We start from the raw sequence: 115,343 nt of genomic DNA on the forward strand, positions 1-115,343 counted from the left end.
TTATTACCCCTAGTCATGGAAAGCAAGCTGAACATTTGAAAATTGATTTTATTGATGATATTGAAGTTTGGCGTTTTAGAAACCCACCGATGCGAGGGCAAGGTAAAATAAAAAGGCTCATTAGTGAGTCTTTATTATCTTATAATTCATATAGAGCGTTGAAAAATTTTGATAAGCTTGGTACATTTGATGCGTGCATTAATTACTCCCCCTCTATATTTTTTGGTGCGTTAATGCACTGGTTTAAAAAAAAACAGAACGCTTACATTTACCTTATTTTAAGAGATATATTTCCTCAATGGGTAATTGATGAAGGAATTATTTCCCCTAAATCTCCTTTAGCATATTATTTTCGTTTTTTCGAAAAATTAAACTACAAGTCTGCTAACTCAATAGGGCTTATGTCGCAAGCAAATATAGACTACTTTTCGAAATTTTATCCACATATAAGTAATTTGCAAGTTTTAAGAAATTGGGCAGATATTACCCCTTATAATTCTTCATTGGATAGGAATATTCGGAAAGAGTTTAGCTTAGAAAATAAAGTTATCTTTTTTTATGGAGGTAATATTGGTCATGCTCAAGATATGGGCAATATTTTACGTTTAGTTAAAAAAATGAAGGTACATAAAAATGCTCATTTTTTGTTAGTAGGGCAAGGTGACGAAGTAGATTTAGTTTTGAAAACTAAGTTAAGGGATAATCTTGATAATATTACTTTCCTACCGTCTGTTAACCAAGATCAATATAAACAATTATTACTCCAAGTTGATGTTGGATTATTTTCTTTAGCAAAAACGCATAAAGCACATAATTTCCCGGGTAAATTATTAGGTTATATGGTGCAATCTTTACCTATTTTAGGAAGTGTGAATGAAGGGAATGATCTAATTAAATTTATTAATGATGAAGGAGCTGGTAATGCTTTCGTTAATGGTGAAGATGAAAATTTATTTAATGCGGCAGTTTTATTATTTAAAAATAAAAGTTATCGAATAGCTGCTGGGTTACAGGCAAATAGAGTATTAAAAGAAAGCTTTTCAGTTGAAGCGGCTGCAGCTCAGTTAATTGAAACTATAGGAAAAAAATGACAATGAAAGTTCTGATGACGGGAGGAACTGGATTTCTCGGTTCTCACTTATTACGTGCTATAGAAAGTCAATTTTCAATAGTAATGGTAGGAAGGACTAAACCGAAAAGTTATGATGGTTGTTTTTTAAACTACGAATTAGAGGCGCAAGATTTATCTTATTTAAATATTGCTGATATAGATGTTGTAATTCATTCAGCAGCTAGAGTTCATATAATGGATGATACTGCAGATAATCCATTACGTGCTTTCACTTTATCAAATACTGATGGTACATTACGTTTAGCAAAATATGCTGCAAAATCGGGAGTTAAACGATTTATTTTTATTAGTTCTATTAAAGTAAATGGTGAGTCAACAGCGCTGGGCTTACCATTTAAACCAGATGATCCTTTTGTCCCGACTGACCCTTATGGCTTAAGTAAGTATGAAGCCGAATTAGGATTGCTTAAAATAGCTGAGCAAACTGGTATGGAAGTGGTCATTATTCGCCCTCCATTAGTTTATGGGCCTGGTGTTAAGGCTAACTTTGCTTCTTTACTAAATTTAGTTTCTAAAGGGCTACCTCTTCCGTTTGCTTGTATTAACAAAAATAAGCGCAGTTTGGTGTCAGTCAACAATTTAGTTGATTTGATTGTTACTTGTATTGATCACCCTAAAGCAGCTAATCAAGTATTTTTAGTCTCAGATGATCATGATATATCTACTGCTGATATGATACGTCATATGGGGAAAGCATTAGGGAAACCAAGTCGCATGTTACCTATTCCTTTATGGTGCTATCATTTAGCTGGTAAATTTTTTGGCAAACAAGATGTCGTGGATCGTCTAGTCGGATCACTACAGGTTGATATTACCCACACTAAAGAAACATTAAATTGGGCTCCTCCGCAATCATTAGAGGATGGCTTTAAAGAAACTGCCGAAGCCTTTCTACAAAGTAAAAATAAATAGAGTATATTGTATGATCCGTATTATAGATTTCCTAGCCGCTTTCTTCGGTTTATTATTCCTTTGGCCAATATTGCTTATTGTCACTATTATTGGCTTGTTCGATACTGGTTCTCCGATTTTTGTGCAAACTCGTGTTGGGCGAAATCAAAAACCTTTTAAGCTCATTAAGTTTCGTACCATGAGTGTTGAGACGAAATCTGTTGCTAGTCATCTAGCGAATAACGCATCTATTACTAAGTTAGGTAATTTTTTGCGTAAAACGAAGATTGATGAATTGCCGCAATTGATTAATGTGGTTAAAGGTGAGATGAGTTTAGTCGGGCCTCGTCCAAATTTATTCAATCAAGAAGAGTTAATTGTTGAGCGCGATAGTCGCGGTGTTTATCGTGTGTTACCTGGAATTACTGGGCTTGCGCAAGTGCAAAATATCGATATGTCTACGCCAAAGCTTCTCGCTGAAACAGATAAGCAGATGATAGATACACTTACCCTTAAGCATTATTTTAAATATATAATGATGACCGTTACTGGTAGCGGATCAGGTGATGCGGTTAAATAGCTTTACCTATAATATTGCTATACTACTTCAAGATGTAAAATCTGCAATGAAAATAGAGTCTAACAAAGCATTTTGAGGTAACATGGCTATAATATCACTTGGTGATTGTGACTTATAAGTGATGTTGTTTATAAATCATTGATATTCATCCCCTGTTTTAATTTATCATATTCATGACGTTTTATTTGGAGCGAGATATGTCTTTATTTCAAGATCTATTTAGGTTGAAACGCGCTCAAAAACGAGTTGTTAGTCTGTTGATTGATACATTGTTTTTGTGTGTGGCATATTGGTTGGCACTGTTCGTTCGAACGGATGATTTTTCTGTGCTGTTAAATGGTCAATACTGGTTATTACTTCTTATTTTAATTCCTATCAGTTTAATTGCATTTGCCAAGTTGGGCTTATACCGTGCTGTATTACGTTATATGGGGTTGCAAGCGCTTAGTGCAATTGCTATGGGGGTTTTTCTTTCTACTCTCACTTTGATTTTTCTTGCCTATTATCTTGATGCGCACCTACCACGTACGGTACCCGTTATTTTTGCTGCGTTTTCGCTGGTTTTTATCGGTGGAACTCGTGCAACTATTCGTTCGTTGGTTGAGTCGGGCATAAAGCGTGTTGGTGAGCCTGTTATTATTTACGGTGCAGGTGTCAGTGGACGGCAGTTGCTCTCTTCGCTTGTCTTAAGTCATGAATACTACCCCTTTGCCTTTGTTGATGATGATGTAAGCTTACATGGGCGCGTTATTGAAGGGGTGCATGTCCATTCGCCTTCCATTATTCGTAAACTGATTGAGCAAAAGGCAGCGACAAAAGTACTGTTAGCTATACCAAGCGCATCTAGAGCGCGCCGCCAAGAAATTCTTACTAAGCTAGAGCCATTGGCTGTACAGGTGCTTACCTTACCTTCGATGGCGGATTTGGTCTGTGGCAATAAGCTTTATAGCGATATTAAAGAAGTTGAAATTGATGATTTATTGGGGCGAGATCCCGTAGCTCCACGAGGAGACCTGTTAGCTGCTAATATTCGCGATAAAGTGGTTATGGTGACAGGAGCGGGTGGTTCGATCGGTTCCGAATTGTGCCGTCAAATATTAAAACAGTCGCCTAAAAAACTGGTGCTTTTTGAATTGTCAGAATTTGCGCTTTATGCCATTGAGCGCGAATTAGTTGCGACGGCTTCACAGCTTGGTTTAGACGTTAGAATTTTACCCATGATGGGGTCGGTACAGCGAGAGAATCGTGTTAGAGGGGTGATGCAGGCTTTTGGTGTGCAAACCGTTTATCATGCTGCGGCCTACAAACATGTTCCACTTGTTGAGCATAATGTGATAGAGGGGATTCGAAATAATGTATTTGGTACGCTATATACCGCTCGCGCTGCCATTGAAAGTAATGTTGAAACTTTTGTACTAATTTCTACCGACAAGGCTGTTCGTCCGACCAATGTAATGGGGGCGACTAAACGGATGGCTGAGTTGGCTTTGCAAGCATTTGCGAATGAAAAAAATAAAACGCGTTTCTGTATGGTTCGTTTTGGTAATGTGCTTGGCTCTTCAGGTTCTGTGGTTCCGGTGTTTAGAGCGCAAATTGCTAGTGGTGGCCCGGTTACGGTGACACATCCTGAAATCACCCGTTTCTTTATGACTATCCCTGAAGCTTCGCAGTTAGTTATCCAAGCTGGTGCGATGGGACGCGGAGGTGATGTTTTTGTGCTTGATATGGGCAAATCGGTAAAAATTGTTGATTTAGCAGCTAAAATGATTCATTTAAGTGGTTTTGAAGTCAAGAGTGATACCAACCCTGAAGGGGATATTGCCATTGAATATAGTGGGTTACGTCCTGGGGAGAAACTCTATGAAGAGTTGTTGATTGGTGATGATGTCACTGGGACAGAGCACGAACGCATTATGACTGCTAATGAAACCTATTTGCCTTGGTCAGAATATTCAAAAATAATTGAACGGTTGGATAATGCTTGCCATACATTTGACCATGAAGCCATTCGACATATTTTGCTGAATACGCCAACCGGATTCAATCCAACCGATGGGATTTGTGATTTACTTTACCAGCAACATAAAAAAATTTTTGAAGCGAAAAAAAATGTTGTTAACTTAGCTGTTAAGTAACTTTTATTCCCATTTACCTTTAGCGTAAATGACAAGAGTGTTTTTTAATCATGCTGTTGTTATTTGAGTTGCTTAGTGGATCTATTTGTTTTTAGTAACTACGGTGATATTTGCTAGGTGTAATGGCAATCATTCACTCCTATAGTACAATATTACTTTTATATATTGCTCTTATTAAGCGGATTAAACATGAATAAACAATGCCTTAGTGGTGCGCTGTTCTCCCTTTCTCTTTTTGCAGCGAATGCGAGTGCCTCTTATCACTGGATTGATGCCGACGATATTTTTATTCGCGCTGATATTCAGTTACTCGCCGATGTCGGTGTAGTGACCGTGCCAACAACCACTTACCCGTTAATGTGGAGTGGTGTAATGGAGGGGATTAATCGCGCCAATGTTGCGACGCTCTCGCCAGATGCGCAGGATGCTTATCACCGTGTGCGCCACCGTTTTAATCAGTATAAAAAAAATAAATCGACAACAAAAGTGTCGATGGCGGGGGCTAATGATTCGGCGCGTTTTCAACACTATGGTTCACCCGTTCGTGAAAAGGGTGAAACCACCATGTCGCACATGGGGGGAGCAGGGCGCTTTGCTTATAATATACAGGCAAGTTATGCCTACGATGCGCAAGACGATGAAGATGTTCGTATTGACGGCAGTTATTTAAGCATGGGGATCGGTAATTGGATTGTTAGTGCTGGTAGTTATGGAGAATGGTACGGCCAAGGCTGGGATACCACGCTGATAAAAAGCACCAACGCTCGCCCGATGCAACAAATCAGCTTGACCCGTAATAATCCCGAAGCATTCACTGTACCCGTTTTACAATGGCTAGGGCCATGGACACTTACCACTGGCGTGTCGTGGATGAACGATGATGATTATCGTGCCGTTGAAAATACCCTGCTTTGGTCATTTAGAACCTCCTTTAAGCCACACCCTAACTTTGAGTTTGGCATTTCCCGTACCGCGCAAATCTGTGGTCAGGGTAAAGGTTGTGGCGTTGGCACTTGGTGGGATATGTTTACTGGTGATACCAATGACTATGAAACTGAGAATCCTGCTAACCAACTCGCAGCCGTGGATATGCGTTGGGGGGCAACTTACAATGGCATTCCCTATGGTATCTATTGGGAGAGTATGGGGGAAGATAGTATGCGCTTAGATACCTTTCCGCCATTTCAGGCGAAAAGTGATTTATTTGGAGCGGATATTAGTTATCGTCTCTATAACCACATGATACGTACTTTTATTGAATATACGGAAACCAATGCTAAATGTAGTGGTTTTCATGGTAACTGTACCTACGAGCATAGTACCTATCGTGGTGGTTATCGTTATAACGGCAATTCTATTGGTTCAACCTACGATAATGATGCTAAAACTTACACCATCGGCTTTATAGGGCACACGCCAATCGGGCATCGCTGGAAATCTAACTTCCGCTATTTAGATTTGAATGTAGATAACACAAATGCACCGAGCCCAGGGGGGAATCCAGTCGCCCCGATTGCTGAGAAAGCGACCCAAGTTGATTTTTCTTATATTTGGCCGCTGTTTAAAGGACAAATGGAGGCTGGCGCAAGTTACACCCATTCGACCTATGAAGATGATATTAGCAACGATAATAACTTCGATATATGGGGTAAATGGTCTTACGTCTTTTAGTTTTGGTTAGTGACCACTACAGTGATAAGCCTAAAAAAGGCAGCTCAGCAGGTTGCTTACCTGCCTTTTTTCGTAGTGGCGTTGTAATTTTTAGCGCAGGTTTTACTGGGGCCGGCTTTAGGCAGAGTGCTGCAATCACTGGGGCGCAGGCTTTAGCCTGCTAGTGTTTTCTTGGTGGGCTTAAGCCCACGCCCCTTGTGGGCTTGAAAACAGGATGCGCAGAGCTTATCCGCTCATGGCACTAAACTGTCGCTTAATTCGCCCCACGGCCCGATATGGGCGTTGTTATTTGGGGCGCAGGCTTTAGGTGGTGTGTTGCAATCACTGGGGCGCAGGCTTTAGCCTGCTAGTGTTTTCTTGGTGGGCTTAAAACAGGATGCGCAGAGCTTATCCGCTCATGACACTAAACTGTCGTTTAATTCGCCCTGCGCCCCGATGTGACACTAAACTGTCGTTTAATTCGCCCCTCACCCCCGACATGACATTATCTATATAAGGTTGTGTTTCGTTTTTTGCGCCTACTTTCGAGCAATGGGGGTAAAGCTTCATAGTGCTCTTTGTTGATATCACCGCAGTTTCTCCTCAGTACTTGGTTTGTTTGCATTTTTGGAGTAAGGTTTACGCATTTATATGTAGCGGTGCTTACATAGTCATTGTTTATGTTTAAAATTTAATCATAGTGGAAAAAAATATGAAAATAGCTATTGCTGGAACGGGTTATGTTGGTTTATCAAATGCGATGTTATTGGCGCAACATCATGAAGTGGTTGCCGTTGATATTGTGGCTGAGAAAATTGAATTGCTGAATAATAAGCAGTCACCGATAGTCGATGCTGAAATTGAAGATTTCTTAGCAAATAAAGAATTAAATTTTACTGCTACGTTATTTAAAGAGCAGGCCTATGAAAACGCGGACTTTGTGATTATCGCAACACCAACCGATTATGATGTGGAAACGAATTATTTCAATACACGTTCCGTTGAAGCGGTTATTTGTGATGTGATGAGAATTAACCCTAAGGCGGTAATGGTGATCAAGTCCACTGTGCCAGTTGGGTATACGCAGTCTGTTAAAGATAAGTTTAACTGTGAAAATATTATATTTTCACCTGAATTTTTGCGTGAAGGACTTGCTCTTCATGATAACTTATATCCTTCTCGTATCATTGTTGGCGAGCAGAGTGCGCGTGCGAAAGTTTTCGCTAATTTGCTAGTTGAAGGTGCGGTCAAAGAAGATATTGCGGTGCTTTTTACTAATTCAACGGAAGCGGAAGCGGTTAAGTTATTCTCTAATACCTACCTTGCACTGCGTGTTGCTTATTTTAATGAGTTAGATACTTATGCTGAGTCCCATGGCCTCGATTCTCGTCAGATAATTGAAGGGGTGGGTTTAGATCCGCGCATTGGTAACCATTATAATAACCCTTCTTTTGGTTATGGTGGTTATTGTTTACCTAAAGATACCAAACAGTTACGTGCGAACTATGCGGATGTTCCGAATAACCTTATCGGTGCCATTGTTGATGCAAACACGACACGTAAAGATTTTATTGCCGATTCTATTTTGAAACGCCAACCTCGCCGTGTGGGAATTTATCGTTTGATCATGAAGTCAGGATCAGACAATTTCCGTGCATCGAGCATTCAGGGGATCATGAAACGTCTGAAGGCGAAGGGGGTAGAGGTTATTATCTATGAACCTGTGTTTGAAGAGTCGGAGTTTTTCCATTCTAAGGTGTATCGCAGTTTAGCTGATTTCAAAGCCGATTCAGATGTTATTGTATCGAACCGCATGAGCGCAGAGTTGGCCGATGTGGCTGATAAAGTTTATACACGCGATTTGTTTGGTAGTGATTAACGAGCAAACCTGAAAGGGTGATTGTAATTTTGTGGCAGGGCTTTAGCCAGAGTGTTGCAATCACTTGGGGCGCAGGCTTTAGCCTGCTTGTGTAGGTGTTTTGTGGGCTAAAGCCCACGCCCCTTGTGGGCTTGAAAACAGGATGCGCAGAGCTTATCCGCTCATGAGACTAAACTGTCGTTTAATTCGCCCTTGCTCGTAGTGGTTGTTTTTGGGTGCTGGCTTTAGCCAGAGTGTTGCAATCACTTGGGGCGCAGGCTTTAGCCTGCTTGTGTAGGTGTTTTTTGGTGGGCTGAAGCCCACGCCCCTTGTGGGCTAAAAGGTATGTGTCGGACTATTTTCATCATTTTTATTAAAAAGTCATTATTATAGCGTTACAAAAGTAAGAAAAATCCTTATACTAACGTGCTTTATTTTCTGGTGTCGGTGATAAAAGGTTATTTTTACATCTATACACCCTTTACTTTCTCTCGATAGTGATGAGATTGTTTACCGGTCATTGCCCTTTTTTGGCGGGTATTAATTAATTATTAACAGTGGATACAATGAGTTATGAGCACAACAAATACTGAAAACACTAAAAGCTCAATGGATGGGCTTAAATGGGGTGTCACAATTTTATTATTAGCAGCAATCATTGTTGGTAATTTTTTATATGGTGAAAGTTTACACGTTGTAGCACGTGTTACTGTGTTACTTCTACTAGCTGGGCTTGCGTTACTATCTGCTGCGATGACCGAAAAAGGTAAAATTTTTGTTGGTTTTGCTAAAGAGTCTCGTTTAGAGGTTCGCAAGGTCGTTTGGCCGACACGCCAAGAGACAATACAAACAACATTGATCATTCTTGCTGTATCAACCATTGTTGGTTTGGTTTTATGGGGGCTTGATGGTGTTTTTGTTCGCCTAGTTTCATTTATAACAACATCTATTTAAGGGTTTAATATGTCAGAAGAAGTACTAAAAAAGAGATGGTATGTTGTACAGGCGTTTTCAGGTTATGAAGGTCGTGTGCAAAAAACACTGCTCGAGCATATTAAATTAAATCAGATGGAAGAATATTTCGGTGAAATTCTTGTTCCTACTGAAGAAGTCGTTGAAATGCGTGCAGGTCAAAAACGTAAGAGTGAGCGTAAGTTCTTTCCTGGCTATGTTTTAGTTGAGATGGCGATGAATGATGATAGCTGGCATCTTGTTAAAAGTATTGACCGTGTCATGGGCTTTATTGGTGGAACTAAAGAGCGTCCAGCTCCGATTAGTAAAAAAGAAGTAGACAACATTCTTAATCGTCTGCAGGCATCTCATGACTCGCCTCGTCCAAGAACAACCTTTGAAGTGGGACAAATTGTCCGTGTTACGGAAGGTCCTTTTGCAGACTTTACCGGTACCGTTGAGAAAATCGACTATGAGAAGAGTCGTTTGAAAGTTTCTGTTTCTATTTTCGGTCGTGCAACACCTGTTGACCTTGAGTTTTCTCAAGTAGAAAAAGATTAGTGCAGCGCGTGTCTGCTAACGGGTTACTCGTTGATTAATTAAAGCTCAAAAAAAATACAAAAGTTCTTGTGAAGGGCGGTGAATTATAGGTATAATTCGCCGCCCTTTTTATTTGCATGATTAAATTATTGAATTTAATTACTGGCAAATAAATTTAGCTGAATCTGTTGCTCACATTTTGTGAGTACAATTCACAATTTTAATCGGGAAGCTGACCCTTTTAGGTTGCAGCGTTACACCCAAACATAGGTAGTATTATCATGGCTAAAAAAGTACAAGCATATATCAAGCTGCAAGTTTCAGCTGGTATGGCAAATCCGTCGCCACCTGTTGGTCCAGCTCTTGGTCAACACGGTGTTAATATCATGGAATTCTGTAAAGCATTTAATGCAAGAACAGATTCTTTGGAAAAAGGCGCTCCAGTTCCTGTAGTTATTACAGTTTATTCTGACCGTTCTTTCACATTTGAAACGAAAACTCCACCTGCGTCTTTCCTACTTAAGAAAGCTGCTGGTATTAAATCTGGTTCTGGTGTTCCTAACAAGAATAAAGTGGGCAAAGTAACACAAGCTCAACTTGAAGAGATCGCTAAAACTAAAGAAGCGGATTTAACGGGTGCCGATCTTGAAGCGATGGTACGTTGCATAGCGGGTTCTGCTCGTTCTATGGGTCTGGAAGTAGAGGGTTAATACGATGGCTAAATTATCTAAACGCATGAAAGTCATTCGTGACAAAGTTGACTCTACGAAAGAATATGAAATCAATGAAGCAGTTGCGCTTCTTCAAGAATTAGCGACGGCTAAATTTGTTGAAAGCATCGATGCATCAATCAATCTTGGTATTGATCCTCGTCGTAGTGACCAAAACGTTCGTGGTGCAACAGTATTGCCACACGGTACTGGCCGTACAGTACGTGTTGCTGTGTTTACACAGGGCGCAAATGCTGAAGCTGCACTAGCTGCTGGTGCGGATATCGTTGGTATGGACGATCTTGCTGCACAAGTTAAAGCTGGCGAAATGAACTTCGACGTAGTTATTGCTTCTCCTGATGCAATGCGTGTTGTTGGTCAATTAGGTCAAATCTTAGGCCCACGTGGTCTAATGCCAAACCCTAAAGTTGGCACTGTAACAGCTGACGTAGCAACTGCAGTTAAAAATGCAAAAGCGGGTCAAGTACGTTACCGTAACGATAAGAATGGTATTATCCATTCTACAATCGGTAAAGCAACGTTCACTGCTGAACAGATTAAAGAAAATTTAGAAGCTCTATTGGTTGCTTTGAAAAAAGGCAAACCTTCAGGTGCTAAAGGTCAATTTGTTAAGAAAGTTAGCCTATCAACTACGATGGGTGCTGGCGTGAAAATTGATCAAGCATCAGTAGAAGCTCGTATTTAATACACTAAACATATTTCATTTATTTGTAATGTGATCTGTGTATACAAGGAGGAAAATTATCTGTATAATTTTCCGCCTTACTTTGGAGGGCCTTAGGTCTCTTCTTAGACCGTAGGTGTCAGTACATCGATATTGGCTTAATTTCCTACGTAGATGGTGCCGGACCCCAGACAAGAATCTTTCTTATCCCTGGTTCCGATTACCGAAATAGTGCCTCATTAGCTCGATAAGGGTGAAGTGAGGGTGTTTATCTAGGGTTAAACCCCTAGTGTAATCCAGGAGTAAAACCAAATGGCATTAAGACTCGAAGACAAACAAGCGATTGTCGCAGAAGTCAATGTAGCTGCTACAGCTGCTCTGTCTGCTGTTGTTGCCGATTCTCGCGGTGTAACAGTTGGTGCAATGAATGAACTTCGTGCGACTGCACGTGCAAACGGTGTGTACTTACGTGTAGTACGTAACACATTAGCACGTCGTGCGCTTGAAGGTACTGACTATGCATGTTTAGCAGAGTTGTTTAAAGGTCCTACTATCCTTGCATTTTCAAACGAACATCCAGGAGCTGCAGCACGTCTTATTAAAGACTTCGCTAAAGCGAATGCAAAGTTTGAAGTGAAAGGGTTAGCATTTGAAGGCGAATTAATTGCCGCTGATCAAATTGACCGTTTAGCAACACTACCAACATACGACGAAGCAATTGCGAAACTGATGGCGACTATGAAAGAAGCTGCAGCTGGCAAACTTGTACGTACTCTGGCTGCGATTCGCGACCAGAAAGAAGAATCTGCAGCTTAATAGCTGTAATACTATTTAATTATTACTAATAGGAATTGACTCATGTCTCTAACTAAAGACCAAATCATCGAAGCAGTTGCTGCGTTATCTGTAATGGAAGTTGTTGAATTAATCGAAGCAATGGAAGAAAAATTCGGCGTTTCTGCTGCTGCTGCTGTTGCTACAGCTGGCCCTGCTGCTGCTGCTGCTGAAGAACAAACTGAATTTGACGTTGTAATGACTTCTTTCGGTGACAACAAAGTTAAAGCAATCAAAGCGGTACGTGGCATCACAGGTCTAGGCCTGAAAGAAGCTAAAGACGCAGTTGAAGCTTGCCCAACAGTTCTAAAAGAAGGCGCTTCTAAAGAAGAAGCTGCAGCAATCAAAGCTGAATTAGAAGAAATCGGCGCTACAGTTGAACTTAAATAAGTTATCGAGTATAACTTAATAGCCGTGAAAATGGCTTTGGCTGGTGATTATTTGATCACCGGCCTTTTTGCGCTATAGGATACCGTGATTTTCCATTATTTTGTTACGGTATCGGACATTTAAGGTGATGTGTACCCGTTATCACTCAGGATACAAAAATCAGCTCGCCCTACGGGGCGTAAACTCGAACAACAATACGGCGTTACAACATTCGCTAAGGGAATAACCATTAGCAGCACGTTGTGCCTTGTCTTGATGTCCGAGCTTACTTCTGATAAATGTATCTTGAGTAATAACGGGTAATTAACGCATCATTAACACGAAAATAATGTTCGCCGTTGTCTAATAAAATAAGGCCTAATATCAGGCTAGGCAGCTATGATCACTTATCAGCGAGCAAAGGAACCACATGGGTTACTCTTATACTGAGAAAAAACGTATTCGTAAGGATTTTGGGAAGCGTCCACAAGTAATGGAAAAACCATACCTGTTGTCGATTCAACTTGATTCATTCAAACGATTCATTGAAGTAGATCCAACTGGAGAGGTTGGTCTAGAAGCTGCTTTCAATAGCATTTTCCCGATCGCCAGTTATTCAGGCACATCAGAACTACAATATGTCAGCTACCGTTTAGGTGAGCCGGTATTTGATGTCAAGGAATGCCAGATTCGTGGAGTTACATACTCTGCTTCATTACGTGTTAAATTGCGTCTTGTTATTTACGATCGTGATGCACCAGCAGGCACGGTTAAAGATATTCGTGAACAAGAAGTGTACATGGGTGAAATGCCACTCATGACCGAGAATGGTACTTTTGTAATCAATGGTACTGAGCGTGTTATCGTTTCTCAATTACACCGTAGTCCAGGTGTATTCTTCGATCACGATAAAGGTAAAACACACAGTTCAGGTAAAGTTCTTTATAACGCACGCGTGATCCCATATCGTGGCTCTTGGTTAGACTTTGAATTCGACCCTAAAGATAACCTATTTGTTCGTATCGACCGTCGTCGTAAACTCCCTGCAACCATCATGTTGCGTGCTTTAGAGTACACAACAGAAGAGATTCTAGCGATTTTCTTTGACACCAGTAAATTTACTATTGCTGATGGCAAAGTTGAGATGGAGTTAATCGCAGAGCGCTTACGTGGTGACACCGCGACGTTTGAAATTACTGCTAATGGCAAAGTATACGTTGAGCAAGGCAAACGCATTACCGCTCGTCATATTCGTCAATTAGAAACGGATAATGTTACTAGTATTGAAGTGCCACTTGAATACCTTGAAAACAAAGTCTCTGCAAAAGATTATGTAAATGCAGAAACGGGTGAAATCATTGTTAATGCAAATGATCAACTTACGGTTGAATTGCTTGCACAACTTTCTCAAGCGGGTATCAAAGAGTTTGAAACTATTTATACCAATGAGCTTGATTGTGGTTCATTTATGTCAGAGACCCTGCGCATAGATTCTTCTGCTAACCGTATGGACGCGTTAGTTGAAATTTATCGTATGATGCGTCCTGGTGAGCCACCAACAAAAGACGCCGCTGAAGGTTTATTCCAAAATCTATTCTTCGCTGAAGAGCGTTATGATCTATCTAAAGTAGGTCGTATGAAGTTCAATCGTCGCGTTGGTATTGAAGGCGATGAAGGTGTGGGTATCCTATCTAATGATGATATTTTAAGTGTAATGAAAACACTTATCGATATCCGTAATGGTAACGGTATTGTTGATGATATCGACCACCTTGGTAACCGTCGTATTCGTTGTGTTGGCGAAATGGCTGAAAACCAATTCCGTGTTGGCTTAGTACGTGTTGAACGTGCCGTTAAAGAGCGTCTATCGTTAGGTGACCTTGATGCGACCATGCCACAGGACTTAATCAACGCGAAACCTATTTCTGCTGCTGTTAAAGAGTTCTTTGGTTCATCACAACTATCACAGTTTATGGATCAAAATAACCCGTTATCAGAAGTGACACATAAACGTCGTATCTCTGCATTAGGCCCTGGTGGTTTGACGCGTGAGCGCGCAGGCTTTGAAGTACGTGACGTACATGCAACGCACTACGGTCGTTTATGTCCAATTGAAACGCCAGAGGGACCAAACATCGGTTTGATCAACTCACTGGCTACGTTTGCTCGTACTAACGATTACGGTTTCTTAGAAACACCTTACCGTAAAGTGGTTGACGGCAAACCAACGGATCAAGTTGAATACTTATCTGCAATCGAAGAAGGTTCCTTTGTTATCGCACAGGCGAGTGCAAGTGTTGATGAAAATGGCCTACTTAACGATGATATGGTGCAATGTCGTCATAACGGTGAAACCACCTTTATGGGACCGCTAGACATTGACTATATGGATGTATCGCCACAGCAGATCATCTCAGTTGCAGCGTCACTTATTCCGTTCTTAGAACACGATGATGCTAACCGTGCCTTAATGGGTGCGAACATGCAACGTCAAGCGGTACCAACGCTATGTGCAGATAAGCCATTAGTCGGTACTGGTATTGAGCGTCGTTTGGCGATTGACTCGGGTGTGACTATCATCGCTAAACGTGGTGGTGTGATCGACTATGTTGATGCGTCTCGTATTGTTGTTAAAGTGGATGAAAACGAACTACTTCCTGGTGAAGCGGGTATCGATATCTATAACTTAACTAAATACACGCGTTCAAACCAAAACACTTGTATTAACCAGCGCCCAACCTGTAAACCAGGTGAGCCGATTGTTCGTGGTGATGTATTGGCTGATGGCCCATCAACGGATATGGGTGATTTGGCACTGGGCCAAAACATGAAGATTGCCTTCATGCCTTGGAATGGTTACAACTTTGAGGATTCGATCCTTATTTCTGAGCGTGTATCGCAGGAAGATCGTTTTACTACTATTCATATTCAAGAGTTTTCATGTGTTGCGCGTGAAACAAAATTAGGTAGTGAAGAGATCACTGCCGATATTCCGAATGTGGGTGAAGCTGCGCTGAGCAAACTTGATGAGTCAGGTATTGTTTACGTTGGTGCAGAAGTTAAACCTGGTGATATCTTAGTTGGTAAAGTGACACCTAAGGGTGAAACACAACTAACACCAGAAGAGAAACTATTACGTGCTATTTTCGGTGAAAAAGCGTCTGACGTGAAAGATAGCTCTTTACGTGTATCTAACTCAACTTATGCAACGGTTATCGACGTACAAGTCTTTACCCGTGATGGCGTTGAGAAAGATAAACGTGCGCTTGAAATTGAAGAGATGCAGTTAAAAGCGGCGAAGAAAGATTTAACTGAGAAGTTCCAAATCTTAGAAAACGCAATCTATGAAAAAGCATTAAATATTCTTGTTAGTGCAGGACATGATGCGGCGCGCTTAAAACAGATGCCTCGTGCACAATGGTTAGATGTAACGATTGATGATGAAACTAAACAATCTTATTTGGACCAAATCATCGCGCAATTCGATGAAATTAAAGCCAATTACGATAAAGAGTTTGATCTAAAACGTCGTAAAATTATCCAAGGTGATGATTTGGCTCCTGGCGTTCAAAAAATCGTTAAGGTTTACCTAGCGGTACGCCGTCGCCTACAACCAGGTGATAAAATGGCTGGTCGTCACGGTAACAAAGGTGTTATTTCAAACATCGTTCCTGTGGAAGATATGCCTTACGATGAATTTGGTGTTCCAGTTGATATCGTACTTAACCCATTGGGTGTACCGTCACGTATGAACATCGGTCAGATTTTAGAAACTCACTTGGGCCTAGCGGCTAAAGGAGTGGGCGAAAAACTTGAGCGTATGATCAAAGATCAGCGTGAAGTGGAAATGGCTAAAGTCCGTGAGTATATTCAAAAACTATACTCATTTGGTGATGCGCCATGCCATGTTGACCTCAATGAGTTCGATGATGAAGCGGTATTGCGTTTAGCTAAAAATCTTTATAAAGGCTTACCGGTTGCAACACCTGCGTTTGATGGCGCAAATGAAAGCGAGATCCGTGAGTTATTACGCCTTGCAGATTTACCTGAATCGGGTCAGTTACAATTGACAGATGGCCGTACGGGTATCCCATTTGAACGTCCTGTAACGGTTGGTTACATGTACATGCTGAAATTGAATCACTTAGTTGATGATAAAATGCATGCACGTTCAACTGGCTCTTATAGCTTAGTTACGCAACAACCATTAGGTGGTAAAGCGCAGTTTGGTGGTCAACGTTTCGGTGAGATGGAAGTATGGGCACTAGAAGCTTATGGTGCCGCTTACACGCTTCAAGAAATGCTTACCGTTAAATCGGACGATGTTAACGGTCGTACTAAGATGTATAAAAACATCGTTGATGGCGACCATAGAATGGAACCAGGTATGCCTGAGTCATTCAACGTATTGTTGAAAGAGATCCGTTCATTAGGCATTAACATTGAGCTAGATGAAAATAACTAAGCACTAAGCTTAAGTAATTGTGTGGCACCTTGCCGTTTGAGGTGCCTAGTTTTAACTCCTATGGGAGAGTAGCGTGAAAGACTTACTCAAGTTTTTAAAGCAACAAAACAAATCCAAAGAATTCGATGGAATTAAAATTGGATTAGCATCGCCTGAAGTGATCCGTTCTTGGTCATTTGGTGAAGTTAAAAAACCAGAAACCATCAATTACCGTACTTTTAAACCAGAGCGTGAAGGGCTTTTCTGTGCGCGTATCTTTGGTCCGATTAAAGATTACGAATGTTTATGTGGTAAATACAAACGCCTAAAACATCGTGGTGTTATCTGTGAAAAATGTGGTGTTGAGGTAACTCAATCTAAAGTTCGTCGTGACCGTATGGGCCACATCGAATTAGCATCACCCGTTGCACATATTTGGTTCCTTAAATCACTTCCATCTCGTATCGGCCTAATGCTAGATATGACGTTACGTGATATTGAGCGTATCCTCTATTTTGAATCTTTTGTCGTTATCGAGCCGGGTATGACCGACCTTGAGCGTGGTCAAATACTTCTTGAAGAAGAGTATTTAGATATGCTTGAGCAGTGGGGCGATGAGTTTGAAGCAATCATGGGCGCGGAAGCGGTTTTTGCTTTATTAAAACAACTTGACCTTGAACACGAAATTTCGGTAATGCGTGAAGAGTTAGAGAGCACAAACTCTGAAACTAAACGTAAGAAATTGACTAAACGTCTAAAATTGGTTGAAGCTTTCCATCAATCAAATAATAAAGCGGAATGGATGATTTTAACGGTATTACCCGTTTTACCACCTGATTTACGCCCACTAGTACCACTAGATGGCGGACGTTTTGCTACCTCAGATTTGAATGACTTATATCGTCGTGTTATTAACCGTAATAACCGTCTAAAACGTCTATTAGATCTTGCTGCGCCAGACATCATCGTACGTAATGAAAAACGTATGTTACAAGAGTCTGTGGATGCATTATTAGATAATGGCCGTCGTGGACGTGCTATTACAGGTTCAAACAAACGTCCTCTGAAATCACTTGCTGATATGATCAAAGGTAAGCAAGGTCGTTTCCGTCAGAATCTACTCGGTAAACGTGTTGATTACTCTGGTCGTTCTGTAATTACCGTAGGCCCAACACTGCGTTTACATCAGTGTGGTCTACCGAAGAAAATGGCGCTTGAGCTATTTAAGCCATTTGTTTACGGTAAATTAGAAGCATTAGGTCTTGCGACAACCATTAAAGCGGCTAAAAAATTAGTGGATCGTGAAGGTGGTGAAGTTTGGGATATCCTTGAAGGGGTTATCCGTGAACATCCAGTGCTACTTAACCGTGCTCCTACACTACACAGATTAGGTATCCAAGCCTTTGAACCTGTATTAATCGAAGGTAAAGCGATTCAGCTTCATCCATTGGTTTGTGCGGCTTATAACGCCGACTTCGATGGTGACCAAATGGCGGTACACGTACCGTTAACGATTGAAGCACAGCTTGAAGCTCGTACCTTAATGATGTCTACGAATAATATCCTATCACCTGCCAATGGTGAGCCGATTATCGTACCATCACAGGACGTTGTACTTGGCCTTTATTATATGACTCGCTCTAAAATAAATGCGAAGGGCGAAGGCATGTGGTTCCAAAGTCCGAAGGAAGTTGAAAAAGCTTACCGTGCTGGTGCTGTGGGTCTGCAAGCGATCATTAAAGTGCGCATGACACAAGTTCATATCGCTGAAGACAAATCTCGTAGTGAGACAACTGAAATCGTTGAAACTACTGTTGGTCGTGCAATCCTGTCATTAATCATGCCAGAAGGTTTACCTTTTGCACATGTCGACCTTGATATGGGTAAAAAAGCAATTTCCAATGCATTGAATGCTTGTTACCGTTTATTGGGTATTAAAGATACGGTTATTTTTGCTGACCAATTAATGTATACCGGTTTTGAATATGCAACGTTATCGGGTGTTTCTGTTGGTATCAACGATATGGTGATACCAGATGCTAAGAAAACATTAGTGGCTGGTGCAGAAGAGCAAGTAACTGAAATTCATGAGCAATTCCAAGCTGGTCTTGTAACTGCTGGTGAACGTTACAATAAAGTTATCGATATTTGGGCAAGTGCCAATGAACAAGTAGCGAAAGCGATGATGGAAAATCTTTCTACTGATACGGTGAAAAACAGTAAAGGTGAAGATGAAGATGAGAAATCATTTAACAGCGTTTATATGATGGCCGACTCAGGCGCTCGTGGTAGCCCCGCACAGATTCGTCAGCTAGCTGGTATGCGTGGTCTGATGGCGAAACCAGATGGTTCGATCATTGAAACACCAATCGTGGCTAACTTCCGTGAAGGTCTAAACGTATTACAGTACTTTATCTCGACGCATGGTGCTCGTAAAGGTCTTGCCGATACCGCACTTAAAACAGCGAACTCGGGTTACTTAACACGTCGTTTAGTGGATATTGCACAAGATTTAGTTATCACTGAAGAAGATTGTGGTAGTGAAGAAGGTCTATTAGTTAAACCGCTTATTCAAGGTGGCGATATCGTTGAGCCGTTACGTGAGCGTGTATTGGGTCGTGTTGTTGCTAAGGATGTTATTAAGCCTGGTACAGATAATGAGATCCTATTTGCTCGTAACACGCTACTTGACGAAAAACTGTGCGACTTAATTGAAGAAGCCTCAGTTGACCAAATTTGGGTACGTAGTGTTATTACTTGTCGTACTGACTTTGGTGCCTGTTCAGCCTGTTACGGTCGTGACTTGGCTCGTGGTCATATGGTTGGTCAAGGTGAAGCTATCGGTGTTATGGCGGCACAATCAATCGGTGAGCCAGGAACACAGCTTACAATGCGTACGTTCCATATCGGTGGTGCTGCTTCGCGTTCTGCTTCTGAAAATAATGTTCAGGTTAAAAACAGCGGTAAAGTTAAATTACATAACGCGAAATTTGTAATTAACTCTGATGGTAAAGTGGTTGTAACATCTCGTTCAACTGAATTAACCATTATCGATGAGTTAGGTCGTACGAAAGAGAACCATAAATTACCTTATGGTGCGGTACTTGATAAGCAAGATGGTGATGAGATTGTCGCTGGCGAAATCGTTGCTAACTGGGATCCACATACACATCCAATTATTACGGAAGTGGAAGGTACGGTTGAGTTCTTAGACTTTATCGAAGGTATTACCATCAATAAACAAACTGATGAATTAACTGGTTTATCAAGTATTGTTATTATTGATCCTGCGCAACGTCCTACTGCGGGTAAAGAGATGCGTCCAATGGCTAAGCTTGTTGATGCCAAAGGTAATGATCTATTTATTCCTGGTACAGAAGTTGCTGCGCAATATGCACTACCTGCAAACGCAATCGTAAGCCTAGAAGATGGCGCGAAAGTACGAGTGGGTGATGCGGTTGCACGTATTCCACAGGAAAGTTCAAAAACACGTGATATTACCGGTGGTCTTCCACGCGTTGCGGATCTATTTGAAGCTCGTACACCTAAAGATGCAGCTATCCTTGCTGAAGTTTCTGGTACGCTTTCATTTGGTAAAGAGACTAAAGGTAAGCGTCGTCTAGTGATCACTCAGGCGAACGGCGATATCTATGAAGAGATGATACCTAAATGGCGTCACCTAAATATCTTCGAAGGTGAGAAGATTGAAAAAGGTGAGGTTATTTCTGACGGTCCAGAATCTCCACATGATATTCTTCGTTTACGTGGTATTAGCCCAGTGGCTAACTACATCACGAACGAAGTACAAGAAGTTTACCGTTTACAAGGCGTAAAAATTAATGATAAACATATTGAAGTTATCGTTAACCAAATGCTACGTAAGTGTTTGATCACTGATAATGGTGATTCAAGCTTCTTAGTGGGTGAACAAGCTGAAGTCGTACGTGTTGTGATTGAAAATCGCCGTCTTGAAGCGGAAGGTAAAGTACCTGCTAAATTTGATTACCAATTATTGGGTATCACTAAGGCATCACTTGCCACTGAGTCATTTATCTCAGCTGCTTCATTCCAAGAAACAACGCGTGTTCTTACTGAAGCTGCCGTTGCAGGCAAATGTGATGAATTACATGGTCTAAAAGAGAATGTAATCGTTGGTCGCTTGATCCCTGCTGGTACTGGTTTTGCACATCATAAAGCACGTGCTGCAGAGAAAGCGAAAGCACTTGCTCCGATAGCTGAAGATGCGGTTATCAATGTTGATGACGCAGAGCAAAATCTTGCTGATCTACTTAACGCAGTTGACTTTGGTGAGTAATTTTTAACAAAGTTGATTAATAAGAAAGGTGCTTCGGCACCTTTTTTTTGCTTTAATGACTGTAATATCAATTGCAATAAAACTAGGAATTAAACATGACTGATAAAAAAATAATTAATACTGAGCTTGCGCCAGCTGCTATCGGCCCTTACTCTCAGGCGAACCAATTTGCTAATTTAGTCTATACTTCTGGGCAAATACCATTAGTGCCAGAGACAATGGAAATTATAGAGGGTGGTATTAGTGAACAAACTGAGCAGGTAATGAAAAACTTAATGGCGGTGTTAGCCGCGGCTAATGCATCGTCAAAGTCAGTCATTAAAACGACCTGTTTTATTAAAGATATGAATGACTTTGCCGCTTTTAATGCAGTTTATGCGACTTACTTCCCTGAGGCTGCTCCAGCGCGCTCTTGTGTTGAAGTTGCCCGCTTACCAAAAGATGTCTTGGTAGAGGTTGAAGCGATAGCCTATTGCGGTTAGTTGATATGGAGAAACACAAAATTAAATTTGCCATTGTTGTTAGCGCTGCGCCTTATGGGGCGCAAGGTTCAGTAGCGCCTATCAGTTTGCCTCTGCTGCCATTCTTGCTGGCCATGAAATTGTGGGAGTATTTTTTTATCAAGAGGGGGTACTTAACGCAAATCAGTTGGTTAGCCCTGCAACGGATGAAATAAACCTACCTGATTTTTGGGCTGAGTTAGCCAGAAAAAATAATTTTCCCTTAGAAGTCTGTGTCTCTGCGTCACTGCGTAGAGGTGTGCTTGATCAGCAGGAGGCAAAACAGTTGGCACAGGTTCAATTTAATTTAAAAACACCTTTCGTGTTAAGTGGGTTAGGGCAACTTGCTGAGCTGAGTGCGAGCTGTGACCGATTATTACAGTTTAAATAGTGGGGTAATGATGACGGAAAAAACAATTGGTATTATAAACCGCAGCTTACCTCACGGCAGCTCGGCGGGACGCGAGTCATTGGATTTAACCTTGGCGATGTCTGCCTTTAATGAATCGTTGTCGATATTTTTTATTGGTGATGGTATTTATCAGCTATTAAAGGGCCAATCTCCGCTAGATATTCTACAAAAACATTATCAGCCGTTATTTAAGATGCTGGAATTGTATGATGTAGAAAATAGATATGTCTGTGCGCACTCAATGGCCGTTAGGGGGGTCACTGTCGACCAATTAATTATCGATGTCACGCCACTAGATAAAGCGGCATTACAACTTAAACTCGCACAGCAAGTGCAATTATTGAGTTTTTAATATGATATTACATACCGTTAATAAATCGCCCTTTGCTTCATTTGCTATTGGCGATTGCCTTGAATTACTGAGTGATAATGATAGCCTGTTACTGATAGAGGATGCGGTTATTGCCACTGCCGCTGACCATCACTATTTTGCTGAGCTTGATAAATTATCAGAACAAGGTCGCTTGTTCGTATTAGCAGCCGATCTTGATGCTCGTGGCATCTGCAATAAAATCGCCAAGCAATGCTGCTACGCAGAGTTTGTTGAGCTCGCTGCTACACATCAGAGTCAACTGGCTTGGTGAGCTTCCCAGACGATATTTTGTGATCAAAAACCCAATTGCTTAATTATTGACTCCTTTTCCCAATCAGCGTAAACTCTTGCAACCCTTATTTTAAGGGTTGATTTTTCACACACATATTTTAGGAGCTATTTAATAATGGCAACAATTTCACAATTGGTACGCAGCCCGCGTAAGGACAAAGTTCAAAAAACTAATGTTCCTGCGTTAGAAGCGTGTCCACAAAAACGTGGCGTATGTACTCGTGTATATACTACTACACCAAAAAAACCTAACTCAGCGATGCGTAAAGTTGCTCGTGTTCGTCTAACTAACGGTTTCGAAGTTACTTCGTACATCGGTGGTGAAGGCCATAACTTGCAAGAGCATAGTGTAATCTTGATCCGTGGCGGTCGTGTAAAAGATTTACCAGGTGTTCGTTACCATACTGTTCGTGGTGCACTAGATACTTCTGGTGTTGCAGCACGTCGTAAAGGTCGTTCTAAGTACGGTGCTAAAAAGCCAAAATCATAAGCTTTTCCGTAAGTAAGGCCAAACAAACACTATTTTAATTTAATATGTTTTGGGTAAAATCCTGAAGCACACGGAGAATAAAGATGCCAAGAAGACGCGTCGTAGCTACTCGTAAAATCCTTCCAGATCCTAAGTTCGGATCGGAACTTTTAGCAAAATTCGTTAACGTTGTAATGGTTGACGGTAAAAAATCTATTTCAGAAAAAATCGTATATGGTGCACTTGAAGCAGCTGCTGAAAAAAGCGGTAAAGCAGCACTAGATATATTTGAAGTAGCTCTTGAAAATATACGCCCAAGCGTCGAGGTTAAATCTCGTCGTGTTGGTGGTTCAACATACCAAGTACCAGTAGAAGTTCGTCCTTCTCGTCGTAATGCGTTAGCAATGCGTTGGTTAGTTGAAGCATCACGTAAGCGTGGTGAAAAATCAATGGCATTACGTATGGCTGGTGAGCTAGTTGATGCAGCAGATAATAAAGGCTCTGCGGTTAAGAAACGTGAAGACGTTCACCGTATGGCTGACGCAAACAAAGCGTTTGCACACTACCGTTGGTAGGAGATTTAGCGTAGGCTTTTGTCTATGCTATTTTGTGATTAAGCAGTATTTAAAAGGACATCAATTTGTCACGTACAACCCCAATTGAGCATTACCGTAATATCGGTATTGTTGCTCATGTCGATGCCGGTAAAACTACAACGACAGAGCGTGTATTGTTCTACACTGGTATTTCTCACAAAATAGGTGAGGTACATGATGGTGCAGCGACAATGGACTGGATGGAGCAGGAGCAGGAGCGTGGTATTACTATCACTTCCGCAGCAACTACCACATTTTGGTCGGGCATGCAGGGGCAGTATGCACAACACCGTATCAATATTATCGATACGCCGGGGCACGTTGACTTCACTATTGAAGTTGAACGCTCACTGCGCGTATTAGATGGTGCGGTTGTTGTCTTTTGCGCGACATCCGGTGTAGAGCCTCAATCTGAAACTGTATGGCGTCAAGCTAATAAATACCACGTTCCACGTTTGGTATTTATTAATAAGATGGATCGTACAGGGGCGGATTTTGAAGCTGTTATTGCACAAATCCATACTCGCTTAGGTGCAACTTGTGTCCCAATTCATTTGAATATCGGTGCGGAAGATGGATTTAAAGGGGTAATCGACCTGATTAAAATGAAGGCGATTGATTGGAACGATGCAGATCAAGGAATGACGTTTGAGTATCACGACATTCCTGCTGAATTACAAGAACGCGCGCAAAAATTGCACGATGAACTTGTTGATACAGCTGCTGAAGCAAACGACTTCTTAATGGAAAAATACCTTGAAGAAGGTGAACTTTCTGAAGAAGAGATTAAAGCTGGTTTACGTATTCGTACGTTAAACAATGAAATAGTACTAGCAACCTGTGGTAGCGCCTTTAAAAATAAAGGTGTGCAAGCGGTGCTAGATGCCGTCATTGACTACCTTCCTTCTCCGACTGAAGTTGCCGCCATTAAAGGCGTCGATGAACATGAGAAAGAAGTGGCGTGTCCAGCTACTGATGAAGCCCCCTTTGCGGCGCTTGCATTTAAAATAGCAACGGACCCATTCGTGGGCACTTTGACATTTATGCGCGTCTATTCTGGAGTGGTTAATTCAGGGGATCACTTTTATAACTCAGTGAAAATGAAGAAAGAACGTTTTGGCCGCATCGTGCAGATGCATGCCAATGACCGTAAAGAGATCAAAGAGGTTTACGCGGGCGATATCGCCGCTGCTGTTGGCCTTAAAGATGTGACGACGGGTGATACGCTTTGTTCTCCTGATCATAAAGTGATTCTAGAACGTATGGAATTTCCTGAGCCGGTAATTCAAATTGCGGTTGAGCCAAAAACCAAGGCAGACCAAGATAAATTGATTATCGCATTAGAGAAACTCGCTGCTGAAGATCCTTCATTCCGTTTTGAAACGAATAAAGAGTCTGGGCAGATTTTGATCTCTGGTATGGGTGAGCTTCACCTAGATATTATCGTTGATCGCATGCGTCGTGAATTTAGCGTGAACTGTAACGTGGGACATCCACAGGTAGCCTATCGAGAAACTATCCGCAAAGCGGTATCAGTGGAAGGTAAATTTATTCGTCAGGGTGAAGGACCAAGCCATTATGGCCATGTCCATCTCAAACTAGAGCCACTTGAAAATGGCGCTGGTTTTGAATTTGTTAACGAAGTTGTTGATGGTAGTGTTCCTAAGGAATACATCCCAGCAGTTAACAAAGGCTGTTTCGAACAGATGAACCAAGGTGTACTAGCCGGATTCCCGATGCTAGACATAAGAGCAACATTAACAGGTGGTTCATACCATGATGTTGACTCAAGTGAAATGGCGTTTAAAATTGCCGCAATGATGGGCTTTAGAGATGGTGCATTAAAAGCTGATGCAACGATTCTTGAACCTGTGATGAAAGTAGAAGTGACAACGCCTGAAGATTGGATGGGTGATGTGGTTGGCGATTTAAATCGTCGTCGTGGTATGATTGAAGGTATGGATGATGGCCCCGGTGGTGTTAAAATTATTCATGCTAAAGTGCCACTTGCAGAAATGTTTGGTTATGCAACCGCAGTACGCTCAGCAACACAAGGTCGTGCATCATATTCAATGGAATTTTCCGAGTATGCTGATGCGCCGAAAAAAATTGCTAATGCAATTATTGATGCGAAATAAAAAATAAATTAAACTAGCGCCTTTCCATGTGATGGCATGTGGAGAGGTATTAACTGATAAAGAAGGTACACACTGTGTCTAAAAAACAATTTGAACGTAATAAACCACATGTAAACGTAGGAACAATCGGCCACGTTGACCATGGTAAAACTACACTAACTGCTGCTATCTCTGCTGTATTAACAAGAAAATTTGGTGGCGACATTAAAGATTTCTCTCAAATCGATAATGCTCCAGAAGAGCGTGAGCGCGGTATTACAATTAATACTTCTCACATCGAGTACGATACAGAAACTCGTCACTACGCACACGTAGACTGTCCTGGACATGCCGATTATGTTAAAAACATGATCACTGGTGCTGCTCAAATGGACGGTGGTATCCTAGTTGTTGCTGCAACTGATGGTCCAATGCCACAAACTCGTGAGCACATCCTACTTTCTCGTCAAGTTGGTGTTCCTCACTTAATCGTGTTCCTAAACAAATGTGACATGGTTGATGATGAAGAGCTACTTGAACTAGTAGAAATGGAAGTTCGTGAACTTCTTTCTGAATACGATTTCCCAGGTGATGATATCCCAGTAATTCAAGGTTCTGCTCTTAAAGCACTTGAAGGTGATGCAGCATGGGAAGAGAAAATCATTGAACTAGCTGATGCACTAGATTCATACATCCCACTTCCAGAGCGTGATGTTGACAAACCATTCATCCTACCAATTGAAGATGTATTCTCAATTGCTGGTCGTGGTACTGTTGTTACTGGTCGTGTTGAGCGCGGTATCATCAAAGTTGGTGAGTCTGTTGAAATCGTTGGTCTACGTCCAACAGTTACAACTACTTGTACTGGTGTTGAGATGTTCCGTAAACTTCTTGACGAAGGTCGTGCTGGTGAGAACGTTGGTGTTCTTCTACGTGGTACTAAGCGTGATGACGTTGAACGTGGTCAAGTTCTTGCTAAGCCTGGTTCAATCAAACCACACACTAAATTTGAAGGTGAAGTGTACATCCTAAGTAAAGATGAGGGTGGTCGTCACACTCCTTTCTTTAAAGGTTACCGTCCACAGTTCTATTTCCGTACTACTGACATCACTGGTGCTGTTGAGCTTCCAGAAGGTGTTGAAATGGTAATGCCTGGTGATAACCTTAAGTTCGTTGTTGAACTAATTGGTCCAATCGCTATGGATGAAGGTCTACGTTTCGCGATTCGTGAAGGTGGCCGTACTGTTGGTGCTGGTGTTGTTTCTAAAATCATCGAATAATTTTTATTCGTAGATTGAACAATACAAAAAAGAGAGCTTAGGCTCTCTTTTTTTATGCGTGAAGAAAAGCGTCGGCTTGTTTATACCAACTCCGGTAAGTATGTGATCTAAATTTTGCGTAGGAAAAATAGCTTAATTCAAGGCGTAATTTGACGTAAATGGTTATTCCCTTTGCGAAAATTACAACGCAGCAGTAAGTTGTTTTAACCAGTAAAATAGATCAGCTATTTATCGGAATTGGTATTAAATTGCGCAGTGAAGTAATGCTAAAAGCCGTTTACATTATTTCCCTCTATGGTGTATATGCGCTGTGTATTCTCCTGTGGTTGCCTATGTGGTGCATTTTTTGACTGTTCCCGTTGCGCATAATACCATTCCGCATAATATTGTAATATTGTGGTCACCCATTAGTTAGTTCCGGTCAGGGCTTGTTTAGGAAAAATGATGGAGAGCAGGGGGCATGATTGAGTAATAGCAGGTTATTACGATTGAATGCAACGCTGTTATCTATTATTTTAACCAATAATCTAGATCAGATACTTATGTGGATTGGTATGCCCATTTTATGATATTAACTATACGGCTTGACAGGTGTGGTGTAAGGTTCTAAATTATGGACATTAAGCTAATTAATTGTGTTTAGTGTAACTGAATTAGGACTTTTTGTATGAGGGATATGACCGCCGGCGCATTAGCCGAAGAGCTAGGCGAAAGATTGAAGCAAGCTCGACTAAATCGAGACCTCACTCAATCCGAAGTGGCAGTGCTTGCTGGCATAGCCCGTAAAACTGTTATGAATGCAGAAAAAGGAAAAGTGCAACTCGATATCATGATTGCAATATTAATGGCATTAGACCTAGCAGATCAGTTAGACCTATTTCTTCCTCAACAAGAAATTTCTCCCCTACAGTTGGCCAAATTGCAAGGCAAGAAAAGACAGAGAGCTTCGGGGCAACGCAGCAATAAAGATGAGGAGCCCTCTGAATGGTAATGGAAGTCATTAAAATAACTTACCAAGATGAAGTGGTTGGCGCCGTTAGTTTTGACACAGAGAAAGGGGGCGGATCATTTGAATACGCTCCTAGCTTCGTAAAAAATGGCATCGAACTATCCCCAATCAAAATGCCATTATCAGGTAGAATTTATAGCTTTCCTGAGCTAGATTTCAATACTTTTAAAGGTCTGCCTGGATTAATTGCGGATTCATTGCCTGATGATTTTGGTAACGCGGTTCTCAACGCGTGGGTTGCCGGACAAGGTCGTTCACCGAGCGAAATTACGCCGTTACAACGCCTTCAATATACGGGCAAGCGTGGCATGGGAGCATTGGAATATGCTCCGGCTACACAGTTGCGAAGTTTAAATGCTTCACAACCTGTACAAATCCAATCGCTCGTTTCAATTGCACAGGAAATATTAGATTCACGAGGTGGTTTTGCAGTAAAACTAAAACAAAATGGCCAAGATGATCGGGAAGCAATGATCTCTTTATTATCTGTTGGTATGAGTGCAGGTGGAGCACGACCGAAAGCGGTATTGGCATTTAATGAAGATTTTACTCAAGTTCGCTCTGGGCAAGCCAATGTCCCAATAGGTTTTACTCATTATCTGATGAAATTTGATGGCGTAAGTGAGCATAACAAAAATCAAGAAACCTTCGGAGATCCATTGGGTTATGGTGCAATGGAATTTGTTTATCATTTGATGGCTCAGAAATGTGATGTCGATATGATGCCATGCCACTTGCTTCACGAAGGCCATCGAAGGCACTTTATTACACAGCGCTTTGATCGAATTATAAATAGAAAGGTGCATGTACAAACACTTAATGGTATTGCACACGTTGACTATAAAAAGCCTGGCTCATTCTCTTACGCCGAGTTATTTGGCATAGCCAGACAACTGAAGCTTTCTGCTCTTGAAGCCGAGCAACTTTTCAAACGCATGACATTCAATATCATTGCGCGAAATCATGACGACCATTCAAAGAACTTTGCTTTCATTCTGAAAAAAAAGAAGTGGAGTCTCGCGCCAGCTTATGATTTAGCCTATAGCTACAAACCAGGGAGTAAATGGGTCAATAGTCATTGGATGAGTTTGAATGGTAAAAGAGATAGCTTTACACGGAGTGATTTCTATAGCTTAGAAAAACTAAGCCCGATTTTTAGCAAAAGAAAGATTGACGATATTATTGATACGACTATTGAGCACGTATCAAGTTGGCCACAACTTGCACAGGAATGGGGGGTACCAAAAACATTGATAGAGGAAATACAAGCAAACTTGCGCCTCAACATTAAATAATATCAATCGGAGTAAATAGCTGATCTATTTTGCTGGTTAAAGTAACTTACTTTTTTGTTGTAAGTTTCGTAAAGGGATCAACCATTTACCTCAACTTATGCCTCAAATTAAGCCATTTTTCCTGTGCAAAATTTAGATCACATACTTAATCCGAATAAAGCCCCAATGCTGTAGAGGCTGAAAGAATTGCCAGATTCAGTCTGAGCTAACGCAGTTTATAAAATGGCTATAAAAAAACCTCAGATGATTACTCACCTGAGGTTTTTTTATCAACGGATTAATAAGCTACTTTATATAATGTATTGGCTCATTAAATCGCTATTAGAATGCGTAACTTGCACCAAGTACGATAACGTTGTTGTTTGCGCCTGGGTTGACGTCAGCAGCATCAGCTTGGTTACGGTACTCTAGGTAAGGTTGTACACCTTCACGAGTCCATGTTGCACGAACTTCATGCTCAAATGTGTTGCTCTTGTTGTCCGCTTCATTGATGTAGTAAACATTGTTGTAAGCTACTTGAACAGGCATTTCTTGGAATTGGTATGCAATTCTGTTATCAAAACGTAGTTGATCGTTTGTGTTGTCTTGATCGCCTACTTTATTGCTGCCATCAGCAATTTGGTAACGAGTTCGGTTAGAAATAGAAACACCTTTCAACATGCCATCATTGAAGTTGTAACCGATTTTTGCGTATGGGCGGTATTGAATGGTATCACCATTATGTAGTAAGTGTTGGTAACCACCACCTATCCAAAGACTTTCTGTGATATCGAAAGCTTGATCAACACCGATTGTAGTATATGCGGAGTTGCTGTAGTAGCTGTCGTCACCTTCTTCATCTGTTTTACCAAGTTGAATACCGTCAAACTCAACGTATACTGTTGTGCCAGTAGCAAAGGTGTGCCCAGCTTCAATTGTTGATGTGACATCAGATCCATTGAAATCTTGGCGAGAGTGGTTTTGTACATTACCAGTGATGTATGAAGATGTTGTGCCTTGAGGTGTGTAAGGTACTTCGGCTTCTGCTTCGCCTTCAGCAAAAGCAAGAGATGAACATAAAATAGTAGAAATTGCGATAGAAAGATTGAATTTTTTCATAGTTGTGAGCCTGTTGAGTTGTTAATAATTCATAGTTATCGTTCTCTCCTTGTTTATCCATAATGGTGAATCTCATATTCACTAGCTCAATCTTATTAATATATCCATTTCCTGATTGATGGCGCTAATATAAATGGACTAAATAAGCAGATCAAGGGCATAATGTTAGGGAAAACCAAACAATGTGGGAATGTCTATGCCATCAATCAGCCAAATTAATGCATTTATTGCAGTTTACGAATTAGGTGGATATAGCGCAGCTGCTCGTCAGTTAAACAGGGGAGAACGACGGTCAGAGAGTTGCTTTTAACCTTAGAAGAGCAGATGCATGTTACCCTTTTTAAGGTCGATAAAAAAAACGTCGTACCTACCAAGAAAGCTGATAATCTCTACTTTCATGCGAAACTTTTACAGTCTCAATTGGTGTTTTTTGATGAACTCACTTCGGCGGTTGAAATAGAGCAAGAAGGCCAAATCACACTCTATTATGATGCTATGCTACCTATTCAATTTATGGGGGCGTTGAGTCAGCTAATGCAGCAAAAATTTAGTAAATTAAATTTAGTTTGGAAAGCTCTGAGCTGGAGTGAATCACTGGAAAACGTTTCTGAAAATGTGAGTGATGTCGCGTTTTTTACAACGGCTAAGCGTCAGTTTCCCAATGTCAAAATAGACGCCTGTATATTGGGAGCTATTAAATTAGGAATTTATGCTGGTAAAGAATCACCATTATTAGTTAAAGATTCAGTTTCTCGCCTTGATTTGCGCACCAATAGACAGATTATTACCCACAGTTTTTTAGACTCTCGTATCAATGATTATTTACGTTATGCCGCCCACTATATTGCCGTTGATAATAATAAAGATGTCTGTGAATTATTGGAACAAGGGGGGTGGGCGATATTACCTGAATATTATGCGCGCGAAGCGTTACAAGCAGATAAAATAGCTCCTTTAAAAGTAGATTTTGTATGGAATGATTTGCATCTTAATTTTGCGGCTTTCCATAATAAAAATGCCCATCAATCACCGACTATCGAGTATTTGTTATCACTTTTACCTGCTTTATCTAAAACATACTTTTAGATTGGATATTGTCTATTGATAGTAGAGCAGACTTGATTTGACAGTTACCCATTTTGTAATGGTGACTGTTAGTTTAGATTTGAGTTAAATTCGACCGTTTAATCACAATTAACCGGTCGAAGGTGCATGGTATAAAATTTTTACTGCCCAGTGTTACAGTGCTTTTTCAAACAAAGTTTGAATATCTTGCTCTGTTGGCACTCTTGGATTTCCGCCTAAACAAGGATTATCATCGCCTTATCAATCCAGCTGGTAATATCCTCACTCGTAATACCCAGTTCTTTGAATCCCGCAGGAATTGCAACTGTATTACTTAATCTTTGAATGAGTAATACCGCCAAGTCGGCTGCATCACTATCATTTAACTTGCTCGTGTCACCACCGAGAGCTTCGGCAACAGCACGAAATCGTTCTGGATTTTTCTCGGCATTATATTCACAAACGATAGGCAATAATATTGCGTTACATACTCCATGAGGCAAATTATGCGTTGCACCAGGTTGATGTGCCATTGCATGTACTAATCCAAGTCCTGCGCTGTTAAACGCCATGCCTGCAAGATATTGTGCACATGCTAGCTTTTCTCTCGCTTCTAAATTTTGTCCATCAGAGACGGCTTTAGGTAACCAGATATTAATCAGCTTAATAGCTTCAAGTGCCGTAGGCTCGGTTAAAGCATGAGCACTAGGGGTGACATAGGCTTCAATGGCATGAGTTAATGCATCCATACCCGTTGCAGCGGTAACATGAGCTGGCAAACCTAGCATCAAAGTGGGATCGTTGACAGCGATATCAGGTATTTGCTTATCATCAATGATCACCATTTTAACTCGATTCTTAGTATCTGTAATAACAGAGTTAGATGTCATTTCAGCTGCAGTTCCAGATGTTGTATTGATAGCAACAAAAAAGTCACCGGGATATTTCACCTTTTCAATACCGTTAAAATCTTGAATATTACCTTCGTTTGAGGTGATAATTCTAATCGCTTTTGCACAATCAATTGGACTGCCGCCCCCCACGGCGATAAAACTATCACACGCTTCTTGTAAATATATATCTTTACCTCGATTGACCATATCAACCGTCGGATTAGGAGTTACTTCATCAAATAAAACATAATCAAGTTGCTGATTTTTCAGTGATGCAAATAGCTCATCGAGTACTCCTAGTTGTATTAAATTTCTATCTGTCACCAATAAGGCTTTTTTACTGCCCATTGCTTTTAATCGGATAATGCTATCACCCGTTGCTCCGACACCTGTCAGGCTCAGTTTTGGCATTTTTAATGCGAAAGACATAATAACTCCTATTTATTTTAAAGGTTGAATGTTTGTTTTAAATCCAATAAATCAGCACCACTTACGCCTTCAGGAATAAATCCACTGGCTAGGCAGCCGAGAAATAATTTCGCTCCCTTATTCGCAACATCGATATAATCAAATGCCTCTAACGCATCTTTACCTGTTGCCACTGCACCATGTTTTTCCCAAATGGCGACATCATATTGCATAAGCTTCTCAGTTGTCCCCTTGGCCAATTTTTGACTTCCTGGCATACAGTAAGGAACAATACCAATTCCACGAGGTACAAATGCTCTGACTTCAGGGATCATTTGCCAACACATTTGTGTATACATCATTTCATCATGAGCATATTCGGGATGATGGGAAAGCATGATCAGTTCTATCGGATGTGTATGGATAACGCAGCGATCTAAACTCCCCATCTTTTGTTTCGCCATAATAATTTCAACATGAGAAATAAATTCACTAGTCGGCGCATAATTATCTACTCCCCGCCCCCCCAAAGAACATGATAACCATTAGCTTGATCATCGATTCTCAAAACACAGCCAGCATCCTGTGGAGTTTTTAAATCGCGAATACGCTCTCCTGTGCCCTTAACAAAGAAAATATGCCCAGCACTTTCCTTGGGGAAAGCAAACTCGCCGACGGACTTTAGAAAACAGTGCGGATAAGCCGATAAATCACTCGGTACTTCGCCAAATATCTCAGTGAGATCAACTGAAATATTACCACCATTACGCTCGGCCCATTCTCGTTGCCAGAGGTATTGACCCGCTTCAGAAACTTTGGATATTTGTTCAACAACAAGACTATTTAAGGTTACTTTAGTCATAATATTCTCACATAATTAATTAAATTTTAGGCGTAACTATCCTCAATCCAGGTGCAAAAAATAGATTAAAAATAGGGGGTGTTACTTCATATAAAAGACTGAACGCATCATTGTCATCATCGGCGAATTATCGGGGTTGGTTTTCATTATATCTTTCATATAACGCCACCATTTTTGACAAACATCCGTATTGGCCAAATCACTCCACACTTTTTCATTTTTGATTTCTACGTAAGCAAATAGTTGATTACTATTTTTATCTAAAAAAATGGAGTAGTTGCGACCACCGTGCTGTTTTAATAACTTAAGCAACTCCGGCCATATTTCATCGTGGCGACGCTCATATTCCTGTGCACAGTTGGGCAATAAATACATGATCAATCCTATTCTTATAAATTCATTGTTCATCGGAACTCTCCTTAGCACCTTTATTTTGCTTTCGCAGCCAGTAAACGTTTAAATAAACCAGGCAAAGCAATAACGCTAATGAGCATTAACCCAATAATAATTGACATCACTATTCCTGGTACATTTAATAAGCCCAATCCAACCGTGACCAATCCCATTAAGAAAATAGCAATGACAACACCGCCAATACCGCCAGAGCCACCGAGAATGCTCACCCCACCTAAAACAACCATGGTGATGATGCTTAACTCCCAACCAAGGGCAATAGTCGGCCGCGTACTGCCTAATCTTGACGTCAACATAATAGAAGCGACACCACAGAATAAGCCCACTAGCGTGAATAAGATCAGCTTATGACGAGCAACATTTATACCCGTATAAAAAGCAGCAACAGGGTTCTGGCCTATGGCATAGGTTTGTCGGCCAAAATTGCTTTTATGTAACAATATATAAAAGATCACAGCCAAAATAACAAAAGTGACAAATTCAAAGCTAAACAAAGAAAAAGCATATCCTTGGCCAAAATAAGCAAATGATTCAGGATAGTTATGCAGAGATTGATCACCAAGTAAGATGTAAGAGATGCCTCTAAAAAGACTCATTGTCCCTATCGTTACAACAATAGACGGTATTTGTAATTGAGTCACAAGCAATCCATTGAACAAACCACATAATGTACCAACGGCCATTCCGGCTAAACAAATCAATTCAATGCCGGCGCCTGTTTCTGCGGTAAATCCCATGGCAACAGAGCTAAGGGCAATAATAGAAGCGACGGAAATATCTATTTCTCTGACAATAATCACTAATGCCAAAGGCAGTGCGATGATTGCTTTCTCCGTAAAATTAAAGGAAGCATCCGAAAGAGACCATGGATCCAAAAAGTATGGCGATGCAAAACAGTTGATAATGAAAACCAACACTGTTGCTAATAATAGGAACGCTTCCCAAGTCAATAGCCACCGAGGTAAAGCTCTTTTGGGGGATGAAGGGTTAACCATGCAAATTTTATCTACGTTTTCCATTTTATTTCTCCAGAACTTATTTCTAAGATGCATTTGCCACTGCTTTTCTCAATATGATCCGCCCTAGCTTTCGTTCGGAACGAGAGTTTGCAATAACAGCAATAATAATAACTGAACCTGATATTGCCATTTGCCAGAATGGGGATATTCCGATTACTGGTAATGCATTATTAATCACACCAAGAAAAAGGGCGCCCAAAACACAGCCGAAGACAGTCCCAGTTCCTCCTGCGATACTCACGCCCCCTATAACACATGCAGCAATAACTTGGAGCTCAAAACCATTGGCGATATCAACATATGCAACCGCATATCGCGATATCCATAGGTAGCTTGCTATACCAGCTAATAAACCTGATAGGGTGAAACTTATAAACTGTTTTTTACCGACATCAACTCCAATATAATAGGCAGCTGTGGGACTGTTGCCTGCCGCATATATTTTTCGACCGAGAGGATGATGACGAGTAAAATAATAGAAAGCGATAATGACCATGATCGAACACCAGCTTAATATAGGAAGCCCTAAAAAAATGGTTCTGGGTATTGCTAAAAACATCTCACTCATTTGATGCGCATTTATCCATTCTCCATTACTTAATAGAAAGACAGTGCCGCGATAAATACTCATTGTTCCAAGCGTAACTACAATCGCAGGTATATTTAATTTCCAGACAAGCAGGCCATTAATCATCCCTAACAATGTCCCTAGTGCAGCACCGATTAAAATGATAATAGGGACAGGAATATCTGGATAGGTGCTATTAATCGTAGCAACAACCATCCCCGTCAATGCGACATTTGCAGCAACTGACAAGTCAATACAACGCGTAATAATTACGAGCATTTGACCTAGTGCCAGTATTATTAATATTGATGTGTCGTTATAGACAGAAAATAAATTTCCTACAGCAACAAAGTCGGGTACAGCGAATCCAATTAGCATAATCATGACTAATATCAAGCATGCCAATTGATATTCCCGATTCTTTAGTAAATTTTTCATTGCTCACCTCCAGCTAAACCTGTTGCAGCACTCACTATTTTTTCAGCAGTAAAGTTTTTTCGTTCGAATTCAGCAGCCATTAACCCTTCGCGCATAACAATAATTCGATCCGACATCCCCATCACTTCGGGTAATTCAGAGGAAATCATAATTACAGCTAAGCCATCACTCGTTAGTTCTGACATAAATTCATGTACTGCAGCCTTGGAACCTATATCAATGCCTTTTGTAGGCTCATCTAATATGATGACTTTAGGCTTCGTCGCTAACCATTTACCTATAACAACTTTCTGTTGATTACCACCCGATAAATTTGCAACTTTTTCATGCCAGTTAGGGGCTTTAACATGTAAACGTTTTGCGTACTCATCAGCCAGCACATACTCTGATTTGTCATTAAGGAAGCCGCTGGGGTTGATTTTTTTTAACTGCGGTAAGGCAATATTTTGATAGATTGGAAATTCTAGAATCGCACCTTGACTTTGGCGCTCTTCGGGGACATAGACTATTCCCGCTTCAATAGCAGCTTTTGGCGATTTAAGTAAAATGGGTTGCTGTGCTATTTTTATTTGTCCGGAAGCGTTCTTGGTAACTCCAAACAAAGCTTGCATTAACTCGGTACGCCCAGCCCCAACCAACCCATAAAATCCTAATATTTCGCCTTGATGTAACTCAAAATTAATGTCATCAAATTCAGTTGGATGGCTAAAATTATGCACCTCAAGAATTTTTTCCCCTAATTTTACACTCGACTTAGGGTAAGCATTCTCAATGGTTCGTCCAACCATCATCGTAACCAAGTCTGATTCTTCGATCTCATCTATTTTCCCATCTCCAACATAGCAACCATCTCGAAACACTGTAAATCGATCTGCGATAGTGAATATTTCATCAAATTTATGACTAATAAACAGGATCGCACAGCCCTTATCTTTTAGTTTTCTAACAATTTTATAGAAATCATCTATTTCACGGTGAGATAATGCTGCAGTGGGTTCATCTAAAATAACAACACGGGCATCGAATGATAAGGCGCGCGCTATTGCAACCATATGCCGTTGCCCAATACTTAATTCTTTAAGTATTGTTTTAGGGGCAAGAGGTGCATCAATTTCATTGAGAATTCTGACTGATTCTTGCTCCATTTTTTTCCAATTTAATCGACCTGATGGATGCAAAATCAAATGCCCAGCAAAAATATTTTCAGCAACACTGAGCTCATCAAACAATACTGTTTCCTGATGAATTGCTGTTATACCAAGTTTACGGGCATCATCTGGAGTGACTAAATTAATTTCTTCTGTATCTAACCATACCTTCCCTGCAGTTGGTTGATAGATTCCAGTCATTACTTTTACTAATGTTGACTTGCCGGCCCCATTTTCACCGACTAATGCAGTAACCTCTCCTGAATAAAGCTCGAGTTTAACGTTATCTAACGCCTTTACACCGGGGAAGTGTTTACAGATCCCATCAAGGAACAAAATAGGCTTAACTTCTGACATAATATTATCTTCTATAGTAATAATAGATTGAGAACCGGTGCCTCAAGGCAAGTCAACACCGGCATCGTTGTTACCTAAATAATCTAGAAAATTTTCGCAAACTTATGAACATTATTACTATCATAAATAAAGGGTTCAGCCATTGCAGCGTTGCCATTGGCGTCAAGTTTAGCAACTCCCATTCGGCCCATATTAACTTCTGTTTCAGTCGCATTATTTTTAACAAGATTATAAGCAATCACCGTGGCCGCATACCCTAAATCAATTGGGTTCCAGATCGCGAAGCTTTTCACCGCACCTGAATCTACATGACCAGCCAATTCAGAAGGAAGCCCTAATCCAGTAACAAATACTTTGCCCGTTTTGCCCATATCACTGACCGCTTGGGCGGCTGCAACAATCCCCACAGAAGTTGGTGCTACAATTACTTTTAAATTAGGATAAGATTTTATTAACCCTTGAGTTTCACGGTAGCTTTTATCAGCAAGATCATCTCCATATACTGTTGCAACAAGGTTTAAACCTTTATATTGAGGCAACATTTTTTTCATTTCATCAATCCATATATTCTGATTTGTTGCAGTAGGAGAGGCACTTAAAATGGCAAAATCACCACCTTCACTACCCGTTTCTTTTATTGCGACGGCCGCTAAATCTAAGTTTATTTTTCCGATTAATTCATTGCTAGATGGGTTTAAGTGGACAGCCCGCCCCGGTGCAGCAACTCCAGAATCAAATGAAACAACCTTAATGCCACGTTGTTGGGCTTTTTTAAGAATAGGCACTAGCGCATCTGTATCATTAGCTGAAATAGCGATAGCATCAACACGTTGTGAAATTAACGAACTAATAATTTCAATTTGCCCTTCCGCTGTTGGTGTCACCGGACCTGTATAGATAATTTCAACATCGCCAAGCTCTTTTGCAGCCTCTTGAGCGCCATCATTAGCCGCTTCAAAAAAACCTATTCCAAGTGCTTTTACGACGAGAGCAACACGTACCGACTCCGCTTGCACAACACCGCTAATAATAATGCTTAATACAATAATTACTGATTTAAGTGCTTTATTAATTTTCATATTCGTAAACTCCATTTATAGATTTATTGTTTGACGTAATACTTATTTCATTGACATTGCTTATGATCTCAATTGTTACCTGGTTACTGCCTTTAACGATTTAATAAGACATCTTTTTCATAACACTTTACTTGTTCAAGCCAATCTATACCCACGGGCACATTTTGTTGCATGCAGTAATAGTCCCAAACGGCCGCCCAAGGTGCAGACTTAGTTTCCTCTAGAAGTGCGAGTCGACTAGTGTAATCACCACTAATTTCTACTTTTTTAAGCAGTTCAATCGGTTCTAATAGCGCCTTTAGCAAGGCTTTCCGCATATTCCGAGTTCCAATGACCCATGCGGCAATTCGATTAATTGATGCATCAAAAAAATCCAAGCCAATGGTGACGCGATCGAGAAGATCATGGCGAATTATTTCACTAGCAATAGCCTGTGTTTCATCATCCAACATAACAACATGGTCACTGTCCCAACGAATTGGACGGCTTACATGCAATAACATTTCATTGACATATAGTGAAGCAGATGAAATTTTATCTGAGACAACTTCCGTGGGGTGAAAATGTCCGGCATCCATGCATAATGCAATACCTCGAGTTGCCGCGTACCCAAAATAAAATTCATTTGATCCTGCGGTGTAAGCTTCAGTCCCGATACCAAATAATTTAGACTCAACAGCATCCTTATGAAATTCAGGCGATAACTTCTCTTCTATTATTTGATCTAAAGAATCCATTAATCTTTGACGTGGCGCTAATCGGTCAGCAGGTACATCTTTGTAGCCATCTGGAATCCAAATATTCATCATTGATGGTGTGCCTAGCTCTTTACCAAAATATTCGGAAACTTTTCTACTTGCTTTACAATGCTCTATCCAAAAATCTCGAATTTCTTTGTTTGGATTAGTTAATGTAAGATTGTCTGCACTTAAAGGATGTGAAAAACACGATGGATTGAAGTCTAGGCCCACTTTATTTCTTTTTGCCCATAGGACCCAATTACTAAAATGCTCAGGACGAATTTTATCTCGATCTACTTTTTCATCTGATTCGAGATAAATAGCATGTAGATTTAAACGAAGTGTTCCCGGAATCATTGTCATCGCTTCAGAAATATCATCACGAAGCTGAGATGGCGTTGTTGCCTTGCCAGGATAATTACCCGTAGTTTGAATTCCACCGGTTAATTGCCCATCTGGATTTTCAAAACCGGATACATCATCCCCCTGCCAACAATGCATTGAGATAGGGATTGTATTGACTATCGCTAACGCTTTATCGACGTCAATGCCTAAATCCATATATTGCTGCTTGGCAATCTTAAATGCATTTTCAATATTGTCATTTTTATTCATAATGTGCCTCTTTAAACTATAAGGTATCGCATAATTTGTGATAGCGAACCGATTGATCATCAAATGAATTTGACGAATTTGCTTTGTATATAGATATATCAAATGAATTGTTGATTAATTTTCTCGCTGCTGAGACATCTTCAATTGCACTGATGGCAATCAATTGACCACAAATATTCCCGATTGCAGATGCCTCTATTGGTCCTGCCCATATATCGCAATTACATGCATCAGCGCATAGTTGATTAAGAAGTGAATTTTGACAGCCACCGCCAACGATATGGATCCCAGTTAATACATTACCAGAGAGCTCATTTAACGCTTGCCAAACTGAGCGATATTGCATTGCTAGACTTTCCATCGCACAACGAGTAAGTTCGCCAGGAGATACTGGGATAGGCTGCCCTGTTTTTTGGCAGAATAACTGTATGGATTCAACCATTGAGTGAGGATTTAAAAAACTTAAATCATCTGGATTAATTAAACTCATAAAAGGAGTAGACTGCCTTGCAAACTCTACTAATTCAGCAAACTGTATTGTTTTAACTCTTTTTGAATCCCTTGAATAAGCCAAAGCCCCATAATATTTTTTAATACACGAAATTTTCCCTCTACCCCTCCTTCATTCGTTATATTAAAGTCCTGCGCATTTTTTGAAACAATAGCTTGATCACTTTCTATCCCCATCAACGACCACGTTCCTGAACTAAGATACGCCACATTCTTTTCTACTTTCGGGACTGCTAACACTGCAGCAGCGGTATCATGGCTGGTGATCGATGCGAATGGGATAACTTGATTTGTCATTTCATGAGAATAGGTGCCAATGATTCTATTTGGTTTAGATATAGGTAGTAACCATTGTGAAGGTAAGGAGAGTTTATGTAATAACTCTTCATCCCATTGCATCGTTTGGCAATTGACCATTTGAGATGTAGTCGCATTGGTATATTCGCAATTCAGAGTGCCTGTCAAACGGAACCCTAAATAATCAGGAATGAACAGCAAGTGTTTTACACTGTTTAACCAACAAGGGTTCTGCTTCTTAAGTGCAATAAGTTGGTAAATAGTGTTAAAAGGAAGAAATTGAATACCGGTAATTTTATATAAATAATCTTTGCCAAGTTGCGCTATGGTTTTATCCATCAAACCAGTTGTACGTGGATCTCGATAAGTAACAGAATCGCCTAATTTTAGGCCATCTTTGTCGATCAAGACAAAATCAACTCCCCAGCTATCAATCGCCATACAATCAGGGGTAATACCCGCGGCAATGATTCTATCTATACCTTCTTTTATTTCAGTAATTAAATAGTCTGTATCCCAACATAGAAAATCATTGCGTATGACATTTATATTTTCGAATCTATGGAACTCCTTTAAGATCAATTTATTATCTTTATAGAGCCCATGTATGACTCGGCCACTTCCAGCTCCGAGATCGATAGCAATAACACTTTTCATCATTTAATCACTCCTAAACCGATAGAGTGATATTAGTTATAAACAATAATGACAACCTTCATTATTTTTCAGAATAATATGAATCACATGTTATTTTTTAAAGATTCTCTTTATAGACCTCACAAAAAAAGATTTATCGCAAATCTTTTCAAAGAATGTTGTATACATTTATCTGTGGTGATTTAAAAAAAAACTAAAAATTATCGTTTTTGCTAACTAAACGGACGCCTTAGAATGATACGCCTTAACTCTTGTGATTTTTTTCTTGATTCCCAGACCGCAGTAACGACCGAATTACGTGAGCCACAACTTCCATATCCTGAACATAGCCATGATTTTGAGGAAATTGTTATCGTATCGAAGGGGCAAGGAATACATGTTTTAAATGATATTCCAACACCAGTTAGTCAAAATTTTGTTTGTTTTATAAACTCTCACGATAGGCATGCATTTCAAAGCGTTAACAATCTACATCTAAGCAATATTCTGTATTTACGAGATAAATTAAACGAAAGTATTAATTTAACTTCCTTTTTACCTGATGAAGATGGTCTACTTAAGGGGTATTTTGTTAATGATTCAGCTTTGACTACAATCGCGGCATTAATTAAAAGACTGGATGCCGAATCGCATAAAGGAACACACGATGCAAAATTAATGTGTCATGCTATTTTTCAAGAAATAATTATTGAACTCTGGCGAGGGAAAATAACAGACCATCAAAAATTAACTGAAAATGAGCGAATCGTGCTTGCTATTCAAATCATGAATAACCAGTCACATGAAAATTTGACTATAGATAGTGTTGCTGAGCGAGTAAAACTTTCATCGAGAAGATTGAGCGCCTCTATCAAAAAGCACACCAATAAGTCTTTTAATCAATACTTACATCAAATACGTATTAGAAATGCCATCCATCTTTTAATACATTCTGATATTTGTATTACAGATATCGCCTACCGTATCGGCTATTCGGACAGCAATTATTTTAGTTCAATGTTCAAAGAGATAATGGAACAACCGCCTAGTCATTACAGAAATAATAATGAAAAAAACTAGGGGGAGGATCTGTTAACTGGCTATGTCATAGTTCTCTTTTTTTGCTTTTTTGATAATATGTTCTGGCATTTTTTCAGCTAACACTGAGAGTAATTGTTTAGCTTGCTGCTGCAACTTCTTATCGGCAATAACGCTATGGTATAGCGCTCTATAGGCATCCATATAATCGACTGGGCTACCATAACCTTCATTTAAAAGACGTACGTAATTTACCTTCGCTTTTAAAAAGCCCTGTAGTGCCGCTTCTCGATAGTAAATAAGGGCACAATCTTTATCCTTTTTAACCAGAGTTCCCTTTTCATAATAGCGGCCTAATTGTTCTATTGCTGCTAACAGTCCCTGCTTAGCTGATTGTTTGATGTAGTACATGCCTAGCGTCGCATCTCGCTCTACACAGACTCCCCATGCCAGCATATCGCCCCATAAATAGGTATAGGAGGGTTCATGTACTTTTATTGCGTGTGCTTTGATATCTTCGACTAATTGACAGTCATCGGCTTTTACGCGTTGTAAATGTAGGTTTGCGTCGATTAAATTGTTCAGCTCATCCTGTGAATACAATTGCACTACTTCATATGCTGCACTGACATAGGGTGGAAATAGAAATGTAATTAATAGAAAAAATAAAGCTTTCATCGCGAACAGTCCCTGAACTCAGTAATATTCCTATATTATCGGCAGGAAATTAAAATAATTAACTTTTATTTTAGGAAAAGAGTAAAAAGCGCTTATTAACAAGAGCGCTTTTTAGCTAATTGAAGCGACTATGGGGTATTTTACGCGAGAAAGTTTTTTAGATCCCGCTACCTTGATCTTCGGTTTGTTCTTCGTGTAGTCCACATTCTCGTTTAAGACCAAAAAAGCGCGTATCCTCTTCACTTAATCCTGCTTCGAGTGGGCGTGAGGTTTGTACATCACCAACGGACACGTAGCCTTGTTCCCATAGTGGGTGATATTCAAATCATTCTCTTTCAGGTAATAAAAGACATCTTTATTACTCCAATCGATAATGGGTAAAAATTTAAAGCAGCCATTTTGTATGCTTAAAACAGGTAACTGTTCACGGCTAGAGGCCTGTGAACGACGTAAACCTGAACACCATGTTTGTGCATTTAGTTCTTTCAATGCGCGTTGCATCGGCTCAACTTTATTGATCAAATTGTACTTGGTCAGACCCTCAACACCTTGTTCCCATAATTTGCCATAGCGAGCTTCCTGCCAAGCATTGCTATGGCGTGCACTATAGACTTTAAGGTTTAAGTTGAGTTGTTCGGTCAACTTATCAATAAACTGATAGGTTTCAGGGAACAGATAGCCGGTATCCGTTAAGATAATCGGCGTATCGGCCTTTATTTTCGTCACCAGATGTAAGCAGACTGCAGCTTGAATACCAAAACTTGATGAGAGAACAAACTCATCGGGTAAATTATCTAGCGCCCATTGAATGCGTTGCTCTGCGTTCATTGATTCTAATTGTACATTGACCTCTGCTAATGTTTCTGTACGTTGCTGTTTGTCTAATGCAAGTAAAGATTGCAGATCGAACTGCTTAGTTTCACTACTGTTATTCTTGATCATGAAAATCCCTAGAAGCGATAATCACTTCGGAAACGATACCTGCGCGTATAGCGAAATCACCAAAACATTCACCATTATTACGCTCTGCTGCCCAGCGGCCGATTAACTCATCTAATGTCGCCAGGATGGTTGCTTCGTCGATATTTTCTTTATGCATTTTTGGCAAACGCGTACCGTTGGTATTGCCACCTAGATAAAGATTGTAACGACCTGGTGCTTTACCAACTAAACCAATTTCAGCGAGCATTGAACGACCACAGCCATTAGGGCAACCGGTGATGCGTAGAATTATTTTGTCCTTGGCGATACCATGTTTGGCCAACAGCGCTTCAACGTCATCGGTTAAACCGGGTAGGTAACGCTCAGCCTCTGCCATTGCCAATGGGCAAGTAGGTAATGCAACACAGGCCATTGAGTATTTACGCTGATCCGTTGTACCGTCATCAATCAAACCACACTCACGTGCCATTTTCTCAATCAGCTCTTTTTGTGACTCTTCAACTTCAGCAATCACTAAGTTTTGGTTAGCTGTCATGCGGAAAGTACCGGTGTGTACTTGAGCAATCTTGTTTAAGCCCGATTTTAATGGTTTGCCGACAAAATCAAGAATACGTCCATTTTCAATAAATACAGTTAAATGCCATTTATTATCAATACCCTTAACCCAACCGATACGATCGCCTCGATCGGTAAATTCATATTTACCCGGTGCGGCAAAGGTAATGCCTGAACGTTTTTCAACTTCTACTTTAAAGGTTTCAACACCATGTGTTTCTAAAGTGTATTTAACTCGTGCATGTGAACGGCTAACTCGACCACCTAAGTCGCGTTGCGTCGTCACTACCGCTTCCGCTACAGGGATCACTTTATCTACGGGAATGAAACCAAAATCATCACCTAAGCGAGGGAAAGTGGTTTTATCACCATGGGTCATGCCAAGTCCCGCACCGACAATGACGTTGTAACCAATAATTTTTTCATTTTCGATAATGGCAACAAAGTTAAGATCATTCGCATGAATATCCACATCGTTATAAGGAGGCAGTGCTACCGCTATTTTAAATTTACGAGGCAAGAAAGTTTCGCCGTAAATTGGCTCGTCTTCAGTTTCTAATACTTTTTCACCATCTAACCAAATTTCAGCATAAGCATTACTTTTTGGTAAAAAGTGTTCACTAATCTGTTTTGATAACGTGTAAACTTCACTGTGTAGTGCTGATTGTTCCGGATTTGAGGTACAAATCGTGTTACGATTTACGTCACCTGCGGTAAAAATAGCGTCTATATTGGCTTTAAATTTCAGCTCTTGAAATACCGATTTTAGATTACGTTTAAAAATCCCATGATATTGGAAAGTCTGTCGTGTGGTAATACGAATACTACCCGCATCGGTCAGTTCAGAGGCGATGCGATCTATCTCAAGCCATTGTTGCGGCGTAACAACCCCACCAGGTAAACGAGCGCGTAACAGGAATGAATATAAAGGTTCTAATTTCTGTTTTTTACGCTCAGCCCGGAAATCACGGTGATCCTGTTGGTATAAACCGTGGAATTTCACCAGCTGCACTTCATCGGAAGGAAACGAACCCGTTGTGTTATCGTTTAGCCCTTCAACTAATTTACCGCGAAGAAAATTACTTTCAATTTTAATGCGTTCGTTATCGTGTAATTTTTGGCTCATTAGTAAACATCCCTTTGGTAACGTTTTGCTTTACGTAATTCATTTAATTGTTGTTCTGCTTGCTCAGCGTTAATATTGCCTTGCTCGCTGATGATCTCTATTAATGCAGTGTGCACATCTTTAGCCATTCTGTTGGCATCACCACAGACATAAAAATGAGCGCCATCCTGTAACCATTGATACACTTCTGCTGCGTTCTCTCTTAAGCGGTCTTGCACATAAATTTTTTCAGCTTGGTCGCGTGAGAAGGCCAAATCTAACTTATTTAGACGCCCTGATTTTAAATGTGATTGCCACTCTGTTTGATAGAGGAAATCTTCATTGAAGGTTTGATCGCCAAATATCAGCCAATTTTTACCCGTTGCATCGCCCGCTTCACGCTCTTGCATGAAGGCTCTAAATGGTGCTATTCCCGTACCTGGACCAACCATAATCACGGCGGTATCAGGATTAGTCGGCAAACGGAAATTGTGATTTTCTTCGATAAATACTTTTACTTCGCCACCTTCTGCTAAGCGGTGATTTAAGAAACCCGATGCTGCGCCAGAGCGTGCTTCACCTTGCTCATTTTCAAATAGTACCGACCCAATAGTGAGATGTACTTCATCCTCTACTTCACTTTGGCTAGATGCAATGGAATACAAACGGGGCGATATGCGACGTAATAGAGAGATAAACTGTTCTTCGCTGATCGCTTCATTGCCTTGTTCGCTCACCACATCAATGATTTGATGGTTATTGGCAAATTCCCGTAGGGCATTTTTATCTTCAGCTAATTTCAATAGCTCACTGTTATTAGTTAGTTTGCCATAACCTTCAATAAATGCAGGGTGTGTACCCGTGAGTTCGTAATCTTCAATGAGTGCTTGTCTAAACTTCGTTAGGCGGTCATCAATGCTAATTTGTTTTTCAGCATCAACGCCCAGTTTGCCGATTAAGGTATCAACCATCACCTCATCATTTTTAAACCAGACACCTAATGCATCACCGACTGTATATGATAAATCAGACCCATCAAGATCGATTTCAATATGACGAACATCTTTAGCGGAACGATCCCCTGTTATCTTTTGGCTAACGGAGAGGGTTGCCGTAAACGGTGACTGTTTATTGTATTTATTTGCCTGAGTTGCTGTTTGAGTCGCCTGCATCGCGGTAGCAGCAACACCGCCTTTGGCAATCGTTGCTTCTATTTTATTTAGTGCAGCCTCAAACCATGACGGGGTGACTGATTCATAATCGACATCGGCATCTAAACGGTCATGGATGACTTCGCCACCTAAGGCTGTAATTCGTTGCTCAAAGTCCTTGCCTGTTTGGCAGAAAAATTCATAGCTTGAGTCACCCAAACCGAGTACTGCAAACTTAAGATTGTTCAATTTAGGGGCTTTTTTAGTTGCCAAGTATTGGTGTAGATCTATTGCATCATCGGGTGCTTCGCCTTCGCCATTGGTACTGGCAACAATCAATAGATGGGTCTCATCTTTAATATTTTTAACTTTATAATCAGCCATCGAGATGAGCTGGTTGGCAATCCCTTTGGCGCTTGCTTGTTCTGCCAGCTTTTCCGCAACGCCTTTAGCATTACCCGTTTGCGAGCCATAAAGAATGGTGAGAACTTGTCCTGAGCTTACCGTTGTTGATGCTGTTTGCGTTGCCTGTGGGCTTTGGCTGATCGCAGCTAAATAACCACTTACCCAAGCTATTTGTACAGGCTCTAAACCTGCGGTTGCTTGCTGCAGTTGAGCAAGTTGAGATTCTGATAGAGGCGAGGTAAATGCCGACAGATTATTAAGTGCCATATAAGTAATTTCCGCTATTACATAAAGATAGTGACGATATTACGCTTTGTTAATATAGTGACATAATAATAAAATTCGATGTTTTATAACAAAATAGAATTTACAACTTAGATTCGCGCTTTTATTCACTAAATTTGTTTGGCATGCTTACCGCTGTTGAGATTAGTTTCGCATGCTATTTCTGTCTGTTATATACTTTTAAATATAAAAATTAACTTGGTTAACGGGGCAATAGCCTCTATTCTTGTTTGTAATGCTGTTAGTTTTACTTTTAGTTTTAATATTATGATTTATTTAACTTTTAATGGTGGAGAACCTGATGAAATTTTTGTCCTTTAAAATAGTGTTGCTAACTTTGTTGGTCACTAATCTTTTTGCCTGTAGTCAAGAAGAAGTTATCGTTGAAGAGCCTGTTATTAGGCCTGTCAAAACTACGCTTGTCGAAGAACAATTTTTTGAAGATGGACGTAGTTTCCCTGGGCTTGTTGACGCTGTGCAAAAAGCGCAAGTATCCTTTCGGATTCCTGGTAAGTTATTAAAAATTCACGTAAAAGAAGGTGATAAGGTGGAAAAGGGGGCATTGCTTGCAGAGCTTGATCCTACCGATTATCAAATTACCTTAAATAATCGTAAAGCAATTTATAATCGCACTAAAGCTGATTTTAAACGTGGTAAAGAATTGGTTGCAGATGGTTATATTTCACGTACTCAATATGACAAAATGGAATCTGACTTTTCCTCTGCCGAAGCGGATTATAATCAAGCCAAGCAAGATATGCTTTATACTAAATTGTATGCATCCTTTGCTGGGACGATAGGTAAACGCTACGTTGATAATTTTGAAGAGGTCAGTGCAAAAGAGGAAATTTTTAATCTTAATGATGTGTCGCGAGTTGAAATTAAAATAAATATTCCAGAAAACTTACTGCAAAATCGCCAAACCACGACTGCCCATCTTCGTACTTATGCGTCGTTCGATAGTATGCCTGATAAACATTTCCCGATTAAATTAAAAGAAATGAGCACTAAGGCTGATCCGCAAACACAAACCTTTCAGGCAACTTTCTTAATGGATCAACCGAAAGAGATTAAATTGTATGCAGGGATGACCGCTAATGTTCGTATTGAAGTTGATTCAGATACAATACTAAGTAAATTTTTCCTTGTTCCGATTAGTGCCGTTAAGGGGGGGATTGACATGAATCCCGTTGTTTTTGTCGTCCAACCTGAGACAAATATGCTTAAAGAGCAAGCTGTTAAAGTTGGTAGCATGAGAGGCAGTAATATTGAAGTGACAGAGGGGGTTAATGTGGGAGACCGTATTGTTATCGCTGGCGTATCATTTATGCGTGATGGTGACAAAGTGAGCTTGATGCCTTTCGTAGAGCAAGCCGATATTATGACCGCACCATAGTTTAGAACTTATCTCAGTTAAGCCATCAAAGGCAGGAATGAAATGAATATTGCAGAGTACTCAGTCGTAAATAAAGTGGTCACTTGGTTGGTGGTCCTTATTTTAGTTGGTGGAGGGATCACCGCCTATGAAAAAATTGGTAAGCTAGAAGATCCCGCTTATACCATTAAAGAAGCAAAGGTGATAACCCTCTATCCGGGCGCCACCGCAAATGAAGTTGAATCAGAAGTGACCTTCCATGTTGAAGATGCCTTGCAGCAACTAGAGCAATTAAAACGGTTAAAAATGACCGTGAATAGACCCGGTTATTCCGAGGTATCTATCCAATTTCAAGATAAATATAAACCCGAGGATATGCCCGGTATTTATGATGAGGTGCGTCGTAAAATCACCGACATGCAGTCTAAGCTTCCTCCTGGGGCTATGAAACCGATTGTCTATGACGATTTTGCTGATGTTTATGGGTTATTTATTGCGTTAACTGGTGAAGGGTATAGCTACCGAGACCTAAAAGATTTTGCTGACCTACTTAAAAAAGAGTTAGTGTTGGTGGATGGTGTTCGTAAGGTGGTGATTGCTGGAGAGCAACACGAACAAGTTAATATCTTTTTATCACGCACTAAACTGGCTGAATTGGGACTGAACCCTCAGGAAATTGCTAACGTTTTAACGTCTCAAAATGTAGCGTCCCCCGCGGGTAACTTGCGTGTTAAAGATGATTATATTCGTATCCACCCAACCGGCGAATTTGATTCGGTGCAGGGAATTGGTGAGGTGCTTATCTCTGGTGATGGGCGACAATTAATTCGTTTAAAAGATATCGCAACCATAGAACGTAGTTACAATGATGAGCCGAAACTGCTTTATTACCGTAACGGTAAGCCTGCACTCGCCCTTGGTTTGTCAATGCAATCGGGTACGAATGTGGTTGCCGTTGGTCAGCGCATTGATCAGCGCCTTAAAGAACTCCAATCAGTTACACCGATGGGGATGCAAATAGAGGCGATTTACGATCAGCCTTCAGAGGTTGAGAATTCGGTAAATGGTTTTGTCATTAGTGTGCTACAGGCGCTGCTTATTGTAGTGGTTGTTTTATTATTCTTTATGGGAGTTCGTGTCGGTTTAATCATTGGTGCGGTACTTTTGATTACCGTTGCTGGCACTATTTGGATAATGGAAATGGCAGATATGGAGTTGCAGCGTATTTCCCTAGGGGCATTGATTATTGCCTTGGGAATGCTCGTTGACAACGCTATTGTGGTTGCTGAAGGTATGTTGGTGCGAATAAAATCAGGAATGAATGCCACTAAGGCGGCCAGCGAAACCGTAGAGCAGACTATGTGGCCATTATTAGGTGGTACTGTTATTGGTATTGTTGCCTTTTCTGGAATTGGTTTTTCTGTCAGTTCGGTCGGGGAGTTTGCGGGTAGCTTATTCTGGGTTATTTTAATCTCTTTAAGTTTATCTTGGCTGACTGCTGTAACGACCACTCCCTTGCTCTGCGCCCTGTTTATTAAGCCAGATAAAAAAGTAGAAGGTGCTAAAGAGGTTGATCCCTACGCTGGATTTTTATTCCAAGCTTATAAAAAACTGCTTTTAGTTGCATTACGCTTCCGCTGGGTAAGTGTCTCGCTAGTTGTGACGCTATTTATTGTTGCGATTATCGGATTTGGTTATGTGAAACAGGGCTTTTTTCCTGATTCAAATACACCGATGTTTTTTGTCGATATTTGGGAAGTTGAAGGTACAGACATTAAAAAAACCCGTGAAGATACCTTAAAAGTTGAACAATTTATATTACAACAGGAAGGGGTTGTCTCAACCTCCACGGTTATTGGTGGTGGATCACTTCGTTTTACTTTGGTATATGCCCCTGAGTCGCAAACAGCGGCCTATGCACAAATTATAGTAAAAACGGAAGATCGCTCGAAAATTGCAGCTATTCAGGAGAAAGTCGATGAATTTATGCGTGTCGAGTTACCTAATACCGAACCGAAGATTAAAAACCTACGGATAGGCCCCGGACGCGATTCAAAAATTGAAGCGCGTTTTTCTGGGCCAGATCAAAAAGTGCTGCGAGAGCTTTCCGATAAAGCACAAGATATTATGTTTACCGATAGTGAAGCGAAGGATATTCGTGATGACTGGCGTCAGCCTGTTAAAGTGATTCGTCCAGTTTTCAATGAACAAGTTGGCAGACAGTTAGGGATCACCAGAACAGAATTAACGGCGGCGTTAAAGCAATCTTCTGTGGGCAATAGTGTTGGGATTTTCAGAGATGGTAACCGTCTACTGGATATCGTCTTACGGTCGCCAGAAAATGAGCGAGATGATGTTGCCAAGCTAAATGATATTCAGGTTTATAGCCACATATTGCAACAAACCGTACCGGTTGGACAGGTTGTCTCTGGTTTTGAAACAGTATGGGAAAATAATATTGTGCGCAATAGAAACCGGGCTCATACCATTATTGCTTCCTGTAATCCCATTGGCGAGTTAGCTTCACCATTATTTAATCGTTTACGACCTCAAATAGAAGCTATCGATTTACCGCCAGGGTATACCCTTGAATGGGGTGGGGAATATGAAGATGGTCGAGAAGCATCTGGGCCTCTTTTCTCTGCATTGCCGGGTGGTTTCCTGTTAATGATTATTGCCACGATTTTATTATTTGGTCGTATTCGTCAACCGCTGATAATTTGGTTAGTGGTGCCAATGGCTGTCATTGGTATTACTGCAGGCTTATTAATAACAGGTGGTGCATTTGACTTTATGGCTTTACTTGGTGCGTTAAGCTTGGTCGGTTTATTGATTAAAAATGCGATTGTATTGATTGAAGAGATTGATTTGCAAAAGGAGCAGGGAAAAGAGCTGTTTCAAGCGATTGTGGAGTCTTCCGTTGCGCGTATGCGCCCCGTGATGATGGCCGCCTCGACAACCATTTTGGGGCTTATTCCGCTATTGGCTGATGTGTTTTTTGTTAATATGTCGATTGCAATTATGGCGGGACTCGGATTTGCAACGATTTTAACTTTGATCATCATTCCCGTGCTGTATGCTATTTTCTATAAAGCAAAATATAGAGAGTTAGCGTAAAGCTAAGGTGCTATTTTAAGTTGAGATAAAAGCCCCTGCATTGATTTTGTAGGGGCTTTTTTGTTTATATGGCTACTTAATGAGGGAATAGGAGTAATGGCATTAACATCACTTACGGTAAATACTCTAACCACCCGGGATTTTTAAACCATCTTTCTTGGAGCTTCTGCAGCTCACCATTACTGGTTAGGGTGATCAATTTCTCCCTTAATTTGCTCTGTAATTGTATCTCTTCTCTATTGACCGCGATAACAATCTCTTCAATCGCAAGCGGCTTTTCTAAATGCGTAAGTTTGGATGTAGTGTCTCGTAATACCGCCAAATTACAAATCGTTAAGTCAGTCATTAATGCATCGGCTTTATTGGCGTGTAAAGCAAGTATCGCATCTTCATAATGGTCGACAGTATCAATCTGTGCATCGGGAAGGCGCTCCTTGGCAAGCGCTAAGCTAGTCGATTTTTTCATGGCAAGGATACGTACGTTTTTATCATTGAAGCCCGTTGAATTTCTTATGCGCTGCAAGTTATCTTTAGTGACCAATAACGATTTTCCAGTAATTGCATAGGGGCCTATAAGGGTACTTTTGGCGCTACGTTCTTTAGAAAAGGAGAATCCTGAGATAATAACATCAATTTTATTATCCTCTAATGCCTTGATTAACTCTGCAAAGGGCATTAGTGCTATTTCTACTTGTGCGGGTATTGCGCTTGCTAATAGATCGGCTAATTCGACATCATAACCGATAATATTATTTTCATTGGTGACAAAATTAAAGGGGGGTTGTTCGCCTGACATACCTACGATTATTTTTCCTGAACTTTTTATTCGTGCAAAGGCGTTTTCTTCAGCGTGTACAATTTGGCTACAACAAAAAAGTGCTGCGGCTATTAATAAAAAAAAATGGTTGGATAGTACTCTTCGGCGCAATACGTTCATTGGATTTCCTATAATTTATGAAAGTTTATCTATAGTCAAAGTTATCTATTGGTTTTATTTTTTAATAGTATATGTGAAAGCATGTTTTTTGTCTTTTAGATTTGTTTTTGTTATCTGTGTGATTTTTAATTTTCAATAATTAATATAAAAGTATTTGATAAATAAACATATTGAACAAATTGTCGTTATGTTTTATTGTTCTTTTATTTTGTCAAATTAATGTGATGAAATGAGCGGATTATGTCGTGTTTATTTGTTATTGTATGATTTTTTATTTTATCGTTATATTAAATGCCTCCTCAATTAGAGATATTAATATACTCAAATAGTTAAGGAGCTGAACTTGCTAACATTCTTTCTTGCCGATTTTAATTTACCCTATTCCTTCGCGCTGGCGCTAGTTATTGGTATTGCTTGTCTTGAAGGTATTGGCTTGTTAATTGGTTTAAGCATTGCTGCTTTTATCGATGAGCTATTTTCTATTGATTTTAATATTGATAGTGAATTACCTACTGGTGGTTTAAGTGCAATATTAGGCTGGTTATTTCTTCATCAACTACCTCTATTAGTTTGGTTATTATTGTTTTTATGTAGCTTTGGTATGGTCGGCGTGACACTTAACTATTTGATTGTACTGCCGCTATTACTTACTGTTCCTGTAAGTATTGTGTTCGGGATACTCTTAACGCGTTTTTTAGCTAAACATATCGCTGCGATTATTCCCAATAATGAGAGTTCCGCCTCTTCCTCAAGTAGTTTTTCTGGCAAGTTAGCAACCATCACCATCGGAAAGGCATCAAAGGGCAATGCCGCTGAGGCCGTATTGCGTGATAAATATAATCAAAAGCACTATGTATTAGTTGAACCAGAGGATGAATTACAAGTATTTGAACAAGGAACTGAGGTTGTGCTCATTGAAAAACAAAAAAACAGCTGGTTAGCAATTAAGTTTAAAAGCTAATTATTTACGTATATTTTTTATTTACATATTAAAGGGTGATTAATGGAACAACTATTTGGACAAAACATGCAATTTATTTTACTGATGACAGGGATCGCCTTAATCGCATTGATTACTATCGGTCTTATCTTTGCAAAATTATATAAAAGAGCGACCAAAGAAATTGCTTTTGTGCGTACCGGGATGGGCGGTGAAAAAGTGGTAAAAGATGGTGGCGCGATTGTTTTACCTATTTTGCATGAAACGATTCCTGTGAATATGAATACCTTACGAATTGAAGTGAGCAAAATACAAAAAGATGCATTAATCACAAAAGATCGTATGCGTGTCGACGTCAAAGCGGACTTTTATCTTCGTGTAGCTCCTCATTCCGAGGGGATTTCTATGGCTGCGCAAACATTAGGTACCAGAACAATGCGAGTTGCAGAGCTAAAAGCATTGATGGAATCCAAGTTTGTGGACGTATTACGTGCCGTTGCAGCGGAGATGAGCATGATTGAAATGCACGAGCAACGCGCGGAATTTGTGCAAAAAGTACAGCACAGCGTGATGAATGACTTAGAGAAGAATGGTTTGGAATTAGAGTCGGTCTCATTAACGGGGTTTGACCAAACTGAACTGCAATTTTTCAATGAAAATAATGCTTTTGATGCCGAAGGTCGTGCGCGTTTAACCAATATTATTGAGCAAAAACGTAAAGAGACCAATGATATTCAGCAAGAAAATCGAATCTTAATTGAGCAACGAAATCTGCAAGCGGAAAAACAATCTCTAACTATTCAACAGGAGCAGCAGGAAGCGCAATTAGCTCAAGAGCAAATTCTTGAATTTAAGCGCTCTCAACAAAAAGCGGAAATTATTAAGCAGCGTGAGTTAAACCAACAGGAAGAGCGTCAAGCTGAGATTTCTAAACAGCGTACTATTCAATTAGCTGAAATTGAAAAAGCTAAGCAGATTGAAATGCATGAAATTGAGAAACATAAAACGTTAGAGCAATCACGTATTCAACAAGAACAAGATATCGAAGTGTCTGAACAAGATAAACGTATTGCTATCGCTGAAAAATCAGAAGTTGAATCTGCTGCGCGGGCAAAGGCTGCGGAAGCTGAAAAAGGAAAAGTAGAAAAAGAAGAAGCGGTTATTACTGCCAAAGAGGTCGCGCAAGCTAATCGTAGTAAAGAGATTGAAGTCATTGATGCTAAAAAAGAAGCTGAAAGAGAGGCTGTCAGTGTCACCGTCCAAGCTGAAGCTGATAAGCGCGCTGCACAAGATAGATCTGAAGCTGTATTAATTGAAGCGAGAGCATCGGCTGATGCGAAAAAATTACAGGCTGATGCAGACGAAAAAGTTTATGCCGTCGAAGCGACGGGTAAGCTCGCTTTATATGAAGCAGAAAATACACGTAGTGATGAGCAAGTTGCCTTGCAAAAATCACTCGCCATCTTGAAAGTATTGCCTGAAATTGTCGCTAATGCAGTTAAACCACTAGAAAACATAGAGGGTATTAAAATATTACAAGGTTACGGTGGCAGTGCCGCTAGCTCAGCGGGTGGGGCGATGGTTAACTCCACGTCAGGCATGGCGGAACAAATCACTAGCGCCGCGTTAAACTACCGTGCTAACGCACCATTGGTTGATGCTATGTTACGTGAATTAGGGTTGGTGAATGGTGAAACGGGATCGCTTGCTGATTTACTCAATGGTAATCATAATTTAGTACAAGAAGCGTTGGCTAATAATAAGGAAGAGGCGATAACCAGTAGTGAATTAGTCAATTAACGGTATAAAATTATGCCGATATAGATTTAGCGAAAAAACCACAGAATCAATCCTGTGGTTTTTTGTGCCGATTGAAGGCAATTATTTTTTGGTGATCATCACTTCTTCTAGTTTAAGACCCGTTAAGCCATTAATCGATCGCCACAAGTAATAAAACACACCCAATAGCATTATCATTGATGGTAGCGCAATCATCGGATAACTATATAAGGTCATCTGCCCTAACTGTTGATTAAACTCTTCGGTTCCAGCTGGGCTTGTGACTAGCCATTTAGCAAGTATGTAATTCATGGTGGCGGAAAATACAAAAGATCCTGCCACCATATAAGTCGCTTTTAATAAACGTTTTTCAAATGTAGCAGTACAGTTGTGGTCTGCTAACCGTTTTTGTATTTTTTCTACATCCATGACGTCGGGATTGAAGAGCAATGTTTTGATTAAAGGGTAAGGTGTAAAAGTAGATGCCAATACTGCGATCCCGATCAGCGCCGGAATAGCGGCTTCTTTAATCGCTAACCATTTGTTGTCTAATTCCAGCAAACCGATGCCGCCAGTGAGTAATACGCTGATTAATCCTAATAAAGCAATAAAATTAAATTTTTTGTATTTGATTAATTCAAAAATACCCCAGCTAATTGGAAAGGCAAGTGCTGCAATCAAAGCGCCTGTCGCACCGAGAAACGCTTCACTGCTTAATTTCATCAGTATCAGTGACGGGATAACAATGCTGACAAGAAGGTCAACCATCGGGCGAGATTTGTGTGTCGGTTTACTATTCATCATTTTTTGGGCACTTTGGGTTGTGGTTTATCGCTAATTATCTTTTATAACATAAAAGAGGGAAGTCGGCATGCTTCGTCATGGGAATTTTAACCCGTAGTCGCTCCGGTATATTTTGTTGTGTAAAAAAATGGCCTGTAAAAACAGACCATTTGTAATGTAAATCAATTTTTATTTATGCATTCCTAGAACGGAATATCATCATCGAAATCCATTGAAGGCTCGTTATAAGGTGCGGGTGCTTGCTGTGGCGCTTGGCTAGCTGGCTGACGTTGTTGCGGTGCTGGCTGCTGGTAAGCGGGTGCCGCTTGCTGTGGTGCTGCTTGTTGAGGTTGACGGTAAGCAGGCGCCATTTGTGGAGCTGCTGCTTGCTGTGGAGCGTTACCCCAGCTTTGTTGTGGCGCTTGATTATTTGCTTGGGCATTATTCGCTTGGTATGGTGCTTGTCCTGATGCTGGATTGCGTGAATCCATCATCTGGATCTCATCTACAACAATTTCAGTTGTGTATCTGTCTTGGCCATCTTGCCCCTGCCATTTACGCGTTTGTAATTTACCCTCTACGTAAATTTTCGCCCCTTTTTTCAAGTATTCGCCGCACATTTCACCAAGGCGATTAAAGACAGTTAAACGGTGCCATTCTGTTTTTTCTTGACGATCGCCTGTTTGCTTATCTTTCCAACTTTCAGTGGTGGCAAGTGTTAAGTTTGCGACGGCATTACCATTAGGCATATAACGCATTTCTGGATCTTTACCTAGGTTACCGACTAATACCACTTTGTTTACACTACGGTTAAACATCTTTTTGCTCCGCTTGATTCTTGATGTTAATGATTAGTTAACAATCATCATTATTGATTGCCTAAAATTTCTTTCGCTTTGGCTAGTGCAAAGACTTGGTTGTTTACTTTGATATAAACTGTTTGCTCTTCGATAATGACAACGACCTCTAAGACGCCATCAAGAAGTAGCAATTGATCCGTTAAAAGGGTTGCGTGTTGCTCATCTTTGATCTTTGCTGTGCAGCTATGGGTGCGAATTTTACTTGGGTTATGTATTTTCCATGAGATTAAAAACCACAACAAAAGCAATCCAGCCAAACATAAAAACAAGCCACTGCTGCCAACTAGTTTATAGGATAACCCACCCACAATGCCACCGAAAAATGCACCAAGAAACTGATACGTGCTGTAGATCCCCATTGCACTGCCTTTTGCACCTGCAGGAGCAAGCATGGAGATAAACGCGGGTAGTGAAGCTTCTAAAAAATTAAAGGCGGTAAAATAGAGTAAAATAGCAATAAACATCGTTGCTATTGAATGCGATGTGAATGCAATAGCAATAAAGCTCGCTGCCATTAGGACGATGGCGAATAGATAAAACTGCTTATTCATATTTTTTCGTGCCGCAATAATGAGCATCGGAATAATTAATATAAATGAGAGTAACAAAGCAGGGAGGTAGATATGCCAATGCTCTGCTGAGCTTAAGTGCATATTTTGTAATTTCAATGGTAACACCACAAACATCGCTGTAAGCGCAAGGTGTAATATAAAAATGCCTATATTGAGTCGTTGTAGCTGACTGTTTTTAATTAACTGTCCGAGCAGTGCTGGTACCGCAATTGTCTCTCCTCGAGGCGCTCTGCTAATAACGTGAGGGACTAAAAAGTGGACAATAGCAATACCGCTTAATGCGCCTGCTGCGGTAATTAAAAATAGGCCGTGTAGACCAATTAACGGCGCTAAAATGGGGCCTGCAACCATGGCGAGTGTAAAGGCAAGGCCAATGCTGATACCTATCATACCCATTGCTTTGGATCGTTGTTCCTCTCGGGTCGCATCGGCCGCGAGCGCTAAAATAGCACTGGCTATTGCCCCCGCCCCTTGTAATGCTCGACCAGCGGTGACTCCGTAAACACTTTCCGAATAGGCGGCAACTAAACTGCCCAAGGCAAAAAGAAGTAATCCTGCAAAAATAATCGGTCGACGACCAAATTTGTCAGAGAGAATGCCCGCCGGAATTTGCAGTAAGGCTTGGGTTAACCCATATGCTCCGATGGCAATACCCACCCATATTGGCGAGTAGCCTATGAGATGTTGCCCGTAAATAGCAAAAACAGGCATGATCATGAATAGGCCAAGCATACGTAGGGCAAAAACGAGAGAGAGAGAGAGGGCCGTTCGTTTTTCGATCGGGGTTAAAGCATCCGCTTGCATTCGTCTTCCATGTTGAGGCTAATTATTACGAAGCAGGATAATAACATGCAGATACGCTTTTGGGGCCTCCTTTTTTAGCGCAATAGTCGATAATATTCTTTATACTGCCCCTATCTTACTATTCATTTTTGGAGTATTCAGTGCTGAGCTATCGTCACTCTTTTCATGCAGGAAATTTTGCCGATGTGTTAAAACACACGGTTGCCGTCTCTATTTTGGATTATATGCTGAAAAAGGATAAGCCACTTTGTTATTTAGATACCCATTCTGGGTGTGGCGCATATTCATTGCACTCTCAGGAAGCATTAAAAACCAAAGAGTATAACAACGGGATTTTTCCATTATGGGGGCGCAATGATTTACCTGCAGCCGTTGCCAATTATATGCAACAGGTTGTTGAGTTTAATGCCGATAGTGAATTAAAGCACTACCCTGGTTCTCCAAGTATCGCTTGGCAGATGTTACGCGATCAAGATCGTCTGTTTTTATTTGAACTACATCCTAATGAATTTACTAATATGCGTGAAAATTTTTCTGGGCAACGACAGATAAAAATGGCTAAAAAGGATGGTCTAGAAGGATTAATCGCGAATATGCCGCCCAAAGAGCGCCGAGGTTTTATCTTAATTGATCCCTCCTATGAAATTAAAAGCGAATATGAGCAAGTCGTTGAGACCTTGGTTGAGGCGGTGCGTCGCTTTGCCACTGGTACTTATGCGCTTTGGTATCCCGTGGTTAATCGCAGTGTGATCAACAAAATGGAGCGCGCCTTAAAAAATTCAGGTATTCGCAACATACAACTCTTTGAGTTGGCGATTGAAGCCGATTCTAATGAAAAAGGGATGACATCCAGTGGGATGATTGTGATTAATCCACCTTGGACATTGCAAAAAGAGATGCAGGAATCGTTGCCATTTTTAGCCAAGACATTGGGCATAAACGGGCAAGGTTTTTACCGTAATGAGGTGTTAGTGGCAGAGTAACTCGCTATTGGTGTGCCCTAAAATGTTGTTGTCGAGGTTGTCACCTTGACAACAACTTTAATTTTCATCTTCCTCATAGCTATGTACGTTAATTTTGGGGCGACGTTTTAAATGTAAAAGATTTTTTAGGGTCGAGTAACGTTCCTGTTGTTTACCATCAGGGGATTCTGATTCGCCCGCACTTTCCAATGAAATGATCCCCGTACGATTCATGGTCAGGCGATAACGTTCAAATTGTTCAAAGTAACTATCTTGATTAAGTGCGATTACGATATTGATTTGATAGCGACGTTCAATCACGGTGCTTTGAATTTTTTCGCGGTTAGAGCTGGGGTCGATTTGTTCGTAAACTTTGCCTCTTCCTCGCTCTAAATAGCGAGAAAAATGGCGTAAACTAAAAATAATTGTTTCATCTAAGGTGTCATATCCCGCTTGGAATTTAGCTTTACTGACTTTTGTTTCAATGCGATAGTGTAATAGTTCGGCACTCTGTTTATTTTGCGTATGGCGTTTCGCTAATAACTCCTGTGCTTGAATTGGCAGCTTCTCTGCCTTGGTGTAATCCAACCAAATTCTTTGCCAAGCAATTTCTGATTTGCTGAGGGAGTCTATGACGGTGCGCGCCCATTTCGGTTTTCCTTTACGTATCCAATCCCACAGTATTTTTTTAAAATCTTCCTTAAAGACTTCACGCACACCGTAAATAACGGATAGCACGAAAATCATTAAAGAGGTGATATTACTAAGTGCACCTTGCGTTTTTATGATGAGTACTAAGACGATCGCCATAATGATAGCCGTTGCGATACCCGTTACAAATTTTCGCGTAATGTTGCCAAGTTCTTGGCTTTCACTTTTAAAAATAACCGCGTACTCAATTAAGCGGCGTAAAAGACGCATTTTATTGGCAATACGGTTAGCATCGTTGATCGTCGCTGTGGAGTTATAGGCTTTTTCTGCTCGATATTTATTTTCTTGGTTACAGATGTTAAGCAGTGCTGTGCGGCTATCACTGAATTCGCTGTGCCGTGGTCTGTTTGCCAACATCCCTAAAATGCTCTGTTCAGTATACCAAGATAGATAGTTATCAACATTGGCGAAAAGCGGTAACAGTTTGGGGTTACTGGGCATATTGGTGCGATTTTTATTTAAAATGGTTAAGCAGTGTTCGGCCATATCAATCGCGGCATGGTAATAATCTGCTAAGTGTTCACCATCATCAATATTCATGGTTTCATTGATATCTGTATCGAGGGCGGTAATATATTGATAGGCAAACTGATTTAAGTTGGATTGATATTCTAGGGCGCTGCGATTCATACGTGTTGCAAAACGGGTATGTAACAGGGGTAAATGCAGGCCATCGGTGAAATAAGCGCGACGGCTTTTTATCCCTGCGTTATAATAATCTTCTTCCGATAAGGTTTTTCTATTGATGCCCATCTCTTTCGGTAGAGAGAAGTAAACATCAATACGGCGTTGTTCACCCTTGCTCATTTGATGGTTGAACTTAAGTGATAGTTTATCTTCTTGTGTTAGTTGAAATTTACGCACTCATCTCTCCCTGTGTGATTGAGCCATTATAAATTGTGTTAGTTGAATTTCCGACTTCTTTGTCGGATTATTTTATTATTTCGCCTTTATTGTATATTATCGCCCCTTTTTGATAGGTTACTCGCCATGAAATTATGTCAACTTACACAACCCATTTTTGATCACCTCTATAGTGATATTTCACAGTTTCGAGCAACCTTTGACCTGCCCTGTAATGATCCCACTTCGTTGGATGCGCAAGCCGATACTTTACATACCTCGTTAATCATCGAAGAGCTGACTGAGCTAGCGGAAGCGGATTGTAAAGTTGAACAGGCCGATGCGATTGTCGATAGTGTTTATGTTTTAATGGGGCGATTAGTACATCTTGGTGCGAAAAAAGTAGAAGATAATATTGCCATTAGTTACTTGATTGAGCTGTTATTAAATGTGGCGAAACAGAGAGAGATCGATTTCATTCCCTGTTGGGATGAGGTGCATGCCAGTAATATGAGTAAGGTTTGTCGTGATCAGCAAGAGTATCAAGAAACGCAGGCTTTTTATGCCAAGCAGGGCGTTGAGTTAATCGATAGCATTAAAGGGGATTTTGTCATTGCGAAGTGCGCGAAAGATGTCGAGTTACAGGGTAAAATTGTTCGCCAAGGCAAGGTACTTAAGTCGGTTTATTATCGCCCCGCAGATTTAGCGCCGCTAGTGCTGTAGTTACTAATATTGTTATGAACAATGATAGCAGCTCGTTGCTGCTATCAATTATTTTACATGTAACGATTAACTTGCGCGTAATTGCTGCGCGGCCCTAACCATATTTTCTAAGGCGGGGATCACCTCTTCCCAACGTCTGGTTTTTAAACCGCAGTCTGGATTTACCCAAAGTTGTTGTGTAGGAATACGCTCTGCCGCTTTTTCCATCAGAGAGACTATCTGGTCGACATTGGGAATGTTCGGCGAGTGAATATCGTAAACACCTGGGCCAATGCCGTTCGGGTAATTAAACTCTTCAAACACATCTAACAATTGCATGTCTGAGCGCGATGTTTCGATGGTGATCACATCGGCATCCATATCCGCAATGGCTTGCATAATATCGTTAAATTCGGAATAACACATGTGTGTATGTATTTGCGTTTTATCTTTCACGCCATTCGCACTGATGCGGAAGGCTTCGATTGCCCATGCTAAATATTGCTGCCATTGTGAACGGTGTAGCGGTAATTTTTCACGCAATGCGGCTTCATCAATTTGGATGATATCAATGCCCGCTTTTTCTAAATCTAAAACCTCTTCGCGAATCGCTAGGGCTATTTGATTACAGGTCTGTTGTAGCGGTTGATCGTCACGTACAAAGGACCAGTTTAGAATAGTCACCGGGCCTGTTAACATCCCTTTTACTTTTTTTTCTGTGAGAGATTGCGCGTAACTTGCCCATTCTACGGTCATTGCCTGTGGGCGAGATACATCGCCAAATAGAATCGGTGGTTTAACACAACGAGATCCGTAGGATTGTACCCAAGCAAATTGTGTAAAGACGAAACCCTCGAGCAATTCACCAAAATATTCAACCATATCATTACGCTCTGCTTCACCATGTACTAGTACATCTAGGCCAAGTTTATTTTGTGCATCGATACAAAAAGCGATGGTTTTTTTAATGCTATTTTTATACTGGGTTTCATTAATATCACCTAAACGTTTCGCTTTGCGTAATCCGCGAATTTCATTGGTCTGAGGGAATGAACCTATGGTGGTGGTCGGGTAGCGGGGTAGGTTTAAATAGGCTTGTTGTAATGGCTCGCGTTGCGCAATACTCTGTTTGCGTTTACCCAACTCTGGTGTGATATTGGCGAGCTGTTTCTGCACCTCAAAGTTATGTACACGGGGGCTGTTGTGGCGACTATCAATACAGAGTTTATTGTACTCAAAGGCGGTTTTAACTTCGTCCAAACCGAGGTTTAAGGCGCGCCCAATAAGATTAAGCTCTTGTAATTTTTGTACTGCAAAAGCAAGCCATGATTTTATTTCATAATCCAGTTCTTGTTCACTGTTGAGATCAACGGGAACGTGTAGTAATGACGAGCTTGGGGCAAGCCATAGGCGATCCTGCAATTGTTCATGAATCGGTGCGAGCGTGGCATAAAGTTTATTGAGATCTGTTTTCCAAATGTTACAGCCATTGATAACACCTAAGGATAATATTTTATCTTTGCCTAGATAATGAATCGCATCTGCAATCTCATTTTCTGCATTGATAGCGTCAATATGTAAACCTGCAACGGGGAGTTCACAGGCAAGTGGAAGATTATCCTTTAGCTCTGCAAAATAGGTGGTGAGTAATAGCTTCACCTTACTTTCACTGAGTGCTTGATAAGCCGTTTTTAGCGCCTCTTGCCACTGCGTTGCAATTTCTAATACTAAAATCGGCTCATCAATTTGTACCCAAGTGATATTTTTTTCTGCTAATAGCGTTAACAGTTCGGCGTAGACAGTAATAAGTTGCGGCAGTAAATCGAGTTTATTACTGTTATCTTTCTCTTTGCCTAACCACAGGTAGGTGATGGGGCCAATGATCACAGGCTTAACATTGTTATTAATTTGTTGTAGTTCGCTAATTTGTTCTAGCAACTTTTCTGCGTGTAATGAAAAATGTGTCGCGCTCGTAAATTCGGGAACAATGTAGTGGTAATTGGTGTTAAACCATTTGGTCATCTCACCTGCTTGTGTTTCACCCGATTGTGGATGAATTGCCGAACAGCAATTTTTTTTCTGTGAGCGGCCACGGGCGACACGGAAGTAGGTATCTAAATTCTGACTGTCGTTATCTTGTTTTGCCCGTTCGGGGATATTGCCAAGTAAGAAACTGGTATCGAGGACTTGGTCATAAAGAGAAAAGTCTCCCACGGTATGCAAACACAAATCTAAGGCTTGTTGGTCGAGCCAATTTTGTTGACGTAATTGTGCTGCTGTTGCTTGTAGCTGTTGTTCACTAGAGTCGCCACTCCAAAAACTTTCGAGGGCAAATTTGAGTTGGCGTTTATTGCCAATGCGCGGAAAACCGAGGTGATGTATTTTAGCCATAGTATTCATTAATCCTGTAAATTGAGATAGTCATTGATGTTATGAAGGATTGTATTTACTATTGTTCATGAAAAATAATGATTAATTACGCGTAAACAATGAGAAAATTTCATAATGATTGAGCCGTCGCATTTAAAAATCATGGTCGCATTGCATGAAAAAGGGACATTGATACAGGCTGCGGATAGTTTATGTTTAACCCAGTCGGCCTTGTCTCATCAAATCCGCTATTTGGAAAAGAAGTTAAATGTAAAACTTTGGCAGCGTTATGGGCGGCGTTTGCGCCTAACCCCCGCTGGGGAATTGTTACTGAAAGTAGCGCAACAGGTGATGCCGACGTTGACGCAAACTGAGATGACTTTAAAAGCGATGGGTGAAGGGCTGCAGGGCTTATTGCGCATCGGTGTAGAATGTTATCCCTGTCATGAATGGTTAACGCAAGTCGTGGCGCAGTTTTTACAAACTCAGGCGAATATCGATATTGATATTATTCGTCGCTTTCAATTTTCCGGTGTCAATGGACTATTAAACCATCAGGTCGATCTCTTAATTACTCCGGATTTTATCGACAATAAAAACCTGCATTTGCAGCGATTATTTGACTATGAACAGGTGCTCGTTGTGCCAATCGACCATGTTTTGGCTAACAATGAGTACATTCACCCCGAGCAACTGAGTAATGAAACGTTAATTACTTTCCCCATCGATAGAGAGCGGTTAGATATTTTTCATCTATTTCTTTGGCCTGCCAATATTGAACCTAAGGTGCATAAACAGATCGAGTCCTTAGCTATTATGTTACAAATGGTTGAACATCAACGAGGCGTGTGTGTATTACCTGAGTGGTTAGCAAACAGTTACAGCCAGCAGTATCAGGTGAAAAAAATGCGTTTAGGTAAAGTGGGTATTTTTAAAACCTTGTATGCCGCAATTAAAAAGGAAGATAAAAACATTCCATATATTGATGCTTTTATTAAACTCGGTATAGAAAATGCTGTCTAGCCATCGAAAATGCGGCTCATAGAGATGCGATGATAGTAACCCCAACCGTTAATCAAATTTAAGTTAACTTAAATTGCGGGGAGGGGCGCAAAATGGCAATATATTTTCACGTTATTAGGAAATTTTACTATTCTTAAGAGTTGAGCCTCAATCATATTGGGAAAGATAAAGGGAATTAATTCGGTGGAGTTAAAAAAATCTCAGATTCATTGCAAAAGTCATGGACATCCTTGTGCTGAGCAAATGTCCTTAGTACTTGACGCATTGCCTGATCCTGCCTTTTTATTATCACGTAGTGGTAAATATTTGGCTGTGTATGGTGGTAAAGATACCCGTTATTACCATGATGGAACTGGCTTGGTGGGGTCCTATATATCGGACTTAGTGAAAACAGAAAAGGCCAACTGGTTTATTGAAAAAATTACGGAAGCTTTGCGAAGCAGGGCATTGTTAATCGCAGAATACGAGTTGAGTAGTCGTGATGTGAAAGGATTATCGGATGAAGGCCCGAGTGAGGTTGTCTGGTTCGAGGGACGTATCCAAGCGCTCGATTTCCTTATCAATGATGAAGAGGTTGTATTATGGGTTGCCAGTAATATTTCTAGGCGGCATGCCTTGGAAATGCAACTGCGAGAGCTTAGCAATAAAGATCAGCTTACCGCTCTTTTTAATCGCAGGAAGCTAGAAAAAGACCTCACATCGCAGTTTGAAGAGTTTATTCGTTATAAAAGACCTACCTCTATTTTAATTTTCGACCTAGATAATTTAAAGCAGATAAATGATACCAATGGCCATCATGTCGGCGATCAAGCGATTATTGCCATCGCTAATACCTGCCGTGCACAGTTAAGGAAAAACGATATAGCTTATCGTTTGGGAGGTGATGAATTTGTCCTTGTTCTGCCTAATCTTGACTTGCATGAGGCAATGCAATTTGCGAGTCGATTACATGAACGTTTTAATGCGGCACTTAAAAATTTTAGTTTTGCAGGAAAATACGCGACCGTCAGTATGGGGGGGGCCACTATTTCATCTCTTGATAACTCCCATGAAAACACACTAAAACGGGCTGATGGCGCTTTGTACCAAGCTAAACGCAATGGCAAGAATCGTGTTCAATTTGCCTAGGGACTGTTGAAAATTTATGCGTTGCTTTCAAACCGCATTCAAATCTAATTTACTAACAATGACAATGTGTATGATGAATATTGTCATTGCGATTGTGATTTCTAGTTTTTTGGCATTCTTCTACCAGTTGTTCATCGCTACGCTTGAGAAAGAAAAAATGAAGCAGGCTAAAAGCAATGCAGAGTCAGCCATTGTGACCATTCAATTTTTTTATGATTTGGTGTTAGAGGAAAAATTGGATAGCCTTACCGCGAAGGAGTATGCCAAGGATGTTTTACACGATATTCGCTTTGGTAAAATGGGATATATCTGGATAAATAGCGGTGAAGGGGTGCTATTAATGCAACCTAATACCCCTCAATTAGTTGGTCTTAATCAACTAGACCGGACGGATATTAAAGGAAACTTTATTTTCAAACAATTTATAACGGAGGCTAAAAAAGGCGGCGGCTGGGTTAATTATTATTGGCCTAAACCGGGGGGGGAAACCGACTATTTAAAAATTTCCTATGTTGCTTATTTTGAGCCGTGGGATTGGGTAGTTGGGACGGGGGAGTATCTTGATGAAATGCAAGGCAATATATTAAGTGTTGTTTTTAATGCCTCTGCTTGGTTGTTGTCTGCTTTTATTGCTTTTGTCGTTATTCTATTTTTGGCTATTAATTATTACATTAGACAGTTAAGGGAAAACTCCTGTCATGACGGCCTAACCCTATTATATAACAAGCGCTTTCTGACGGAAATGCTCCCTAGAATATTAAAAAAACAGTTACGTCTTAGCGACCAACAGCTTGTTGTAACCTTCATTGATATTGACCATTTTAAGCAGATTAATGACGCCTATGGACATGATTATGGCGATAGGGTTTTAAAAAATTTGGCTGCATTGATAACGAATAAGACAAGGCCCGATGATTACTGCATTAGATATGGGGGCGAAGAGTTTGTTATTGTCGGTTTTTATCAGAACAAAGAATCGGCCTTTCATGCAATGAACGACTGCGGAAGGCTGTCTCTCGGATGGTGTGCTTTACTAAGAAAAAAAAATTCTCGATTACCATTAGTGCCGGTATTGCAATTCATGATAATAAAAATGACTTTGATGTCACGATGAAACAGGCTGATGAAATGCTTTATCTTTCTAAAAAATCGGGACGAAACTGCACTTCATTATAATGTAATAATTATTAAGTGGTTAATTGCAAATGGTTAATGTATTAATCTGCTGTCGTTGCTATAAATGCCAAGCGCTTATATTGATAAGCTTCTACTCATTCATTAAAAAGGATACGCCATGATTGATTTTGACAATAAAGGTTTTTTTAAATTAAAACAAAAGTCTGAATATGCTGAAAAGGTACAAGAGCTATTATTAGAAGATGAGCGAATCATTGATGCGTACAAATCGATGCGAGATGGGGTGGTCTTCACCAGTAAACGTATTATTGCGATTAATGTACAAGGAATAACGGGCAGTAAAAAAGATTTTACCTCTTTACCCTACAAAAATATTGTTGCTTATTCCGTGGAAACATCGGGAACATTTGACATTGATGCTGAATTAGAAATATATTTTTCTGCAATTGGTAAGGTGAAATTTGAATTTACCGGCAAAACATCCATTTTGGAAATTTCTAAAGTCATATCGGGTTACGTATTGTAATCGTTGACCATTTTAATGCGTTGGGGGAGATATGACTCTCCCCCATTTGCAACATTACAGCATATCCCGTAATTGATAGATTAATGCCAATGCTTTTTTCGGCGTTAATTCATCGGGATCAATCTCTCCAAGCGTTGTTAACACAGGGTTTTTTGCTGCCTCTGTAAAGTTCATAACCGTTTGTTCTGGTATGGCTGGATGGTTTGCCATTACGGGGGCACCTAACTCCAATTGTTGCAGCTTACGTTTAGCATTGTTGACTACCTCTTTCGGGACGCCCGCTAATGAGGCAACCTGTAAACCATAACTTTTATTTGCCGCTCCTTCCTGTACAGCATGTAAAAAGGCAATGTTATCATCATGCTCTACGGCATCCAGGTGGACATTAACGAGCTCGGGAATGGTCTCTGGTAGTTTGGTTAGTTCAAAGTAGTGGGTTGCAAAAAGTGTATAGGCTTGGATCTTTTTGGCTAACTGTTCCGCACATGCCCATGCCAGTGATAAACCATCAAAGGTGCTGGTACCACGCCCGATCTCATCCATTAAGACTAAACTATTGCTCGTTGCATTATGAAGAATATTAGCGGTTTCCGTCATCTCAACCATAAAAGTTGATCGCCCGCTAGCAAGGTCATCGGATGCTCCAATACGGGTAAATATTCTATCCACTGGGCCAATTTTTGCACTTTGGGCTGGGATGTAACTGCCGATGTGTGCCATCAATACCATCAGCGCGACTTGGCGCATATAGGTCGATTTCCCCCCCATATTGGGTCCCGTTATGATAAGCATGCGACGCTGTTCATTAAGGCTAATAGGGTTCGCAATAAAGGGGGTTTTACTGACTTGCTCTACCACTGGGTGGCGTCCCTCTTCAATATAGATACCGTTTTCGGCTTGCAAGGATGGACGAACATAATTAAGTGTTAATGCACGTTCAGCAAGATTATTTAATACATCTAATTCAGCTAATGCTTGTGCAGTGAATTGCAATTTTTGTAGATGCGGTAAAAGTAGATCAAGTAACTCTTCGTAGAGTTTTTTCTCAAGTGCGAGTGCTTTACCTTGGCTCGATAGGACTTTATCTTCGTGCTCTTTAAGCTCAGGAATAATAAAACGTTCGGTATTTTTTAAGGTTTGTCGACGCACATAGTGGATCGGTACGATATCCGATTGTGCGCGACTTGTTTCAATATAATAACCGTGGACGCGGTTATAGCCGACTTTTAAGGTCGCAATACCCGTGGCTTGCCGCTCTCTTATTTCTAATTGTTCCAGGTAATCGGTCGCCCCTTCTGCGAGGTTACGCCATTGATCTAGTTCGGCATTATAGCCCTGTGCGATAACACCGCCATCACGAATGATAACGGGAGGATTATCAATAATCGCTTTTTCTAATAGCTCTAAGAGTTCTGGATAGGTGCCCATCTCTTTACTTAATTTCACGACCAATTCAGAGGGCATATCGGCGATTAAGTGTTGCAGTTCTGGTAGTAATGCAAAGGCACAGCGTAAACGTGTTAAATCACGCGGGCGTGCCGTGCGCAGTGCTAAGCGTGCAATAACGCGTTCCACATCCCCAATCTGTTTTAATGGTGCAGCTAAATCGTCAGTTAACTCTAAATCAATTAAGGTTTGAATCATCGTTTGGCGATAATTCAAGGTATTAAAGTTACGGATGGGCTGGTGGATCCAACGTTTTAATAAACGGCTACCCATAGGAGTTACTGTCTGATCAAGTACCTGAGCGAGGGTATTATCAAAACCACCAGAAAGATTTTGCGTTAACTCTAAATTTTTACGTGTTGCCGCATCTAAAATGACACTATCAATATTTTGTTCAAGTTTAATGGACTGGATATGCGGTAGTGCGGTGCGTTGCGTATCTTTGATATATTGGAGTAATGCGCCTGCTGCGCATAGCGCGACTTCCGCTTTTTCAACGCCGAAACCGATGAGATCTTTAGTTGAAAATTGTTGTGTTAATATTTTTTTGCTAGTGGCTAATTCAAATTCCCATTCTGGACGACGGCGAATTGTCGTGAGATGGTCAATTAATGCTATTTCGGTAAAATTTTCAGGATAAAGTAATTCTGCCGGGTTCAGTCGTTGTAACTCAGCCTGTAATGTTTCTCGCTGTTCAAATTGATTGATAATGAAGCGTCCACTGCCAATATCCAAAGAGGCGATGGCAAAGGTTTCTTGATGTTGGTAAACCGCACATAACAAATTGTCTTGGCGGTCATCAAGCAGCGCTTCATCGGTGATTGTGCCGGGGGTGATAATGCGGACAATTTTGCGCTCAACGGGTCCTTTAGAGGTCGCTGGATCACCTATTTGCTCACAAATTGCAATTGATTCACCCATGGCAATTAATTTTGCTAAATAACCTTCTACACTATGATATGGAACGCCTGCCATTGGTATAGCGTTACCGCCTGTTTTACCACGTTGTGTTAGGGATATTCCTAATAGTTGTGAAGCCTTGCGTGCATCATCAAAAAAAAGTTCATAAAAGTCGCCCATCCGATAAAATAGAAGAGTGTCGGGCACTTCACTTTTGATGGTTAAAAATTGTTGCATCATCGGGGTATGTTGTTGTAACTCTTGTGCCGTTAGCTTCATAATGAATACACTTAATCAAAATTAATTGGTGGAGAAAAACTATGCTTACTGAAAAAACCGTGCAAGAACTTGCGCAAGTATTAGGTGAAAAACTTACCCAAGCAGGGTTTGTTGTCGCCACTGCTGAATCCTGTACCGGTGGAGGCGTAGCATACGCTATTACGGAAATTTCTGGAAGTTCGTTATGGTTTGATCGCAGCTTTGTTACCTATAGTAATGCAGCTAAAACAGAGATGCTTGGTGTAGATTATGATTTGATCCATGAAGTTGGCGCAGTATCTGAACAGGTTGTAGAGCAGATGGCTATCGGTGCAGTGCAACATTCCGATGCCGATATAGCCGTCGCTATTAGCGGTATTGCAGGGCCTGATGGTGGTAGTTTAGAAAAACCTGGTTGGCACTGTCTGCATCTCTTGGTATAACGCTCATTCCGGTAGCAAAACGGCAAGTTATCTGTTTGTCGGAGATCGTTCCGATATACGAGTTCAGGCGATACGTCTTGCATTACATGGTCTGATCGAAATTATTTAAAAGAAATGCAAAAAAAACTTGATACTGTATAGTTGGACAGTATACTGTTTGGTTATACAGTAAGGCACCTATTTTATTTGGAGAACACATGAGTCAGGATACAAACAAAGATAAAGCATTAGCTGCAGCACTTGGTCAGATTGAAAAGCAATTTGGTAAAGGATCAATTATGCGTTTAGGCGATGGTTCAGCGGCAATGATGGAGATTGAATCTGTTTCAACTGGCTCACTCGGTTTAGATGTCGCATTGGGTATAGGCGGATTACCATTTGGACGTGTTGTGGAAATTTATGGCCCAGAAAGTTCAGGTAAAACTACATTAACATTACAAGTGATTGCCGAAGCGCAAAAAATGGGTAAAACCTGTGCCTTTATTGACGCGGAACATGCACTTGACCCTATCTATGCTAAAAAATTAGGTGTCGATACTGATAGTTTACTTATTTCTCAGCCAGATACCGGCGAGCAAGCACTCGAAATTTGTGACATGTTAGTCCGTTCGGGCGCGGTCAACGTGGTGATTATTGACTCCGTTGCAGCTTTGACACCCAAAGCTGAAATAGAAGGGGATATGGGTGATTCACACATGGGCCTACAGGCTCGTTTGATGTCACAAGCATTACGTAAATTAACGGGTAATATTAAGCAAACAAACTGCTTGGTTATCTTTATCAACCAGATTCGTATGAAAATAGGTGTGATGTTTGGTAACCCTGAAACAACAACCGGTGGTAATGCACTTAAATTTTATGCCTCGGTGCGCTTAGATATTCGTCGTATTGGCGCAATTAAAGATGGTGATGAAATAACTGGTAATGAAACTCGCGTTAAGGTTGTTAAGAATAAAGTATCTCCACCGTTTAAAGAGGCTAATTTTCAAATTCTATATGGCGAGGGTATTAATCATACCGGTGAACTTGTTGACCTTGGTGTTAAACTTGATTTTGTCGAAAAATCAGGATCTTGGTATGCTTATAATGGGACTAAAATTGGTCAAGGTAAGAATAATGCCTGTAATTATTTGCGAGAAAATCCGGAAATTGCTAAAGAACTTGATACGAGAATACGTGAAGCGTTAATGCCGAAGGTTGAGAAAACGGAAAAAGCGCCAGGAAAAGAGGCCATCACAGAGTAATAACTGTTTTAAACATAGGCGTGATAGGTCACGCCTATGTTGTATATAAATTTGCTATTCATTGCTCTAAGCCGCATAACCTTCTTATTACCACACACTCTTTTTTACGCTTTATAAAAATCAGTCATGCCCCTCATAAATTGTAAATGGTTTGCACATTTTCTACGATCTAGCCTAAAATTGTTATCTATGCGATTCTTAATAGTTGATGGAAGACGATGAAAAATAGCCACTTTTACCTAATATTAACCCTCTTTTTTTGTTCCTTTTCGCTGTTTGCAGAAGATTCTGACCTCTTCTATGAAACACAATCTTCATTATCGTTACAGCTTGCCGAAATTGAAAGAGCAGATGATGCCGATAAATCATTTTTAGAGGATGTGTTAAGGCGCAAAAACAGTGCCTTTAGGGAGCAAATTGCCCCGCTAGTTAAAACTGAATTGCATGATCAACAGTTAAATAAGATTGTTATGATGCAATTGAAGCTGCTAGAGGCGTTATTATCGCAGGGGCATCATCAGTTAACGGATTTGATGAAAAAAAGCCGTCAAGTAAGTGGTGATGATCGGCTTGAATATATACTGCAGGCACAAAAACGTAGTAATACGATGGACATTGACTATCAGCAGCTCGCACAGACCTTGCAGTGGGCTGATCTGCGTAAAATGGAAGTCGTTGATGATGCAAAGATGATGCATGATGAGCTGGTAAAAAGAGCTGATTTTTTAACCAATACTATTTTATATATCCGTTCACAACAAGAGTACATCGAACGTCGCTTAAAACTTGTTAGTCAGGAAGACGCCGCAGAGTTACACCTGGATATGGCTCGTTATAGAGAGCGTATTGGTATGCTTGTGGTCAGTTTAAGTAAAAGTGTTGAGCTGATGGGTGCGTTGGATATTGATAGTACCGAATATAAGCAGTTACTGCTTTCTGTCACTGGGGATATCAATGCCGATGTATTAGATTATGATGTGGCATTAGGGATCTTTGATGAGTGGGTAACTAACTTTAAAGCGTGGCTTTTTGATAATTCGCCTTCCATTGTCGTTAAATCATTTATTTTTGTTTTTATCTTGTATATCGCGCATTTATTTTCAAAAACGTTGAAAAAAATTGTGCGTAAAAGCATCGTACATTCGAAGATGGATATCAGTGTCTTGATGCAGGACTTTTTCTCTTCGATTATATCTAAAATGATCATGTTCATCGGCCTGCTGGTGGCTTTATCGCAATTGGGTATCGAATTGGCCCCCTTGTTAACTGGCTTCGGTGTCGCGGGGTTAATCATCGGTTTTGCATTACAGGATACGCTATCAAATTTCGCTTCTGGGTTGATGATCTTAATTTATCGTCCCTATGATGTTGGTGATATGGTTAAAGTCGCTGGGTTTCAGGGCATAGTGAAAAATATGAGCTTGGTCTCTACTACAATTCAAACTGTTGATAATCAACGTTTAATTATTCCAAATAATAAAATTTGGGGAGATGTGATTAATAATATTACCGTTGAGAAAGTGCGTCGTATCGATCTGGTGTTTGGGATTGGTTATTCAGACGATATTGATAAAGCTAAAAAAGTATTAACAGAGATATTAACTGAACATGAAAAAGTGCTGGATACGCCAGCAGCGGTGGTTAAATTGCATACATTAAACACCTCTTCAGTCGATTTTGTGGTTCGTCCTTGGGTGAAAACGGATGATTACTGGAATGTTTACTGGGATATTACAGAAAGTGTGAAGAAGCGTTTTGATCAGGAAAATATTTCCATCCCATTCCCACAACAGGATGTACATTTGTATAAGCATGAAATTAGCGAGTTATGATTATCCTTTGTCGATAGTTCCTCGAAAGCCTTGCCTAGGAATTTATCTAGGTAAGGCATACAGCCCGTTATAATTTTTACTTCGTCGTAACAATTACTTGAAATTAAATAAAAGTGATGTAGATCGATACTTTCCACTCTTCTAGCTCCGTGTTATATTGGCAGCCTTTAAAATTTAACCCATTTGCTGTTTTATTGAACGCTTGTAAAGTAGCGAACTAGATTTGGAATCACTCATGACCATGATTAAATCGACGTCTGAAATTCGCCAAGGATTTTTAGATTTCTTTGCTAAAAAAGGCCATCAAACTGTCAGCAGTAGCTCACTAGTGCCAGATAATGATCCTACCTTGTTATTTACCAATGCAGGTATGAATCAATTCAAAGATGTATTCTTAGGTACTGATAAACGTAGCTATACCCGTGCAACATCAAGCCAACGTTGTGTGCGTGCTGGTGGTAAGCATAATGACTTAGACAACGTCGGCTACACGGCACGCCACCATACTTTTTTTGAAATGCTAGGAAACTTTAGCTTTGGTGATTATTTTAAACGTGATGCGATTAAATTTTCATGGGAATTTCTAACAGAAGAGTTGAAGTTACCTGTGGAAAAATTATGGGTGACGGTATTTGATGAAGATTTAGAAGCAGAAAAAATTTGGATCGATGAAATTGGTGTTGATCCTGCGCGTTTATCTCGTATCGGCGCAAAGGATAATTTCTGGTCAATGGGCGATACCGGTCCCTGTGGCCCATGTAGCGAAATATTTTATGATCATGGTGAACATATTTGGGGAGGGCCTCCAGGTACACCAGAAGAAGATGGCGATCGCTACATTGAAATTTGGAATTTAGTTTTCATGCAATTTAATCGTCACTCAGATGGGACGATGGAAAATTTACCTAAGCCTTCCGTTGATACTGGCATGGGCCTTGAGCGTATTTCTGCAATTTTGCAAAATGGGCACTCCAATTATGATATCGACCTATTCCAAGGTTTAATTAAAAAAGTAGCGGAAGTGACTGGAGCAAAGGATTTACAGGATAAATCATTACGCGTTGTTGCCGATCATATTCGCTCCTGTGGTTTTTTGATCGCCGACGGTGTGATGCCTTCGAATGAAGGGCGCGGATATGTATTGCGTCGTATTATTCGCAGAGCGGTACGTCACGGTCATAAATTGGGCGCGCCAGACGTTTTCTTTTTCAAAATATACGAAGAACTTATTACGCAAATGGGTGATGCCTACCCAGAGTTAAGTAAGCAACGTGTTTTTGTTGAAAAAATATTACGTTTAGAAGAAGAACAGTTTGCTAAAACGTTGGATCGTGGCCTGCAGATCTTAGACAACGCGTTAGAAAACCTTGAAGGTAATGTGATCCCCGGTGATGTGGTGTTCAAACTTTATGATACCTATGGTTTTCCTGCTGATTTAACCGCAGATATTGCCCGTGAACGCGAGCTTACCATCGATCAAGCTGGTTTTGATAAAGCGATGGATGAACAACGAACTCGTGCACAACAGGCTAATAATTTTGGCACTGATTATAACAATGTGTTAAAGATTGAAGAGCAAACTGAGTTTGTTGGTTATCAAACTTTAGCAATATCAGGACGAGTAATTAAACTGCTTAAGGATGGCGAAGTTGTTAATGCCATAGCAGCAGGAGATAACGCGCAAGTCATTCTTGATAACACCTCTTTTTATGGAGAGTCGGGTGGTCAATCGGGAGATATGGGCGAGCTTATTTTTGATAATGGGGTCTTCGTTGTTACGGATTGTAAGAAAGCGGCTGATGCAGTATTACACATCGGTTATTTAAGCACCGGTTCATTAACTGTGCAGGATACGGTTAATGCGCAGGTTGACCAAGAAAGACGAAAATTGATTGCCCTTCACCATTCAGCGACTCACCTATTACATGCTGCATTACGCCGTGCTTTGGGTGAGCACGTGACACAGAAAGGCTCTCTCGTTGAAGCAGATAAACTGCGTTTTGATTTCTCGCATTTCGAAGCATTAAGCGAAGGGACTTTAGCGCAGGTAAGCTTTTTAGTGAATGAAGCGATTCGTAATAACTTTGACATTGTTACTCAATCGATGGATATCGAAGAGGCGAAAAAAACCGGAGCAATGGCGTTATTTGGTGAAAAATACGATGACTTGGTTCGCGTAGTACAGATGGGTGATTTTTCAACAGAGCTTTGCGGCGGTACACATGCTCAGCGTACAGGTGATATGGGCATGTTTTTAATTCGCTCGGAATCTGGTATCGCAGCGGGTGTTCGTCGTATTGAAGCTTCTGTTGGTGCTCCTGCTGGTGAGGTTGTTGCCGACATTTTAAATGAAGTAAGTAAAGCCTGTAGCTTAGTGAAGGGTGATCATTTTACATTGGGCGAAAAAATCACTCAGGTATTAGACCGTAGTAAACTACTTGAAAAAGAGATTGCTCAGTTAAAAGCTAAAATAGCGAGCTCTGCCGGTGCTAATTTGACTGATAACGCATTAGAAATTAATGGCGTGAAAGTGGTGGTCGCCAATATGGAAGGTATTGATCCCAAATCGTTACGTGATAGTGTCGATGAGATAAAGAATAAATTACAATCTGTTATCGTATTGTTAGCGACAGCAGTCGGTGAAGATAAAGTCAGTATCGTTGCCGGAGTGACAAAAGATTTGACTGCAAAAGTCAAAGCTGGTGACTTGGTTAATTTAGTTGCCACTTGCGTTGGTGGTAAAGGGGGCGGTCGCCCAGACATGGCTATGGCGGGTGGTACTAACCCACAAGCGCTCAATGATGCATTAGCATTAGTTGAACCTTGGTTAGCAGAACGTTTATAGCAAAATAGCTGCCTTTAACCGGGCAGTTAACTAGTAGAAAGGCTGAGAAATAATCATGGCGTTAATAGTTCAAAAATACGGCGGCACTTCAGTTGGTAATGTCGAAAGAATAAAAATAGTTGCTGAAAAAGTAAAAGCAATGAAAGAAGCGGGTAATGATCTCGTTGTTGTATTGTCCGCAATGTCAGGTGAAACCAATCGTATGATTGCATTAGCTAAAGAGTTGCACCATACACCAAGCGCAAGAGAGATGGATGTGCTACTGACTACGGGTGAACAAACCACCATTGCGTTATTGTCAATGGCATTGCATAGCATCGGTGTTGATGCGGTATCGATGACGGGTGATCAAGTTCGCCTAAAAACCGATAGTAGCTTCAGTAAGGCACGTATTTTAGATGTTGAAACCAAGAATATCGAGGGGCATTTAAAGCAAGGGCGTGTCGTTGTAGTTGCTGGTTTTCAGGGGCGTAACGAAGATAACCATATAACAACATTAGGACGTGGTGGTTCTGACACTTCTGCGGTGGCTATTGCTGCTGCTCTTAAAGCAGATGAATGCCAAATATATACGGATGTGGATGGTGTTTATACAACCGACCCTCGTGTTGAACCTAATGCACGTCGTCTAGATAGAATAACATTTGAAGAGATGTTAGAGATGTCTAGTTTGGGCGCGAAAGTATTACAGATTCGTTCAGTGGAGTTTGCTGGTAAATACAATGTGCCATTGCGTGTTTTATCCAGTTTTAAAGATGGTGGCGGCACATTAATTAGTTATGAGGAAAATAAAATGGAATCTCCAGTAATTTCAGGCATTGCCTTTAATAGAGATGAGGCGCGTTTAACACTATCTGGTGTGCCAGATCAACCGACGGTAGCGGCACAAATTCTTTCACCAATTGGTGAAGCGAATATCGATATCGATATGATTGTTCAAAATACCGTCGGTAACGGTAAAACAGATTTCACATTTACTGTGCATCGTGATGATTATCAACAAGCTAAGGAACTTTTAGAAGCTGTGTGTGTCTCATTAAAAGCAAATGCAGTGCAAGGCAATAATGAGATAGCAAAAGTGTCTATTGTTGGCGTTGGAATGTGGAACCACCCTGGCGTTGCGAAAACAATGTTTGAGACCCTAGGTCAAGAGGGAATTAATATTCACCAAATAGCAACCTCTGAAATTAAAATATCAGTACTTGTTGATAGTAAATATTTAGAGTTAGCTGTTCGTGCGTTACACAATGCATTTAATTTGGCCAACGAACCAATTGAAGAGAAATAATTTAATTTTCTCCGCAAATAAATATGAATTTTAGAATAGATTAGTCCATACTAAAAAGCTATTTAGATGGATAATATAATATAGGAGCAGGATATGCTGATATTAACTCGTCGAGTTGGTGAAACTTTGATGATTGGGGATAATGTTACCGTTACCGTTTTAGGTGTAAAAGGTAATCAGGTACGCGTCGGTGTAAATGCGCCAAAAGAAGTATCTGTTCACCGTGAAGAGATCTATATGCGTATACAAGCTGAAAAAAATGCGAGTTCATATAGCGAATAACACGCTGTGAATTAAATATTCTAAGAGCCTACGGGCTCTTTTTTTTTGCCTAGAGAATGGTTTTACCGTTCGCTCTAATTGGCTGTTGCGATTGAATACAGTGCAATTACAAAAAAAATGGTTTAATAGTAGCTTATTTGTTTATTTAACCATCAAACGGAAAAGAGTCATTAAAAAAAGTTTGACTTGTTTTCATAAGACAGTAATATGTGCGCCACAAGACGACGGTGGGGTGGCCGAGTGGCCGAAGGCGCTCCCCTGCTAAGGGAGTAACGGGTTTATAGCCTGTTCGAGGGTTCGAATCCCTCCTCCACCGCCATTCTTGTAGATTCTTAAAGCGGGTGTAGCTCAGCTGGATAGAGTACCTGGCTACGAACCAGGCGGTCAGGGGTTCGAATCCCTTCACCCGCACCATCTCTTTTGCAGGATATGGTTAGCGCTAAGAATCGAATGTAAAACAAAAAATAAAGAATATCGCGGCGGGTGTAGCTCAGCTGGATAGAGTACCTGGCTACGAACCAGGCGGTCAGGGGTTCGAATCCCTTCACCCGCACCATCTCTTTTGCAGGATATGGTTAGCGCTAAGAATCGAATGTAAAACAAAAAATAAAGAATATCGCGGCGGGTGTAGCTCAGCTGGATAGAGTACCTGGCTACGAACCAGGCGGTCAGGGGTTCGAATCCCTTCACCCGCACCATTCTTATAAGCTTACTTCGGTAAGTTTTTTTGTTTACAGAGCTCAATAATATTAATCCCATTAATATTATGCACCATGCGGGTGTAGCTCAGCTGGATAGAGTACCTGGCTACGAACCAGGCGGTCAGGGGTTCGAATCCCTTCACCCGCACCATATTTTCTTTTGCCACACCAACCCCTATTAATCCCCTTTGCTAACATTTCAATTTGCTACACGTAATGGCGCATCCTATAATAATACCAATCGGAATAAATAGCTGATCTATTTTACTGGTTAAAATAACTTACTTTTTTGTTGTAAGTTTCGCAAAGGGAACAACCATTTGTGTCAACTTACGCCTCAAATTAAGCCATTTTTCCTGCGCAAAATTTAGATCACATACTTAATTATTCAATGATGCGCCTTGCTCTCCATCCTTTTTCCCTGCAAGCCATGACCATCCTATTATGCGAATAGGTATGAGTCATTCATCGGTTTGGCGCAAATGGTTCTCTTTTGATAAGGAAATTTAATGAATTTAGGTGCGCAGTTATATGGCTTTAAAGAAGAAGAGTTGAAAATGAGGCCGGAAAAAGTGTTTAAGGCTATTGCTGATATCGGTTATCAAGCTGTGGAAATGCCTTTTGTACTTGAAGCTTCTTCATTATTAAATGAGTACGATTTAACATGTTCTGCCTTGCATATCGGCTCAGAGGGGCTGTTAAACTATGTTGAACTTCTCGACTATTTGGACCGCCATGATTGTGCTAATTTATGCGTTTCTGGTCCATTAGGTTGGCATGATCGTAGTTTAGAAAATTTTAGCGCGACATGCTCCATTATTAACAAGGCGGCAGAAGAATTTAAGGTTGCGGGTGTTAAGGTGCATTATCATAATCATGACTTTGAATTTTTAAAGTCGACGCGTAATGATATCACCCCCTTTGATATTCTTAATAAGGAGTTAGATATTACCAATGTGGGATTATGTGTCGATATCGGTTGGTTGCATTTAACGGGAATCGATCCCGTTCTCTTTTTAAAAGAGCATGCGAGTAGGATTTCATATTTACACCTAAGAGATTTTGCTCAGGGGCGATCTGTTGCGTTAGGTGAGGGGGAGGTTAAGCTTCTTCAGATAATGAAGACTTTTGACTTACTGAGCGATTTGCAGTGGTTGATGGTCGAGTTTGAACCAACGGATAATGCTTATCAATATTTTGCAAGGAGTGAGCGTTTTTTACGTGCGAATCATATTTGTTAATATCAATTAGTGGATATATTGCACGAGGGGAATTACCACGCAGAACTGGTTTTGAGCTAGCACCCCGTAGGTGAAGAAAAATAGCACCAATCTGCTTTGTTATAAAATCTCGATGTAGAATAACTATGCTGCAAATTTTTGCCTCGCATCTCGGCACTATTTTTCCTTTTATAGATTATTAGTAAAATTGAATGGTGAATATTTATTTGTTTTTATTGCATACTTGTTTTGTTTTTTTGTGTCTCAATAATATTCTCCATGTCTACTAATGTCTGATCTTTATTCGTGACAATCATCACCTAATTACAACATAAATTTGCTTTTTTCAAAGTAATCATTAGCTTTAAAAAAGCTTGTAATTGTTAATGTTTTAAGCTCTTTGAGGCTGTTTTATCTATACTTCCAATTTAATAGAAAATCCCGTATGATAATTTGTTTTTGAAACTCAGTTTAATTTCTTAATTCTTATTTTTTATAGGGTTATTAAGAGGTTAAGGTATGTTTATTAGGCTTTTTTAGCCTAAAAGTGGTGAGTTAGCTTTTTTATTCACCCTTTATTGCAGGTGATATTGTAGAGGAAGTGTGAATAATTATTCATTCACCTCTGTTTGTTAACAGGCATTTATTATGTACAAAAAGGATAATTACTATGGATGTTACTGAGTCATTATTAGAAGCATTAGTGTTAATGGGCTTAGGTATGGGCTTTGTGTTTCTGTTTTTAGGTTTATTGATGGTTGTCGTTAGCTTGATGGCAAAATATACGCCCGCAGATCTGCCCGTGACGAAAAAGGCCGTGCAAGGTGGTAACAATACCGCTGCCAATACGCAAATTAGCCCTCAATTAATTGCAGCAATGACTACGGCTGTGCAGCAATATCGCAAATCAACTGCACAATAAAGGAATATGAACTATGGAGAACGTGAAAATGGCGAAGCCTTTAGCAATAACAGAAGTGGTGCTGCGTGATGCGCACCAATCATTGTTTGCAACCCGAATGCGTATCGATGATATGCTACCGATTGCAGAAAAATTAGACAAAATGGGGTACTGGTCTTTAGAGACTTGGGGCGGTGCAACATTTGATTCGTGTATTCGTTATTTAGGTGAAGATCCATGGGATCGTATCCGCGCATTAAAAGCGGCCATGCCAAACACGCCACAGCAAATGTTATTACGCGGTCAAAATCTATTAGGTTACCGTCACTATGCCGATGATGTTGTTGAAAAATTTGTCGAACGAGCACATAAAAATGGCGTCGATGTGTTTCGTATCTTTGACGCGATGAATGATGTTCGTAATTTTGAAACTGCGATTAAGTCTGCCGTTAAAATTGGCGCGCATGCACAAGGTACAATTTCTTACACAACCAGCCCTGTTCATACTATTGATAACTGGGTTGATATGGCGAAACGCCTTGAAGATATGGGCAGCCATTCTATATGTATTAAAGATATGGCGGGTCTGTTAAAGCCATATGAAGCAGAAGAGCTAATTACAAAAATTAAAGCGAGTACCAATATACCACTGGCGTTGCATTGTCATGCAACGACGGGATTAAGTCTTGCTACACAGCAAAAAGCGATTGATGCGGGTATTGATATTATCGATTCTGCAATTTCTTCAATGAGTATGACCTATGGCCATTCGCCAACGGAAACACTTGTTTCAATTGTTGAAGGGACAGAGCGAGATACCGGACTTAACCTTCCTCAATTAGCTGAAATATCATCATATTTCCGAGAAGTACGTAAAAAATATGTGAAATTTGAAGGGGAATTAAAAGGCGTTGACCCACGTATTTTAATCGCTCAAGTTCCTGGCGGTATGCTGACAAATATGGAAAGCCAACTTAAGCAGCAAGGTGCTGCAGATAAGATGGATGACGTATTAAAAGAGATCACCGTTGTACGTAAAGATCTGGGTTATATTCCCTTGGTTACACCAACATCACAAATTGTTGGCACACAGGCGGTTATTAACGTTTTAATGGGTGAGCGCTATAAAAATATCACTAAAGAGACTGCTGGTGTATTAAAAGGCGAATATGGTGCCGCTCCTGCTCCATTTAATGCCGAGCTTCAAGCTAAAGTACTTGACGGTGCCAAGGCAATCACTTGTCGTCCTGCTGATAATCTTGCACCAGAGATGGATCACCTTGTTAGTGAGCTCAAAAAAGTGGCTGCTGAAAAAGGTATTACATTAGCGAAAGAAGAGATTGATGACACGCTAATTTATGCTTTATTCCCTGAAATCGGCCTCAAATTCCTAGAAAATCGTAATAACCCAGATGCTTTTGAACCTGTACCAAGCGCGGATGATCTATTACCAGCTGCGCCAGTGAAGAAAGGTAAAGCGGAAACTTACTCCGTTGCTGTTGATGGTCAATTATACACCGTACAGGTTGGCCCTGAAGGTAGCATTAGCGGTATCACTGCTTCAGCTGCACCAGCACCTGTTACTAATGTTGCATCTGCATCAACGAGCGGTACAGGTGAAGATCTTCCTGCACCACTTGCGGGTAATATTTTCAAACTACTTGTTAAGCAAGGCGAACAAGTTAATGAAGGTGATACGCTGCTCGTTATGGAAGCGATGAAAATGGAAACAGAAATTCGAGCAACTAAATCAGGCATAGTACAAGCCATTTTAGTTAAAGAAGGTGATTCTGTTGCAGTGGGTGAAGCCCTCTTTACAATAGGTTAAGGAAGTAATTAAGTGGATGGATTAACGACACTTTGGAATGATACGGGCATTGCTCACTTTGAGTGGCCCGGATTAGTTATGATGGCAGTTGGTGCTTTACTGTTATATTTAGCAATCGTGCGGAAGTTTGAGCCTTTATTATTATTACCTATTGGTTTTGGCGCAGTATTAGCCAATATTCCCAATGCCGGTTTTACTGAAGAAGGTGGTATGCTTTATTACATTTATCATGTGGGTATTGAAACGGGTGTATTTCCGTTAATTATCTTCATGGGTGTTGGGGCATTAACTGATTTTGGCGCTTTGATTGCTAACCCTAAAACTTTGCTATTGGGTGCTGCTGCGCAGTTTGGTATCTTTGCGACCCTGTTTGGCGCGATTTTACTTAATCTTGTACCAGGTTTTAATTTTAGCATGGCTGATGCGTCGGCTATTGCAATTATTGGTGGTGCCGATGGCCCTACGGCGATATTCTTAGCTTCAAGACTTGCACCCGATTTACTCGGTGCGATTGCGGTTGCTGCTTATTCCTATATGGCATTGGTACCAATCATTCAGCCCCCTATCATGCGTGCATTAACGACACCAGCGGAGCGTGAAATAAAAATGGAACAGTTGCGTCCAGTAAGTAAAAAAGAGAAGATCATTTTCCCACTTGCTGTACTTTTTTTAACTATTCTATTTTTACCCGCAGCAACGCCATTAGTCGGTATGTTCTGTCTTGGTAATTTAATGCGAGAATCAGGGGTTGTGGATCGTTTAAGTTCCACCGCTCAGAATGAGTTAATTAATATTGTAACCATTTTCCTAGGCTTAGGCGTGGGCTCTAAACTATCTGCAGATAAGTTTTTAAACTTAGAGACCTTAGGTATTTTGGGATTAGGTGCAATAGCCTTCTCTATTGGTACGGCTTCTGGCGTGTTAATGGCGAAAGCGATGGGGCGCTTTTCAAAAAGTCCTATCAATCCTTTAATCGGTGCGGCAGGTGTTTCTGCTGTGCCTATGGCTGCGCGTGTAGCTAATAAAGTTGGATTAGAAGCTAATCCCCATAACTTTTTGTTAATGCATGCAATGGGGCCTAATGTAGCAGGGGTGCTTGGTAGTGCCGTTGCTGCTGGTGTATTGCTAGCGCTAGTTGGCTAAACGACTATTAAATATCGGTTAGTGTAAAAGGCCACTTAATAAAGTGGCCTTTTTTATTGGAGTTTGAATGTGTGGTCTGAATATATCACTCTCTTTTTTAGTGGTTTAATTTCATCAACACTCTTTCCGGTGGTTGGAGCTATTGTTGATTTATTATGTAAAAAACGCACCACAGCATGCCTTTGGATATTTATTAGCGGGAAGTATTGGTAATACATTGGGGGCGGTTATTACCTATTTTATGGGGTATTATTTTTATTGGGGGCGGGATAAAGCTCAACATAAATATATAAGATTAACGGCATTTTGTCGACGTTATGGTGCTCCTGCGCTATTACTTAGTTGGTTACCCGTTATTGGCGATCTATTACCCTTAATTGCAGGGTGGTTTAAGCTGCGGATAATGCCCTGTTTGATATTTATTTTTCTTGGCAAAGCGCTACGATACGGCATAATTATAGTTTCGACACTATATTTTCTATAAAATTGCATATTAGCTGCTTTTTAAAGTATGCTGAGATTTATTTTAACCACCTGAAAGGGGTTTACCTTGTCTCTTGATTTTCAGCAAAAATTAGCTTTTCTAGCTCAACAACCAGAAGCATTGAGTCAATTTGGTCGCGGTATTGAGCGTGAAGCATTACGTATCAAATCTGATGGCAAATTATCTTCAGATAAACATCCCGATGCCTTTGGTAGCGCCCTTTGCCATGAATCAATCACCACTGATTTTGCCGAAAGTTTAATGGAATTTATCACGCCTGTTGCCAAAGATGTCCCGCAACTATTTAATTACTTAAATGATATTCACCATTACAGTGCTAAAAATTTAGCGGCAGATGAGATGCTCTGGCCTATTAGCATGCCCTGTTATGTTGAAAAGGAAGATAACATTGAGCTTGCCCAATACGGTAGCTCTAATGTAGGTTTAATGAAGACAGCCTATCGGCAAGGGTTGAAAAATCGTTATGGCTGCATGATGCAAGTGATTGCAGGTGTGCATTATAATTTTTCATTACCGAGCGCATTTTGGCCTGTTTGGTCACAGATGCATGGCGCTGATTTAACGCCGCAAGAGGCGCAGTCAGCGGGGTATTTTGCTTTAATCCGTAATTATATGCGTTTTGGTTGGATCATTCCTTATCTGTTTGGTGCATCACCTGCGATTTGCAGTTCTTTTATTCAAGGCAAAGAAACACCTTTACAGTTTAAAAAGTTGGCTAAAGGGACTATCTATTTACCCTATGCAACCTCTCTACGTTTGAGTGATTTAGGTTATACCAATAGTTCGCAATCTTCTTTAAATATTTGTTATAACAGTTTAGAAAATTATCTTGCTAGTGTTTCCGAAGCTTTACATAAAAAGTCCCCTGAATTTAAAGCATTAGGAATTAAGAAAAATGGCAAATACATTCAGCTAAATGACAATGTACTGCAAATAGAAAATGAGCTGTATGCATCGATTCGTCCTAAAAGGGTGCAAAAAAAAGGTGAAACACCATCACAGGCTTTGCATGCTCGTGGTGTCGAATATGTTGAAATTCGCTCTTTAGATGTCAATCCATTTTCTAAAGTAGGGATCACCGAAGAGCAAGTGAACTTTTTGGATTTATTTTTAACTTGGTGTGCGATTACCCCTTCTGATGAGATAAACGAGGCGCAATCAACCCATTTACGCACTAATTTCAGTCAAATAGTGACTGAGGGGCGTCAACCCGATTTACGGCTTGCCATTAATGGAAAAGAGCAAAGTGTATCGGCGTGGGGCGCGGAGATAATGGCGCAATTAATGGATCTGGCCAGCGTTTTTGATAAGCAGCAAAATGTCAGCCACTACGAGCAAGCCATTGCGCATATCGCAGAGTACTTCCGTCAGCCAGAATTAACTAATTCCGCGCGAGTATTAGATAAACTGCTAGCGGCTAATGTTGATAATGGTATCTTAGCTTTGTCGCTGGCAAAAGAATATAAAATAGCGTTATGCGAGCAGGGGTATCAGCTATGGTCGGATCAATATTTTGAGCAACAGCGTTTGGCTTCGCTTGAAAAACAGCAACATATCGAGCAGCAGGATACGCTTAGTTTTGATCACTATTTGCAACAATATTTTACGAATGCAGAAACATATTAATTGATAATAGAATAGGTTTAAATATGGTAAATAAAAAGATCCTTTTATCTTTACTCTTGACCCTCTTTGTGACGGCATGTGCAACGCCGCCACCGAAAAATCCGGATAATATTTGCCATATATTTTTTGAAAATCGCGATTGGTATGAAGCCTCCAAGGATATGAATAAAAAGTGGGGGACACCGATCCACGTACCGATTGCGATGATGTACCAAGAGAGTAGTTTCAAGCATGATGCTGCACCTCCCATGCAATATTTTTGGTTTATTCCAATTGGTAGAGCAAGTGATGCCTATGGTTATGCGCAGGCTAAAACGATGACTTGGGATGATTATAAACGTGAAACGGGGATTCATGGGCAAGCCGTGATGATTTTGCCGATGCCGTTGATTTTATGGGCTGGTTTACCAGTAAAACGCATAAAGTTAATGGTATTTCAAAGTGGGATGCCTATCGCCAGTATCTTAATTACCATGAAGGCTGGGGAGGTTATAAAAAGCAAAGTTATAACAAGAAACCTTGGTTAATTAAAGTAGCTCGTAAAGTAGATAATCGTGCAAAACAGTACTCAAGCCAATTAAAGGGTTGCCAAGAGAACTTAGATTCAAGCTGGTTATGGCGACTGTTTTTTGCCTAACCCGTGACGGATATTCATTCATTAAAAGAAGGAAATGAGATGCCATTACTCGATAGTTTTACTGTTGATCATACAATTATGAACGCTCCAGCAGTACGCATTGCTAAAAAAATGCAAACACCTGGAAAAGATACTATCACTGTCTTTGATTTACGTTTTACAACGCCCAATAAAGAGATGCTTTCTGAAAAAGGTATTCATACACTTGAGCATCTATATGCGGGCTTTATGCGTGATCATTTAAATGGTGAGCACGTTGAAATTATTGATATTTCGCCAATGGGATGTCGTACAGGTTTTTATATGAGCTTGATTGGTTCGCCTAGTGAGGCTGATGTTGCTTCTGCATGGTTAGCCTCTATGCAGGATGTGTTGAAGGTGCAAGATCAAAAAGATATTCCTGAGTTAAATGAATACCAATGTGGTACCTATTTAATGCACTCGCTCGAGGAGGCGCAAGCAATCGCTCGCGCTATTATTGAAGCGGGTATTGGTACTAATAAGAATGAAGATATTGCCTTAAGTGAAGCGCAGTTACAGCAGCTATAATTTCATTAATCGTACTTATACCAATCCCTATTATTGTCTGATTGCGTAATAAGTACGATTTTCATCTCAGGTGAAGTAGCTTTAAGTATGAGATCTAAATTTTGCGCAGGAAAAGTGACTTAATTTGAGGCGTAAGTTGACGCAAATGGTTGTTCCCTTTGCGAAACTTACAACAAAAAAGTAAGTTATTTTAACCAGTAAAATAGATCAGCTATTTATTCCGATTATATGGTATTACTTATTCATCATCCTTATATAGATGCGGGAGCACTTTGACTAACTTCACCATATTATTTTCTACTTCTAAAATTTCCATCGGATAGCCGCAAATACGGGCACTAATTTTCTCGGTAGGAATCTCTTCTAAATGTTCTAAAATCAAGCCATTGAGTGTGCGAGGGCCATCGGTAGGTAAAGTCCAACCCATCTCTTTGTTGATGTCTCGTAAACCTAAGCTACCTTCGATAATATAAGAGTTATCGTGTTGCTTATAAATCTCTTTAGAATTAACAGGAAGATGTGTTGTCGTAAAGTCGCCAACGATTTCTTCTAAAATATCAGCGAGCGTGACTAACCCTTGAATATCACCATATTCGTCTACCACTAGGCCTATGCGCTCTTTATTTTGTTGGAATTTTATGAGCTGTGTATTTAGAGGCGTACCTTCTGGGATAAAATAGAGCTCTCTCACACTACGTAATAGTGTTGTTTTAGTGAAATCTTCCCTTAATAAAATCAGCAAACAATCACGTGCATGGATAAAGCCTATCGCATCATCGATGGTGTCGCGATAAAGCAAAGTCATGGTATGTGTACGGTGCTTTAATTGCTTAAGAATGACATCCCACTCTTGGTTGATATCGATTGCAGCAATTTCATTACGTGGGATCATAATTTCATCGACGGTCACTTTTTCAAGCTCAAGAATACTTAGCAGCATCTCTTGGTGGTGAACCGGTATCATTCCGGCAGCCTCTCTCACAACAGAGCGCAACTCATCGCTCGAAAGAGCATGGTCACTATTGTGAGTAACGTTCACACCAAAGATACGTAATAAGCCGTTGGAGATACCGTTAATCAACCATACACAAGGGCTAAGTAACACTTGTAATGGGCGTAACAAAAAGGAACTTGGAAAAGCAATTTTTTCAGGGTAGAGAACAGCTAATGTCTTTGGTGTTACTTCTGCAAAAATTAAAATAACAAAGGTTAATACCCCTGTTGCAATGGCAATGCCGGCATCCCCGTAAATTCGTTGGCCAATGATAGTGGCTAATGCTGAAGCGAGGATATTAACAAGATTGTTACCAATCAAAATAAGGCCGATCAGTTTATCTGGCTTATTAAGTAGTTTTTCAACACGTAATGCTACTTTATTCTTGTCCTGTGCAAGATGGCGTAGGCGATAACGGTTGAGAGACATCATGCTCGTTTCTGAACTCGAAAAATAAGCAGAGATTAGAATTAAAATAACAAGCGTAATTAGTAAAGCACTGGTTGGAATGTCGTTCAATGTATTCTCTTTTGTATGGGTTACTATTTATTAATGAATGATACTAACGAAGAAAATGTATAAAAAAAAGTTAATTAGTCGATTATATTTAGTAATTATCAATAAATTGTACTCAATTAAAGACGTTAAGGGGGTAGATTAACGTTTTTACATATAAAACTCAATGCTAGTTAGTTTGTATATAAAATATACATTAAATTAATTTAACATGAATAAAAAAAGACCTTAGCAATATTCGCTAAGGTCTTAATTAACTAATACAACAAAATGGATGTTTCTTAGCTGTTGTAATTAATCTCTTTGGCTTTGAGTTTTAATGTTTCATCAAACTCTTTGATCGGTTTATGAGTACTGGCGACAAAAGAGTAGATGACGGGTAAAATAAATAGCGTAAATAGAGTGCCTAAGGATAAGCCTGCCACGATCACAACCCCAATACCAAAACGACTAACAGCGCCTGCGCCACTCGCAAAAAGTAATGGAATAAGACCAGCAACCATTGCCGCAGTGGTCATCAAAATAGGGCGTAAACGAATGGTTGCTGCTTTTTGTACCGCTTCGATACGATTTAAACCATGGTGTAATTGCTCCTCTTTGGCAACTTCAGCAATCAAAATACCATGCTTAGTGATTAATCCTACGAGCGTTATTAGACCGACTTGCGTGTATATATTCATCGTAGGGGGGTGCCAGAACCCTCCCGTAAACCCAAGCATCATTGCGCCGATATTAATCAGCGGGCCTGAGGCCATCACCACCAGAGCGCCACTGATAGCAAGCGGAACGGTCATTAAGATAACTAATGGATCGCGAACACTTTCGAATTGACTAGCCAGCACTAAAAAGATGATCAAAATAGCCAAGATAAAGGTCATGTAAAGCGCATCGCCTTCGCTAACGAACTGTCGTGCCTCCCCAAGATAGTCATGGCGGTAACCTAAAGGTAATTTACTAGTCGCGAGCTCTTCAAAGAAGGTAATGGCATCGCCCATCGCAAAACCGGGGGCTAAAACAGCACCGATAGATGCACTATTTAACTGGTTAAAGTGTGGTAATGAACGTGGCTCAGCAACCACATCAATAGTGATTAAATTGCTCAGTGGTAACATGTCTCCATTTTTAGCGCGTACGTAAAAATTACCTAATTTATCTGGCGATAAACGGTATTTCCGTTCTACTTGTGCGATTACTTCATAACTACGCCCATGGAGGTCGATGCGATTTAGGTAGCCATCACTTAATAGAGTTCCCAAGGTGATACCTATATCTTGCATGGTAACGCCATACGCACCTGCTTTATCGCGATCTATTTTGATTTTCATTGTCGCTGAATCAAAGGCAAGATCAAGTTCAGAATAGACAAAGTTAGGGTTTGCCTGTGTCGCTGCGAGTACATCACTGGCGATACTAACTAAGCTCTCAAATGGATTTGCTGTTGATATAACAAACTGTACCGGTAAGCCACCTGATGAACCCGGTAACTCAGGCATTTGGAAAGCCGTGGTCGCGACCGCGGGAAAATCATTAAATAACGGTGCTAAGGCCGTCGCAAGCTGTTTAGGATCTTTATCGCGCTGACTCCAAGGCTTCATGATTGCAATACCAAAGGCTTGATTGGCATTTGGTCTGCCAGAAATACCGAGGGTACTTTGTACCTCGGGTTGCTTCGCTATTTCAGCGGTTATCTTACCTATGCTGTTTTCAATGTAGTCGAGATTGGCATTGGCTGGCGCCTTAGCCATCATCATTAATGCCCCTTTATCTTCTTTGGGAGCTAGTTCCGCAGGAATAAATTTAAATAGGAAAGGCAAAGAGATAAAAACTAAAATTGAAAAAAGGATCACAGCTGGACGACGAACCATCAACTTTTCAAGCAGGCGCGAATAGCGTGAGGTAACACCTGAAAGCGTGTTTTCAACGGCTTGTTCGAAACGATTTGCCTGATGGTTGCTTTTAAGCATTTTACTACACATCATCGGCGATAGTGTTAATGCAATAATACCGGAAACAAACACTGAGCCTGCCAAAGTTAATGCAAATTCAGTAAATAGTGATCCCGTTATTCCCCCCATTAAGGCAATAGGCGCATAAACAGCTGCCAGTGTTATCGTCATCGAAATAACGGGGACGGCAATCTCCCGGGTTCCTATAATGGCCGCGCGGTAGGGATCTTCTCCGGCTTTAATATGGCGATCAATATTTTCTACCACAACAATTGCATCATCGACTACTAAACCTATTGCTAATACCATTGCCAGTAATGTCATTAAGTTAAGGGTAAAGCCAAATAGTTGCATCACAACGAGCACGCCAATCAGTGACAATGGAATGGTAATGATAGGGATAATCACCGCACGCCATGAGCCTAAAAATAGCACCATCACCACTAATACGATTAAACCGGCTTCAGCGATGGTTTTAATGACTTCTGAAATCGACTCTTCAATGGCGATAGTTGAGTCATACAACACCTCCATTTGTATTGAACTTGGATTGTTTTTAGCTAAATCGGGTAAAATGGCATTGATTCCCGCGGTAATATCGAGCGGATTTGCCGTTGGTGCCGCATCAATTGCGACAACCACCGCTTCATTACCGTTAGCCATGGTGCGAGTGGTATCATGACTTTTTTCCAATGAAACGCGAGCGATATCCTGTAGGCGGATCACCTTGCCATTTTCACGCGTCGCTATGATCAGGTTTTCTAACTCAGCCGCTGTTTTCACTTGCGTTTCACTACTACCATTAAAAAGGGTGTAATAGCTGTTGGCTTGCCCCGTTGCCGATTGGATATTGTTGGCTTGTAAAATTTGTACAACATCTTGTGTGGTTAGTGAAAAACCAGCCATTCGCTCAGGATCGATCCAAATTCTTAGCGCAAATGGCGTTCCACCATATAAGTTCACTTTAGCTACACCATTGATGCTAAATAACTGCGGTTTAATAACGCGCTCTAGATAATCGGTGATTTGACTAGCGTTCAGTTCTGCGCTTGAAAATGAGATATAAATAACCGATGTTGTTGAACCGGTGCTCATATCGATAGTCGGATCTTCAGCTTCACTCGGCAGTTGTGAGCGCACACTATTTACTTTAGCAAGGATATCAGCAACCGCGCCATTGGGATCGGTATTGAGTTTCATGAAGACTGTAATTGTTGAGTTGCCCATAAAACTTTGCGACGTAATAAAATCAATGTTATCTGCTTGGGCAATGGCTTGCTCGATGGGTTGAGTTATAAACCCTTGAATCAGATTCGCATTGGCACCGTAATAACTCGTCGACACCGTCACTACGGTATTTGTCATGCTCGGATACTCGCGTACTTGCATCGTGCTAAGGGCTTGTAGTCCTAATAGCACTATCAATAAACTCAGCGATATCGCAAGTATCGGGCGGCGTATAAAAATATCAGTAAATTTCATCTGCTCACCTATAGTGCTGGAGTGGTCGAGGGGATGTCTAACGCGTCAGACTCTGTGATTTTTACATGTGCGCCATTGCTTAAACGGACTTGACCACTGGTAACTATCTGTTCGCCTTCCTTGAGCCCATCGAGTATGCGGATCATGCCATTTTTACTTTTACCTAGTTTAACAATACGTTGCTCGACTTGTAAGAAGGTTGAATCATCACTATTTTTTTGCTCCGAGATCACATACACGGTTTCACCATATAGTGTGTAGTTAATCGCGGTTTCCGGAATAATAACCTGTTGATGTAATGTTGGTAGGATAATACTTGCTTTAGCAAACATGCCTGAACGTAGCTTTTGCTCTTGATTAGGAATGTCTGCTTGCACTTGAATGACGCCACTTTGGTAATTTACTGCAGGTTCAATCGCTGAAATAGTCCCTGTAAAGGCAACCCCAGGCTCAGCATCCACGGCGATATTCATTGCTTGGCCAATAAAAATTTTATTAAGATCATTTTGTGGCACAATAAAACGGATTTGCATTTTGCTAACATCTTCTAAGCGAACGATATCGTGACCCGCTTCTAAATAATCGCCTAAGAAGATATTTTTAATACCAGCAATGCCATCAAAGGGAGCGCGAATAATACGGCGACTAATAGTTGCTTGATAGCTTTCTATTTGCCCCTGTAATGCCAAATATTCAGCCTCTGCATCATCTACCTGCCCCTGTGAAACAGAACCTTTAGTTAACAGAGAACGCATCCGTTGATAGTTACTTTTTACTGACGGCATGCGCCCCTGCGCCGCTTTTAAATTGGCTTCTTCGATTTCTGAGTCAAGGTAAACGAGTGCTTCACCTTCGGTTAATTTTTGCCCTGATTTGAAATTTATTTTAACCACTTTACCGGCGACTTCATTGGCAATATCAACGCCTTGAATAGGTTCAATAAAGCCAATAGCTCGAAGGTGTGGGGTCCAATCGTTAAGTGTAATGTTGCTGCTAGTAACGGCAAATTCAGGAATTGGGCGATTGGCTAAGAACTCCTTCACCTTTGCAGCTTTCATTATGTTAAAGGCAATAACAGTACCAAAAATTAGTATTGCTAATACTATTGCCGAAGCGATCCATTTTTTCATTTTATTACCTTATTATTTTAATGATGATTGTTGAATAATTAACCAAGAAGCATCTCTTACTTGATTTATTTGTTGTTCACTCGTTTCAAAACGTTGCCTTAACTGTTTTTTGGCCAATTCAATGGAAGTGTCAAAACTTAGAGTGATCAGCATTGGTATTTGCCATGGCAAGAAACGTCCTTCATCTATACCCTGTTGATAAAAGTCGATTAAAGGAGCAAAAGCGACATCTTCAAAAAGTGTTATCTCTGCTTGTTGTTCATTAGGGATAAAATAGAGCATATCGATCACCGTTAAACGTTGCGGATTGCTCAGTACGGCATCGAAGGCGTTACGCCAAAGTAGATCATATTTTTGTTTCGGTGTTTGCTTGTTAGACCAGCCTTTAAATATTGTTTCCGCGGCCTCCTTACGAATATGCTGATGCAATTGCGACATTAGCATATCTTTGCTATCAAAATAGCGATAGATGGTGCCTGCGGCAACACCCGCTGTTTTTGCCAACATTTTCATGGATAATCCATAAAAACCATGAACGGCGAGCAATTTTTCAGCAGCAGCCAATATCCTTATACGCTTGTCCATAATAGTCCCGTAAAATGAATGAACGTTCATTATCGTTTATTGTCTCTATAAAATACAACAATAATTGGAATAAATTCATTAGCTGTGAATATTCTTTATTTATTAGCTATGAATAACTTTTATTCATACGTTATGAATGACCATATAGATTGGTATTCAACTAAAACTACCGTAAAATTGAGATGCAAGTCATCATTATTATCAATTAGGAAAAACATGAAGCTAAATCCCGGTCAAGATGCCGCTGTAAAAATGATTTCAGGCCCCTGCCTTGTGTTAGCGGGTGCGGGCAGTGGTAAAACGAGGGTGATCACCAATAAAATCGCTCATTTAGTGCAAAATTGTGATTATTTAGCTAAACATATCGCCGCCGTCACATTTACCAATAAAGCCGCTCGAGAGATGAAGGAGCGTGTTAGCCAAACCCTTGGCCGTAAAGAGGCGCGTGGCTTAATGGTCTCCACATTTCACTCCTTGGGATTGGATATCATTAAACGCGAATATAAAGTATTAGGTATGAAGGCGGGATTTAGTCTGTTTGATGATCAAGATACCTTAGCCTTGCTAAAAGAGTTGACTGCTAAGCAACTGCAAGAAGATATGGATTTGTTAAAGGCGTTAATCACACAAATATCGAATTGGAAAAATGCCCTGATACTACCAGCACAAGCGATAAAACAGGCGCGTGGTGAGCGCGATGTGCTATTTGCCCACTGTTATGACCTTTATCAGCGCCAATTAAAAGCTTACAACGCACTCGATTTTGATGATTTAATTGTGTTGCCAACTCTGCTTCTAACGCTGAAAGAAGAGGTGCGTTTGCGTTGGCAGAAAAAAATACAGTATTTATTGGTAGATGAATATCAAGATACCAATACGAGCCAATATGAGTTAATTAAAGCGTTAGTGGGCGAACGTGCACGATTTACAGTGGTAGGGGATGATGATCAGTCTATTTACTCATGGCGAGGAGCGCGTCCAGAAAACTTAGTCTTGTTACAAAACGACTTTCCGCAGTTAAAAGTGATTAAACTTGAGCAGAACTATCGCTCTAGTCAACGTGTTTTAAAGGCGGCGAATGTACTGATTGCTAATAATCCCCATGAATTTGATAAACGCCTGTTTAGTGAATTGGCCTATGGTGAGTCAATCAAAGTGTTGTTTGCCAAAAATGAACAACATGAAGCAGAGCGTGTGGTAATGGAGCTTTCAGGCCATAAATTTATGAATGGGGCTTCCTTTAGCGATTATGCGGTACTTTACCGTGGTAATCATCAAAGTCGCTTGTTAGAAAAGGTGATGATGGAAAATCGCATCCCCTATCGCATTAGTGGTGGAACCTCTTTTTTTGCACGCAGTGAAGTGAAAGATATCATGGCTTATCTTAAGCTATTGGTGAATCAAGACGATGACAATGCCTTTTTACGTGTTGTTAATACACCGCGTCGTGGTATTGGTCCGGGGACATTAGAAAAACTCGGTAGTTATGCCAATATGCGCCATACGACATTGTTTGCTGCCAGTTTTGAATTGGGATTAGAACAAACCTTGTCAGGTAAAGGGTTACTTTCCTTACAAGCGTTTACGCGCTGGTTAGTAGAGCTCAATGATCGCCTAAAACGAGAGGATAATATCGATGTGGTGCGCGATCTGATCCGTGATATTGGTTACGAAGATTGGTTATATGAAAGCAGCCCAAGTCCGAAAGCTGCGGAAATGCGCATGAAAAATGTGTCGATGCTGTTTAAATGGGTGACGGAAATGCTCAAGGGCGATGACCTTGATGAAGAGATGACGCTTGAGCAAGTTGTTGCACGTTTAACCCTGCGCGATATGCTTTCTCGTAATGAAGAAGAAGAGGAGCTTGACCAAGTACAGTTAATGACCCTGCATGCATCTAAGGGGCTTGAGTTTCCCTATGTTTATATGATTGGTATGGAAGAGGGGATTTTGCCGCACCAAGTGAGTATTGATGAGGATAATGTTGAAGAAGAGCGCCGCCTTGCCTATGTTGGGATTACTCGTGCACAAAAAGAGTTAACCTTTACGCTTGCTAAGGAGCGCAATCAATACGGTGAAACCATCAAACCCACTCCGAGTCGTTTTTTATTTGAGTTACCTCAAGATGATCTCGATTGGGAGAGTGGGCCGAAAAAGAAAAGCGAAGAACAAAAGAAACAACTTGCAGAAAAGGGGATTGCTAATTTGCGTGCTCTGTTTGACTAACAAAATAGCGATGCCTCGTTAGCATCTATTTATTCCTACACTTAAATAGACTTCATAATTACAGGAGTTGCTATAAAAGCAATCTTTGCAAGGGAAGGATATCAGTTTCACTGTTTTGCAAAGGTGTAGTTATTTTTCCCTTGTTTTTTGACCTTATACATCGCTTTGTCGGCTAATTTAATTAACTCGACAGAGTTATCTCCATGGTCTGGATATATCGCGATACCAATGCTAGCGCCAATGTTTATCTGGGTATCTTCGACGTCATAGGCGAGCGTAATTGTTTTAATTATTTTGTCAGCGATTACCGAAATAGCCTTTGAGTCTGCGATGTCTGTTAAAAAAATCCAAAATTCGTCACCACCAATACGTGCAACGGTGTCAACTTCACGAACCGTTGAGCAAAGCCGAGCCGCTGTCTCCTTAAGAACAAAATCCCCTGCATCGTGCCCTAGGGTGTCATTGACGTTTTTAAAACCATCGAGATCTACAAACATCACCGCGACTTTTGTTTTATTGCGTTTAGCCGTGGCTATATATTTTTCGAGACGATCCATTGAAAGTCGACGGGTCGGCAATCCGGTCAATGCATCGTGATTTGCCATTTCAAAGATACGTTGTTTAGCATTTTTTAGCGCGGTAATATCTTCTTTTATAGCAATATAATTACTAATGTAGCCATTTTGTTGTTTAACGGGGGTGATTGAGGCGATTTCCCAGTATAGCTCACCATTTTTTTTACGGTTATGGAGCTCTCCTCGCCAAGTATCTCCGGCTGTTAGGGTCTCCCATAGCCCTTTGTATATCTCCGTATTTATTTCACCTGATTTTAAAATACGTGGATTTTTCCCTATCAATTCATCTTTTGTATATCCCGACTTTTCTATAAAAGCGCGGTTAACATACTCAATTGCCCCTGTTGTATCGGTAATAATGATTGAAGATGCCGATTGTTTTACCGCCATAGAAAATAGTTGTAACTCAGCTTTTAACGCAGCTTGGCTAAAAAGGGTCAGGGTTATGGCGCTGCCGCCAATGGTAAGGATTCCTGCTATGAAGACTAATGTTGTCGAAGTACTTGTGGACATGAACGTATTGTCATAGGGGGTGAGTAAAGCAACCGTTGCTCGTATTGCGTAGGCTAGCGCGAAAAAGCCAAAGATAATTGCAACGGGCGTTCCAGCGTGTCTCCAGGCCGTATAATTATTATGAATCAATGTAATGACAATCGCGGAACAGATCATGACTAATGCGATGGAGAATAGGGTGATTCTTATCGTTAAATCATTTTCAAAGTAAGTAAAGTAGTAAAAAGTGAGTGCGACTATTGCTGGGAGAATGAAGTCAAAAAATAGTAGTGTAGGGCGTTTTATAAAAATGCATATACCGCGCAAGATTTGTGAAAATCCAATAATCATCACTGTATTGGCAATAATAATAGAGATAAAATCAGGAATCGAGCCGCGGCCAGACAGCAAAAAACTGGCAAAAGTGATAAGGGTCATACCCGACGCCCAGAAGCCTGCTCCATTATGTCGAGGTTGCGTACGCCATAGAGAAAAGAGTGCGATAGTTGAGCCGATAGAAATAATGGCGGTGACGACCAGTAGTGTACGGGTATCTAATATAAGCATGTTAGAGATACTCTAATCTCAAATAATTCGCCATCGCTAAAATTCCTTTTTCTTTAACGTTTTAACTCTAATGTTAATGGAATAAAAAAGGAAAGCTAGTTACTTTCCTTTTTTTGGGGAAAAACAGAGAGAATACTACTGGATTTCACATTGTTTGCTTAGATATCTGGTGAAGTATCATCAGGTTGTTTTGCTGGATTCGGATCTTTTTCGACCAAGCCTGCTGATATATCGATAACATCTTGCTCCGATAAAGTACCTGCTGAATATTTTAGTTGTAGCACACTGACAATGTAATCGTAGCGTGCATTGGCGAGTTGATTCTCTGCGGAATACAATTTTCGTGTTGAATCCAGTACATCAACGATTGTACGAGTGCCGACTTCAAAACCTGCTTCGGTTGCCTTAAGGGCGCTTTGTGAGGAGACAACGGTCTGTTCGTAAGCTCTAATGGAGCTAATTGAAGCGCCTACATCATTATAGCCTCGGCTAACTTGTGACTCGATTAAGCGGAAGGATTCAACTAACTCTTCGCTCATATAGACATAGTTATATTGCGCTTGTTTCACTTGTGAAGTGAGTTTGCCACCAGTATAGAGTGGCACGCTAAATTTTAGTCCGATCGAGCCTGTGCTTGCATCACCGCTACGAAAATCATCTTTATCATAATCAATATCACGATAGCCTACATCGGCCACTAAATCTAAGGTGGGATTATGTCCTTTTTCAGCTAAATCAATTTGCATTTTTGCTATTTCTTTAGCGATCCGCTTGCTATGTAAATCTAAATTTTTATCAATGGATGTATTGCGCCATACTTGTGCATCACCATTCAGTGGTTGTGTCGAAAATGTTTTAGTATTTAAAAATGAAATATTGCGAATATCTTCGCCAGTGATTTCACGTAGCGCATAATAGGAGTTATCCAGATCATTCTGGGCAATAATCTCACTAGCGACGGTTCTATCATATTCCGCTTGAGCTTCGTGAACATCGGTAATGGCAATCAAACCCACCTCAAAGCGTTGCTTGGTTTGTTCTAGTTGACGCGACACCGCGCGTTTATTGGCTTGCACAGATTTCACCGCTTCATCGGCACGCAATATTGCAAAATAAGCTATGGATGTTCTTAGTATTAAATCCTGTGCGGCATTACCGTAGATAGCAGCAAATTGCATTGCCTGTTTCTCAGCAATATCAAACTGTTGCCAATAGTTTCCATTATAAATTGATTGGCTTAAGGAAATATTTCCGCCATAGTTGGTGTTGTCTGTTGCATTTTGGCTGCTGTCTACATAATTGCTATCTAAACCAAATCCTATTTGTGGTAATAATGCAGCCTTGGCATCGGTGATTTGCTCAACTGCATTATCATAACGTGCCTTGCTCTTCAAAATAACAGGGTCTTTGAGTTTAGCTGATTGATAAACTTCTAATAGTGAATCGGCATTCACGGAGTAGCTAGATAGTGATAGTGCCACTAATGAAGCGATCATGCTGTATTTTATGGTCATGGGTAGAAATCCTATTGAAATTGCAGAATGCATAGTCACCTAAGTGTATTATAAAATAATTGTATATATAAATTTATTTTGATAATTGTGCAAAAATAAGGATGATTCAATGAAGAGTGATAGTGAAATAGTTAGTTATCAACAGCATGACGTAGAGGTGCTGAACAAAGAAGTATTATATAAAGGTTTTTTTAGTTGTAGTAAATACACACTAAGACACAAGCTTTTTTCAGGGCAGTGGAGTTCAGAATTGCAACGCGAATTTTTTGAACGTGGGCATGCGGCTGCGTTATTGCCCTATGATGCAGCAAAAGATTGTGTCATTTTGCTCGAGCAGTTTCGTTTTGGTGCTATGCATACCGATCAATCTCCCTGGTTACTTGAGTTGGTTGCTGGAATCATTGAAGAAAATGAGAGTGCAGAAGAGGTTGCTAAGCGAGAGGCGACTGAGGAAGCGGGATTAACCGTTAGTAAATGTCATTTTATCAATAAGTTTTTAGTCAGCCCTGGGGGAACGACGGAGCAAATTTCGTTGTTTGCTGCCGATATTGACAGTAGCGGTATTGGTGGTGTGTATGGTTTAGCCGATGAAGGCGAAGATATTCGTGTGCATGTAGTACCTAGAGAAGTTGCTTATCAATGGGTTGTTGATGGCCGTATTAATAATGCGACAACAATTATCGCCTTACAATGGTTGCAGTTAAACTGGAACAATGCGCTGTACTTTTAATCTTTTTGATTATTTATAAGGCTGTTACCGCAGTTTAAAAAAATAAATTGAGGCATTTGCAGCATTTTTTGCTTTTAATTGTTAATTTTGGCCATGTAATTGTTAAAATAGCAGTGTCTGTAGGCTAATAAATTTTTGCTTTATTTATAATTACCAACGCCTGCTAAAAATATTAAATGAATGGGTATTATGAATAGAGACGTTGCACAATTGAAAGCAAATAATCAGGGAGATTTACCCCTGTTACAGATTACCGACATGCATCTATTTGCTGACGGTGGAAAAGATTTGCTGGGCATTAAAACAGTCAATAGCTTTCAAGCTGTTGTTAAGCATGCCATGCGTTATTCTCAAGAGTGCCTTTCTGTATTATGCACGGGTGACCTATCTCAGGATCATTCGGCGCAATCTTATATTGATTTTACTACCCATATCAAAACATTAAATATGCCCTGTTACTGGTTACCCGGCAATCATGATATTCAGGCTATTATGTTACCGAGTTTATTGAAACAAGGATTAGCGCAAACCAGACAGATAGTCAGTGAATATTGGCAAATTATTATGCTTGATTCACAGGTTGAAGGGGTACCCTACGGAAGTTTAAGTGAAAGCCAGTTACATTTTTTAGAGAGTGCATTAAATCAATATCCCGATAAACATACTCTAATTTGTGTTCACCATCATGTTTTACCCGTTGGTTCAAAGTGGCTTGATCAGCACATTTTAAAGAATAATCAGCAATTATTAGCGTTAATCTCTGAATTTGATAATGTTCGTGCTGTTTTGTCTGGCCATGTTCATCAGGCTGGGGATACCATGAAAAATGGTGTTTATTTTATGACGACACCATCAACCTGTGTGCAATTCAAACCTAATTCAGATGATTTTGCATTGGATTCCGAAGCACCAGGCTATCGTTATTTGTCACTCAACAAAGAAGGGGATATTAGCACCCATATTGAGCGTATTGAAAAAGGGGAGTTTACCGTCGATGCTAATGCGACAGGTTATTAATTAAGTTATATCCCTTTATTCTACATAGAGATTTTATGACAACGCAGATGGGATCTATTTTTCTGCACTGATATCCGACTAGTCCCTGACAATGCATTTGAGGTAACCGGGATATACGTTCTCCTTTATTGTGATGCACAGTTTTATTCGGGGTTATAATGAGACAAATATTATTAGCGTTGCATGGATTCCACAGTTCACCTGCTTCTTTGAAAGCGCAACAAATGTCAGAGTATGTTGCTCTGTATCATCCAGAAATAACATTCATCTGTCCGCAACTCCCTTGTTTTCCCGAGCAAATGTGGGCATCTATAACCTCTATTTTTGCACAGAATGAAGGTGCGGAAATTGCTGTGATGGGCAGTTCGTTGGGGGGATTCTTAGCAACAAAAATTGCCCAACAATATCAAGTTAAAGTCCTATTAATTAACCCCGCGGTTCACCCCGATCGTCTGCTTTCGCATGCGGGTGTGCAAAAACATCCCTATACGCTGGATGAGTATGTCATTGACGAGCACTATTTACAGCAATTATTAACATTAAAGGTTGATTTTAAAGGTAGTCCAGAGCAATGTTGGGTACTATTACAGGAAGCTGATGATGTGTTAGATTATCGTCAGGCGCTGCAGCAATATAAACATTGTAAAATAACCTGCGAAGAGGGGGGCGATCATAGCTTTATTGGCTTTGAACGCTATCTTCAAGATATTATTAAATTTTTATTTTAAAACAATGCGTGTTTTAAATTATCCCATTTTAAATAGGTGTAAGCATGAGTAACCAATACAATTCCGATTCCATTGAAGTATTAAATGGTCTTGATCCTGTACGTCATCGTCCGGGGATGTATACCGAAACCTCACGCCCGAACCACCTTGGCCAAGAAGTCATCGATAACAGTGTCGATGAAGCTTTAGCTGGGCATGCAACCTCAATTCAAGTTATCCTGCATGAAGATCAATCACTAGAAGTGATCGATGATGGTCGCGGTATGCCCGTTGACATTCATGCTGAAGAAGGGATTTCTGGCGTCGAACTTATTTTTTGTAAACTCCATGCAGGGGGGAAATTCTCCGGTAAAAACTACGAAATATCTGGTGGTTTACATGGTGTTGGTATTTCCGTGGTCAATGCCTTATCGAAACGGGTTAACGTGACGATTCGCCGCGATGCACAAATTTATGAAATCGCCTTTGAAAATGGTAATAAAGTTGAAGAATTGCATGTAACTGGTAGCTGTGGAAAGCGAAATACGGGGACTAGTGTCCACTTTTACCCTGATCCAAAGTATTTCGATAGCCCGCGTTTTTCCGTCTCTCGTCTGCTGCATTTATTAAAAGCTAAGGCGGTTTTATGTCCCGGCTTAACGATCAAATTCAAAGATAAAGTAAATAAAAATGAGTATAACTGGTGCTATCAAGATGGCTTAAATGATTACTTGTTGGAAACGGTAGGCGAAAACGAACTATTACCAAGCAAACCCTTTGTCGGCACATTTACGGCGAATAGAGAAATGGCCGACTGGGCGATAGTTTGGTTGCCTGAAGGCGGTAATTCCATTTCTGAAAGCTATGTGAACTTAATTCCGACCGTGCAAGGTGGTACGCATGTTAATGGTTTTAGGCAAGGTTTACTCGATGCGATGCGTGATTTTTGTGATATTCGTAATTTGTTGCCGCGTGGCTTAAAGTTAACCCCCGAAGATATCTGGGATAAATGTGCTTATGTACTCTCTGTGAAAATCAAAGAGCCGCAGTTTGCTGGGCAGACTAAAGAGCGTTTATCCTCGAGAGAGTGTGCAACCTTTGTCTCCGGTGTGGTCAAAGATGCCTTTAGTTTATGGCTTAATGCGCATGTCCAAGAGGCGGAATTGCTTGCCGATTTTTGTATTAACAATGCACAAACGCGAACAAGAAAAAGTAAAAAAGTCGCGCGGAAAAAGATCACGCAAGGGCCAGCATTACCTGGTAAGTTGACCGATTGTTCGACGCAGGAGCCCGAGCGAGGTGAACTATTCTTAGTCGAGGGGGATTCTGCTGGTGGTTCGGCAAAACAGGCGCGAGACAGAGAATTTCAAGCGATCATGCCACTGCGCGGCAAAATCAAAAACACTTGGGAAGATGAATCCGATATTATTTTAAGCTCCGAAGAGATACATAATATATCCGTGGCGATTGGTATTGATCCGGCTTCCAAGGATCTTTCTGGTTTGCGTTACGGAAAAATTTGTATTCTTGCCGATGCTGACTCCGATGGATTACATATCGCCACCTTGATTTGTGCTCTATTTGTACAGCATTTCCGCCCCGTTGTTGAAGCAGGCCACTTTTTCGTTGCTATGCCACCATTGTATCGTATTGATATTGGGAAAGAAGTTTATTACGCCCTCGATGAAGCTGAAAAAGACGGTATATTAGATCGTATTGAAGCAGAGAAAAAGCGCGGCAAAGTCAATGTACAGCGCTTTAAAGGTTTGGGTGAAATGAACCCATTACAACTGCGTGAAACAACCATGGACCCTAACACTCGTCGGTTAGTGCAATTAACTATCGATGATGCCGATAACATGTTTGCTGTGATGGATATGCTGCTTGCGAAAAAGAGAGCGGGTGATCGTAAAGATTGGCTAGAAGCTCGGGGTAATATGGCATCTATCGACTAATACTAATAAAACAGTCAACAGATAAATAAAGCAAGGCGTTTACTATGAACAAATTTGTTCAACATGTAGCACTTCAATTTATTCCTAAGAGGAATAACAACTCTTGCTTACTTTTTTTTAAGGACTATTTGTTCAAAACGATATTTTTATTGAGTTGTTTATTGGCCGCTGTTTCAGTACAAGCGGTGACTAATCCATTATATATAGACTTGATGTTTTCCAGTGGTAAACAGAAAACCATCTTTCACAATCTAAGTAAACAATTCGCTAATGAACATCCTGATATTACCGTTATAACACGCTTACATGAGCAGGAAAAGTATAAAGAAAAGGTTATTTCACTCTTAATGTCGGGCAGCTCTGATGTTTTATTTGGCTTTGTCGGCGCTCAGTTTACGAGTTTGGTGGCATTAGGTGAGATAGCGGCGATTGACGACCTATGGCAACAGCAACAGTGGGACAACGATTTTAGTCAAGCGGTTAAATCGGCTGTGATGGTGGATATGAAACACTATGCACTGCCACTTTCCTACTATCAGTGGGGCTTTTATTACCGTAAATCTATTTTTAATAAATACAACCTTCTTCCACCGACCACTTGGCAGGAATTTTTACAAGTCGGACGGGTGCTTAAAGCAAATGGCATTACCCCCATCGTATTAGGTTCAAAAGATTTATGGACGGTAGCTGGGTGGTTTGACTATTTAAACCTGAGAATTAATGGGTTGCAGTTTCACCGTCGTTTATTACTTGGTAAAGTCCCTTACAATGATGAACGTGTAAAACGTGTATTTAGTTATTGGCAAGAACTTTTACAATTAGGGTTCTTTGCAGATAGACACGATCAATACGACTGGCGGCAATCCTTGCCTTATTTATATCGAGGCAAAGGGGGGATGTTGTTAATGGGCAATTTTGTTGTGCCACAACTACCTGAGAAAATAATTGAGGATATAGGTTTTTTCCGTTTTCCTAAAATTAACGAAAAAATCCCTTTCTACGAAGAGGCACCTTTAGATGTGCTAGCTATCCCACAGCGCGCAAAAAACAAAGCTGCAGCAAAAAAATTTCTAGCCTTTATGGCCCGTAAAGATATTCAAGAAAAAATGAATCAACAGATGGGGATGATCTCTGCTAATAAGCACGCAGCGCAAGGTGAGGATGTTTTTATTCAAGCTGGTGCCGATATTTTAGCGCAAGCTGATGGGATTTCTCAGTTTTATGATCGCGATACACCACCAGAAATGTTTGTACCCGGTATGAGTGCAATGAGTGAGTTTATGAAAAACCCTGATGATATTGATAACATCCTCGATAGGTTAGAAACCGAGCGTCAGCGCGTTTTTAAATAGAACACGCTGATATTTATTCATTATCATTTTAACTGAAAGCGGAATGAAAATATTTGCTCTGAGGTTATTTTCTCTTCTCCCTGCAGTGCGGGCATAAACTGTTCGTTATTAATAAACGCTAGCACCGCGTTATCTAAAATATCATGCCCACTCGAGGTTGTTATTTTTGCATCTTTAGGCTTTCCTTTTCTGGTCACCGTTAAAGTAACGACGACGCGTCCTTCTTTGTTACGCAAGATAGCCTGTTTGGGATAAATGGGCTTATTACCAGAAACCACGATAGCCTCTTGCAGCGCACCCGGATTTTCACTGCTTGGAAGGCCGTTTTCAGTCGCGCTGTTTAGCGCTTTTTTAAATACTGGTTTATTCACTTTCTTTGTTTCAGGGAGCTTGCTTTTACTGCTATTCTTGTTTGTTTTCTGTTGTGTCTTTTGTGATTCGGCTGCGCTGGTTGATTCTAGTTTGACTCGCTCATCAAATAGCGCTCCTTTGATGGTGGCATCATTAATAGCAGGGGTTTCTTGAATACTTTTTTGTAGTTTCTGATTGGCATCTTGTATCTCTTTTGCCGCTTTATTGGTCTCCTGTTGTGCAGTTGTGGCTGCCGCAGCTGGTTCGCTACTCGCTATTTCTGGCGATGCTGATTGCGCCTCTGTTTCATTTTTAACAACTTGGCTAACGGGAGTGGCTGCTGACGACTCAGGTGGCGTTTTTACTTCGACCTTGTTAACTGACTCATTTGTTGTTAGCGGGTCATTACTGGTCGGTTTTTTCGGGGTTATTTTTATTTTTGCACTGCTTATTTCTGCTGCTTGTTCTGTTTTAGTTGGCTCTGTTTGTACTGGCGTGCTGGCTGGTGCATCGCTTGCTAATTGATCCGCTGCCGGTTTCTCTGCAACATCCTCTTTGATAAGTTCTTCAGTAACAGTTATCTCGGTCTCTTTAATGACTTCTTGGCTCTGTGCGTCGTCGGATTCAGCTGTTTTAATCGGCTCTATGGCATTTTCGGTCGCTATTGGATGGTCCGTTGAGGGGAGTTCCATGAAGTCGACTTGTACAGCTTGCTGACCGGAGTTAATTAATGGTTTTTCTATAATAGTTGCCTCTTTATGTTTAGAAAAGAGTAAACCATAGAGAAATAGGGTAATTAGAATGAAAGGCAAATAGTTACTGATATATCTCATAATGCGTTGTTATCCTTATGCATTTTTTTCTGTTGCGAAAATGACATGGTCAAATCCTGCTGACCGCAACTTATCCAAAATTGTCAATGCGACGCCTAAGTCGGAGCGCTTATCTCCTCGTATTAAAATGGCTAACTTATGGGCTTTTTGTAATTCAATCACGCGTGCTATTAATTGGTCTTGATTGCTTGGCTGGTCATTAATATAAATAGCATTATTCGCATCAATACTAATGGTTAGCATCTCTTGGGTTTGCTGCTGTTGCTCGACTAACTGAGGTAAATCCACTTTTATGCCGCTGCGCATGGTCATGGTTAACATCACAAAGATAAAGAATATGAGCAGTAAAAAAATGACATCAATAAGTGGTAGTAGCTCAATACGTGCAGCTTGTTGAGTTCGCGAATTTTTTAATTTCACTCTTTGCTCCCAGTGGAAAAGAAATCTTTCTTTTCTGGCTCTGGAGAATATAACTCTTGTACCGCAGCACGACTTGCTTCACGCATGTCTTCCCTATTATCACGTTTACTTTCCTTAGATTTATTCTGATTTTTAGCAAAGGGATAACGGTAAAATGGTTGACTACTATTTTCTTCCATCGCAAATGGAGATGTGTGTTGGTTCGCGCTGTTTTGTACTTCCCAAGTGGGGTTGCGAAATAGGCTTTTTTGCTGGCAAATATGGTTAAAATCACTGCCGATATTTTCTAGGCGCAGTATTAATTTATTAATAAATGAGCGAAATAAATTGTAAGGTAGCAATGCCATTAGTGCAACGCTGAGCCCCATTGCCGTTGAAATTAGTGCTTGTGCTATTCCCCCTACGACGGCGGTAGGGTTATCAACACCCTGTAAGCTTAAAATATTAAATGATTCAATAATACCCAATACGGTACCTAGAATGCCTAACATAGGAGAAAGGGTGATGACCGTATCGAGCAAGGCTTGACCGCGAGACATCTGATTAATTTGCTGCTCTGCGTAGGATTGCATTTTATCCGTAGCGGGAAAGGGTAATGATAAAATGCCATGCTCTAGCATTTTTGTCGCAGGAGTATTGAGCTGCTGGACAAAGTATATTGCGTTATTAGTCTGTTTTTGCTGCAATGCATTAAAGCATTTTGTAATGGCAACATCATCACTTTTTAAGGCGTAGTAAGCCCACATAAAAAGCCGTTCAAGAGTCACCGTTGTGGTTAAAAAAGAGGCTAGTAATAATAACCACATAACGATACCACCTTGCTGAAACCATGTTGGCATTGCCTGTTGGATATCTGTAAAAATTGATATAGTAGCAAAGCTGTTTGATACACTATCCATCGCCATTTATCTGTTATTCCTATCGTTTTATGAGGGGCACAGTTTACCGTTTTACCCAGAACCAATCAAAAATGATTGCAGGGTAAGCACTCATTGTGTGCTCTGAGTGACATTAATGAGCGATCCTATCAAGATCGCCCCATTAATGGTTGTTATTTATTTTGCAATTCGAGTGACTGCAATCAATGTCTCGCTATTATCCAATTGAATAGATCATATAATTAAAGGCGTTGCTATTACGATTTCAAGGGGGTGATATTAACTAAATTTATGCCATTCTCCGATTTAATTATATCCGCTTCAATAGAAAAACAGTGGCGTAAATTTTCCGCGTTAAGGACCTCTTGGGCACTGCCATCGGCAATGACAGAGGTTGTATTGTGGGCATCTTTGCCGAGTAAAATAATACGGTCACAATAACGTGCAGCGAAGTTTAGATCATGAAGCGCAGTGATCGCTAACTTACCATTTTTGCTGAGTGACTCTATTAATTGTAATGTTTCGATTTGATGGCAAATATCTAAACTGGCGATGGGTTCATCGAGTAAAATAGTGGGTGATTGCTGTGCGAGGGCTCGGGCAATAATAACGCGTTGTTTTTCACCACCGGAGAGGGTGTTAACAATTCGATTACGAAGGTGAATAATATCTGTTTTATGTAAAGCTTGTTCGATCAACCTAAGATCTTCTTTGTTGAGTAATTCAAAGGCGCCTAAATAGGGATTTCGTCCCATAGCCACGATCTCTTCAACGCTAAAGGCGTAGGGTAGCTCCGTTGATTGTGGTACAAATGCGATCTTTTTGGCTATATCTCGACGTTTCTGTGCTTGCAGGTCAATATCATCGACCATGACAACTCCCGATTGCGGCTTCAACAGTCCGAGTAAAAGTTTTAGTAGTGTGCTCTTACCCGCGCCATTTGCACCGATTAAGCCAACAAACTGCCCCGATTGAAAGGTCAGGTTAATATTTTTTAGCACTGCTTGTTTGTTATAGGAAAAGGTTAAATTACGACAAGATATAGGTGACATAGCCATCTCCACTAATTGATAACAAAACGTTGCTTGATCAATAGGAATAAAAAGAACGGCGCACCGCATGCGGCCGTGACGACTCCTAGTGGAATAGCTTGTTCAGTGAAAAAGAGGGTTAATAAAAGGTCAGCACCGAGTAAAGCTATAGCACCGGAAAAAAGGCAAGCTGGTAATAGGTAGCGGTGTGCTGGCCCTAATAATAGACGTAAGATATGTGGCACCACTAAGCCAATGAAGGCAATCCCCCCCACGACAGAGACTGCCGCAGCAACCATTGCTGAACTAATAATTAATAGATTACGCCTTGTTCTTTTTACATCGACCCCGACAGACATTGCATGTTGTTCACCGAGTAATAAGAGGTCTAACTGTTTAGCGTAAAAAAGTAATAGGATGAACCCGCTTGTGACAATGGGAACAATGATCAATACGTGATCCCATGTGCGCCCATCAAGCCCGCCCATGGTCCAATAAATAATCATTCGTGCAACATCCCAATTATTAAGTGATAAGGCGAGTAGCAATGAAATCAGCGATACGTTTAATGCACCAATGGCTACGCCTGAAAGAAGTAAAGTTGCCACACTTATTTGTCCGCGACGGACAGAAATTCGATAGACGAGGGCAAGTGAAATAATCGCCCCAATAAAGCCGAAAAAGGGGATAGCCCATGCACTGAATAGTGATGCACCGAGATAGATAGCGATAACCGCGCCCAATGATGCGCCTGAAGAGACGCCCAAAATAGACGGGGAGGCGAGTGGATTACGAAACATACCTTGCATGACTAAGCCACATAAAGCCAAACTTGCGCCTGCAAAAACAGCGATCAACATACGTGGTAAGCGAACATCCAAAATAATACTACTTTGCCATGCTGGTACATCGCTGTGTTGATTTAAGAGCAGAGCTTGTTTAAATATAGTTGTAATTTGAGTCAGGGATATATGCACCGGACCTTGTAAAATTGCTAATATAATCAATGCGATAAATAACGCGATTAAGAAGCTAAATAGGGGCTTTTTAGGTAGTAAATGATCACTCATTGAGTGCCTCGTTATCTGTTTTTATTTCAGGGTGCAGGTATTTCGCCACTGCTTCAACGCCATGAATTCGGTGCTGTGATACGCTGCGCAACCATTTAGCCGGAATAGCGTAAACTTGCTTTTTCTTTATCGCGGGTACGTTAGCCCACGCTTTTTTATTGAGTAAAATATCAATTGCGGAGGCATTTTCTGACGGCTGATCGAGCTCCGATTGATTGATAATAATGACATCAGGTTGTAGCGAAATAGCTTGCTCTACACTGATTTTATTTTCACCATCGGGGAGAATTTCCGCTGCGACATTAATGCCTCCGGCTAAACGTATGGTTTCATCCATCAGTGAGTGAGCCCCGGTGCTATAACCATCTAAATTATAATAGAGCACTCGGAGTTTAGGTTTTCCCTGTATGGCCTTTTGTATGTTATGTAGTCGTTTTTTTATATTGGTAATAATAACCTGTGCGCGTTCTTTGCTGTCCGTTACCTGTGCAATCATATTAATATTATTAAAAATATCCGCGAATGAATTTAATGCACCAAGGCGAACCACCGCAATCTCGCTGCGTAGTAAATAACGCACCGTTTCAGGGTTGCTATAGGAAGCGATAAATACCAAATCCGGTTGCAGAGCAAGCATTGATTCAATTTCCCCCTGTGTGCGGGCAATATTGCTATCGTACAAACCGATAACATTAGACATATTTGGATAATCGACATAGCTGCTGACGGCAACTAGGCGTTTGGGATCGATTAAACCAGCCAGCATGTGATCCGTTGCCAAGGTCGCTGAAAGAATTCGTTGCGGTGGATTATCGATGACAAATTCAATCCCAGTGGGATCATGAAGGGTTTTAGGGAACGCTTGTCCTGATATTTCTGTGCTCAGATTTTTTTTACTGGGTTCAAGAAGGAGAAATAAAGGGCCCTTATTAAAGTTAATGAAAATAATAAAGATGATTAAAATAAGGGTAAAAAAGAATAATTTACGATTGTTCATTTTTACCCTTAGTCTGTTGTCGCAAAATTAGTGAATGGTAAAGCCGATATAGAGCGTAGCAGAATCGGTACCATAGTCGCTGATTTCAACGTAATCTTTATCGAATAAATTATCAATACGCGCGTTAAGCGCTAAGTTATCATTTACTTGATATGCTGCAGCAAGATTGACGATGGTGTGGCTTGGTAACTCTCGGTCCCCGTAGTCTGAACGTTCGCCAACATAACGCAGCGCTAAATTGCTACTGAAAGCCGGACTGAACATATAGTTCATATTAACACTGGCACTATGTTTGGGACGGCGTAATAACTCATTTTTTTGTGCCGTACCATCGTGCGTTTTCATATAGGTATATTGGCTATTGATACGCAGTGCCGAGGTTAAATTTGCAAATGTACTGACTTCAATACCTTTACTATCTTCATCTTGATTGACATATTCCCCCCAAGCACCAGCGGTTGGATCCCAACGGATGGCATCTTCATAGTTGGCATCAAAATAAGTGACATCAATATAACCATCCATGCTAGCGAAGTTATATTCTAACCCCGTATCCCAACTTTTACTTTTTTCTGGATTTAAATTTGGTGTTGAATAAGCACCATAAAGTTGGCTAAAAGTGGGGTTTCTCACACCACTACCTTGGCTCGCGTGGAAACGAAAGCCATCACTTAACCATGCTGTTAATGCTACTTTATGAGTATCGGTATCATCAAAATCACTATTAAAGTCATGGCGTAATGAGGTAACTAAAAAGATATTTTTTGCCCAATCAATTGCATATTCGCCGACGATTGCTGAGCTATCCATCGTCTGTTTGTCGTCAACGGACCAAGGTCTAAATGTAGAGTGTTCCGTTTCACCTAACACAGTGATTCGATGGTTTAAATCATGACTAGTTGCAAAAAAGTAGTCGCTTTGCATATCAATGGTAATATCGTCCCCAGAATTTTTAGTATAGGGGCCATAGTATCCCTGAGGCTCAAAATTTTCTGAATGGGTATCGGAATAGGCGATAGAGAGACGATTTTTCCAGCGCGCATCTAACAAATTTAAGTAGGCGTTTACTTTCCCTGAGCGCTCCCGTTTCTTTGAGTAATTGTTGTCGTTGTTAATGCCAGAATCAACGGGAAATAAGTTAACATCATATTCAGATTTCACCTGTGTGTAACGAAGCGCCATATCAAGTGAAAATTGTTTCGTGAGCTGCTGACCGCCACGAAAGGTCACATTCTGATTTTTATAGCTATCATCGTCGGGATCATCCCATCTGCCCGTTTTGCTGCTGATACCATCGGTTGAAACATTATAAGCGGAAAGTGAGTAATTATTTGTAGAGGTAGCACCATTAACATTAAAGCTTTGCTTATTGTAATTATGTGCGCCAAACTCGATATGGGCGCGGCCATTTAAATCACCACGCCCTTGTTTGGTGATAATATTAATGACACCACCCATTGCATCGCTGCCCCAAATTGCACTTTGAGGGCCGCGCAGTACCTCGATTTGCTCAATATCATCACTGAGTAGATTGGCAAAATCAAACCCGCCATTGGACGATGATAAATCACTGACTTTGACGCCATCAATAATGACGACGGTGTTTTGTGAGCTCGCACCACGAAGAAATACAGAGGTTTGTTTGCCGAATCCGCCCGTCCTATTAACACTCACTCCTGGGACATCATGAAGAATCTCCGCTACACTACGTGCTTGATTTTGTTGCAGGTATTTAGCGTCTATAATCGTCACTGAGCTGCCACTTTCAATCCGTTTTGTCGGCACTCGGCTTGCGGAAATAATGATGTCTTCTTTTCTGTTGTTATGTTCATTTAGCGTTTTTGTTGCGCTATTTTCTGTCTCGCTACTCTCACCGTTGGTTGTTTCTGCTGCATTAGCATAGAGACTAAATAGGCTGGTAAAAATCAAAGCATTAACTGCTGTGTGTAAACGTGGCATGGTTCTTCCTTGTTATATAAATATCAATATAATAAGAAAGCCTTATTTGAGCTCATTTGTATTAGGTAGATACCTAGCATAATTAGCGACGCTGTGAAGGCTTTCTCTGGCTCGCCACCATTACGATAGTATGCTACCCAAGACACTCAACTCTATTTTGCAGAGATTATCTAACTAAGTGCAGAGGTATTCCGTTCCATTAAGCCGACCCGCGGAATGGACAGTGACGTTTTTTATGCTGGTATCTGACTTATTTCGTACGTAATACCAATCGTATTAAGGATGTGATCTAAATTTTGCGCAGGAAAAATGGCTTAATTTGAGGCGTAAGTTGACGCAAATGTTGTTCTATTTGCGAAACTTACAACAAAAAAGTAAGTTATTTTAACCAGTAAAATAGATCAGCTATTTATTCCGATTGGTATAATTGTACAAGTTCACAGTTGCGGGGGCAGTGCATGCTTACATGCTTCCCATTTAATTCTCTGTGGGTAACAGAGAAACATAAAGAGGGCGATTATAGATAAATGTTATTGGCTGTCAATAAGTGTTTAAAATCAACGGAGAGCGTTTTTAATGTTGAACGAATAAATTGCCTTTATTTTTGATCCCGTTACTGCTGAGGGGGTAAACAAAGTTTTATTTTCGTCTATCTCTGTTATTTCGATAGTAACTTTTTTTGTCTAGGTACATACGCTTGTCAGCGACGCTATAAAGAAGTGCTATGCTGCATTCATCACTCGATGCGCATCCAAAGGAGAAGCTCACATTATATTCACCACTATTGGTGCTTTTTTGTTTGATGAGAATTTCGGTTAATTTTTGTTGTGCTATGCATTCATTTTCATTAAGAATGATGGCAAATTCATCACCGCCGACACGAAAAACGTGCTCTGTAATTCCCTCTGTTGACTCGTATAAAACCTTCCCCATCCTTTGTATCAGGGCATCACCTTGTTCGTGTCCTTGTTCATCATTAATCGTTTTTAATCCATTTACATCAATGACATATAAAACACAGGTGGCATTTTTCTGTAACTCCAAATTTGTTAAGAATTGGTCAAAGGACTTTCGGTTTTTTAATCCAGTTAAAGAGTCAGTCGAAGCAAGATAGGCTAAATTTTCATTCAAATGGCGCATCATTAAATAGCTTTGTAGCTCGGCGATAAATAATTTAATCCAGTTGCTATTCTCTTGGCTATTATTACTTTCTTTGAGTATCACCCAGCCTAATAAGTTATTACCCACATTAAATGTACAGAGATGATGTTGATGGTTTTCAAACATGATGCAGTGGATAGATGTGGGTGATTTCCCCAATGTTAGGACAATATCATTAATAGCCGATGGTATAATATAGGCCATGTTATCTTCAATAAAGGTACTTTTATGCTGATATTGTTCAGGAAGATAGAGGGCTATTGATGAGTTATCTTGGCATTTGTTGATACTGTCTATAAAAATGTTAGCGATAGCTCGATTGCTTTTGCGCGTTTCTAGGGTGCGTCTGAAATGGGTTAGTTCCTCTAGTATAAAATGACTATGTGCTAATGTGTCGAGTGTTTCTTTTAGCTCAATGGTACGTGAACCGACTTTTTCTTCTAATTGTGAATTTAACTCTCTCACTTCAACCAAATATTTTTCTCGTTGTTGATCGACTTTCGCTAATTCGTTGTTTTTGCTTTTTAAGGAATTTACCTGTTGGGTGATCGTTGTACTTAATTCATGCAGCAATTTGCTAACATCATTAAACTCACTGATTAAGAAGCCCTTCGATAGAATATCGCCATTAAATTTGAAGGTTTTGATTAATGTATTGAGTTGATTAAAGGAATTAGCCAAAATATTTGCCACGAACAGGGAGATTATGAGCAATATAATCAACAAAATCGCACCCGTGGTTAATATTGGAGATAAAACATGATTAATCGTATGGGTGATCTCTTCTGTTGGTTCTGCGATATTCAAATCAAGTTGAAAATGTACCCGCTCTGGATCTCTTAGTAAGCTAAATGCGTCATTTTTATTGATGAAATGTTCACTGATAACAGGCTGTT

The 115,343-nt window shown here is 40.5% G+C and carries 93 protein-coding genes, 5 tRNA genes, 2 pseudogenes and 1 riboswitch (2 of these 101 running past the window's edge); of the genes and pseudogenes, 63 read left to right on the forward strand and 37 right to left on the reverse strand.

Annotated elements, in window-relative coordinates; translation table 11 throughout:
- The 25 genes from AB2N10_RS15290 to AB2N10_RS15410 all read left to right on the forward strand — a co-directional run.
- A protein-coding gene (locus tag AB2N10_RS15290; protein ID WP_369434054.1) for a glycosyltransferase family 4 protein crosses the window boundary here: on the forward strand, nt 1–1,091 show its 3' portion. Its footprint begins 112 nt before the window's first position; 1,091 of the gene's 1,203 nt are visible here — the last part of the coding sequence; its start codon lies beyond the left edge, outside the window; the stop codon is at nt 1,089–1,091.
- A complete protein-coding gene (locus AB2N10_RS15295) occupies nt 1,088–2,044 on the forward strand; it encodes a UDP-glucose 4-epimerase family protein (protein WP_369434055.1) in 957 nt (318 codons plus the stop codon). The genes AB2N10_RS15290 and AB2N10_RS15295 overlap by 4 nt, the downstream gene beginning before the upstream one ends.
- Before the next feature lie 10 nt (nt 2,045–2,054).
- Nucleotides 2,055–2,603 (forward strand): sugar transferase, encoded by a 549-nt coding sequence (locus AB2N10_RS15300; RefSeq protein ID WP_354623237.1) that lies wholly within the window; start codon nt 2,055–2,057, stop codon nt 2,601–2,603.
- Between the two features lie 197 nt (nt 2,604–2,800).
- Nucleotides 2,801–4,738: a nucleoside-diphosphate sugar epimerase/dehydratase gene (locus tag AB2N10_RS15305; protein ID WP_354623238.1), complete on the forward strand. Its 1,938-nt coding sequence runs from the start codon at nt 2,801–2,803 to the stop codon at nt 4,736–4,738.
- Between the two features lie 189 nt (nt 4,739–4,927).
- A complete protein-coding gene (locus tag AB2N10_RS15310) occupies nt 4,928–6,409 on the forward strand; it encodes a capsule assembly Wzi family protein (protein WP_354623239.1) in 1,482 nt (493 codons plus the stop codon).
- Nucleotides 6,391–6,573: a hypothetical protein gene (locus AB2N10_RS15315; RefSeq protein WP_369434056.1), complete on the forward strand. Its 183-nt coding sequence runs from the start codon at nt 6,391–6,393 to the stop codon at nt 6,571–6,573. The genes AB2N10_RS15310 and AB2N10_RS15315 overlap by 19 nt, the downstream gene beginning before the upstream one ends.
- A gap of 527 nt (nt 6,574–7,100) precedes the next feature.
- On the forward strand, nt 7,101–8,267 hold the full coding sequence (locus tag AB2N10_RS15320; protein ID WP_354623240.1) for a nucleotide sugar dehydrogenase: 1,167 nt from the start codon (nt 7,101–7,103) through the stop codon (nt 8,265–8,267).
- Between the two features lie 552 nt (nt 8,268–8,819).
- Nucleotides 8,820–9,200, forward strand: a complete 381-nt coding sequence (gene secE / locus AB2N10_RS15325; protein WP_354623241.1) for a preprotein translocase subunit SecE — start codon at nt 8,820–8,822, stop codon at nt 9,198–9,200.
- Nucleotides 9,201–9,209: 9 nt separating this feature from the next.
- Complete coding sequence (gene nusG / locus AB2N10_RS15330; RefSeq protein WP_369434057.1) at nt 9,210–9,758, forward strand: transcription termination/antitermination protein NusG; 549 nt, start codon at nt 9,210–9,212, stop codon at nt 9,756–9,758.
- A gap of 260 nt (nt 9,759–10,018) precedes the next feature.
- Complete coding sequence (gene rplK, locus AB2N10_RS15335) at nt 10,019–10,447, forward strand: 50S ribosomal protein L11 (protein ID WP_354623242.1); 429 nt, start codon at nt 10,019–10,021, stop codon at nt 10,445–10,447.
- 4 nt (nt 10,448–10,451) lie between these two features.
- Nucleotides 10,452–11,153 carry a 50S ribosomal protein L1 gene (gene rplA, locus AB2N10_RS15340; protein ID WP_369434058.1) on the forward strand — a complete coding sequence of 234 codons (702 nt, stop codon included), beginning with the start codon at nt 10,452–10,454 and terminating at the stop codon, nt 11,151–11,153.
- 291 nt (nt 11,154–11,444) lie between these two features.
- A complete protein-coding gene (gene rplJ / locus AB2N10_RS15345; protein WP_354623243.1) occupies nt 11,445–11,948 on the forward strand; it encodes a 50S ribosomal protein L10 in 504 nt (167 codons plus the stop codon).
- 42 nt (nt 11,949–11,990) lie between these two features.
- Nucleotides 11,991–12,356 carry a 50S ribosomal protein L7/L12 gene (rplL, locus tag AB2N10_RS15350; RefSeq protein WP_354623244.1) on the forward strand — a complete coding sequence of 122 codons (366 nt, stop codon included), beginning with the start codon at nt 11,991–11,993 and terminating at the stop codon, nt 12,354–12,356.
- 409 nt (nt 12,357–12,765) lie between these two features.
- Entirely contained in the window at nt 12,766–16,800 is a 4,035-nt protein-coding gene (gene rpoB / locus AB2N10_RS15355; RefSeq protein ID WP_369434059.1) for a DNA-directed RNA polymerase subunit beta, read from the forward strand.
- 73 nt (nt 16,801–16,873) lie between these two features.
- A complete protein-coding gene (rpoC, locus tag AB2N10_RS15360; protein ID WP_354623245.1) occupies nt 16,874–21,094 on the forward strand; it encodes a DNA-directed RNA polymerase subunit beta' in 4,221 nt (1,406 codons plus the stop codon).
- Between the two features lie 95 nt (nt 21,095–21,189).
- A complete protein-coding gene (locus tag AB2N10_RS15365) occupies nt 21,190–21,576 on the forward strand; it encodes a RidA family protein (RefSeq protein WP_354623246.1) in 387 nt (128 codons plus the stop codon).
- Nucleotides 21,577–21,697: 121 nt separating this feature from the next.
- Nucleotides 21,698–21,985, forward strand: a complete 288-nt coding sequence (gene tusD, locus AB2N10_RS15370) for a sulfurtransferase complex subunit TusD (RefSeq protein ID WP_369434060.1) — start codon at nt 21,698–21,700, stop codon at nt 21,983–21,985.
- Between the two features lie 7 nt (nt 21,986–21,992).
- Nucleotides 21,993–22,358 (forward strand): sulfurtransferase complex subunit TusC, encoded by a 366-nt coding sequence (gene tusC, locus AB2N10_RS15375; RefSeq protein ID WP_369434061.1) that lies wholly within the window; start codon nt 21,993–21,995, stop codon nt 22,356–22,358.
- A gap of 1 nt (nt 22,359) precedes the next feature.
- Nucleotides 22,360–22,650, forward strand: a complete 291-nt coding sequence (gene tusB / locus AB2N10_RS15380) for a sulfurtransferase complex subunit TusB (RefSeq protein WP_354623249.1) — start codon at nt 22,360–22,362, stop codon at nt 22,648–22,650.
- Between the two features lie 135 nt (nt 22,651–22,785).
- Entirely contained in the window at nt 22,786–23,160 is a 375-nt protein-coding gene (gene rpsL, locus AB2N10_RS15385) for a 30S ribosomal protein S12 (protein ID WP_354623250.1), read from the forward strand.
- Nucleotides 23,161–23,243: 83 nt separating this feature from the next.
- Nucleotides 23,244–23,714 (forward strand): 30S ribosomal protein S7, encoded by a 471-nt coding sequence (gene rpsG, locus AB2N10_RS15390; RefSeq protein ID WP_354623252.1) that lies wholly within the window; start codon nt 23,244–23,246, stop codon nt 23,712–23,714.
- A 65-nt stretch (nt 23,715–23,779) separates the two neighbouring features.
- On the forward strand, nt 23,780–25,873 hold the full coding sequence (gene fusA / locus AB2N10_RS15395; RefSeq protein WP_369434062.1) for an elongation factor G: 2,094 nt from the start codon (nt 23,780–23,782) through the stop codon (nt 25,871–25,873).
- Nucleotides 25,874–25,947: 74 nt separating this feature from the next.
- Nucleotides 25,948–27,132, forward strand: a complete 1,185-nt coding sequence (gene tuf / locus AB2N10_RS15400) for an elongation factor Tu (RefSeq protein ID WP_354623254.1) — start codon at nt 25,948–25,950, stop codon at nt 27,130–27,132.
- A gap of 667 nt (nt 27,133–27,799) precedes the next feature.
- Nucleotides 27,800–28,123: a helix-turn-helix transcriptional regulator gene (locus AB2N10_RS15405; RefSeq protein ID WP_354623255.1), complete on the forward strand. Its 324-nt coding sequence runs from the start codon at nt 27,800–27,802 to the stop codon at nt 28,121–28,123.
- On the forward strand, nt 28,117–29,436 hold the full coding sequence (locus AB2N10_RS15410; RefSeq protein ID WP_354623256.1) for a type II toxin-antitoxin system HipA family toxin: 1,320 nt from the start codon (nt 28,117–28,119) through the stop codon (nt 29,434–29,436). Before AB2N10_RS15405 ends, AB2N10_RS15410 begins: the two co-directional genes overlap by 7 nt.
- Nucleotides 29,437–29,757: 321 nt before the next feature.
- Here the strand turns inward: AB2N10_RS15410 and AB2N10_RS15415 are convergent, their stop codons facing one another.
- Entirely contained in the window at nt 29,758–30,534 is a 777-nt protein-coding gene (locus tag AB2N10_RS15415) for an oligogalacturonate-specific porin KdgM family protein (protein WP_354623257.1), read from the reverse strand.
- Between the two features lie 300 nt (nt 30,535–30,834).
- Here AB2N10_RS15415 and AB2N10_RS15420 point away from each other — a divergent pair, with 300 nt between their 5' ends.
- Nucleotides 30,835–31,620: a LysR substrate-binding domain-containing protein gene (locus tag AB2N10_RS15420; RefSeq protein ID WP_369434063.1), complete on the forward strand. Its 786-nt coding sequence runs from the start codon at nt 30,835–30,837 to the stop codon at nt 31,618–31,620.
- Nucleotides 31,621–31,835: 215 nt separating this feature from the next.
- Here the strand turns inward: AB2N10_RS15420 and AB2N10_RS15425 are convergent, their stop codons facing one another.
- The 11 genes from AB2N10_RS15425 to AB2N10_RS15475 form a co-directional block, all read right to left on the reverse strand.
- The gene (locus AB2N10_RS15425; protein WP_369434064.1) at nt 31,836–32,921 is read right to left on the reverse strand and encodes an iron-containing alcohol dehydrogenase; all 1,086 of its coding nucleotides are present in this window, start codon (nt 32,919–32,921) and stop codon (nt 31,836–31,838) included.
- Nucleotides 32,922–32,938: 17 nt separating this feature from the next.
- A complete protein-coding gene (gene rhaD, locus AB2N10_RS15430; protein WP_369434065.1) occupies nt 32,939–33,430 on the reverse strand; it encodes a rhamnulose-1-phosphate aldolase in 492 nt (163 codons plus the stop codon).
- The gene (locus AB2N10_RS15435) at nt 33,412–33,762 is read right to left on the reverse strand and encodes a hypothetical protein (protein ID WP_369434066.1); all 351 of its coding nucleotides are present in this window, start codon (nt 33,760–33,762) and stop codon (nt 33,412–33,414) included. Before AB2N10_RS15435 ends, rhaD begins: the two co-directional genes overlap by 19 nt.
- Before the next feature lie 81 nt (nt 33,763–33,843).
- On the reverse strand, nt 33,844–34,170 hold the full coding sequence (rhaM, locus tag AB2N10_RS15440) for an L-rhamnose mutarotase (RefSeq protein WP_354623261.1): 327 nt from the start codon (nt 34,168–34,170) through the stop codon (nt 33,844–33,846).
- A 20-nt stretch (nt 34,171–34,190) separates the two neighbouring features.
- Entirely contained in the window at nt 34,191–35,195 is a 1,005-nt protein-coding gene (locus tag AB2N10_RS15445) for an ABC transporter permease (RefSeq protein WP_354623262.1), read from the reverse strand.
- A 22-nt stretch (nt 35,196–35,217) separates the two neighbouring features.
- Nucleotides 35,218–36,201: an ABC transporter permease gene (locus AB2N10_RS15450; protein WP_354623263.1), complete on the reverse strand. Its 984-nt coding sequence runs from the start codon at nt 36,199–36,201 to the stop codon at nt 35,218–35,220.
- Complete coding sequence (locus tag AB2N10_RS15455) at nt 36,198–37,706, reverse strand: sugar ABC transporter ATP-binding protein (protein WP_369434067.1); 1,509 nt, start codon at nt 37,704–37,706, stop codon at nt 36,198–36,200. The genes AB2N10_RS15450 and AB2N10_RS15455 overlap by 4 nt, the downstream gene beginning before the upstream one ends.
- An 83-nt stretch (nt 37,707–37,789) precedes the next feature.
- Nucleotides 37,790–38,785, reverse strand: coding sequence for a rhamnose ABC transporter substrate-binding protein (rhaS, locus tag AB2N10_RS15460; protein ID WP_369434068.1), 996 nt, complete (start codon nt 38,783–38,785; stop codon nt 37,790–37,792).
- A 92-nt stretch (nt 38,786–38,877) separates the two neighbouring features.
- Nucleotides 38,878–40,140, reverse strand: a complete 1,263-nt coding sequence (rhaA, locus tag AB2N10_RS15465; protein WP_369434069.1) for an L-rhamnose isomerase — start codon at nt 40,138–40,140, stop codon at nt 38,878–38,880.
- Between the two features lie 16 nt (nt 40,141–40,156).
- Nucleotides 40,157–40,630, reverse strand: coding sequence for an FGGY-family carbohydrate kinase (locus tag AB2N10_RS15470; RefSeq protein ID WP_369434070.1), 474 nt, complete (start codon nt 40,628–40,630; stop codon nt 40,157–40,159).
- A 29-nt stretch (nt 40,631–40,659) separates the two neighbouring features.
- On the reverse strand, nt 40,660–41,607 hold the full coding sequence (locus tag AB2N10_RS15475) for a rhamnulokinase family protein (protein WP_369434071.1): 948 nt from the start codon (nt 41,605–41,607) through the stop codon (nt 40,660–40,662).
- 231 nt (nt 41,608–41,838) lie between these two features.
- On the opposite strand from AB2N10_RS15475, the gene AB2N10_RS15480 reads away from it, so the two are divergent.
- Nucleotides 41,839–42,663 (forward strand): helix-turn-helix domain-containing protein, encoded by an 825-nt coding sequence (locus AB2N10_RS15480; RefSeq protein WP_354623268.1) that lies wholly within the window; start codon nt 41,839–41,841, stop codon nt 42,661–42,663.
- Between the two features lie 12 nt (nt 42,664–42,675).
- Here AB2N10_RS15480 and AB2N10_RS15485 read toward each other — a convergent pair whose 3' ends face one another.
- From AB2N10_RS15485 to AB2N10_RS15500, 4 genes and pseudogenes are all read right to left on the reverse strand, one after another.
- Entirely contained in the window at nt 42,676–43,299 is a 624-nt protein-coding gene (locus AB2N10_RS15485; protein WP_369434072.1) for a tetratricopeptide repeat protein, read from the reverse strand.
- Nucleotides 43,300–43,456: 157 nt separating this feature from the next.
- A pseudogene (locus tag AB2N10_RS15490) lies at nt 43,457–44,241 on the reverse strand (phosphoadenylyl-sulfate reductase).
- Nucleotides 44,228–45,922 (reverse strand): assimilatory sulfite reductase (NADPH) hemoprotein subunit, encoded by a 1,695-nt coding sequence (gene cysI / locus AB2N10_RS15495; RefSeq protein ID WP_354623271.1) that lies wholly within the window; start codon nt 45,920–45,922, stop codon nt 44,228–44,230. Before cysI ends, AB2N10_RS15490 begins: the two are co-directional and overlap by 14 nt.
- On the reverse strand, nt 45,922–47,724 hold the full coding sequence (locus AB2N10_RS15500) for an assimilatory sulfite reductase (NADPH) flavoprotein subunit (RefSeq protein ID WP_369434073.1): 1,803 nt from the start codon (nt 47,722–47,724) through the stop codon (nt 45,922–45,924). The genes cysI and AB2N10_RS15500 overlap by 1 nt, the downstream gene beginning before the upstream one ends.
- 319 nt (nt 47,725–48,043) lie before the next feature.
- Here AB2N10_RS15500 and AB2N10_RS15505 point away from each other — a divergent pair, with 319 nt between their 5' ends.
- Both AB2N10_RS15505 and AB2N10_RS15510 read left to right on the forward strand, forming a co-directional pair.
- On the forward strand, nt 48,044–49,138 hold the full coding sequence (locus tag AB2N10_RS15505; RefSeq protein WP_354623272.1) for an efflux RND transporter periplasmic adaptor subunit: 1,095 nt from the start codon (nt 48,044–48,046) through the stop codon (nt 49,136–49,138).
- A gap of 42 nt (nt 49,139–49,180) precedes the next feature.
- Nucleotides 49,181–52,234 (forward strand): efflux RND transporter permease subunit, encoded by a 3,054-nt coding sequence (locus tag AB2N10_RS15510; protein ID WP_369434074.1) that lies wholly within the window; start codon nt 49,181–49,183, stop codon nt 52,232–52,234.
- Nucleotides 52,235–52,346: 112 nt separating this feature from the next.
- Here the strand turns inward: AB2N10_RS15510 and AB2N10_RS15515 are convergent, their stop codons facing one another.
- The gene (locus tag AB2N10_RS15515; RefSeq protein WP_354623274.1) at nt 52,347–53,171 is read right to left on the reverse strand and encodes an ABC transporter substrate-binding protein; all 825 of its coding nucleotides are present in this window, start codon (nt 53,169–53,171) and stop codon (nt 52,347–52,349) included.
- Nucleotides 53,172–53,514: 343 nt separating this feature from the next.
- Here AB2N10_RS15515 and AB2N10_RS15520 point away from each other — a divergent pair, with 343 nt between their 5' ends.
- Nucleotides 53,515–54,132 carry an OB-fold-containig protein gene (locus tag AB2N10_RS15520; RefSeq protein ID WP_369434075.1) on the forward strand — a complete coding sequence of 206 codons (618 nt, stop codon included), beginning with the start codon at nt 53,515–53,517 and terminating at the stop codon, nt 54,130–54,132.
- Between the two features lie 42 nt (nt 54,133–54,174).
- Nucleotides 54,175–55,911, forward strand: coding sequence for a flotillin domain-containing protein (locus AB2N10_RS15525; RefSeq protein ID WP_354623276.1), 1,737 nt, complete (start codon nt 54,175–54,177; stop codon nt 55,909–55,911).
- Nucleotides 55,912–55,992: 81 nt separating this feature from the next.
- On the opposite strand, the gene AB2N10_RS15530 is transcribed toward AB2N10_RS15525, so the two are convergent.
- From AB2N10_RS15530 to AB2N10_RS15540, 3 genes are all read right to left on the reverse strand, one after another.
- Entirely contained in the window at nt 55,993–56,691 is a 699-nt protein-coding gene (locus tag AB2N10_RS15530; RefSeq protein WP_369434681.1) for a VC0807 family protein, read from the reverse strand.
- Nucleotides 56,692–56,876: 185 nt separating this feature from the next.
- Nucleotides 56,877–57,491 (reverse strand): single-stranded DNA-binding protein, encoded by a 615-nt coding sequence (gene ssb, locus AB2N10_RS15535; protein WP_354623278.1) that lies wholly within the window; start codon nt 57,489–57,491, stop codon nt 56,877–56,879.
- 50 nt (nt 57,492–57,541) lie between these two features.
- Entirely contained in the window at nt 57,542–58,909 is a 1,368-nt protein-coding gene (locus AB2N10_RS15540; RefSeq protein WP_369434076.1) for an MFS transporter, read from the reverse strand.
- A gap of 140 nt (nt 58,910–59,049) precedes the next feature.
- Between AB2N10_RS15540 and AB2N10_RS15545 the strand changes: the two genes are divergently transcribed.
- Nucleotides 59,050–59,892, forward strand: coding sequence for a 23S rRNA (adenine(2030)-N(6))-methyltransferase RlmJ (locus AB2N10_RS15545; RefSeq protein WP_354623279.1), 843 nt, complete (start codon nt 59,050–59,052; stop codon nt 59,890–59,892).
- 57 nt (nt 59,893–59,949) lie between these two features.
- On the opposite strand, the gene AB2N10_RS15550 is transcribed toward AB2N10_RS15545, so the two are convergent.
- Entirely contained in the window at nt 59,950–61,446 is a 1,497-nt protein-coding gene (locus AB2N10_RS15550; RefSeq protein WP_369434077.1) for a hypothetical protein, read from the reverse strand.
- 126 nt (nt 61,447–61,572) lie between these two features.
- On the opposite strand from AB2N10_RS15550, the gene AB2N10_RS15555 reads away from it, so the two are divergent.
- Nucleotides 61,573–62,148, forward strand: coding sequence for a nucleoside triphosphate pyrophosphohydrolase family protein (locus AB2N10_RS15555; RefSeq protein WP_354623282.1), 576 nt, complete (start codon nt 61,573–61,575; stop codon nt 62,146–62,148).
- Between the two features lie 66 nt (nt 62,149–62,214).
- On the opposite strand, the gene metE is transcribed toward AB2N10_RS15555, so the two are convergent.
- Nucleotides 62,215–64,518 (reverse strand): 5-methyltetrahydropteroyltriglutamate--homocysteine S-methyltransferase, encoded by a 2,304-nt coding sequence (gene metE / locus AB2N10_RS15560; protein WP_354623283.1) that lies wholly within the window; start codon nt 64,516–64,518, stop codon nt 62,215–62,217.
- A 114-nt stretch (nt 64,519–64,632) separates the two neighbouring features.
- On the opposite strand from metE, the gene AB2N10_RS15565 reads away from it, so the two are divergent.
- The 4 genes from AB2N10_RS15565 (at nt 64,633) to AB2N10_RS15580 (ending at nt 68,311) form a co-directional block, all read left to right on the forward strand.
- On the forward strand, nt 64,633–65,520 hold the full coding sequence (locus AB2N10_RS15565) for a LysR family transcriptional regulator (protein ID WP_369434078.1): 888 nt from the start codon (nt 64,633–64,635) through the stop codon (nt 65,518–65,520).
- Between the two features lie 243 nt (nt 65,521–65,763).
- The gene (locus AB2N10_RS15570; protein WP_354623477.1) at nt 65,764–66,648 is read left to right on the forward strand and encodes a diguanylate cyclase; all 885 of its coding nucleotides are present in this window, start codon (nt 65,764–65,766) and stop codon (nt 66,646–66,648) included.
- A gap of 70 nt (nt 66,649–66,718) precedes the next feature.
- The gene (locus tag AB2N10_RS15575; RefSeq protein WP_369434079.1) at nt 66,719–67,762 is read left to right on the forward strand and encodes a cache domain-containing protein; all 1,044 of its coding nucleotides are present in this window, start codon (nt 66,719–66,721) and stop codon (nt 67,760–67,762) included.
- A gap of 180 nt (nt 67,763–67,942) precedes the next feature.
- Complete coding sequence (locus AB2N10_RS15580; RefSeq protein ID WP_354623287.1) at nt 67,943–68,311, forward strand: PH domain-containing protein; 369 nt, start codon at nt 67,943–67,945, stop codon at nt 68,309–68,311.
- Nucleotides 68,312–68,365: 54 nt separating this feature from the next.
- Here AB2N10_RS15580 and mutS read toward each other — a convergent pair whose 3' ends face one another.
- Nucleotides 68,366–70,936 carry a DNA mismatch repair protein MutS gene (gene mutS, locus AB2N10_RS15585; RefSeq protein ID WP_354623288.1) on the reverse strand — a complete coding sequence of 857 codons (2,571 nt, stop codon included), beginning with the start codon at nt 70,934–70,936 and terminating at the stop codon, nt 68,366–68,368.
- Nucleotides 70,937–70,977: 41 nt separating this feature from the next.
- Here mutS and AB2N10_RS15590 point away from each other — a divergent pair, with 41 nt between their 5' ends.
- From AB2N10_RS15590 to luxS, 20 genes and pseudogenes are all read left to right on the forward strand, one after another.
- Nucleotides 70,978–71,358, forward strand: a complete 381-nt coding sequence (locus AB2N10_RS15590) for a CinA family protein (protein ID WP_369434080.1) — start codon at nt 70,978–70,980, stop codon at nt 71,356–71,358.
- A complete protein-coding gene (locus tag AB2N10_RS15595; protein ID WP_369434682.1) occupies nt 71,345–71,467 on the forward strand; it encodes a hypothetical protein in 123 nt (40 codons plus the stop codon). Before AB2N10_RS15590 ends, AB2N10_RS15595 begins: the two co-directional genes overlap by 14 nt.
- 88 nt (nt 71,468–71,555) lie before the next feature.
- Nucleotides 71,556–72,602: a recombinase RecA gene (gene recA, locus AB2N10_RS15600; RefSeq protein ID WP_354623290.1), complete on the forward strand. Its 1,047-nt coding sequence runs from the start codon at nt 71,556–71,558 to the stop codon at nt 72,600–72,602.
- Between the two features lie 218 nt (nt 72,603–72,820).
- A complete protein-coding gene (locus AB2N10_RS15605; RefSeq protein WP_354623291.1) occupies nt 72,821–74,434 on the forward strand; it encodes a mechanosensitive ion channel family protein in 1,614 nt (537 codons plus the stop codon).
- 241 nt (nt 74,435–74,675) lie between these two features.
- Nucleotides 74,676–77,279 (forward strand): alanine--tRNA ligase, encoded by a 2,604-nt coding sequence (alaS, locus tag AB2N10_RS15610; RefSeq protein WP_369434683.1) that lies wholly within the window; start codon nt 74,676–74,678, stop codon nt 77,277–77,279.
- 55 nt (nt 77,280–77,334) lie between these two features.
- The gene (locus AB2N10_RS15615; RefSeq protein ID WP_354623292.1) at nt 77,335–78,567 is read left to right on the forward strand and encodes an aspartate kinase; all 1,233 of its coding nucleotides are present in this window, start codon (nt 77,335–77,337) and stop codon (nt 78,565–78,567) included.
- Nucleotides 78,568–78,660: 93 nt separating this feature from the next.
- Nucleotides 78,661–78,849 carry a carbon storage regulator CsrA gene (csrA, locus tag AB2N10_RS15620; RefSeq protein WP_354623293.1) on the forward strand — a complete coding sequence of 63 codons (189 nt, stop codon included), beginning with the start codon at nt 78,661–78,663 and terminating at the stop codon, nt 78,847–78,849.
- A gap of 226 nt (nt 78,850–79,075) precedes the next feature.
- Nucleotides 79,076–79,168 (forward strand) — tRNA-Ser (locus tag AB2N10_RS15625).
- A gap of 18 nt (nt 79,169–79,186) precedes the next feature.
- Nucleotides 79,187–79,263: transfer RNA gene (locus tag AB2N10_RS15630), tRNA-Arg, on the forward strand.
- A 65-nt stretch (nt 79,264–79,328) separates the two neighbouring features.
- Nucleotides 79,329–79,405 (forward strand) — tRNA-Arg (locus tag AB2N10_RS15635).
- Nucleotides 79,406–79,470: 65 nt separating this feature from the next.
- Nucleotides 79,471–79,547 (forward strand) — tRNA-Arg (locus tag AB2N10_RS15640).
- Nucleotides 79,548–79,624: 77 nt separating this feature from the next.
- Nucleotides 79,625–79,701 (forward strand) — tRNA-Arg (locus tag AB2N10_RS15645).
- A gap of 358 nt (nt 79,702–80,059) precedes the next feature.
- A complete protein-coding gene (locus AB2N10_RS15650; protein ID WP_369434081.1) occupies nt 80,060–80,791 on the forward strand; it encodes a sugar phosphate isomerase/epimerase family protein in 732 nt (243 codons plus the stop codon).
- 649 nt (nt 80,792–81,440) lie between these two features.
- Nucleotides 81,441–81,692, forward strand: coding sequence for an oxaloacetate decarboxylase subunit gamma (locus tag AB2N10_RS15655; RefSeq protein WP_354623295.1), 252 nt, complete (start codon nt 81,441–81,443; stop codon nt 81,690–81,692).
- A gap of 28 nt (nt 81,693–81,720) precedes the next feature.
- On the forward strand, nt 81,721–83,499 hold the full coding sequence (gene oadA / locus AB2N10_RS15660; RefSeq protein ID WP_354623479.1) for a sodium-extruding oxaloacetate decarboxylase subunit alpha: 1,779 nt from the start codon (nt 81,721–81,723) through the stop codon (nt 83,497–83,499).
- A 12-nt stretch (nt 83,500–83,511) separates the two neighbouring features.
- Nucleotides 83,512–84,642 carry a sodium ion-translocating decarboxylase subunit beta gene (locus tag AB2N10_RS15665; protein ID WP_369434082.1) on the forward strand — a complete coding sequence of 377 codons (1,131 nt, stop codon included), beginning with the start codon at nt 83,512–83,514 and terminating at the stop codon, nt 84,640–84,642.
- Nucleotides 84,643–84,787: 145 nt separating this feature from the next.
- Nucleotides 84,788–85,126 carry a VTT domain-containing protein gene (locus tag AB2N10_RS15670; protein ID WP_354623296.1) on the forward strand — a complete coding sequence of 113 codons (339 nt, stop codon included), beginning with the start codon at nt 84,788–84,790 and terminating at the stop codon, nt 85,124–85,126.
- A gap of 66 nt (nt 85,127–85,192) precedes the next feature.
- Entirely contained in the window at nt 85,193–86,773 is a 1,581-nt protein-coding gene (gene gshA, locus AB2N10_RS15675; protein WP_369434083.1) for a glutamate--cysteine ligase, read from the forward strand.
- A 23-nt stretch (nt 86,774–86,796) separates the two neighbouring features.
- Nucleotides 86,797–87,410, forward strand: a pseudogene (locus AB2N10_RS15680) (hypothetical protein).
- A gap of 39 nt (nt 87,411–87,449) precedes the next feature.
- Nucleotides 87,450–87,959: an S-ribosylhomocysteine lyase gene (gene luxS / locus AB2N10_RS15685; RefSeq protein WP_354623298.1), complete on the forward strand. Its 510-nt coding sequence runs from the start codon at nt 87,450–87,452 to the stop codon at nt 87,957–87,959.
- A 238-nt stretch (nt 87,960–88,197) separates the two neighbouring features.
- Here the strand turns inward: luxS and AB2N10_RS15690 are convergent, their stop codons facing one another.
- The 4 genes from AB2N10_RS15690 to AB2N10_RS15705 all read right to left on the reverse strand — a co-directional run bounded on the left by AB2N10_RS15690 (nt 88,198) and on the right by AB2N10_RS15705 (nt 94,612).
- Nucleotides 88,198–89,472 carry a CNNM domain-containing protein gene (locus AB2N10_RS15690; protein WP_354623299.1) on the reverse strand — a complete coding sequence of 425 codons (1,275 nt, stop codon included), beginning with the start codon at nt 89,470–89,472 and terminating at the stop codon, nt 88,198–88,200.
- Between the two features lie 278 nt (nt 89,473–89,750).
- Complete coding sequence (locus tag AB2N10_RS15695) at nt 89,751–92,897, reverse strand: multidrug efflux RND transporter permease subunit (protein WP_369434084.1); 3,147 nt, start codon at nt 92,895–92,897, stop codon at nt 89,751–89,753.
- An 8-nt stretch (nt 92,898–92,905) separates the two neighbouring features.
- On the reverse strand, nt 92,906–94,027 hold the full coding sequence (locus AB2N10_RS15700) for an efflux RND transporter periplasmic adaptor subunit (RefSeq protein WP_354623300.1): 1,122 nt from the start codon (nt 94,025–94,027) through the stop codon (nt 92,906–92,908).
- A 12-nt stretch (nt 94,028–94,039) separates the two neighbouring features.
- On the reverse strand, nt 94,040–94,612 hold the full coding sequence (locus AB2N10_RS15705; protein ID WP_354623301.1) for a helix-turn-helix domain-containing protein: 573 nt from the start codon (nt 94,610–94,612) through the stop codon (nt 94,040–94,042).
- A gap of 216 nt (nt 94,613–94,828) precedes the next feature.
- Here AB2N10_RS15705 and rep point away from each other — a divergent pair, with 216 nt between their 5' ends.
- Nucleotides 94,829–96,838 (forward strand): DNA helicase Rep, encoded by a 2,010-nt coding sequence (gene rep / locus AB2N10_RS15710; protein ID WP_354623302.1) that lies wholly within the window; start codon nt 94,829–94,831, stop codon nt 96,836–96,838.
- 107 nt (nt 96,839–96,945) lie between these two features.
- Here the strand turns inward: rep and AB2N10_RS15715 are convergent, their stop codons facing one another.
- Together AB2N10_RS15715 and tolC are read right to left on the reverse strand one after the other, a co-directional pair.
- Entirely contained in the window at nt 96,946–98,472 is a 1,527-nt protein-coding gene (locus tag AB2N10_RS15715; protein WP_354623303.1) for a diguanylate cyclase, read from the reverse strand.
- Nucleotides 98,473–98,630: 158 nt separating this feature from the next.
- Nucleotides 98,631–99,986: an outer membrane channel protein TolC gene (gene tolC, locus AB2N10_RS15720; protein WP_354623304.1), complete on the reverse strand. Its 1,356-nt coding sequence runs from the start codon at nt 99,984–99,986 to the stop codon at nt 98,631–98,633.
- A 109-nt stretch (nt 99,987–100,095) separates the two neighbouring features.
- Between tolC and nudF the strand changes: the two genes are divergently transcribed.
- From nudF to AB2N10_RS15745, 5 genes are all read left to right on the forward strand, one after another.
- Complete coding sequence (gene nudF, locus AB2N10_RS15725) at nt 100,096–100,716, forward strand: ADP-ribose diphosphatase (RefSeq protein WP_354623305.1); 621 nt, start codon at nt 100,096–100,098, stop codon at nt 100,714–100,716.
- 189 nt (nt 100,717–100,905) lie between these two features.
- Entirely contained in the window at nt 100,906–101,733 is an 828-nt protein-coding gene (cpdA, locus tag AB2N10_RS15730; protein ID WP_354623306.1) for a 3',5'-cyclic-AMP phosphodiesterase, read from the forward strand.
- 158 nt (nt 101,734–101,891) lie between these two features.
- Entirely contained in the window at nt 101,892–102,461 is a 570-nt protein-coding gene (locus AB2N10_RS15735) for a YqiA/YcfP family alpha/beta fold hydrolase (protein WP_354623307.1), read from the forward strand.
- A gap of 44 nt (nt 102,462–102,505) precedes the next feature.
- Entirely contained in the window at nt 102,506–104,395 is a 1,890-nt protein-coding gene (gene parE, locus AB2N10_RS15740; RefSeq protein ID WP_354623308.1) for a DNA topoisomerase IV subunit B, read from the forward strand.
- Nucleotides 104,396–104,439: 44 nt separating this feature from the next.
- Entirely contained in the window at nt 104,440–105,747 is a 1,308-nt protein-coding gene (locus AB2N10_RS15745; protein WP_369434085.1) for an ABC transporter substrate-binding protein, read from the forward strand.
- 23 nt (nt 105,748–105,770) lie between these two features.
- On the opposite strand, the gene AB2N10_RS15750 is transcribed toward AB2N10_RS15745, so the two are convergent.
- From AB2N10_RS15750 to AB2N10_RS15785, 8 genes are all read right to left on the reverse strand, one after another.
- Nucleotides 105,771–106,931, reverse strand: a complete 1,161-nt coding sequence (locus AB2N10_RS15750) for a TonB family protein (protein ID WP_354623310.1) — start codon at nt 106,929–106,931, stop codon at nt 105,771–105,773.
- 15 nt (nt 106,932–106,946) lie between these two features.
- Complete coding sequence (locus AB2N10_RS15755; protein WP_354623311.1) at nt 106,947–107,351, reverse strand: biopolymer transporter ExbD; 405 nt, start codon at nt 107,349–107,351, stop codon at nt 106,947–106,949.
- Nucleotides 107,348–108,256, reverse strand: a complete 909-nt coding sequence (locus AB2N10_RS15760) for a MotA/TolQ/ExbB proton channel family protein (protein ID WP_354623312.1) — start codon at nt 108,254–108,256, stop codon at nt 107,348–107,350. The genes AB2N10_RS15755 and AB2N10_RS15760 overlap by 4 nt, the downstream gene beginning before the upstream one ends.
- Nucleotides 108,257–108,486: 230 nt before the next feature.
- On the reverse strand, nt 108,487–109,281 hold the full coding sequence (locus tag AB2N10_RS15765) for an ABC transporter ATP-binding protein (protein WP_354623313.1): 795 nt from the start codon (nt 109,279–109,281) through the stop codon (nt 108,487–108,489).
- 11 nt (nt 109,282–109,292) lie between these two features.
- Nucleotides 109,293–110,330 carry an iron ABC transporter permease gene (locus AB2N10_RS15770; protein WP_354623314.1) on the reverse strand — a complete coding sequence of 346 codons (1,038 nt, stop codon included), beginning with the start codon at nt 110,328–110,330 and terminating at the stop codon, nt 109,293–109,295.
- The gene (locus AB2N10_RS15775) at nt 110,323–111,327 is read right to left on the reverse strand and encodes an ABC transporter substrate-binding protein (protein WP_354623315.1); all 1,005 of its coding nucleotides are present in this window, start codon (nt 111,325–111,327) and stop codon (nt 110,323–110,325) included. Before AB2N10_RS15775 ends, AB2N10_RS15770 begins: the two co-directional genes overlap by 8 nt.
- Before the next feature lie 27 nt (nt 111,328–111,354).
- Nucleotides 111,355–113,286, reverse strand: a complete 1,932-nt coding sequence (locus tag AB2N10_RS15780; protein ID WP_354623316.1) for a TonB-dependent receptor — start codon at nt 113,284–113,286, stop codon at nt 111,355–111,357.
- Nucleotides 113,287–113,504: 218 nt separating this feature from the next.
- Nucleotides 113,505–113,809: riboswitch (cobalamin riboswitch) on the reverse strand.
- 116 nt (nt 113,810–113,925) lie between these two features.
- Nucleotides 113,926–115,343, reverse strand: partial view of a GGDEF domain-containing protein gene (locus AB2N10_RS15785; protein WP_369434086.1) — the 3' portion only. 88 nt of this gene lie beyond the right edge of the window; 1,418 of the gene's 1,506 nt are visible here — the last part of the coding sequence; its start codon lies beyond the right edge, outside the window; its stop codon occupies nt 113,926–113,928.

This window comes from Psychromonas sp. MME1 (genome assembly GCF_041080865.1).
GTDB lineage: Bacteria > Pseudomonadota > Gammaproteobacteria > Enterobacterales > Psychromonadaceae > Psychromonas.

Excerpts from the sequence above, each read along its gene's own strand:
- AB2N10_RS15295 (WP_369434055.1), top strand. The coding sequence starts at position 1,088 with ATGACAATGAAAGTTCTGATGACGGGAGGAACTGGATTTCTCGGTTCT.
- AB2N10_RS15300 (WP_354623237.1), top strand. The coding sequence starts at position 2,055 with ATGATCCGTATTATAGATTTCCTAGCCGCTTTCTTCGGTTTATTATTC.
- AB2N10_RS15305 (WP_354623238.1), top strand. The coding sequence starts at position 2,801 with ATGTCTTTATTTCAAGATCTATTTAGGTTGAAACGCGCTCAAAAACGA.
- AB2N10_RS15310 (WP_354623239.1), top strand. The coding sequence starts at position 4,928 with ATGAATAAACAATGCCTTAGTGGTGCGCTGTTCTCCCTTTCTCTTTTT.
- AB2N10_RS15315 (WP_369434056.1), top strand. The coding sequence starts at position 6,391 with ATGGTCTTACGTCTTTTAGTTTTGGTTAGTGACCACTACAGTGATAAG.
- AB2N10_RS15320 (WP_354623240.1), top strand. The coding sequence starts at position 7,101 with ATGAAAATAGCTATTGCTGGAACGGGTTATGTTGGTTTATCAAATGCG.
- secE (WP_354623241.1), top strand. The coding sequence starts at position 8,820 with ATGAGCACAACAAATACTGAAAACACTAAAAGCTCAATGGATGGGCTT.
- nusG (WP_369434057.1), top strand. The coding sequence starts at position 9,210 with ATGTCAGAAGAAGTACTAAAAAAGAGATGGTATGTTGTACAGGCGTTT.
- rplK (WP_354623242.1), top strand. The coding sequence starts at position 10,019 with ATGGCTAAAAAAGTACAAGCATATATCAAGCTGCAAGTTTCAGCTGGT.
- rplA (WP_369434058.1), top strand. The coding sequence starts at position 10,452 with ATGGCTAAATTATCTAAACGCATGAAAGTCATTCGTGACAAAGTTGAC.
- rplJ (WP_354623243.1), top strand. The coding sequence starts at position 11,445 with ATGGCATTAAGACTCGAAGACAAACAAGCGATTGTCGCAGAAGTCAAT.
- rplL (WP_354623244.1), top strand. The coding sequence starts at position 11,991 with ATGTCTCTAACTAAAGACCAAATCATCGAAGCAGTTGCTGCGTTATCT.
- rpoB (WP_369434059.1), top strand. The coding sequence starts at position 12,766 with ATGGGTTACTCTTATACTGAGAAAAAACGTATTCGTAAGGATTTTGGG.
- AB2N10_RS15365 (WP_354623246.1), top strand. The coding sequence starts at position 21,190 with ATGACTGATAAAAAAATAATTAATACTGAGCTTGCGCCAGCTGCTATC.
- tusC (WP_369434061.1), top strand. The coding sequence starts at position 21,993 with ATGATGACGGAAAAAACAATTGGTATTATAAACCGCAGCTTACCTCAC.
- tusB (WP_354623249.1), top strand. The coding sequence starts at position 22,360 with ATGATATTACATACCGTTAATAAATCGCCCTTTGCTTCATTTGCTATT.
- rpsL (WP_354623250.1), top strand. The coding sequence starts at position 22,786 with ATGGCAACAATTTCACAATTGGTACGCAGCCCGCGTAAGGACAAAGTT.
- rpsG (WP_354623252.1), top strand. The coding sequence starts at position 23,244 with ATGCCAAGAAGACGCGTCGTAGCTACTCGTAAAATCCTTCCAGATCCT.
- AB2N10_RS15405 (WP_354623255.1), top strand. The coding sequence starts at position 27,800 with ATGAGGGATATGACCGCCGGCGCATTAGCCGAAGAGCTAGGCGAAAGA.
- AB2N10_RS15410 (WP_354623256.1), top strand. The coding sequence starts at position 28,117 with ATGGTAATGGAAGTCATTAAAATAACTTACCAAGATGAAGTGGTTGGC.
- AB2N10_RS15415 (WP_354623257.1), bottom strand. The coding sequence starts at position 30,534 with ATGAAAAAATTCAATCTTTCTATCGCAATTTCTACTATTTTATGTTCA.
- AB2N10_RS15425 (WP_369434064.1), bottom strand. The coding sequence starts at position 32,921 with ATGTCTTTCGCATTAAAAATGCCAAAACTGAGCCTGACAGGTGTCGGA.
- AB2N10_RS15435 (WP_369434066.1), bottom strand. The coding sequence starts at position 33,762 with ATGACTAAAGTAACCTTAAATAGTCTTGTTGTTGAACAAATATCCAAA.
- rhaM (WP_354623261.1), bottom strand. The coding sequence starts at position 34,170 with ATGAACAATGAATTTATAAGAATAGGATTGATCATGTATTTATTGCCC.
- AB2N10_RS15445 (WP_354623262.1), bottom strand. The coding sequence starts at position 35,195 with ATGGAAAACGTAGATAAAATTTGCATGGTTAACCCTTCATCCCCCAAA.
- AB2N10_RS15450 (WP_354623263.1), bottom strand. The coding sequence starts at position 36,201 with ATGAAAAATTTACTAAAGAATCGGGAATATCAATTGGCATGCTTGATA.
- AB2N10_RS15455 (WP_369434067.1), bottom strand. The coding sequence starts at position 37,706 with ATGTCAGAAGTTAAGCCTATTTTGTTCCTTGATGGGATCTGTAAACAC.
- rhaS (WP_369434068.1), bottom strand. The coding sequence starts at position 38,785 with ATGAAAATTAATAAAGCACTTAAATCAGTAATTATTGTATTAAGCATT.
- rhaA (WP_369434069.1), bottom strand. The coding sequence starts at position 40,140 with ATGAATAAAAATGACAATATTGAAAATGCATTTAAGATTGCCAAGCAG.
- AB2N10_RS15470 (WP_369434070.1), bottom strand. The coding sequence starts at position 40,630 with ATGAGTTTAATTAATCCAGATGATTTAAGTTTTTTAAATCCTCACTCA.
- AB2N10_RS15475 (WP_369434071.1), bottom strand. The coding sequence starts at position 41,607 with ATGATGAAAAGTGTTATTGCTATCGATCTCGGAGCTGGAAGTGGCCGA.
- AB2N10_RS15480 (WP_354623268.1), top strand. The coding sequence starts at position 41,839 with ATGATACGCCTTAACTCTTGTGATTTTTTTCTTGATTCCCAGACCGCA.
- AB2N10_RS15485 (WP_369434072.1), bottom strand. The coding sequence starts at position 43,299 with ATGAAAGCTTTATTTTTTCTATTAATTACATTTCTATTTCCACCCTAT.
- cysI (WP_354623271.1), bottom strand. The coding sequence starts at position 45,922 with ATGAGCCAAAAATTACACGATAACGAACGCATTAAAATTGAAAGTAAT.
- AB2N10_RS15500 (WP_369434073.1), bottom strand. The coding sequence starts at position 47,724 with ATGGCACTTAATAATCTGTCGGCATTTACCTCGCCTCTATCAGAATCT.
- AB2N10_RS15505 (WP_354623272.1), top strand. The coding sequence starts at position 48,044 with ATGAAATTTTTGTCCTTTAAAATAGTGTTGCTAACTTTGTTGGTCACT.
- AB2N10_RS15510 (WP_369434074.1), top strand. The coding sequence starts at position 49,181 with ATGAATATTGCAGAGTACTCAGTCGTAAATAAAGTGGTCACTTGGTTG.
- AB2N10_RS15515 (WP_354623274.1), bottom strand. The coding sequence starts at position 53,171 with ATGAACGTATTGCGCCGAAGAGTACTATCCAACCATTTTTTTTTATTA.
- AB2N10_RS15525 (WP_354623276.1), top strand. The coding sequence starts at position 54,175 with ATGGAACAACTATTTGGACAAAACATGCAATTTATTTTACTGATGACA.
- AB2N10_RS15530 (WP_369434681.1), bottom strand. The coding sequence starts at position 56,691 with ATGAATAGTAAACCGACACACAAATCTCGCCCGATGGTTGACCTTCTT.
- ssb (WP_354623278.1), bottom strand. The coding sequence starts at position 57,491 with ATGTTTAACCGTAGTGTAAACAAAGTGGTATTAGTCGGTAACCTAGGT.
- AB2N10_RS15540 (WP_369434076.1), bottom strand. The coding sequence starts at position 58,909 with ATGCAAGCGGATGCTTTAACCCCGATCGAAAAACGAACGGCCCTCTCT.
- AB2N10_RS15555 (WP_354623282.1), top strand. The coding sequence starts at position 61,573 with ATGAAATTATGTCAACTTACACAACCCATTTTTGATCACCTCTATAGT.
- metE (WP_354623283.1), bottom strand. The coding sequence starts at position 64,518 with ATGGCTAAAATACATCACCTCGGTTTTCCGCGCATTGGCAATAAACGC.
- AB2N10_RS15565 (WP_369434078.1), top strand. The coding sequence starts at position 64,633 with ATGATTGAGCCGTCGCATTTAAAAATCATGGTCGCATTGCATGAAAAA.
- AB2N10_RS15570 (WP_354623477.1), top strand. The coding sequence starts at position 65,764 with ATGTCCTTAGTACTTGACGCATTGCCTGATCCTGCCTTTTTATTATCA.
- AB2N10_RS15575 (WP_369434079.1), top strand. The coding sequence starts at position 66,719 with ATGATGAATATTGTCATTGCGATTGTGATTTCTAGTTTTTTGGCATTC.
- AB2N10_RS15580 (WP_354623287.1), top strand. The coding sequence starts at position 67,943 with ATGATTGATTTTGACAATAAAGGTTTTTTTAAATTAAAACAAAAGTCT.
- mutS (WP_354623288.1), bottom strand. The coding sequence starts at position 70,936 with ATGAAGCTAACGGCACAAGAGTTACAACAACATACCCCGATGATGCAA.
- AB2N10_RS15590 (WP_369434080.1), top strand. The coding sequence starts at position 70,978 with ATGCTTACTGAAAAAACCGTGCAAGAACTTGCGCAAGTATTAGGTGAA.
- recA (WP_354623290.1), top strand. The coding sequence starts at position 71,556 with ATGAGTCAGGATACAAACAAAGATAAAGCATTAGCTGCAGCACTTGGT.
- AB2N10_RS15605 (WP_354623291.1), top strand. The coding sequence starts at position 72,821 with ATGAAAAATAGCCACTTTTACCTAATATTAACCCTCTTTTTTTGTTCC.
- alaS (WP_369434683.1), top strand. The coding sequence starts at position 74,676 with ATGATTAAATCGACGTCTGAAATTCGCCAAGGATTTTTAGATTTCTTT.
- AB2N10_RS15615 (WP_354623292.1), top strand. The coding sequence starts at position 77,335 with ATGGCGTTAATAGTTCAAAAATACGGCGGCACTTCAGTTGGTAATGTC.
- csrA (WP_354623293.1), top strand. The coding sequence starts at position 78,661 with ATGCTGATATTAACTCGTCGAGTTGGTGAAACTTTGATGATTGGGGAT.
- AB2N10_RS15650 (WP_369434081.1), top strand. The coding sequence starts at position 80,060 with ATGAATTTAGGTGCGCAGTTATATGGCTTTAAAGAAGAAGAGTTGAAA.
- AB2N10_RS15655 (WP_354623295.1), top strand. The coding sequence starts at position 81,441 with ATGGATGTTACTGAGTCATTATTAGAAGCATTAGTGTTAATGGGCTTA.
- oadA (WP_354623479.1), top strand. The coding sequence starts at position 81,721 with ATGGCGAAGCCTTTAGCAATAACAGAAGTGGTGCTGCGTGATGCGCAC.
- luxS (WP_354623298.1), top strand. The coding sequence starts at position 87,450 with ATGCCATTACTCGATAGTTTTACTGTTGATCATACAATTATGAACGCT.
- AB2N10_RS15695 (WP_369434084.1), bottom strand. The coding sequence starts at position 92,897 with ATGAAATTTACTGATATTTTTATACGCCGCCCGATACTTGCGATATCG.
- AB2N10_RS15700 (WP_354623300.1), bottom strand. The coding sequence starts at position 94,027 with ATGAAAAAATGGATCGCTTCGGCAATAGTATTAGCAATACTAATTTTT.
- AB2N10_RS15705 (WP_354623301.1), bottom strand. The coding sequence starts at position 94,612 with ATGGACAAGCGTATAAGGATATTGGCTGCTGCTGAAAAATTGCTCGCC.
- rep (WP_354623302.1), top strand. The coding sequence starts at position 94,829 with ATGAAGCTAAATCCCGGTCAAGATGCCGCTGTAAAAATGATTTCAGGC.
- AB2N10_RS15715 (WP_354623303.1), bottom strand. The coding sequence starts at position 98,472 with ATGCTTATATTAGATACCCGTACACTACTGGTCGTCACCGCCATTATT.
- tolC (WP_354623304.1), bottom strand. The coding sequence starts at position 99,986 with ATGACCATAAAATACAGCATGATCGCTTCATTAGTGGCACTATCACTA.
- nudF (WP_354623305.1), top strand. The coding sequence starts at position 100,096 with ATGAAGAGTGATAGTGAAATAGTTAGTTATCAACAGCATGACGTAGAG.
- cpdA (WP_354623306.1), top strand. The coding sequence starts at position 100,906 with ATGAATAGAGACGTTGCACAATTGAAAGCAAATAATCAGGGAGATTTA.
- AB2N10_RS15735 (WP_354623307.1), top strand. The coding sequence starts at position 101,892 with ATGAGACAAATATTATTAGCGTTGCATGGATTCCACAGTTCACCTGCT.
- parE (WP_354623308.1), top strand. The coding sequence starts at position 102,506 with ATGAGTAACCAATACAATTCCGATTCCATTGAAGTATTAAATGGTCTT.
- AB2N10_RS15745 (WP_369434085.1), top strand. The coding sequence starts at position 104,440 with ATGAACAAATTTGTTCAACATGTAGCACTTCAATTTATTCCTAAGAGG.
- AB2N10_RS15750 (WP_354623310.1), bottom strand. The coding sequence starts at position 106,931 with ATGAGATATATCAGTAACTATTTGCCTTTCATTCTAATTACCCTATTT.
- AB2N10_RS15760 (WP_354623312.1), bottom strand. The coding sequence starts at position 108,256 with ATGGCGATGGATAGTGTATCAAACAGCTTTGCTACTATATCAATTTTT.
- AB2N10_RS15765 (WP_354623313.1), bottom strand. The coding sequence starts at position 109,281 with ATGTCACCTATATCTTGTCGTAATTTAACCTTTTCCTATAACAAACAA.
- AB2N10_RS15770 (WP_354623314.1), bottom strand. The coding sequence starts at position 110,330 with ATGAGTGATCATTTACTACCTAAAAAGCCCCTATTTAGCTTCTTAATC.
- AB2N10_RS15775 (WP_354623315.1), bottom strand. The coding sequence starts at position 111,327 with ATGAACAATCGTAAATTATTCTTTTTTACCCTTATTTTAATCATCTTT.
- AB2N10_RS15780 (WP_354623316.1), bottom strand. The coding sequence starts at position 113,286 with ATGCCACGTTTACACACAGCAGTTAATGCTTTGATTTTTACCAGCCTA.